Origin of the sequence: Neorhizobium sp. T7_12 (assembly GCF_002968535.1) — a bacterium.
Taxonomy (GTDB): Bacteria; Pseudomonadota; Alphaproteobacteria; order Rhizobiales; family Rhizobiaceae; genus Neorhizobium; species Neorhizobium tomejilense.
On the sequence record NZ_PVBK01000008.1, the window covers coordinates 1 to 115,088 of the forward strand.

Here is a 115,088-nt window from a genome sequence, read left to right on the forward strand (position 1 = left end):
ACACCCAGGCCATCATCGCTCTGGCCCGCCGACGCGTCACCGTCCTGTGGACGATGCTCAGAACCAGGCAAACCTTCGATCCAACTCAAAAAGCCGCTTGACTTGCGCATTACTCAGCTGCCTCCAGAAGATTGCCGTCGGCAACTTCGAGTTCGATCCGGAAGACGGCGCCGCCTTCCGGATGATCGGCAACGCTCAGGCTGCCGCCGAAATCCTTGATGATGTTGTAGGAGATCGACAGACCCAGACCCAGACCCCTGCCGACGCCCTTGGTCGTGAAGAAAGGATCGAAGATGCGTTCGTGGATGGCCGCCGCGACGCCGGGCCCGCGATCGCGCACCGACACCATGACCCTGTTGCCCGCCTGCTCGGCGGAAACCGTGATCCGCCGGTCTTCGAGGCCTTCGACGGCATCGGCGGCATTGGTGATGATATTGACCAGCACCTGTTGAAGCCGCACCGCGCCTGCCTTGACCGCGGGAATGGCGGGATCGATCTCGATGTCCAGTTCCGCATCCGCCGCCTTCAGGCGCGCCGCGACGATCTCCAGCGTGTCGCGCATCACGTCGTCGAGCGCGACGGGCCCGAGCTTCTCGTTCGGCTTGCGGGCGAAGTTGCGCAAGTGCCTGCTGATCGACGCCATGCGGTCGATCAGCGCCGAAATGCGCCGGACATTGTCCCGCGCATCGTCGGTGCGTCCGAGATCGATCAGCACGCCGGCCGTTTCCGCATAGGTCTTGGCAGCGGCGAGAGGCTGGTTGAGTTCGTGTGACAGGGCGGCCGACATCTGTCCGAGGCCTGCGAGCTTGCCCGCCTGGATGAGGTCCGCCTGGGTCTGGCGCAACCGCTGTTCGGTGAGCCGCCGCTCGGCGATCTCCTCCTCGATGCGGCTGTTGACGCGGGCGAGATCTGCGGTGCGCTCGGCGACGCGGTGCTCGAGCTCGTTGCGCGCCTCGGCCTGCAGTATCAGGCGTTCGTTGAGCCGCGCACGACGCTGAAGGACGATGGCGAGCCCGAGGCCGGCAAGGCAGAGCGTCAAAAGTGCTGCAACCGCCGCGGTCTTCGCCTGGGTATGCACCGAGCCGGTATCCATCAGCACGTTGACGGTCCAGCCCGCGTCCGGCATCGGTTGTGATACGACGAGATATTCCTTCTCGATCCCGCCGTCCCGGATGGTCATGACATCGCGCCCTGCGAAGCTGCCGCGCTCGACCGGCAATTCGCGGAGCTTGGCGTCCGCATATCGCCGCGACGCCTCGGTGCGGGCGATCCGGTCGGGCGTCAGCGGCAGGATGCTCGCATAAAGCCATTCCGGGCTGCCGGTCATGAAGATGATGCCTTCGGGATCCGACACGAAAATCCGGTCGTCACCGCCGCCCCAGGAGCCTTCGAGGCTGTCGATATCCACCTTGAAAACGATCACGCCGCGGATCGCGCCGCCGATCTCGATCGGGGAGCCGAAATAGTAGCCGCGCTTCAAGGACGTCGTGCCGAGCGCGTAGAAGCGGGACTGGCGGCCCTCCGCCGCATCCTGGAAATAGGGCCGATAGGTGAAATTCTCGCCGACAAAGCTGACCGGGCTGTCATAATTGCTGGCAGCGATGGTCTCGCCGTCCATCGTCATCACATAAATGTCGGAGGATTTCAGAAGCCCGTTGATCTCCTTGAGATAGGCGTTGGTCGTCGCCCGCAGCGTCTCGTTCTTCGGATCGAGGATCACCGCCTCGATATTCTGCTGATCGGCGATCAGAGCCGGCAGCGCCTCGTAGCGCTTCAGATGGCCATCGAGCGCCGACACCGCCAGGCGCAGCGTCGTACCCGCCTGGACCTCGGCCTCCTCGATATAGCCCCGCGCGAGGATATCGCTGCCCTTGAAGACCAGCGCAAGACCGACCGCCGCAAGCAGGGCCAAAGGCAGAAGAATACGATATCTCAACAGGCCCGGGTTCCTTCGCTCGTTTTTTCCCGCCTGAGATGACGGGAAAGCGGTATTCTAACCGCTGCACTGCTGATTTCCATAAAATCCTTCCGGCATGTGTGACCGGCATCTGGGATGATGGTCGCTGGGGTATTTGGAGGAGCCACCGGGCGTGATCGAATCGTGCAAGCATTCCTCGTGTTCTCGCAATAATTTCTACCTGACGCTTGACTTCACGACTGATCGTGCTTCGATCACAGGTGCAAACGGGGAAAGCCGCAAGGGCGGCGCAAGGGGTTTTTAATGGTCTATATACTTGCACTTTTGATCGGTATCGTCGCCGGCCTGCGCGCCATGACCGCACCTGCAGCAATTGCCTGGGCCGCCTATCTCGGCTGGCTCAATCTCTCCGGGTCGTGGCTCTCCTTCATGGGCACGATCTGGGCCGTCGGCATCTTCACCATTCTCGCGGTCGTCGAACTGGTCACGGACCAGCTCCCCTCGACGCCGAGCCGCAAGGTGCCGCAGCAGTTCGGCGCCCGCCTGATCATGGGCGCGCTCACGGGTGCCGCGATCGGCACGCCCTATGGCGGCTGGATTGTCGGTCTCGTTGCCGGCATCGTCGGCGCCGCAATCGGTACCTATGGTGGCGCCGCCGTCCGCGCCAAGCTGGCTACCAGCTTCGGCAAGGATCCGCCGGCCGCCTTCATCGAGGACGCTGTCGCGATCGTCGCGGCCTACCTCATCATCGCGTCCCTGCCTGTCGCGGCCGCGGTATGAAAACCTTCGACGCAATCATCATAGGGGCCGGCCAGGCCGGCCCCTCACTCGCAGGGCGCTTCAACGACGCCGGCAAGACGGTTGCGATCATCGAGCGCAAACATGTCGGCGGCACCTGCGTCAATACCGGCTGCAAGCCGACCAAGACGCTCGTCGCCAGCGCCTATGCCGCCCACGTCGCCCGCCGCGGCAGTGACTATGGCGTGGTCCTCGACGGCCCGGTGAAGATCGACATGCCTGCCGTCATGCGGCGTTCCCACAAGGTGACGCTCGACTCGCGCCACAGTAACGAGAACTGGCTCGAGGGCATGCCGAATTGCACTCTGATCCGCGGCCACGCCCGGTTCGAGGATAGGAACACGATCCGCGTCGGCGACGAATTTCTGACCGCGCCGCAGATCTTCCTGAATGTCGGCGGCCGTGCCGCAATCCCGGATTTCCCGGGCGTCGGCGACGTGCCCTACATGACCAACAGCGACATCGTTCTGCTCGACCGGGTGCCGAAACATCTGGTCATCGTCGGCGGCAGCTATATCGGGCTGGAATTCGCCCAGATCTACCGCCGTTTCGGAGCCGAAGTGACTGTCGTCGAAAAAGGCCCGCGTCTCGTCGGGCGCGAAGACGAGGAGATTTCACAGGCGATCCGCGAGATCCTCGAAGCCGAAGGCATCCATATCCGCACCGGCGCCGAATGCATCCGTTTCAGCAAGCACGAAGACAGCGTCGCCGTCGGCGTCGATTGCACCCAAGGCGCTCCGGAAGTGATCGGCTCCGACGTTCTGCTCGCGGTCGGCCGCCGTCCGAACACCGACGATCTCGGCCTCGACAAGGCCGGCGTCGAATTGGACGCGAAGGGTTACATCAAGGTCGGCGACGACCTCTCGACCAATGTCGAGGGCATCTGGGCGATGGGCGACTGCAACGGTAAAGGCGCCTTCACCCACACCGCCTATAACGACTTCGAGATCATCGCCGCCAACCTGTTCGACGGCGAGAGCCGCAAGGTCTCCGATCGGCTGGTCGGTTACGCGCTTTATATCGACCCGCCGCTCGGCCGCATTGGCATGACCGAGGCGGAAGCCCGCAAATCCGGCCGCAAGGTTCTGGTCGGCCGTCAGTCCATGGCAAGGGTCGGCCGCGCGGTCGAAAAGGGCGAAACGCAAGGCCTGATGAAATTCGTCGCCGATGCGGAGACGCACGAGATCCTCGGCGCCGCCATCCTCGGCACCGGCGGCGACGAATCGATCCACGGCGTGCTCGACATGATGAATGCCCGCGCCACCTACGATACGCTGCGCTGGGCAGTGCCGATCCATCCGACGGTCTCGGAATTCTGGCCGACCGTGGTGCTCGGAATGAAGCCGGCCTGAAACCCTATTTGGGACACGACTACAATTTTATCGATCGCCTGAAGCGGCCGGCAAGCATTTCCGTCTATGACCGTGAGCATCAGTGTCCCTGTTGATGATGGAAACAGATGTGCGGTTTTGCGGGCTTCGTCGGTGAGGCATTCGGCTCCGGAAATCCGGAGGCCCTGCTGTCTTCCATGGCACAGGCGATCGCCCATCGCGGGCCGGACGGCCAAGGCGTGTTCGCCTCCCCCGGCATCGGCCTCGCGCATGTCCGGCTGTCGATCGTCGGGCTTTCCGACGGCCAGCAGCCGATGACGGGTGCCGACGGCCGCTTTACCATCGTCTTCAACGGCGAGATCTTCAACTATGTCGAACTGCGCGACGAACTGAAGGCGCGCGGCATCACCTTCCGCACCGGCAGCGATACGGAAGTCCTGCTGCAGCTTTACGCGACCTATGGCGAGGCCTGCCTCTCACGCCTCAACGGCGATTATGCCTTCGCGATCTGGGATCACCGCGAGCGCCGGCTGATGCTCGCCCGCGACCGGATGGGGGTCAGGCCGCTTTTTTATACCGAGCACAAGGGCTCGCTGTATTTCGCCTCGGAGATCAAGGCGCTGCTGGAAGTGCCCGGCATCGAGGCCGAACTCGATCCCGTGGCGCTCGACCAGATTTTCACGCTCTGGACGCCGATCGCGCCGCGCACCGCCTTCAAGGGCGTTCTCGAGCTTGAACCCGGCCACCTGATGATCGCCAGAAACGGCCGAACCGAGACCCGACCCTATTGGGCGCTCGATTTTCCGGATGCGGGCGATCACACCGAAGCCTACCAGTCTGTCAGGGAAGAGGAATTGCGGGCGCTGCTGACCGATGCGACGCGGCTGCGCATGCGCGCCGACGTGCCCGTCGGCGCCTACCTCTCCGGCGGACTGGACTCCTCGCTGATCGCGGCACTCGCCGCACCGATGGCTCCGAATGGCCTCAACACCTTCTCGGTGACCTTCGATGATGCCGAACACGACGAAAGCGCCTTCCAGCGGCAGGTCGCAGAAGCGCTCGGCACCCGTCACCACGCCGTCGCCAGCGGCTCGGCCGATATCGCCGCAAGTTTCCCGGATGTGATCCGTTTCACCGAGCGGCCGGTCCTGCGCACCGCCCCCGCGCCGCTCTACCGCCTCTCGGGCCTTGTCCGCGATGCGGGCATGAAGGTGGTGCTGACCGGCGAAGGCGCCGACGAAGTATTCGCCGGCTACGACATTTTTCGCGAGGCGCGCGTGCGCCGTTTCTGTGCCCGCCAGCCGGGATCAAAAATGCGGCCGCATCTTTTCCGCAAGCTCTATCCCTACCTGCCCGGGCTGAAGCAGCAGTCGGCGGAATATCTTGCCGCTTTCTTCGGGGCCGGCAACGACCCGGCGGGTGATCCGCTATTCTCCCATCGCCCGCGCTTCCGCTCGACGGCCGCGGCCAAGATCTTCTATTCCGACGAACTTCGCGCCACGCTCCGCAGCTACGATGCGGCCGAAGAGCTTGCCTCCCGACTGCCGGCGAATTTCGGCCGCTGGCACCCGCTGCATCAGGCTCAATATCTCGAAAGCCGTTTCCTGCTACCCGGCTACATCCTGTCGAGCCAGGGCGACCGCATGGCGATGGCGCACGGCATTGAAGGCCGTTTCCCCTTCCTCGACCACAGGCTTGTGGAGTTCGCCAGCCGCCTGACGCCTGGCATGAAGCTCAAGGGCCTTGACGAGAAGCACATCCTGCGCCGTGTCGCCAGGGACCTGCTGCCGGATGTCATCAGCAAGCGTCCGAAACAGCCCTATCGCGCACCGGACAGCCGTTCCTTCACCGGCAATGACGCGGAGGCTTATGTCGGCGAGATGCTGGGCGAACAGGCAATCGCTGCCTCAGGCCTCTTCAATCCGAAAGCCGTTGCAAAACTCCATCAGAAATGCCGCCTGGCCCCGGTCTCCGGGTTCCGCGACAACGCCGCTTTCGTCGGCATATTGTCCACCCAGCTTTGGCTGAAGGGTTTTACCCGATCCGCCGCGGACGAGGCGCATCCCGTTCGCAAGGCTGCTTATTAGCTCTTGAAAATCTTCAATTAACTTAAAATTCACGTCAATTCGGCATGATCGCCAGAGTGTGTCCAATTGTAGGTTCTTTCGCTGTGGCGGAAGGGCGGAGGTAGTCCATGTACGAGCCGAAGGAGCCACATACTCGGCGGTCGGCATCGGCCCGGGCGTTGCGTCGTCGCAGCGAATACCAGAGCTCCCTCCTGGATCATCCAGTCGTTGAAGAAGAACTGGAAGAACGCCCCTCGCCGCGCAACCGGCCTCGTCCTTCTTCGGTACCTGACTATCGAACCCGTTCGGACTATCATCGTGAGCCGCCCGCCCACGAACGGGAAGATGACGACCGGATGCGATACGAGGACATTCCGTTTGAAAAACGGATCGAGGCACAGCTACACAGCCTGACCGATATCCATTTCACCGATATCATCCGGTGGCTGCGCAGGGGCTTTCTGCGGATCATCGCCGCAGCGATCCTTGGCGCCGTCCTTGCGCTGCTCTACGCCGCCATTGCCTCGCCGCGCTATACCGTCAGTACGGAGATCATCATCGATCCCTCCAACCTGAACCTCGTTTCCGACGACGTCTTCTCCGCCAACCCGCAACGGGATTCCCAGCTTCTGGAAGTCGAGAGCAAGTTACGGGTCCTGACGTCGCGCAACGTGCTGACCAAGGTCATCGACGATCTCAACCTCACCGAAGACCCGGAATTCAACCGTCCCGGACGGCTCGACGGATTGCGCCGCCTCATCTCGTCGCCGACCGCGCCCGAGAACAAGCAGTTGAGCGTCCTGCGCCAGCTCGAAAAGCAGATTGCCGCGACCCGCGACGACGGCTCGTTCGTCGTCGTCCTTTCGGTCTGGACGGGCGACGCCGATAAGTCGATCAAGCTGTCGAACGCGATCGTCTCGGCCTTCGAGGGCGAATTGTTCAAATCCTCATCGAATAGCGTCGGTCAGCTTGCGATCGGGCTCAACAGCCGGCTTGACGAACTGCGCCGCTCGGTGACTGAAGCCGAGGAGAAGGTCGAGCAGTTCAAGCGCCAGAACGACCTGCAATCGACCGCCGGCGAACTCACCAGCACCCGCATTTCCGGCGCTCTCGATACCCAGGTTCTCGACGCTCAGCAGCGGCTGATCCAGGCCGATACCCGCTACAAGCAGCTCCAGGCGGCCTATGCCGACAGGCGGGTTGCGAATTCGGCGGTGTTCGATTCTGCCAGCATGGTCACCCTGCGCGCCAGCTATAGCGCATTGCAGCAGCAGATCAGTTCGATGACGCTCGTCTACGGCAGCCGGCACCCGCGCCTCGTCGCTCTGCAGTCGGAGCTCGCTTCCGTCGATCGCGCGATCTCCGAGGAAGCCGCCCGTCTTCTCCAGTCCGCCAAGACCGATGTCGACCAGGCAAACAGCGCCCTTCAGGAACTGCGCCGCAAGTCCGACGCCTCAAGATCGACCGTGTTTACCGAAAACGATGCGCAGGTGCGCCTGCGCGAACTGGAGCGGGACGCCCGATCCAAGGCCGCCGTTTACGAAACCTATCTGTCGCGGACGCACCAGATTAGCGAGCGCCAGCAGATCGACACCAGCAATGTCCGGGTGATCTCGCCGCCGGTGCCGCCGCAGTCGAAGAGCTGGCCGCCGAGCTCGGTGCTGCTGCTGATCGGAGGGGCTTTCGCCGGCGCCATTTTCGGCGTGCTGATGGCACTCACACTCGGCTTGTTCGGCCATATGCGCGAAGCCGGCCGCGAGTTCGCCTGAAGCTTCTACTTCTTGGGAACCAGCGCCTCGTACAATTCCGGCAGCCATGACTTGCTGGTCGGGTCCCAGGGGCCGAACTCGTGGGACGCGAAATCCCAATAGGCCCAGCTCATGCCGCGTCTCTCGATCTCTTCCCGCATGATCCGCGTGTAGGTCACCCGGTCGGGATAGTAGGCGAGCGAATTGGAGCCGAATTCCCCGACGAAGATCGGCCGTTCGTTCTTTTTCCCCCATTCGACCGCCATGTCGAGCGGCGTCCTGATCTCCTCGATCTGCGCCTTCTCGCAGCAGGAAGTTCCAAGCCAGGGCCTGGATCCTTCGATCCAGCTGGCGCCCTGCATGGTGAATTTGAACGGCGCATAATTGTGTATGGTAACGATCAGGCGGCGGTCGTCTGGAGGCAGCGCCAGCTTCTCGAGCCCCCAGGCCGTGCTCCATTCCGCCGAATCGACAATCAGGAAGCGGTGAAGATTTGTCTTGCGGATCACCGCAAGCGCCTTGGCGAGCAGATCGTTCCAGACCTCCTCCGTCTTGCCGTGCGGTTCGTTGTAGATCTCGAACAGCACCTTGTCGTTGGGGAGGCTCTGGTATCGCCGCGCCAGCTGTTCCCAGATCGCCAGAAAACGCTCGCGGCTCTTCTCCACGCCGATCGCCACCTCCTCCGCCTCCAGGGGATCGCCATCCATCTCATGATAATGGTGGAAGTCGATGATGATGTTGAGGCCCCGGGACAATGCGTTGTTGACCGCAAAGTCGACCCGCTTCATGAAAGCCTCGTCGAGCTTGTAGGGGTCCGAAAGGGCCGCATGGCTGCTGAAGCGGATCGGCAGCCGGATGGTCTGGAACCCGCCTTGCCTGACGGCCTCGAACAGCTCGGTGGAAAGCCTGCCTCCCCAGGCGCCTTCGCTCGGCGCCTCCAGCGTCCCCCCGAAATTGACCCCTCGCCCCAGCGTCTTGCTCTGCTCGGCCGCAGTCAATCCGGCAATTTCAGGCGCGCGGGCTTCGGAAAACGGCTTCAGCACGAAATTCTGCGCCTGCGCACCGGCAATTCCGAGCGCCATCAGCATGAGAGATCCGGCAAGCCGACAAAATATTCCCAGCATTCGAAATCTCCACTGGCGCCTGCAAGCCTGCCAAGGATTGCAGGATGAGCGCCAAGTTCTGGTTCGATACCGTCAAGGTCAAGCAACCCACCTAAATTTATGCAGTTATGATGAATGGCCGAAATCTCGCAACGTCGCAGTCACGGGCTTCGAAGCCGGGCTTCGGCCACTCCGACGAACGTCGCAGCAATGGCCGCCGGATATGGATGCTGGCGAGATTCGGCGGTTTCTGTTACGATTCGCGCGCGAAGAGAACGCGGCGGCGGGTGGATGACGAGAGACACGGACGAAGTTGCGTCTTCTGGAAATTTCGGCGCAAGGCTGCTGTTCTGCTGTGTCGGGTGCTTCTACTGGATCACCCTGACGCCTTTCGTCGACACAAGCCTCAATCCTGCCCTGGCGAAGCCTGCTCTCTGGAGCCAGCTGCTCGCCTATATGCTGTTCCTGATCGTGGTTGTCTATGCGATGACCCCGAGGGTGCGGAGCGTCATCTTCCAGCCCCGCCTGCTGCTTGCGTTGGTATTCGGGTGGCTGTTTCTGACGGCGGCACTTTCGGTCGATCCGCTCGGTGCCGTCAGGCGCGTCCTGATTGCCCTCACCGTCTGCATCAGCGCCAGCGCATTTCTGATGCTGCCGAAGGGCGAGAGCCAGTTTGCGCGGCTTGCCGGCGGCGGTGTGATGCTGATCGTCGGTCTTTGCTATTTCGGGGTGCTGTTTCTTCCGAGGCTTGCCGTCCATCAGCTGACCGACTTTCTCGAGCCGCAACATGCGGGGCTCTGGAAGGGAATTTACGTCCAGAAGAACGAGACCGGCGTCGTCATGGCGCTCTCCTGCTTCGTCGGCATCTACCTGATGTCCGCATGGTCGCGGATCATCGGACTGCTGGTCATTGCTGCGAGCAGCCTGTTCCTGCTGAAAACCGGCGCCAAGACCTCGACCGCAATGCTGCCCGGCATCTTCATCCTCAGCATTTTCTTCGAGCGCTGGCGCTGGATCCGCGTTCCCGTCGTCTTCGGCGGGGTCGGCCTGCTCAACCTGGCGACCGTCGGCGTTTCGACGATCGCGCCGCTGAGGGAGATCGTCGCGGCAACCGGCATCGATACCACCTATACGGCACGCGCCGACATCTGGCGGCTGGCACTCGATGCTATTGCACAGAGTCCGATCACCGGTTATGGCTTCGGCTCTTTCTGGGGCGCGGAGAGCCTCGTCAACAGCGACATGCGCACCCTGAACTGGGCCGTGCGCGCGGTGGATGCCCACAATGCCTATGTCGATGCCGCGATGAACGCCGGCATACCGGGATTGATATTGATGGTGATATGGGTCTTGGCTACTCCCCTTAAAAATCTGGCGGCAATCGACGCCGCAAAGAACTTCACGCCGCTCACGAGGCTTTTCTTGAGGATCTGGCTTTTCTCGATCTTCCTCGCCTGCCTCGAAAGCGTGTTCCTTGCCCGGTCGGGGCCAATCTGGTTCACGATGATGGTTGCCATGTTCGGCCTTGGTTACCAGGCCCGCTACCGCATCATAGCCTCGAGGAAGGCCGAGCCCGCCTATGGACCAGCGTACGCCTGAAATGTCCGAGCAAGCACCGGTAAAACAGCGGCAGCGAACGTCTGCCTTCGGTATAGAGTTCTCCACCTGGGACGCCCGCAGGATCGTCGACACGATCGTTAACGAACCGGTGCCGCTCGGTGAAGGCCTGCGGCTGCTGGTGACCGCCAATCTCGATCACATCGTGCAGCTGAACAGGAACCCCGCCTTCAGGGCCGCCTATGACAAGGCCTGGCTGACCACTGTCGACGGAGCCCCTGTGCTCCTCTATGCGCGGCTGCGCGGGCTTGCCGTTCCCGGCCGCATCACCGGCGCCGACCTGTTTCCCGAGATCATCGAGCGCCTGAAGCCGGGCACCCACCGGCCCCTGCTTTTATGCTCGAGCGAAACCACGGCAGCGATTCTCGACGACAAGCTGAAGGCGCTCGGTTTTTCCGAGCACGTCATCGTCACAGCGCCCCCGGCTTTCGAGCAGAATGAGACCTTCGGACGCGAATTGGTGGCGATGCTTCGGGAAAGACGCGTCACGCATATCTTCTTCGGCATCGGCGCCCCGAAATCCGAAATCTGGATGGACAAGCACCGCGCCGACCTTCCCGATTGCTACGGCTTCGGTTTCGGCGCCGGGCTGGATTTCTATGCCGGCGTCAAATCGCGTGCTCCGGTCTTCCTGCGGAAAGCCGGGTTGGAATTCCTCTGGCGCGTCGCGACCGAGCCGCGCCGCCTGGCACGGCGATATTTCGTCACGTCCTGGGCATTCTGCTGGGCCGTCTATAAGGATCTGACGGCCGACCGACCGGGCACGGACAAGACCCGTTAGGCGACCCCGATCCGCTTCAGCGTATCGATCACCGTCTCGACCTTGATGCCGCGCCGGCGCACCTTGTCGACCACTTGCGAGAAGAAGGCCGGCGAACAGCCGATATTCGTCGGGTCCTCGCGCACGTCGTGGGTATAGAAGATCAGCCAGCCGCAACGCCGCTCGACATCGTCCAGCATCCTGTCGATCGACGCGGAATCGTTGCTGCAGTCATAGAGTTCCTGCGCCTTCAGATGGGCAAGGTCGATGAGGCCGGAATTGGTGCCGACCTTGATGCCGCGCAGGCCCGGATAGTGATGCATCAGCGCCAGCTTGGACGGGACCGAAATCATTCCGAAGGGATACGCGAAGGAAACCGGCTTTGCGGAGCCGACGATCCGGGCGATTTCCTCGTCGTTTCGCCTGATATCGGCCATGAGATCGCGACGGGGCGTTTTCTGGACATTGATATGGCCATGGGTGTGGCCGCCGATCTCGTGTCCCCGGTCCGAAAGCGTCGCGACCATCTCCTCATCGACGATCAGCTGGCCGTTTTCGACGCGCTGCATCAGGCCGCTCGCCAGATAGAACGTGCCGAGCATGCCGGCATCCTCAAGAGCGGGCGCCGCATTTTCGAAGACCGAGACAGGAAAGTCGTCGAACGTGAAAGCAACCACAGGCGCATCCAGCTTCAACAGGTGCGGTCGAAAATATACGTGCCGCCCGATCTTGCGGGATACTCCCGCCAGTATCTCGGAACCGGACATCTCCCAGAGTTTCGGCTTTTTCATCTACCCCCATCCATTGCAGTCGGATCTCCCAGAGCTTCAGAACATAATGTCAAATACTTACGGTTGTCTCAATCTCCGGCGCCGCAGAAACGGCATTTCCCGCGATCCCTGCCGCCTGAAGAAGGTGGATGAACCTTTCGGCCGATTTCTCGACGCTGAACTCCGCGGCGCGGGCCTGGAGAACTGCGCTTTCGGGCGGCTGTTCGAGTGTCATCGCCATGGCCTGCGCAAGCGCGGTCGCATCACCGACCGGCACCAGCCGTCCGAGCTTCCCGCCTTGCAGGATCTCGCGCGGACCGTAAGGCGCATCCGTCGCGACGACGGGCACGCCGCAGGCCATGGCCTCGATCAGTGCGTTCCCCAGCCCCTCATGCGAGGAGGACGATACGAAAAGCGAGGCCTGCGACACGATCGACAACGGGTCTGGATTGTGTCCCGGCAAGCTGACGTCCTGCGATAGATTTAGCGCTTCGACAAAGGCCTCCAGGTTGCCGCGTTCATCGCCTTCCCCGACGATCGTCAGCCGGGCCTCGCGCATCTGCCTGAGTTGCGCGAAGGCCTCGATCAGCGTCGCATACCCCTTTTCCGGGGAGAGCCTCCCGACCGAGACGATGTGGCCCGGTTCCGGCGCGCGGCCCAGCTGCTCGATCCGCCGCCGCATCTGCGGTGTCAGCACGGCATTGGTCCCTAGATTGGCGACTTTCGCGGCCGGCACCCCGAAACGGTCGATGAGGTCGTTTCGCGCACCGGCCGTCAACGTCAGGACGAGATCGGCGCGCGGATAGGCAAACCGGATCAGCCTGTAGGCCAGCCGGTTCTGCCAGTAGGGATCGCCGGTTCGCGCCTGCAGGGGGCTTGCCACCTCGCGCAGGACGATCGACGGCCGCGTTTCCCTCGCTAGCCCTCGCGAGGCCAGGACCACCAGGACATTCGCCGCCGCCTCGGAAGACACCAGCGCCCTCGGACGCCCCGTGACCAGCAACCTTCGCAATGCGGCGGGCGCAAAGGCGAGGCGCAGTTTGCGGCCGTTGCCGAGATCGATAACGGGCACGTCGGCGCGGATCAGGTCCCGCAACGGCCCCGAACTCTGAAGTGTAACGATTGCGCTTGGAAATCCCTGGCCCTGCAGTTCGTTTGCCAGCAGGATGGCGTCGCGTTGGGCACCGCCGCCATCGAAACCACGCACGAGAAAGCAGATTCGGGCTGCGACCGGATCAACAATCCGAGAGCTATTCATAATCATCACATGCCCTATGATTATTGCGTTTGTTCCTGCTAAGGAAGGATCTACGTCACTCCCGGCGATCGGGCCTACCCTAGAGGGTTAGCGGTTAATTCTGACCAAATGCATATTATTGGGCGACGAAATTGAGCGATAGACATGCCTCGGTGTATTTAGCCTCGCGGGCGACCTCGGCCATCATCAATCTCGTGTCGGTTTCCATCTTCACGCGCATGACCAGCGCCGAAGTGTACGGCCAGTATATTGTCGGGTTTTCGATATGCATGATGGTCTACAGCCTGGGCGTCCAGTGGATCGTATTCGCCCATTTCGGACGATACGACCCCAAGGAAGCCGATCGGCTCGCGGGGGCGCTGCTCCTGGTTTCAGGGGTAGTGATGCTGCCGGCGATCGGCTTCATATACCTGTTCTACCTGTTTGGAACATTGCATGCCGATGTTGCGGTCAGCAGCAGCCTGCTGGTGGTTTGCTTCACCTTGTATTTCGTCGCCGTCGAAATCAGCCGCGCCCACCTTCTTGTCCGGCTTGTTGCAATCGCGACCATCGCCCGCGCCGTCTTCTCGCTGCTGTTCGGTTACATCGCCGTCCTCGAATTCGACACGCCCGGCGCATTGCTGGCAGGCGTGGGGCTTGGTTATGCGCTGGGCTCCGTGCCGGTTTTCCGGCATTTCAGCCGCACCATATGGGCGTCCGGCTTCGTCTGGCCTAGGGGCAGCGACGTGCGGCGGATGTGGCGCTACGGCTGGCCGCTTGCCATTGCCTTCGGCGCCTCGGCTGCCGCCATGAACGTCGATCGGCTGCTGCTGGCCGGCCTCTACAATACCAGCACCGTCGCCCCTTACGGGACCGTACTCGACCTCATGAAGCAGACGTTCCTGGTCTTGGCCGAGGCGATCAGCGCAGGATATATTTCGAGCGCCAAGAACTTCCATACGGAGGGGAAAGGGACCGAAGCGCGGCATACTCTCAAGCGCGCCTTCATCACGCATTGCTATATCGTCATTTTTGGCACCGCGTCCTTCATCCTGCTCGGCGACGTCATCTTCGGGATCCTGCTTGCTCCGAGCTATCTGCCGGTCGTCACGCAGATCATGCCGATCCTGCTCGTCGCGAATGCCATTCTCGTCATGCGCGCCCACTATTTCGGCCAGATCATTTATTTCAGCGGGACAACAAACCTGGAACTGGTCGCGTCTGTCGCGATGCTGGCGGTCACCGGAACACTGAGCTACCTGCTGATCCCTTCATACGCGGCAATGGGCGCCGCCATCGCCTTTACGCTCGGGCAGGCGGCGGCGCTGTTGATCTGCCTGGTCTACGCGTCGGGAAACCTGCGCATGCCTCTCGACCTGCCCCGGGGGGGCCTGCTGCTGGCTCTCGGCATAGCTGTGGTCGCCGTCGGCAAAGGTGTCCAGTTCCTGACGGAAGAGCCGGCGGCAAGCGCCATCAACTTCGTGCTGATCGGCATCGCCAGCGCCTATATCGCACTGCGCTGGAACCTGTTCGATGCCCGCTCGCTGCTTCAGCGCTTTTATCCGCGGCGCGGTTAGACGCCGCTCTCGGAGTGCAGGAAATTCGTATAGCGTTCCAGCATGAGCTCCCGGCTGTGATGCTCTCGATGTAATCGCGCAAAATCGTTCCGAAGCTGCGCGTCCGGATAATTCGCAGCGAGATCTTTGACCGCATCGGCAAGGCTGGCCGCATCGCAGGGCGGATGGAACCGCGTCATGGCTGCGTTCTCATGTCCGTCGCCGATGCACAGCACCTCCCGCAGAACCGGGAGATCCGACGCGACGACCGGCAGCCCCGCCATCGAAGCCTCCACCCCGGCAAGGCCGAAAGTCTCCCAGATCGACGGAAACACATAGATATTTCCGGCCGTCAGGATGTCGCCGAGCGCATCCCGCTCGATCGAGCCGACCAGATGGACGCGCTCCGCCACACCCACAGTGCGCGCTTTGCCCTTCAGAGCCTCCCGGTTCGGGCCGTCGCCGGCGATGAGCAGATGCATGCCCGGCAGCATCCCGAGCGCCTCAACCAGGATTGCGTGATCCTTCTGATCCACCAGCCTTCCCGTCGCGACCAGCACGAAAGCATCCGGCGCAATGGAAAGGCGCTGCCGCCAGTCGACTGCTGCGCGAGCCGGCGGAATGGGATCGACACCATGCGGGATCAGAATGAACCGCCGCCGGTAGGCAGCAGGCCATTTGCCGAACGACGCGCTGGTGGAAACGGAATTTGATACGAAATGGGTGAATATCCCGGCCGATCCGAACAGCCAGTCAAGTGCCTTCCAGTGCCGGCGAATACCCTCCGGCGCTGCGGTGTGATGGGCGGCGCGCACCGGCACGCGGCCCAGAAACCCGAAAAAACCGCCGAAGACGGAGGCTGCAGCCTGGTAGGTGAAGATCGCGTCGTATTTTCCAGACAGGATGGTCCAGCCAAGGCGTGCGAGATTGCGAAGCGTGGCGACCGTTCCACGACCGGTGTCGAGAGGCAGCGTCTGTACCTCGAAACCGCGGGCGTGCAAGCCGGTCTCCACCATCTGCACAAGGGTACGCACGCCCCCCATCTTGTCATGGGTTACGATTTGGAGAATCCGCTTCCCCGAAGGAATTAGGGTATCGGCAGCTTTTGGAAAAGCTGAGCTGAATTCGTGCCTCATCCGCCGGACCCTAGGGCTGAAATCTTAAAATCTGTGCAGGGAGATCGTTCAGATTTCTCCTATCCGACTTTTCGCGGATCAAAAACTCGCCTGCGCGGTTCTACTCTTTGAGTGAAAACAAGAACCAGGAGACAGACATCATGGCCAAGGCGAGTTCGAAGCGGATGGGCGCGGGAGCGCAGGGGAAAAACAGCGGAAACGGGGCCATGACAGATGTAAACAAGGCGATCCTCCCCGAAAACAAAGTGCTGTCGAACCGGGACAAGGCACAGCATTCGAGGGAACGCGGACTGGATGGCAAAACGGTGCAGACCGAACAGTTTCACGATCACGAGGCGAACCATCTTAACGACTGAAAAATCACTTACATTCGCGACTGCTTGAGAAAGGATTTCGAGCAATCCACTGCTGCGTCCACCCCGCTTTCCTCCCTTGCAAAGTGGAAGAGAAGTAGTAGTCTTTGGCTATCGCCGGCTGATGACAAGAGCGCGCTGGCGACTGGAAGACAGGAAGCGCTTTCGCCACCATTTGGGAGGCTGAAAAGATGAATGCAGCAGTCCTGACCAACACTTTCGAACCGACGGAACTGGCATTTCTTCAACGCCTGTTCGACGAGATCTGCGCAGAGCGTGGACTTGCCGGCGGCAGCCTCGCCGCGAACAATCTCGCAGCACAGATCATCCAGCTTTATCAACAGGGCGTACGCGATCCACGAGATATGCAGATCCATCTGGATCCGGACGCACCCTTGAGAACCTGACCTCCCGCGCCAGCCGCCATCGCAGCGGCTGGCCACCCTCCTTAGCGCTCGCCACTTATCTCTTTGCCATCAGGTCACGTTCGTCACGCATCAGGAATATGCGGGTGATGGCGTCGAGATTGGCTTCCAGCCAGTTGGCCATGGCGATCTCCTCGCCAAGGATGCGTTCGAAAACCGTCTTCGCCTCCATTTCATCCAGCTCGTCGGCCGCTGCAATCAGGACCCGGTAGCTGGCGATTTCCATGTGCTCGAAGGCATAGCTTGCCATCGCTCCCTTGACGACCTCGTCACTGGTCAACATGCCGCCGACACCCTGCGCCTTGGCCGCCAGTTTCGCCGCCATGTCCTTGAGCGCCAAAGCGCTGCCGGTTGCCGAAAAATGATCGAGGAGCGTCTTCAGCGCCTGGGCGTGTTCCTCGGTCTCATGCAGGTGCTGTACGATACGGGCCTTGAGGTCGGGATAACTCTCGATTCGCCGGGATTGCGCGGTAAGCGTAGTGATCGCCTGTTCCTCCATGGCATGGGCGGCACGCAGCCACGCGAGGAAATTGTCTCGGGCATGGGTCATTCGCTTCTCCTCGCAAATTGGTCGCCCAGATCGATTGCTTTTGGGAACGTAAGGCAACCGGATTCAACCCCTGAAAGCAGGCGAAGTTCCTTTTCGCCTCGATGCCTGGAACATTGCCGCCCTTTATGAATTGTCCAGTAGTAAATTCACAAGCCATAAAGGCGAAGATCATGTCACGCGAGATGAGGGCAAATTCCATCATCGGAGGGATTACCATAGTACTCCTCCTGATGGCCGTTGGTTATTATTTCACCGGCGGGTCGGATGATACGGCGCAGGCTCCGGCACCTCCTGCGGCAACCGATAGGGCGCAGACGCCGGCGCCGGCTCCCGGGACAGACCCGACCAGAACCGGCTCCACGAACCCTTAGGGTCAATTTGCGAGGAACAATCGCCATGCCGGGCGGTTGTGAGATGAGTAACAGGGAGTTTTCCATGATACCCGATCCTCGCGAACCAAGTGAACGCCCGCCCATGCCGGCGCCCATCTGGAAGCCGGACCCACCGATCGACGAACCGGAACCGGATCGGCTGCCGGATGAGACGCCGTTGCCCAATCCCGACGAAAATCCCAATCCGCCAGTCTATATGCCGCCCGGCAATCTGGCCTCCAGTTGAAGAGGTACCGGCGCGAAAGCGCCGGTAGATCGATCATGAATATCCATGGCCATACACGTGCAGAGCACAGGCAAGCGCAGGACGAGAGGCCGCAAAAACCGATGACCGGCGGGCTGTGGAAGCTGATGGGTGCGGCAGCTCTCATCCTTCTCGGGCTCATTGTTGCAATGGAAGCCTTCAGAGACGGCAACAGCAATTTCATTGCGCCCAACCCGGCTCAGCAAACGGTTATCGAGTAACGCCCTCACCTTCCACTCCATCCGGCCACTCCATCCAGCTATGTGCGGGAATACAGCCTTGGAACAAAGGACAAAATCCGCGCGTTCATCTGCCATTCCATGATGAGGTGGCCAGGTGGATGTAGCGACGCAATCGATCCTGACGCGGGATACAGGATTCTCATTCGAACCCATCATCCGGCCCGGCCGGAACGCCTGGCGCAGAGCGAAGGCGGAAAAGCTCGCCTTCCTGATCGATGGCGACGACTATTTTCGCCGGCTGGATCAGGTCTTGAGGCTGGCGGAACGTTCGATCTTCATTATCGGCTGGGATTTCGATCCGGACATCGTCCTTCGTCCGCGCGACCCGGACGGCGAAACACTCGGTGCTCTGCTGCGCAAGATGGTCGAGGAAAAGCCCTCGCTTGAAATCCGCATCCTGGTCTGGGGCATGGGCCCTGTCTATTCCGGCAAGAGCCTCAAGATGTTCGGCAAGATGGATTGGAAAGACCATCCGCGCATCTCCCTGCATTTCGATTTCGACCATCCGCTGCGCGCCAGCCATCATCAGAAAATCGTCGCGATCGACGACCGGACCGCCTTCCTCGGCGGCATCGACCTGACCGCCCGCCGCTGGGACGACCGCAGCCATACGATCGACAACCCGCTGCGCCGGGCGCCGGACGGAACCACCTATGGCCCCGTCCACGACATACAGACGATCGTAACCGGCGATACGGCAAAGCTGATCGGCGACGTCGCACGCCGCCGCTGGAAAAAGGCGACCCGCCAGGTCCTTTCACCGCTCGATGTGCCGGGCATAAATGCCTGGCCGGCAGACCTGGAACCGGCGCTGACTGACTGCAACACCGGCCTGGCGCTCACCGAGGCCTGGAAATGGAAGGGCCATCGCGGCCACCGCGAGGCGATCCGGCTGACCCACGACGCGCTGAAGTCTGCCAGACGTCATCTCTATATCGAGACGCAGTACCTCGCCTCCTTCGGCGTGGCGCGAACTCTCGCCAGGCGGTTGAGGAAAGCCGACAGCCCGGAAATCCTCGTGATCGTCACGCGCGAATCCCATGGCTTCCTGGAAAAGCTGATGATGGGCCACAACCGCAACCGGCTGATCCGTCGCCTCAAGCGCGCAGATCGCTACGGACGCCTGCGGGTTTTCTTTGCCGCGGTTTCCGACGGCAACGGTGGCGAGCAGGAGATCATCGTTCATTCGAAACTGATCATCGTCGACGACCAGTTCGTGCGGGTCGGCTCTTCCAATCTCAACAACCGCTCCGAAGGACTAGACACCGAGGCGGACCTTGCGATCGAAACCTCGGACGCGGCCGGCAGGCAGGCGATCGCCGCGCTCCGCAACGAGCTGATCGCCGAACATCTCGACGCCCAACCAACGGAAGTTGCACGGATCGTCGCGGAAACCGGCTCCGTTCTGGCGGCTGTCGACCGGCTGAACGTCAAGCCGCGCGGCCTGCGGAGCTACGACGTCGATACGGACAAAGGCGAAACGGAATCTCTGGTCGGCACGGGGATCATCGACCCGAAACAGCCCTTCTGGCCGATTCCGGAGATCAAGGCTGGTCTCAGGCGGCTTTTCGCCCGCCTGTCACATCACCGTCTGCTCTAGGAACTTGCCGCCCCGATGACGATAATAAGCCTCGGTGACGAGAAAGGTCGGCACCCCGACCGTCAGCGGCACGAAAAAATAGAGCACGCGGAAGGCGATCAGCGCTCCAATCGACGCGGATGTCGGCAGTATCCCGATCATGGTCGCCTCCAGCACGCCGAGTCCGCCCGGCACATGGCTGAGCAGCGCGGCTATGTTGGCGGTCACATAGGCGCTGGCCACAGCCAGGTACCCGGCATCGGTAAAGCTCGCGAGAAGCTGCTGGATGGAAGCCGTGACGCAGGCGAAGTTCAGCGTGCCGATGACGATCTGGCCGAGCGCAAGCTGTATCGCCGGCGGTTCGAAACGCCAGCTGCGCACGACGAGAGGACGGCGCACGAAGGCGCAGATCAGCAGATAGGCGGCAGGGCCTGCCAGACAGAGAAGCCCGGTCGCCAGCCGTGCCGGTCGGTCGAGGCCCAGCAGGTCCGCCGCGTCGCGGGGCTGCAGCAGCAGCGCCAGCCCGGCCAACGTTCCGAGACCGAGGCCGACGGTCACTCCGCAGAACACGATGACCTTGGCGATATCCTCGCCGGTCAGACCCCAGCGCGTGTAGAACCGGTAGCGCACGGCACCGCTGCTCAGCGCGGAAAGTCCGACATTGTGACCGATCGACAGCGCCGTGAAGGACGCGAGCGAAGTCTGCCGCAAGAGAAGCGGCTTGCCCGCATACCGCACGGCAAGCGCATCGAAGCCGCCGAGGCAGAGATAGGAAAGTATGACGAAGAAAAATGCAGTCGCGAGCCGGAAAGCGGCGATCGACCGGACCGATTCCTCGATCTCGTCGACCGTGTAGCGACCGAGGCTGCGATAGACGAGGAAGGCCGCCAGGCAGATCGCGACGCCGATCAGAAACTTGAGCAGATGGCGTCTGGCAATCATGGTCCCTCTCGTAAACGGCTGTATAACAATGGGAACGAAACCGGGACCAAGGTGTTCCCAGCTCCATGACTGATCAGACATCGCCAGCCAAGGCCGGCCCCGCCCCGGCCCAGCCTTCGAAGACAAGGCATCGCCTGAAAATCCTGAGTTATAATGTGCATAGCTGCATCGGTACCGATCGCCGGCTCGACCCCGCCCGGGTAGCCGAGGTCATCGCGGCCTTGGAACCGGATATCATCGGATTGCAGGAATTGGATGTCGGCCGCAGCCGCACCGGCGGGATAGACCAGGCGCATGTGATCGCCTCTCTTCTGCAGATGGAATTCCATTTCCATGCAGCACTCAACGTTGCCGAAGAGCGTTACGGCGATGCGATCCTGACGGCCCTGCCGGCAAGAATGGTAAAGGGTGCCGGCCTGTCCTCGCATGGGGAGCAGCGCGGCGCCATCTGGGTGGAAATAGAGGTCGGCGAGCACAAGCTGCAGGTCTTCAATACCCATCTCGGCCTGCTGGGCGGCGACCGGATGCGCCAGATCGCCGAAATCCTCGGGCCGTCCTGGATGGGGGCGCCGGATTGCCGGGGCAAGCCGAAGATCCTGATCGGCGATTTCAACGCTACACCCGTGACCGCGACCTACAAGGCCGTCGCCCGCCAGATGGCGGACGTACCGCTTTTGAGCGGCAGGAGGCCCAAAGCCACTTTTCCGTCGCGTCTGCCGCTTCTGAGGATCGACCACGTGTTCGCCTCCAGCGAAATCACGCCGATCGCGACGCAGGTCGTATCGACCCCGCTTTCCCGCCGGGCCTCGGATCATCTGCCGCTTTTGGTCACTGTCGAGGTTTGATCCTCAATGGCTCAGGGTGCGGCTGAGCCGGTGAGCCTCCTTCAGAAGGCGCACCACGTCCTGGTCGGTCGTCTCCCTGAAGTCGCCGTAATGCAGGCTGACTGCTTCCAGGCGGTCCGGAGCTGAGAGGCAGACGATGTCGTCCACCTCTTCCTGCAGGGATTCCAGCAACTGACGCGGCGCGACCGGCACTGCGATCCGGATCGACGCGACACCCATGTCCTTCAGCGCATGGATGCCGGCGCGGATCGAAACGCCGTTCGCAATCCCGTCATCGACAAGAATGACGTCGCGTCCCGTGTGATCATGCTCGCTCGGCTCGTCCTCGCCGAAATACATTCGATGGCGCCGTTCGATTTCGGCGAGCTGATGCTCGCGCTCGGCCGCGAGATAACCTGGCGGCACGTGGAACCGGCGGGCGGCGTCCTCGTCGACGATCACGTGCGGCTCCCGCCCATCGACGACAGCGCCGATGCCATATTCGGGATGACCGGGCGCGCCGATCTTGCGGACAATAAGGAGATCGAGCGGCAGGCCGAGCCGCTGGGCGACTTCGAAGGCCACGGGCACGCCGCCACGCGGCAGCGCCATCAGGATCGGATCGGGCGGCAGCGTCGCCTGCATGGCCTCCGCCAATTGCCTTCCGGCATCCTCTCGATCGACAAAGGTTGGGCTTAGACCGAACATGTCATCCTCCCAGGATGGTGCGGTGACATCTGCCACCGCACTTGGTTCTTCTGCCAGCCCGACCGTAACATATCACCGGGCAGGCGTCCGACAACCGCGAGGATGGGGTTTGGGTTCCGTGCTCTCCAAAAGAGTCAGGAGCGCTTGCCCTTGTGGTGCTCGCTTTCCTGGTTGCGGCCGCGGATGATCGATGGGTCGTCATGGAGCGAAACTTCCGCGGCCCGCATGTCCAGGTTATCGCCGCGACGGAATGCCTCCTTGGCCGCTTCGCTGCGTCGCAGGTCGGGGCCGGGATCGAAATCCTTGGGCGCATTGGCGGTATTTTCCCGCTTTTCGATGACGTTGCGCTGTTGCTGGTGGGTTTTGTTGCCTTGCATGGTCTATCCTCCTTGAGAGGTCATTTGTTCGAGCGGCCGCGTTGGTTGGGATCGACGCCGCCGAAACGGGTCGTGTCGTTGCCGACATCGCCTTCCTCGGTATTGTCGCCGGCGATCTCGTCGGCGCCGGTGAAGCGGTTCAACCCTTTCGACTGGCCGATACCGGGATCCTCCTTGAGATCGGCGTCGCTGGGCTTGCGGGTCTTGAAATGTTTGGATGTGGACATGACCGTCCTCCTTGGCTCAGGGACCGCAGTCTGGCCGCGGCCTCAGTGTTTCGTGCTGGACACGAATTTGTTGAAGCGGCTGGTTTTGCCGGCTTCCGTTTCTTCCTGGAAAAGGAATACGAGCTTGTTTTCATCGAAGATCGAGAAGAAGTCGTCCCATGCGATTTCCTCCAGGGATTCTTCCGGCTTCCCGAAATCGACGCGCAGAATGCCGCCTTCCTTGGCGCCCTTCACCCGGGCCGGATGGCCGCCGCGTTCCTCGATCCATTGCCGGATTTCCTTGTGATCGGTGGTTTCTACGGCTTTGCTCATGGTGCGTTTCTCCTTTCCGTACCTGCTTGTCGAACCGGGACCGCCACCGAAGGTTCCGCGCCAAAACAAGCGAAGGGGGAACAAAACTGATGATCATGGGTTCACCGCGGGTCGGACGCATGACCTCCACGCGGCCGACATTGTCATAAGTACCCTCCCCAACTTGGCGCTTCCCCTCACCGGGAAGCGCCTTTTCGTTCACTGCGGCGGTTCAACGCAGGGCCGCGGCATCCGGGCGCGCGGCATTGATGCGCATTGATCTCTTGACGCCCCCCGCCGATTGTCATCCGATGAGATGGATGGGCTTCTGGCCCCCGCCAGAAAAAGGATGACGCCATGTTCGAGACCTTCGACGCGACGCTGCTGGCGCGCATGCAGTTCGCCTTCACGGTCTCGTTCCACATCATTTTTCCTGCGTTTTCGATCGGGCTGGCGAGTTATCTCGCCGTGCTGGAAGGTCTTTGGCTGTGGAAGAAACAGGTCGTCTATCTGGAGCTGTTCGACTTCTGGAAGACGATTTTTGCGCTCGCCTTCGGCATGGGCGTCGTCTCCGGTATCGTCATGTCCTATCAGTTCGGCACCAACTGGAGCGTGTTCTCCGATAAGGTCGGCCCGATCATCGGCCCGCTGATGGGTTACGAAGTGCTCTCGGCATTTTTCCTGGAGGCGGGCTTCCTCGGCATCATGCTGTTCGGTCGCAATCGCGTCGGCCCCGGCCTGCACTTCTTCGCGACCCTGATGGTCGCGGTCGGCACCTTGATCTCGGCGACCTGGATCCTTTCCGCCAACTCCTGGATGCAGACGCCGCAGGGTTTTGCGATGAACGACAAGGGCCAGTTCATCCCGGCCGACTGGTGGGCGGTCATCTTCAACCCGTCCTTCCCCTATCGCCTCGTCCACATGGTGCTTGCCGCCTATCTGACGACCGCCCTTGTGGTCGGCGCGGTCGGCGGCCTGCATCTTCTGCGCCGCACCGCCCCCTTGCGCGCCGGCACGATGTTCTCGATGGCGATGTGGATGCTGACGATTGTCGCCCCGATCCAGATCTTTGCCGGCGACCAGCACGGCCTCAACACGCTGGAGCACCAGCCGGTCAAGGTCATGGCGATGGAAGGCCACTACCAGAGCCATCCGGACGGCGCGCCGCTGATCCTCTTCGGCCTGCCGAACCACGCCGAACAACGGATCGACTACGCAATCGAGATCCCGAAGCTTTCGAGCCTCATCCTGAAACACAGCCTCGATGCGCCGCTCAAGGGCCTCGATACCGTACCGCGCGAATTGCAGCCGCCGGTGCCAATCGTATTCTGGTCCTTCCGCATCATGGTCGGCCTCGGGTTCGCGATGCTGGGCCTCGGCCTCTGGAGCCTGTACTGTCGATGGAGGGGCCGCCTCTACACCTCCGAATGGCTGCACAGAGCCGCGATGGTCATGGGGCCTGCCGGCTTCGTCGCCGTCCTCGCCGGCTGGGTGACGACCGAGGTCGGCCGCCAGCCCTATACCGTCTACGGCCACCTGCTGACCGCAAATTCCGTCTCGCCGATCGCGGCAGCGGCCGTGGGCTCCTCGCTGGTCGCCTTCATCATCGTCTATTTCCTCGTCTTCGGCGCCGGCACCTTCTATATCCTGCGGCTGATGTCCCGCCTGCCGCGCGATCCGAGCGGCGATCTCGGCGAAGGCCCGATCCGAACCGCCGGCATAACGCCGGCCCCGCATACCGCAACGCTCCCTGCAGGAGGCCGTCATGGTCATTGACCTTCCCTTCATCTGGGCGGCCGTCATCGCCTTTGCAGTGCTTGCCTATGTCATCCTCGACGGGTTCGACCTCGGTGTCGGCATCCTCTTCCCCCTGTTTCCGGAAAAGCGTCATCGCGACGTGATGATGAACAGCGTCGCCCCCGTCTGGGACGGCAACGAGACCTGGCTGGTCCTTGGCGGCGGCGGGCTGATGGCGGTCTTTCCGCTCGCCTATGCGACGATCCTGCCGGCACTCTACGCACCTATCATCGCCATGCTGCTCGGGCTGATCTTTCGAGGCGTCGCCTTCGAATACCGCTGGCGCACCGGTCGGGCGCAATATCTCTGGAACTGGGCCTTTGCCGGCGGCTCGTTCATGGCGGCACTGGCTCAAGGGATCGCACTCGGCGCGCTGGTACAGGGCATTCCGGTTGCAAACCGGGCCTATTCCGGCGGCTGGTGGGACTGGTTGACCCCGTTTTCAATCGCCACCGGCCTTGCAGTCGTGATTGGCTACGCACTGCTCGGCTCGACCTGGCTGGTGATGAAAACGACGGGCGATCTTCGCGACAAGGCCCGCAGCCTTTCCTATATCGCCGCCCTCGCGACGCTCGCCGCCATGGGCGTCTTCAGCCTCTGGACGCCGTTCCTCGAGCCGCTCTATCTGAACCGCTGGTTCTCCTGGCCGACCGCGATCTTCAGCGTCATCGTGCCCCTGCTGGTTCTCGGCTGTTTCTGGCTTCTGCTCACGGGCCTGAAAAACAACCGCGACAGCCGGCCGTTCCTTGCGGCGCTTGGGCTTTTCGTACTCGGTTACGCCGGCATCGGCATCAGCTTCTACCCCTATATCGTGCCGACATCCGTGACGATCTGGGATGCGGCGGCGCCCGATGAAAGCCTCGGTTTCCTGCTGGTCGGCGCGCTAATCCTGGTGCCGCTGATCCTTGCCTATACGAGCTATGCCTATTGGGTCTTCCGCGGCAAGGTCGATCCGGAAGAGGGTTATCACTGATGGCCAGCGGCGAAACCTTCAGGCGGCTCGCCTGGTTCGTCGGCCTTTGGGTGGCGGGAGTGGTAACTGTCGGCACCGTCGGCCTGATCATCAAATTCTGGCTCGGCGCCTAACGCCGGGTCAGCGCCACCACATAACGCGCCGGTTCCTTGCCTGGGTTGAAGAAGACGCAATCGGCAGGCGGGCCGAGCAGAAGGCAATCGCCTTCGGTGAGATGGTGCATCACCGGCCCTTCCTGGAAATCGAGCCGGCCCGCAAGCACCCAAATCTGCTGGTGCTGGAAGGCGAAGGCGGATGCCGGATAGGGCACGCGCACGCCTGATGGCAGCGAAACATCCAGAAGCTCCAACGGGGAATTCGCCGGAGAGACGGCGCGTCGCGTATAACCCGTCTCCGGATCGGTCCAGACCGGTTGTTCCGCCTGCAGCGCGACGCGCTCCTGCGCCCGCTCGGCAAGCGCCAGCAGAACCGAAAGCGGCAGGCCGAAAGCGCCCGAGAGCCGGCCGAGCACCGTCGCCGTCGGGCTCGCCTCGCTGCGCTCGATCTTGCTGATCATCGCCTTGGAGACGCCAGAGCGTTCGGCAAGCTCGGCGAGCGACCAGCCCCGCGCCTCCCGCTCGATCTTCAGCCGCATGGCGATCGCCTGGACCGGGTCATTTTCAGCCTGTTGCAAGCGGCTTGCCTTTCGATAATCGTCTTCTATAGTGGACGATGGCACCCTATAAGAGACAACCCTTGTCGGCAATGGGGAATTCAGAGGGAAGATCGTGACGCGCGAAATCCGTTTCAACGCCTTCGACATGAACTGCGTCGGCCATATCCAGCAGGGGCTCTGGGCACATCCGCGCGACCAGTCGCACCGCTATGCGCAGCTGCGATACTGGACGGCCTATGCGAAAAGGCTGGAGGCGGGCCTGTTCGACGGCATATTCCTCGCCGACGTTCTCGGCGTCAACGACGTCTTCGGCGGCAGCAACGCGGCAGCGCTGAGGGGTGCCGTGCAGGTGCCGGTCAACGATCCGCTGCTGCTGGTGCCGGCCATGGCCGCCGTCACCGAACATCTCTCATTTGGCGTTACCGCCAACCTGACCCATGAACCGCCTTTCGTCTTCGCCCGCCGCATGTCGACGCTCGATCACCTGACGGGCGGCCGGATCGGCTGGAACATCGTCACCGGTTACCTCGACAGCGCCGCGAAGGCGATCGGCCTTGATGGGATGGCGGCCCATGATGACCGCTACGACCTCGCCGACGAGTATATGGAGATCATGTACCGGCTCTGGGAAGGAAGCTGGGAGGATGACGCTATCGTCTTCGACCAGGCGAACCACGTCTACGCCGACCCGGCCAAGGTCCACAAGGTCCATCACCGCGGCAAGCAATACGGCATCGAGGCGATCCATCTCTGCGAACCCTCGCCGCAGCGCACGCCGGTTCTCTACCAGGCCGGGTCCTCAACCCGCGGACGCCAATTCGCCGCCACCCATGCAGAATGCGTCTTCGTCAACGGCCAGAAGATCGAAGGCGTCAAGGGCATCGTCGACGACATCAGGGCTCGCGCCGTCGAATACGGCCGCAACGCCGAGGACGTCAAAGTCTTCGTCGGCGCCACGATCGTTACCGCCCGCACCGAAAAGGAAGCGCGCGAAAAATTCGCGGACTATCGCGCCTATGCGAGTTCCGAAGGTGCTCTCGTGCATGCCGCCGGCTCACTCGGCATCGACTTTGCAAAATACGATCTCGACGAGCCGATCGAGACCGGCAAGAGTTCAGCGATCGTCTCGAACGTCGAGGCGATGACCCGCACCGCCGGGCCGCAATGGACCAAGCGCAAGCTGCTCGAACAAATGGTGCTCGGCAGCCGCCAGGCGCCGATGGTGGGTTCCGCAGAACAGATCGCCGACAACCTCGTCGCCTGGATGGATGAGGCCGGCGTCGACGGTTTCAACCTGTCGCGCACCGTCGTGCCGGAGTGTTTTGACGATATCATCGAACTGGTGATCCCGATCCTGCAGGAACGCGGCCTCTACAAGACCGGCTATCGCGAAGGCCCGTTCCGTGAAAAACTGTTCGGGACGCAGCGGCTGCCGAGCCGGCATATCGCGGCGAGGTATCGGACCTCGGGGAGAGTTTCGTGATCGGCATCCCGCTTGGGGATACCCCCTCTGCCCTGCCGGGCATCTCCCCCACAAGGGGGGAGATTGGCAGGAGGCACGCTCCCATCTCTTTCTCCAGCGACACGCGGCAGGTCGATGGGGTGAAACGCACGCTCTTCCGTTCAATCTCTTGCGACGATTGGGGCAGGAGATCGGCTCCATCCGATCTCCCTCCTTGTGGGGGAGATGCCCGGCAGGGCAGAGGGGGGTATGCGACAAATGAGACGAGCATTAAAAAGCAACCCCATCGGTCACACAGGATGAGATCATGACCACGGCAACCCTGGAAACGCCAGCCGCAGGCCGCTGGGGCATGCTGGCTTTGCTCTGCCTCGCCGTCGTACTCTCCTTTTCCTGCTGGTTTTCCGCCAACGCCATCGCGCCGGAGCTGAAACGCGTCTGGTCGCTGTCCGAAAGTGCCGCCGCCTGGCTCACAAACGGCGTGCAGATCGGCTTCGTGATCGGCGCTCTGGCCGCAAGCCTCTTCAACCTTCCGGACCTCATCCGCATGAACCGGCTGATGGCGGCCTCCGCCCTGCTTGCGGCGCTCTCCAACGCCGCCTTGGCTCTGGATCCCGGCCCGGCCGGTGCCATCCTCTGCCGCATGGTCACCGGTTTTGCGCTCGCCGGCGTCTATCCGCCGGCACTGAAACTCGTTTCCACCTGGTTCATTTCCGGACGTGGCCTCGCGCTGGCCGGCGTCATCGGCGCGATCACCGCCGGCTCGTCGCTGCCGCATCTCTTTCGCGGCATGTCGTCGGCGGTCGACTGGCACAATGTCGTCCTCTTATCGAGCGGTGCGACGCTGTTCGGTGCCTTGGTTTTCCTCGTCTTCACCCGCGAAGGCCCCTATCCGTTCGGCAAGGCTCTGTTCGATCCGCGCCAGATCGGCCGGGTGCTGAAGGACCGCAACCTGCTGCTCGTCAACGGCGGTTATCTCGGCCATATGTGGGAGCTTTATGCCATGTGGGCCTGGCTGCTCGCCTATCTGACCGCCGCCCTCGACAAGGGTGGAACCGGCATCAGCAGCGAAGCCTCGCTGCTCACCTTCATTGCGGTCGCCTCAGGCGTGTTCGGCTGTTTCGCCGGCGGCGTGCTCTCGGACCGTTTTGGCCGCACCGCCACCACCGCCGGCCTGATGATCGTCTCCGGCGCCTGTGCCCTGTCCATCGGCTTCGTCTTCGACGGGCCATTCTGGCTGCTGGCGCTGGTGGTAGTCGTTTGGGGGATTTCGATCATCGGAGATTCGGCGCAGTTCTCCGCCGCAGTAACCGAGCTTGCCGACCGCAATTACATCGGCACGGCGCTGTCGCTGCAGATGGGCATGGGTTTCGCGCTGACCATCTTCATGATCTGGCTGATGCCGCATCTAGCCGCGCTGCTCGGCGGCTGGCGCTGGACGTTCGTGCTGCTCGCGGTCGGGCCGATCTTCGGCGCCGCCTCGATGCTGGTCCTGCGCGGCCGGCCGGAGGCCGTCCGGCTGGCCGGCGGTAGGCGCTGATCAGGCGACGAGGCGACGGCCGGGCATCTCGTCCCGCTTCTGGCGGTCGCGAGCGAGCCGTTCCGCGCTGCGGGTCTTGAAGCCGCGCAGCGCCGTGACCAGCCGCTCGACCGCGTCGCGCAGGTCCGATGTCTGCTTGGACGTCTCCAGCACCATGGCCGAATTTTCCTGGGTGAGCGAATCCATCCGGCTCAGAGCCCCGTTGACCTCATGCAGGCCGATCGACTGATGCGCCGCCTCGGTGGCGATCGTCCTGACGATCGTGTTGATGTCGTCGATGCGCGTGGTGATCTGGCTGAGCGCAGCACCGGCATTGTTGACGAGATCGACACCCGCCTGCACTTGGCGGGAACTGTCGGAGATCAGGTCCTTGATCTCCTTGGCGGCATCGGCGCAGCGCTGCGCCAGCGCCCGCACTTCCTGGGCCACAACGGCAAAACCGCGGCCCGCCTCGCCGGCACGCGCCGCCTCGACACCCGCGTTGAGCGCCAGAAGATTGGTCTGGAAAGCTATCTCGTCGATAACGCCGATGATCTTTGAAATCTCGTCGGACGAGCGCTCGATCTCGCCCATGGCCGCAACGGCCTGCTTGACGACCGGTCCCGAGGCACGCGCCTCCGACAGCGCCACGTCGACTGCGCCGGCCGCCTTGCTGGCGCCTTCGGCGGTGCCGGAAACGCTGTGGGTGAGCTGGTGCAGCGTCGCGGAACTCTCCTCCAGGCCCTGGGCCTGTTCCTCCGTCCGCCGGGCAAGATCCTTCGAGGCCTGGGAGATACCGTTGGTGCTGACGAGGATTTCCTCGCCGGCATGGCGCACGGTCGCCAATGTGCCGCGCAGCCTCTCGGCACTGCCGTTGTAGCCTTCCGCCATCCTGACGAAGTTTTCAGGAAGAGCACTGGAAAGCCGGCTCTCCAGATCGCCCGCGGCAAGCCCCTTCAGTACATCGTCCAGAGCCTCGAGCGCAACTTCCTGCTCCTCATCGGCGGCGAGCTTCGCCTCCTCGGCGTGGCGGCGCTGTTCTGCCTGTATCTCCAGATAGGCGGAGATCGAATAGTCCAGGTCGAGCATCGCCGCCTTGACCAGCGTCGCAACGTCCTTGGCAAGCTTTTCGGATTTGCCGCGACCGAAACGGGAGGGCCAGTTCTCGGCCATCACCTTGTGGATGAGGCTTTCCACGACCAGCGCCTGACCGCCGATATGCCAGCGCGGGTCGAGACCGGCATGGGCTTCGGCGGCGCGAGCTGCTTCCACATAACGCTCGTCGTACTTGGCCTCGCCGACAGCGTTCCAATGGCTCATCTGGCGCTTCTTGGCGCTTTCTACGTGAGCCTGGTTGGTGAAGAACTTGGCGGTGTCGGGTGTCGACTGGATCTTCTTGTAAAGCGCGCCGAGAGCTGCCGAAAGGCCGGCATTGATGGTCGGCGCGAGACGACGAAGCGTCGAGCGTGCCTCCTGGTCCAGACCGATAAAATCCAGACGCTTTTGCAGTTCGCGTTTTTCTTCAGCCGACGACATTATGATCCCCCAATCCGCCGCGGTCACCGCCCTTTGGGAGGTGTATCTGTTCCATATTGTGAAGGTTAAGGTGTAGGATCCCTTAATGCACACCCCTCAAAACTGATAGGAAGTTACATTTTGCGATGAATTTTCGCCGCCCGAACGATGCTGATGCGGCGGAAGTTCGAGGAATTCTCTTGCGCGAATTATTCGAGCGTATAATAAGCCGTGACGCCGTGCCAAGAACGGCCTGCCCGTTCCTCAGGAGATGACCCGTGAACCGCCGCACCTACCATAGGGCAAGCGAGGCCGAGCGGCGCGAGGACCTGATTGCCGCCACGCTCGATTGCATTGCCGAGTTCGGCATCCAGGGCGCGACGGTCCGCCAGATCGCCATGCGCGCCGGCGTCACCGGCGGGCTGATCCGGCACTATTTCAGCAGCAAGGACCAGATGCTGCAGGCGGCCTACCGAAAGGTGATGGCCGGCATGACCGAGGCGGCGGTTGCTGCCGCGATCGAGGGCGAGACGGCCCGCTCGCGCCTGCGCCGCTTCATCGTCGCCAATGTGACGCCGCCGGTCACCGACCCGCGCACGCTGTCGCTCTGGGCCGCCTTCATCAGCCATATCCAGATCGACCAGAGCTTCGCCGCCATCCACCGTGAAAACTATCTCTCTTTCCTTGCGGCGCTGGAAACCTTGCTGTCCGCCTTCTTCGTCGAGGAAAAGCGAGCACTGAGCCCCGCCCAATGCCGTACCTATGCGATCGGGGTCAACGCGCTCGTCGACGGCCTCTGGCTGGAGGGAACGCTTGCGGCCGATACGTTTGCGGAACACGAACTCGCAGAAAATGCCCTGATCTCCGTGGAAGCGCTGCTGCGCCTGCAGCCCGGCGAGCTTTCGGCCGAACAACGATAAGAAAAGGAACCACCGATGCGTTATGCCTCGATCACCGACCGCCTCGCCCATCTCGGCTCCGGCCGCTGGGCACTCCACCTGACCGCCCGCCGTATGCAGGCATCGGGCGAGGACATCATCGAACTCACCATCGGCGAGCCGGACGTCAAGCCGGACAAGGCCCTGCTCGACGAGGCGGCGCGCGCCATGTATGCCGGCCGCACCCGGTATTCCAATGGCCGCGGCGAACCGCCGGTGCTGAAGGCGCTGGTGGAAAAGTATTCGAAACGCCGGCCAGGTGTCACGGAGCGCAATTTCCTCTGTTTCCCCGGCACCCAGACCGCTCTCTATGCCGTCATGACCGGTCTCGTCGAAGCCGGCGACGGCGTGCTCGTCGGCGATCCGCTCTATGCCACCTATGAAGGCGTCATCCAGTCCACCGGCGCACACATGATCCCCGTGCCGCTGCGTCCGGAAAAGAAATTCCACCTACAGGCCGAGGATCTCGAACGGGCAATCACGCCGGAGGCCCGCGTGCTCCTCCTCAACACGCCGCACAACCCGACCGGCGCGGTGCTGACCGCCGCCGAGATCGCCGCGATCGGTGAGGTCTGCCGCAAGCATGACCTCTGGATCGTTTCGGACGAGGTCTATGAGCAACTGATCTTCGAAGGCACGCCCTTCGCCTCGCCCTTCGATATTCCGGCACTGGCCGAACGTACCATCGCGGTCTCGTCGATCTCGAAATCCCACGCTGCCCCCGGCTTCCGCAGCGGCTGGGCCGCCGGCCCGGAGGAGTTCTGTGAAAGACTGCTGCCGGTGTCCGAGACCATGCTGTTCGGCGTGCAACCCTTCATCTCCGACATGACCGCCATGGCACTGTCGCAGCATTTCGACACCGCCGACGTGATGCGGGAAAATTATCGCCGCCGTGCCACGATCGTCGAGAAGGCGTTTGCCGGCAGCAATCTCGTCAAGCCGATGCCGCCGGAAGGGGGCATGTTTGTCCTGCTCGACGTGACCGCCACCGGCCTCAACGGCGAGGAATTCGCCTGGGAACTGCTGCGCGAGGAAAAAGTCGCCGTCATGCCCGGCACCTCCTTCGGAGACCAGGCTGCAGGTTTCCTGCGCATCTCGCTGACGGTCCCGGACGATGTGGTTGCAACCGCCATGGACCGTATCGCCGACCTCGCCGGCCGCATCGCATCCACTGGCCGCGACCGCGCGACAAACCCGATGGCGTGAGCGAAGTTCCCAATTGATCTCCCGGAGCAAGACGGGCTATGCTCGCTTCGGTTGATTTGAAAACTGCCCATCGGAGGAGTGCAACATGCCCCATGTTATCGTCAAAATGGTCGAGGGCCGCTCCGAAGAACAGAAGCAGGCGCTGACGGCTGAGGTGACGAAGGCGGTCATGACCGCTCTTGGCTCTGCCGAGAGTTCCGTGTCGGTCGCAATCCAGGACTTTCCGAGAGACGCCTGGACGGACAAGGTCTACGTGCCGGATATCCAGGGACAGCCGGAACTCGTTTACAAAATGCCCGGCTACGATCCCTTCAAGTAATCGGCTGATCCCGGAAAATTGGCGGTCTCCTCCGCCGGCGGCTCCCAGCCGAAGACGCTGCGGCCGCCCCATTCGTGCGAGCGGCGGAATTCGCCGGCGACGATCTCCTTGAGGTCCGGGCCTGTCACATACCGTTCCATCTGGCGGGCCTGGTCATCGAGCCGCTTCAGCGCCTGCAGCTCTTCGTCGCGGCCGAGCCGGGCCTTGCCGACGGCGGACTTCATCACCTGGATCGTCTCGTCATAGACTTTCAGCGGCACCGGAAACGGATGCCGGTCCTTGCCGCCATGGGCGAGCGAGAAACGCGCCGGATCGGAAAAACGGCAGGGCGCGCCATGCACCACCTCGGCGACCAAGGCCAAAGCCTTGACCGTCCGCGCGCCGACACCCGGCATCAGCAACAGGTTCTCGAAATCCTCCGGGCCGCGATCTGCCGCCGCCGCCAGCGTGCCATGCAGCCGCCTCATGTTGACATCCTCCTCGCGGACATCGTGATGCGCCGGCATGATCAGATGCGGCAGCATCGGCTGCGCCAGTTCCTTCGTTTTTCGGGCCGGCTCGATGGCGATCACCTCGCGGACGATCCGGTCCGGCCCGAGCGTCGCGAGCAGATCGAGCTGGCCCTTGCGGGAGGCTTCGGCGCGGTGGTCGGCGAGATTGACGATCTCGCCCTGCCCGCGGCCTTCGATCGCCGCATGCGGGGAATCGACGAAGCTCTTCAAGCCCTCCGAGATCCAGTGGTAACGCCGCGCCTGGCGCTTGTCGCCGTTCATGCCCTGCTGCACCACCACCCATTTGCCGTCGTCGGTGACGATGAAGCCATGCAGGTAAAGATCGAACCCGTCCTGCACCGCGGCGCTGTCCACCTTGGCGACCAGACGGCTGGTCGTCGCAAGGCCGCCGCCGTCGATGCCGACACGGTTGCCGACGGCGATCAATTCGTCCGGCGTCTTGCGGGAGCTCTGGCCGCGGCCGCCGCAGACATGGATGCCGAGCTCGCCGGCCATCGGCGTCAGCCCGCGCTTGAGCGCGCCGAGAACGCTGGTGGTGATGCCGGAAGAATGCCAGTCCATGCCCATGACGCAGCCGAAGGACTGAAACCAGAAGGGATGCGCCAGCCGCCGCAGAAGTTCGTCGCGGCCGTATTCGATGACGATCGCCTGGGTGATCACGGCACCGAGCTTGGTCATGCGCTCACCGAGCCACCGGGGAACCCGGCCACCGTGAAGCGGGAGATCGGCGCTGCCTGCTCTTTGAACCATGATCCGCTTATATACGGACGCTCAGGCTCACGATAGGGAAAAGTTCTGCAAACGTTCTCGCAACAGTCCGATCGTCGGCACGTCCGCATTGGCGAAGGCGAAACGCAGATAATTCTGCTGACTTTCGCCGAAATAGGCGCCGGGAATACAGATCACCCCCGCCTGCCTGGCCAGCTTTTCCGCCACTTCCGCTGAACTCCTGCCTGGGAACGGATGCCGCACGAAGGCGAAATAGGCGCCAATCGCATCCAGCTTCCAGTCGTTGACGGAGCGCATCACCGCCTTCAGCGCATCGGCACGGCGGCCGATCTCCTGGCGGTTATCCTCCCGCCAGTCGGCGAGAAGCGGCAGCGCCTTGGCGACGGCAGCCTGGGCCGCCCTCGGCGCGCAGATCTGCAGGTTGTCCATGATCTTGGCGATCTGTTCGACCGCGACCGGACCCGCGGTGATCGCCCCGAGCCGGTGGCCGGGGATGCAGAAGGATTTCGAAAAACTGTAGAGGCTGATCAGCGTATCTTCCCAGCCGTCGAGGCTGAACAGCGCGTGCGGCGCCTGGTCCGCGGCCGGCAGAAAGTCGCGATAGGTCTCGTCGAGGATCAGCCAGATGCCCTTGTTCTGGCAGAGCCTGAAGATCGCCTCGAGCAGCGACGGCGGATAGATCGCCCCGGTCGGATTGTTGGGCGAAACGAGCGCCAGCGCCCGCACCTCGCCGGTAATCGCCGCTTCGAGCCCGATAAGGTCCGGCAGGAAACCGTTCGCCGCGTCGCAGGCGACGAAAGCGGTCTTGACGCCCATCATCGCCAGCGTCGTTTGGTGGTTGAAATAGAAGGGCTCGGTCATCAGCACAGTATTGCCGGGACCGGCCACCGTCATCGCGGCGCAGACGAAAGCCTGGTTGCAGCCCGACGTGACGTGGATGTTCCTGAGCCCGATGCCTGCGCCGTAAACATCCGAGACATGCGCCGCATAGGCGGTCCGAAGCTCCGCCTCGCCCTCGATCGGCCCATAGCCGGTAAAGGCCTTTGAGGAGCCGGTCTCGCCGAGCAGCTTCAGCATGTCCGGATGGGCCGGATAACCGGGCACGGCCTGAGAGAGGTCGATCAGCGGGCCTTTGGACCCGTCATAGGCACGCCCCCAGGCGGCGACGGAGGGAACGGGCGGAGGGCTGAGCTTTTCGATAAGCGGATTGAAGGCAGGCATGATCTTCCGAGAACAGGATTTTCCGAACAGGCGATTGATTGCCTTTCTTGTTTATCAGATTATCGGGCGACGCAAGGAGAACCGGATATGGCCGACGAGATTGAGCCCGAGGATTCGAAGCTCACCATCACCAAGCGGAAATGGGCGGAACAGGGCAAGTTCCTGACAGGCCGGATCACCAGGCCGGAAACCGACCGCCTGCCGCCAGGCCAGCACCTGGTCAAGAACTGGCCGGTACTCGACCTCGGCCAGCAGCCGCAGGTCTCGACCGAGCGCTGGAAACTCGACGTGCGCGGGTTCGTCAACAACCGCAGGACCTTGGATTGGGCGGCCTTCCAGGCTTTGCCGCAGACCGAGATGCGCTCTGACATCCATTGCGTGACCACCTGGTCGCGCTACGACAACAACTGGAAAGGCGTCTCGACGCACGACTTTCTCGATCTCGTCGATCCGCAGGAGGAGGCCGTCGCCGTCATGCTGACCAGCTATGACGGCTATACCACCAACCTGCTGCTTTCGGATTTCGCCTCGCCGGACGCGATCATCGTCACCGAGTGGGAAGGCAAGCCGCTCACCGAGGAACATGGCGGGCCGGTGCGGCTGGTGGTGCCGCACCTCTATTTCTGGAAGAGCGCCAAATGGCTCAACCGCATCGAGTTCCTCGACCGGGACCAGGCCGGCTTCTGGGAGAAGAACGGCTACCATATGCGCGGCGATCCCTGGTCCGAGGAGCGTTATTCGGACGACTGAGGATCAGCCGAAATTGACGAGATTCAGTCCCGGCAGCGGGCCTCCCGGGAACTGCGCCAGCTTGGCCCCGACAGCAAGCGGCCCGAGGTCTATGCCGAAGAAGCCGAGCTTCTCCGTCAAGGCGGCGACTTCCGTCTTTGCCGCAGCATCGTCGCCCGAGTAGAACAGCACACGCTTGCCACCCTCGGAAGCAGGGTCGGCCTCAACCAACTTCGCGAATAGATGATTGAAGGCCTTCACCACCCGGGCGCCCGGCACGAGGTCGGCGACGATCTCGCTGGAAAGACGGCCGTTGAGTTCGGCCGGTTTGTAGAGCGGCGACTCGATCGGATTGTTTGCATCGATGACGATCCGGCCGTTCCAGTCAGGGAGGCCGCCAAGGGCAGCCGGCAGCTTCGTCCATGGAACCGCGATCAGCACCATGTCCGCACTTGCGGCCTCTTCGATCGTGCCGGCGGAAATCCAGGGCGACAGCTCAGCCGTCAGTGTTTCGAGCGAGGCCGGACCGCGGCTGTTGGCGATGGTGGCGCGCACGCCGTTTCTTGCAAGAGTACGGGCGAAGGCTGCGCCAATATTGCCGGCGCCGATGATACCGATGGTCATGATTGCGATACTCCAGTGGTTTCGATGACAGGAATATCGCCTCTGGATTGGCGCTTGATTAGCCAGTAATAATGCCAAGCATCTTCAAGTAACCGTTGAGAATAGACCTTCCGTGGAAAGCCTCGCCAATCTCGAATCCTTCATGCGCAGCGCAGAGCTCGGTGGCTTCTCGGCTGCAGCCAGGCGGTTGGCACTGACGCCCGCGGCCGTCAGCCGCAATGTCGCGATGCTGGAGCGGAACCTCGGCACCCGCCTCTTCCAGCGCAGCACGCGAAGGCTGACGCTGACGGAAGCGGGCGAACGTTTTCTGTCGGAGATCAGCGATCACGTCGGGGCGCTGCAGGCTGCGATCGCTGGCGCCTCGTCGGAAAGCGCAGAGCCGGCCGGCGTGCTCAAGGTCAGCATGAGCCCGCATTTCGGAACGGGCTATATCCTGCCGCTGCTGCCCGAGTTCATGGCGCGCTATCCGCTGATCCGTCCGGACTGGTCCTTCGAAAACCGGCAGGTCGATCTGATCGCCGAGGGATATGACGCAGCGATCGGCGGTGGGTTTGAGCTGACGCCCGGCGCAGTCGCCCGGGTGCTGGCGCCGGCCCATATCGTTCTGGTCGCTTCACCGGCCTACGTGAAGGACAGGCCCATACCGGCTCATCCGGCGGACCTTGCGAACCTCGACGGCATCCATATGCGTTCTTCCAATACCGGCCGTATCCGCCAATGGGTGATGCGAAATGCCAGCGGCGACGAAGTGCCGGTCGCACTGAGGGAAAAGATGGTGCTCAACGACCCGGCCGCCATTGCCCACGCAGCAAGCCTCGGCCTCGGCGTTGCGATGATCGCGATGCCGGATGCCTTGTCGTATATGGAGAGCGGCACGCTCGTCCGGCTGCTGCCCGATTGGTATGCGGATATCGGGCCGATCTCGATCTACTACGCCAGCAAGACGCTGCTGCCGGCAAAGACCCGCGTCTTTGTCGACTTCGTAGTCGAGCATCTCCGGAAAGAGCGTCTGGCCGAACGTTTTGCCGGCAGCCTCGGGGCATCGAACATGCCGAAGCGAAGATAGGCGCACCCGGCCGAAACCGGATGCGCGGGATCGATCAGATCAGCTTTTCGAGCGTGATCGGCAGGTCGCGGACGCGTTTGCCGGTCGCGTGGAAGACCGCATTCGCAATAGCCGGCGCGACGCCGACGATGCCGACTTCGCCGACGCCTTTGCCGCCCAGCGCCGAGGCGCCGTAGTCGGGAATGCCGACCGAGATTACCTCGATATGCGGCACATCCGCATTGGTCGGCACCAGATAGTCGCCCATGTTGCTGTTGACGGTGCGGCCGTTGCGCTGGTCGACGAGACCTTCTTCCAGGAGAGCCTGGCCGATGCCCATGATGATGCCGCCCCGCCACTGGCTTTCCACCAGCCGCGGATTGTAGAGCCGGCCGCAATCGAAGGCCGAGACGATGCGGGACACCCGCACCGTTCCAAAATCCTCATCCACCCGCACTTCGGCGAAATGGGCGCACCAGCTATGCATGGAATATTCGCCCATGGTCGGCCCCTGGATCTTGGCCATGCTCGTCCAGGCCTGATGTTGCTCCTGGGCGGTAGCGCCGTCCGGCAGCGTATTCCTCAGGATTTCGATCTCGTCGCGACCGAGCGCCGCCATCAGTTCCGAAAGCGTGAGCGACGGACCCTGCTCGCGGGGAACGGCAACGCGGCCGCCGCTGAAGGTCAGCGTATTGGCGCCGGTATCGCGCAGCGGCGAATTTTCGTCGTTGAGCGCCAGCCCGATCAGTTCGTCGCGGGCCGCCGTCGCCGCCTTGTGCACGGCACCGAGGATCGAGCCCGCCAGCATCGAGCCGCCGGCGATCGCCGAGCCCGGCAGCCGGGAATCGCCGAGATGAACCTCGACCTGGTCAACGGGAATGCCGAACACTTCGGCAGCCGTCTGGGCAAGGATCGTATACGTCCCCTGCCCCATGTCGATCGCACCGCTGACGACCTCGACACGGCCATTGCGCAGGATGCGGATCATCGCCTCGCTCGGCGCCTGGATGACCGGGAACGTGCCGCAGCCGATGCCCCAGCCGATCAGGGTTTTGCCGTCGCGCATGGAGCGCGGTTCATGGCTGCGTTTCGACCAGCCGAAGGCCTCGGCACCTTCGGTCAGCGCTTCGCGCAGCCTGCGGGTCGACCAGGGTTTTCCCGACTGGTAGTCGTGGTCGGCGTAGTTTTTCAGCCGAAGTTCGAGCGGGTCCATGCCGAGCTTGTAGGCGAGTTCCTCCATCGCACTTTCGATGCCGAAGGCGCTGGGGTTCTTGCCCGGTCCGCGCAACGCACCCGGTGTGACAGTGTTGACCGGCACGACCCGATGCTGCGACGAGAAATTCTCTATCCTGTAGAGGATCGGCGTTGCGGCACCGGTCTGCTCGGGCCAGTCCGCATAGGTGGAGGTCTCGCTGGCGCCGCGATGGACGATCGCCTGCAGGATGCCGTCTTCCGTCGCGCCAATCTTGATCCGCTGGCGTGTCGCGGCGCGACCGCCGTAGTTGGTGAAATTCTGTGGTCGCGTGAGCGCAAGCTTGACCGGCCGGCCGAGCTTTCTGGAAGCGAAAGCGGCCACCGCGCCGTGGGCGAGGGCCGCCCCCTTGGAGCCGAACCCGCCGCCGATGAACGGCGAGACCAGTCGGACGTTTTCGTAAGGAATGCCGAACCATTCGGAATAGCTGCGCGCCATGCCATGCGACCATTGGCTCGGCTCCCAGACCGTGATCTGGTCGCCATCCCACTTCACGGTCAGCCCATGCGGCTCCATGGCAACGTGATATTCGCGCGGCGTCGAATATTCGCCTTCGATCTGAACCGGTGCGGCCGCAAGTGCGGCCTCGGCATCGCCCCATCCGGCGGTGAGATTGTCCATCACCTTGCCTTCACCGGCAGCGGCATCGTCGAAGCTTGCGACATGCGGTGCCTTCTCATAGGTGATGCAGATCAGCCTTGCCGCCTCGACCGCCTGTTCGCGGCTTTCGGCGACGACGGCGGCGATCGACTGGCCATTGTACTGCACCTGCCGCGGCAGCGGGTAATACGGCTGGTTTTCCGGGCGATTGCCACCCCAGTCGGAGGCGACCAGGAGACCCAGGTCGTCATCCGGCGTCAGCACCATCAGCACGCCTGGGGCCGCAAGCGCCTTTTCCGCATCGACCGAAATGATGCGGCCGGCCGGGATCGTGCTCTGCACGAGAATGGCGTAGGCAAGGCCTTCGAGCGGATATTCCAGCGCATAGGTCGCGCCACCGGTGACCTTCAGATTGCCTTCGAAGCGCGTTTGACGGCCGCCGACAGTCCCGTCGGAGGCATCGCCGTGTTTGCGGGGTTCCATGATGGTCATGCGAGACCTCCAACTTTCAGGATGGCGCGGGCGACGACGCGCGGCGCAAGTTCGATCTTGTAGTGATTGGCGCCATGCGAAACGGCACCTTCCATGGCGAGACGGCTCGCCGCCTCGACGGTTTCGGGGCTGAGCACCTTGCCGACCAGCGCCTGTTCAACGTTGCGAGCCCGCCACGGCTTGGTGGCGACGCCGCCGAGAGCGACGCGGATATCGCGCACCGTCTTGCCGTCCGCTTCGAATTCCAGCCCGACTGCGGCACTCGCTGCCGCGAATTCATAGGACTGACGGTCGCGGACTTTGAGATAGGTCGAGTTCTTTGCAGCCGCCGAGGCCGGGACGGTGATCGCGGTGATCATCTCGCCGCGCTGCAACGCGGTTTCCCGCTCCGGCGTATTGCCCGGCGTCAGGAAAAAGTCGTCGACCGATACCGTCCGCCCGCCGAGTTCGACCACGGCGTCGAAGGCAACCAGTGCCACGGCCAGATCACCCGGGTAACTGGCGATGCAGGCATCGCTCGTGCCGAGGACGGCATGGTTGCGGGTCACGCCGCCGAGTGCCGAACAGCCGGAGCCGGGATTGCGCTTGTGGCAGGCCGGAAACACGTCCGGCTCGCGGAAATACGAACAGCGCGTCCGCTGCAACAGGTTGCCGCCGATCGTCGCCATGTTGCGGAGTTGGGCGGAGGCCGCCAGCGACAGCGATTCCGAAACCGCCGGGAAAGCGGCACGGATGCCTGCGTGGTCGGCAACCTCCCCCATCTTGGCAAGCGCACCGATGGTGGCGCCGCCGGCATCGACAGTAATTTCGCCGAGGCCCGAGAGGTGGGTGATATCGATGACCGTTTCCGGTTCCATCACGCCGCATTTTGCAAGATCAAGCAGCGTCGTGCCGCCGGCAAGCAGCACTGAACCAGCCTGGAGCGCCGCCTGCCGGGCTTCGTCGGCAGACGTGGCGCGGAGATAGGAAAAGTCTCTCATCACGCCATCTCCGCCGCTTCGCGAACCGCCGCGACGATGCTGTTATAGGCTCCGCACCGACAGAGATTGCCGGACATGTATTCGCGGATTTCCTCGTCGGATCCCGTATGGCCCTCGCGAATGCAGGCGACTGCCGACATGATCTGGCCCGGCGTGCAATAGCCGCATTGGAACGCGTCATGCTCCACGAAAGCCGCCTGGACGGGGTGCAGCGCGCCGTTCTCAGTGGCGATCCCCTCGATCGTGGTGACCTGCCGGCCTTCGACCTGGGCTGCGAGCGTCAGACAGGAAAGCACACGGCTGCCGTCGACATGACAGGTGCAGGCGCCGCACTGGCCCTGGTCGCAGCCCTTCTTGGTGCCGGTCAGCGCCAGATGTTCGCGCAGGGCATCGAGCAAGGTGACGCGCGGTTCGACGTCGAGGTCGTACCGCCTCCCGTTGATATCGAGCGAAAGATGGATGGTTCGTGTCATGGATCAAGCTCCTGCCATTGTCACGATAATGAGAACTTTAAAGCCCGGGGCGGACTGGCCAACTGGCTGTGATGCCCTAGATGATGTTCGGCGAGACAAGCACCGGCACATTTCGGCATGACATCCGTCCCCCTCTGGACTAAGAAGTGGAAGGCACTCCAAATAACCGGAGGCGCCTCCGTTTAAACTAGTGGCTTACGGATTTTCGTCAAGCCCCCATTTGCCTGGAGCAGTATTTTGGCCTCGGCCGAGCCGAAGACGACATCGCCCGCACAAACCAGGCTTCGCGCCGATGCCCGCCGCAACCGCGAAAAGCTGGTCGAGGTGGCGGCCGCAGCCTTTGCGGAAAAGGGCGTCGAGACTTCGCTCGAAGATATAGCACGGCAGGCCGGCGTCGGCATCGGTACGCTTTACCGCCATTTCCCAAGCCGTGAGCATCTCGTCGAGGTGGTCTATCGCCGCGAGCTCGAAGGCCTGGCGAGCGCCGCCACCGAGCTTGCCCGGCTCCATTCGCCGGACATGGCGCTCGAGGAATGGATGCGGCGCTTCGTCGGTTATATCGCCACCAAGCGCGGTATGGCCAACAGCCTGCGTATCCTCATGACCTCCAACTCCTCCCTTTTTTCCGAAGGCTCCGGCCTCATCCGCGGCGCGCTGGAAAGTCTTTTGAAGACTGCAGGCGACGGAGGATATATCCGCCGCGACATCGAAACGACCGATCTCCTGCACGCGCTGTCGAGCATCTATTCCATGCCGGAATCGCCCGAATGGCGCGAGCGGTCGCATCGCCTGATCGGCCTGCTGATGGACGGCCTGCGAACCCGCAGATAACGCCTCGTATCCGGCCCGTATCGACCGGCCGGATAGGCTAGATTTCGCATCCCGCTTGAACGGAAAATCAAGCAATCCCAGATTGACAGGTAACCTGTTACTCAGAAGATCCGGTTTCAATATTATTGTTATAAAATAAACGGATAGCCTGGACGAAATTTCGAATTTTTCGCTCCGAAAATCGTCAAAAGACGTTGCACATTATCAAAATTCAATCTGTCGTTAAAGAGTTTGACCCTAAGCTCCCGGCTATCGCGCGACCGCCATCAGGTGTAGCGCAAGAGCTGGTATGAGACCGGTTCTTTTCCCACACCGCCAGATATCAGATCTGCGCGTGAAAACGCGTTGCCTCTTTCGAGGCTTCACCAATCCGGAGCCGAACCTCATGTCCCGTCTCTCCATTCGCAGTTCGCTTATCGCCGTCTTCGGCGCGATTGCGGCGCTCGTCGCCGTTCTCGCCTGGGCGGCCATTTCCTCGCTCTCCAATGTCGCTGGAAATCTCACCACGATTTCGCAAAACTCGATGCCGAGCGTCCAGGCCTCGAAGAATATAGAGACGGCCATCCTCGGAATGACGGTCGCCTATATGGGCCATCTGACGACGACGTCGGACTTCGGCATGGAGACTGCGGAAAAACTGATTGCCCAGCAGTCCGATGCGCTCAAGGCTGCTCTCCAGACCTACAGGCCGCTGATCTCCAGCGACCAGGAAAAGCAGATCATCGAGCAGATCCAGACCGGCATCGACAAATACGTCCTCAGCGGGCAGAAAATGCTGGATTTCTCCCGCAAGGCCTCCGACGCTCGCGCCCGCGTCGAGATGGAAAAGATGCGGATCACCATCCAGCCGGTCATGGAAGCCGTGACCAAGCTGGTCAAGTCGAACACGGACGAGGCGGCCCTCGAAACCGCCAAGGCGGAGACGACCTATTCCACCGCGCTCACCACGATGGAAATCATCCTCGGCGTCGTCTTCCTGCTGATCGTCGGTGCTGCCGTCTACGTGCTGTCCGGCATTGCCCGACCCATCCAACGCATCACCGCCTCGATGAGCGGCCTTGCCGCAGGCGACACAGCTACCGAGATCCCCTTTGCAGGACGCAAGGACGAAATCGGGGCGATGGCCGGTGCCGTGGAAGTCTTCCGTCAGGCCGCGATCTCCAACAGACAGCTTCAGGAACAGGCCGAAGAAGCCCGCGCCCAAGCCGAAGCCGACCGTATCCGCGTGCAGGAAGAGGCCGAAGCCTCCGCTCAGGCCCGCCTCCAGCAAGCGACTTCCGGCCTCGCCGCCGGCCTGCGCCGCCTTGCTTCCGGCGATCTCGCTTTCCAGCTCAACGAACCCTTCGCTCCGGATTTTGAAGCTCTGCGCGAAGACCTGAACTCCGCCGTGTCCGGCCTCGGTGCGGCACTCTCGGAAGTCGCCGGCTCGGCCCATTCGATCGACAGCGGTTCGCGTGAAGTCAGCCAGAGCGCCGACGACCTTTCCAAGCGGACCGAACAGCAGGCAGCCTCGCTTGAAGAGACCGCCGCAGCCCTCGACGAAATCACCGCCAACGTCTCGAATTCTTCCAAGCGTGCGGACGAGGCAAAGACGATCGCCCTCCAGGCAAATTCCAGCGCCGCCCAGTCGGGTGCCGTGGTTGCCAACGCCGTCGACGCGATGCAGCGCATCGAGCAGTCTTCCAGCCAAATCTCCAACATCATCGGCGTCATTGATGAGATCGCCTTCCAGACCAACCTGCTGGCGCTGAATGCCGGCGTCGAAGCGGCCCGCGCCGGTGAAGCCGGCAAGGGTTTTGCGGTCGTCGCACAGGAAGTCCGCGAACTCGCCCAGCGTTCGGCGAATGCGGCCAAGGAGATCAAGGATCTCATCCGCAAGTCGGGTGCCGAGGTCCAGAACGGCGTGAAGCTTGTCCGCGAAACCGGCGATGCGCTGAAGACGATCGAAAGCCACGTCGTCACCATCAACGAGCATATCAATGCAATCGCTACAGCAGCCCGCGAACAGTCGCTCGGCCTTGCCGAAGTCAATACCGCCGTCAACCAGATGGACCAGGTGACCCAGCAAAACGCCGCGATGGTCGAGGAAACCAACGCCGCCGGCGCCAATCTCGCATCGGAAAGCACGAAGCTGCGTGATCTCCTCACCCGCTTCAAGCTCTCCGAAGGCGGCCAGCGTTCCGGAATACAGCAGCGGCCGACCTACGGCTCCGGCCCGGCCCCGGCAAGCCGCAACGCCGTCCCGCAGGAATCGCCGGCCCGTCGCCTTGCGCAGCGCGTCAGCAAGTCCTTCGGCGGTGCCTCGGCTGCTGCAACGGCGGAATCGCAGTGGACCGAATTCTGATCCGCCCGCGATCCTAACTCTCTAACTGTCGCTCTTCGACGGCCCGGCCTCTGCCATCTGGCGCAGAAGCCGGGCCGTCTCGTCATTGGCGGGAAAGAAGGATTCGACCGCCAGCTCCGACAGCGTCACATCCACCGGAGTTCCGAAGACCGTCGTCGTCGAGATGAAGGACAAAAGCCCCGCCTCCGTCCGCAATTCCATCGGCACGGCGATGCCCGCATAATCATGCTTTGGCGCGGACTTCGAAGCCCCTTCCGGCATCGGGTAACCCGAGAGCTCTTCCAGCAGTTTCTGAAGAACACGGTCGCCCGTCGCCGCGATCTGCTGATGCAGCCGTTCGAGCAGGTGATTGCGCCATTCGACAAGATTGGCGATGTGAGGCGCAAGGCCCTGCGGATGCAGGCTGAGCCGCAGCACGTTCACCGGCCCCTCGATCAGCGACCGGTCCGCGACATCCGCAAGCAGCGGCGCCACCGCGGCATTGGCGGCCACCAGGGTCCAGTGCCGGTCGACCGCGAGTGCAGGGAAGGGCTCGTGGCCCTTCAGCACCATATCGATCGCCCGCCGCGCCGGCTGGAGTGCCGGATCGTCGAGTTTGCGCTCGGCAAACACCGGCGCGAAACCGGCGGCGAGCAGCATCGGATTGCGTTCGCGAAGCGGCACCTCGAGCCGCTCCGCGAGATGCAGCAGCATGTCCCGGCTCGGGACCGCCCGCCCGCTTTCGATGAAGCTCAGATGACGCTGCGAGATATCGGCCTCAAGCGCCAGGTCTAGCTGGCTCATGCGCCGGCGGCGGCGCCATTCGCGCAGGAAATCACCGAGGGGACGGGCGGGTGCGAGGGTCGTCATGCGGCGGCCGGGACCTGGTCGAGGAAACCGCAGACCGACTTCAACCGGCCGTTTTCCAGCACGGCGAAATCCGTGCCCTTGATCAGCGCCTCGCCATCCACTGGGCCGAGCTCCCAGGAAAAGCGCAGATTGTCGTCATAACCGTCGGCCGCGCCGATCAGCGTGAAGCGGAAACCCGGAAACCGCGCCTGGACGCCTTCGACCAGGCGATCGACGCCCTCATGGCCCTCGCCGCGCATCAGCGGATCGACATAAAGCCCGTCTTCAGCCCAGGTTTCGGCGATCATCGCCTTTCGGCGAACGGCATCCGTTTCGTTCCAGATGGCGAGATAACGTTCGGCATTGGTGTTCGCATCGGTCATGTCTTTTCTCCTTGAGATCGCCCTGCTCGTTGCAGGCAGGGCGAACATGCCGGAGCGGCTGCATCGTCTCAATTACGCGGCAGGTAATAACTATCGCGCCGAAAGCGCAAGCCGCGCGCCGAGCACCACGAAGGCGCCGGCGAAGATACGGCGCATCCAGGCAAGGATATTCGGCCGCGAGATCACGTGGCTGCGCACCGAGGCGGCAAACAGCCCGTAGAGAACGAAGACGCCGAAGGTCATCAGCATGAAGACGAGGCTGAGCTCGGTCATGCGCAGAACGGGCGCCATCTCATCCTGGCGGACGAACTGCGGCAGGAAAGCGAAGAAGAAGATCGACAGTTTCGGGTTGAGCAGATTGGCAAGGATAGCCGAGACGATGACTTGGCCAACGGATTTCGGCGTCTTGTCCGCCTCCACCGTCAGCGCCCCCTTTTCCTTCAGAACCTGCCAGGCCATGAACAGCAGATAGGCGACGCCGAGATATTTGATGATCTCGAAGGCCAAGGTGCTGGCATGCAGCAGCGCGGCAAGGCCCGACACCGCCGCGATCATGTGCGGCAGGATGCCGAGCGTGCAGCCGAGCGCGGCAACGAGACTTGCTCGCGCGCCTCGCGACAGGCCGGCGGCGAGCGTGATCAGCACGCCGGTACCAGGCGAGGCGACGACGATGAAGGAGGTAATCAGGAATTCCGGGCTCATGGGGCGATCCTCTCAAGATGTTTTCCCACAGCTATCGGAGAGAGCCGCATCGATCTTGAACGAAATTGCAGGCGGACGATTGCCTGGATGCGGCGGCGAACCTATCGTCGCGCCATCTGATTGCGGACCCGACCTCATGACCTCCTCTCCCGACGACATCGGCTACGACGTGCCGGCCGCCATCGGCGATAATATCGCCGACATCCAGACGCCGGCGCTGATCATCGATCTCGATGTCTTCGAGCGGAATGTCGCGCGGATGAGGGATCACGCCGGGGCGATGGGCGTGCGGCTTCGCCCGCATGCCAAGACCCACAAGTCCGCGGATGTCGCGCTCTACCAGATCGAGAACGGCGGCGCAGTCGGCATCTGCTGCCAGAAAGTATCCGAAGCGGAAGCGCTGGTGCGCGGCGGCGTCACCGACGTGCTCGTCGCCAACGAGGTGGCCGATCCGAAAAAGATCGACCGGCTGGCGCGGCTCGCAAGGAGCGCCCATGTCTCCGTCTGCGTCGATGACCCGGCCGTCGTCGCAACGCTCTCGGATGCAGCCACCCGGCATGGCGTGACGCTCGACGTGCTTGTGGAAATCGATTGCGGAGCCCGCCGCTGCGGCGTACTACCCGGCGCACCGGCCGTCGGACTGGCGAAAGCCGTTGCAGCAGCGCCGAACCTCACCTTCGCCGGCATCCAGGCCTATCACGGCAGCGCCCAGCATATCTACGATCCGGTCGACCGCCGCGCCGCGATCGACAAGGCGATCGGCATGGCGCAGGAAACGGCCGAGCTGCTGCGCGACGCGGGGCTGGATCCGGAAATCATTACCGGCGCGGGCACCGGCACACACAATCTCGAAGGCGCCTCCGGCGTCTACAACGAGATCCAGCCCGGCTCCTACATCTTCATGGATGCGGATTACGCCCGTGTCCGCTCGACCGAAGGCAACGGCACGGTCGGCGGTTTCGAACATGCGCTGTTGGTGCTGACCTCGATCATGAGCAAGCCTGCCTCCGGCCGCGCCATCTGCGACGCGGGCCTCAAGGCGCACGCGATCGACAGCGGCCTGCCGACGGTGTTCGAACGCCCCGATCTCAAGTTCGTCAGCGCCTCGGACGAGCACGGCAAGATCGAGGACCCGCAGGATACGCTGAAGCTCAACGAGCGACTGCGCCTCGTGCCCGGCCATTGCGACCCGACCTGCAATCTCTACGACTGGTATGTCTGCGTCCGGAATGGTCGCGTCGAGGCGCTCTGGCCTGTCACCGCCCGAGGCAAGCTCTATTAGAAACGGTGGATGCGCAGGCCCAGCACCTTTTCCGAGATGACCACCACCGCCATCGTCAGCACGATCGAGCAGGTCGAGACGGCCGCCGCTTCCGGCGTGAAATTGGTGCGCAGGTAGTCGAACAGCTGGATCGGCAGCGTCGACATGCCCACACCCTTCAGCATGAAGGAGATGGTGAAGACGTCGAACGAGATGATGAAGGCGAACAGGCAGCCGCCGATGACGCCCGGCTTGATCAGCGGCAGCATGATCCGCCGAAAGCGGGTGAACCGCCCTGCCCCGAGGCTCTGCGCCGCAAGGCTCCAGGCCGGATCATAGCTTTCCATCGAGGCCGACACGTTGATGAACACGAAGGGCAGCGTGATCAGCACATGCCCGACGATCATGCCGACCAGGTTCTGCGTGCCGAGGCCGGCCGAATAGACGAAGAACAGCAGCGAGATCGCCGTCAGCACTTCCGGCAGCAAGAGCGGCGCCAGCATGGCGACCCGCACCGTCTCCTTGAGCTTGCCGGCATGGGTCACATAGAACATCGCCGCCATCGTGCCGATGATCCCGGAGATCACCGTGGTCAGCGCCGCGATCCACAGCGAGGTGCGGATCGCCCGCATGAACACCTCGTTGTTGAAGAAGACGAGATACCAGCGGAAGGAAAGCCCCTGCGGCGGGAAGGTAAGGAAGGCCCCGGCATTGAAGGAAGCGATTACCACGACCGCGATCGGCGCCAGCAGGAAAGCGTAGATGAGCAGGCAATAGACGGTGAAGAACGGTTTCGACATGTCTCTATGCCTTCCATTTCATGACGGTCAGCCGCCCGAAGATGACGACGAAGATCGCACCGGTGACCGACAACATCAGCGCCAGCGCCGAACCGAACGGCCACTGGAACGTATCGATCAGCGCATCCACCACCGTCACCGCCATGGTTTTTACGCGCAAGCCGCCGATCAGCGATGGGGTGACATAGGCGCTGAGCGACAGGACGAAGACAAGGATGCAGCCGGCCTGGATACCCGGCAGCGACAGCGGCAGGGTGACGCGCCGGAAGGAGGTGACCTTCGACGCGCCCAGCGACCGGGCCGCCGCTTCGAGCGACGGATCGATGCCCTGGATGGCGCTCATGATCGGCAGGATCATGAAAGGAAGGAAGACATGCACCAGCGCAATGATGATGCCGAGCGCGTTGTACATCAGCGGCAGCGGCCCATCGATCAGCCCCCAGCCGGTCAGGGTGCGGTTGATGATGCCGTTATTGCCGAGCAGGATCGTCCAGCCGTAGCTGCGGATGACGATGCCGACGAGCAGAGGCGAGAGCACCAGCGCATAACCCAGCGCGCGGAAGGTCGAGGCCCCGCGCGCCAGCTGCCAGGCGACGGGATAACCGAGAACCAGGCAGATGAAGGTCGTCAGGAAGCCGATCCACAGCGTGTTGATCACCTGTTGGACATAGAAGAAGTCCGAGAAAAACTTGCCGTAATTGCCAAGCGTGAAGCCCGGCCCATAGGGCGTGCCCTGCCCCGGCATACGGAAGCTCATGACGACGATATTGAGATAGGGCAGCACGAGGAACACGCCGAGCAGGATCGCGGCAGGCGCGATAAGCAGCAGCGGTCCGAACCTTTTTCTGGACGGGACAATCATGCCACGGTCCCTAGCGGCCAGAAGCGATCGGACGGCGCATGCACCAGCACCTGGTCGCCATCGGCAAACCGCGTGCGTGGAAACGTCTGCACGTTGACGACGGCGCCGGTCGCCAGCTCCAGCCGGTAATCGACGAGACTGCCGGAATAATAGCTCGACAGGACCTTGGCCGGCGCCCCTGTGGAGCCTGAGTTGATCGGCAGCAGCTCGACCGCTTCCGGGCGCAGAGCCAGCATCAGCTCGGCACCATCGGCGAAGTCCCCGCTGACCGGCACATCGCCGAAGGCCGTCGAAACGACGCGGTTGCCGACCTTGCCGCGGATGATGTTCACCTGTCCGACGAACTCGGCGACTTCCAGATTGGCAGGCCGCTCGTAGATATCCGATGGCGTGCCGATCTGGGCGATACGGCCGCCGAACATTACCACCACCCGGTCGGACATGGTCATCGCCTCGGCCTGGTCGTGGGTGACGTAGACCGTGGTAATGCCGACACGACGCTGCAGGTCGCGGATGAAGACACGCATCTCCTCACGCAGCTTGGCGTCGAGATTGGCGAGCGGTTCGTCGAGCAGCAGGATCTTTGGCTCGATGACCAAAGCGCGGGCAAGCGCCACGCGCTGCTGCTGGCCACCCGAAAGCTGGCGCGGATAACGCTCCGAATAACCGGCGAGTTGCACCATATCCAGCACCTTGGCGATGCGGGTGCGGATCTCGTCCTTTGGAAGCTTCCGCATCTCGAGCCCGAAGGCGAGGTTCTTTTCGACCGTCATATGCGGAAAGAGCGCATAGTTCTGGAAGACCATGCCGATATCGCGCTTTTCGACCGGCACATGCACCACGTCCCGGCCGTCGAAGCGGATCGCCCCTGCGGTCGCGTCCTCGAAACCGGCGATCATCTTCAGCGTCGTCGTCTTGCCGCAACCGGACGGCCCGAGCAGCGAGATGAACTCGCCCTCGGCGATCCGTATCGAAATGCTGTTGACCGCAGGACCCTGCCCGTAGTCCTTGGTCAGCTTTTCGATGCTAACCTCTGTCATGAAATTTCACTTTCTAATTGAAGAACCTGACCCGAAAAAAGCCGATCATGGCCTGCTTTCGAAGACAGACCATGATCGCAGCGGGGAAATCACTTGATCGTCTTCGCCCAGCGTTCGGCGAGCTCGCCCTGCTTTTCGTTGACGAAGTTCCAGTCCCAGGTGAGGATCTTGTCCATGTCGGCGCCGGAAACCGGCACGTCGACCTTGAGCTCGGCCGGCACGACCACCTTGGAATTGGTCGGCGAGATGAAGAACTCCTTCATCATCATCCCCTGCACTTCCGGCGACAGCAGGAAGTTGGCGTACTGGTAGGCCAGTTCCTTTTCCGGCGCGTTGGCGAGGATGTTGATGGTCTGGTCGAACATGAACATCCCTTCCTCCGGGATGATACAGTCGACCGGCAGGCCCTGGCGGCGCAGGCGAGCGATTTCGCCGAAGTCGAAGGGTGCGACGACAATTTCACCGGAGGCGAGGCCCGTCGACATGTTGAAGTCCACCTGGATCACCGAGCCGAGCTTCTGGAGTGCCGCGAAACCGGCATCGACGTCATACTGGTCCTTGCCGAAGATCTTCGAAAACAGCAGCAACTCCATCTTGCCGGCGCTGTTGGCGAAGTTGTAGAGGCCGATCTTGCCCTTGAATTCCGGGTTGTTCCAGAGATCCTTCCAGGACTTCGGCTTGGTCTTCACCAGGTCCGTGCGGTAGCCGATGCCGATCGGCGAAACGGCGCCGATCGCGCCCCAGCCGTCTGTCTTCTTGGCGAGCGGATAAAGATCGTTGTAGTTCGAGAGTTTGGTGAGATCGAGCTTTTCGAAAAAACCCTCCTTGCGCAGGCCGGAGGCGAAAACCTCGTTGGTCATCACCATCGAATAGGGAGGTTTGGCGGCGCCCGCCGCACGCAGGTTGGCGCCCCAGACGCGGCCGTTGCCAACGTCGAGCGTCACCGCGGCGCCGGTCTGCTTGGTGAAGGCGGGACCGACGGTCGAACGCCAGTATTGCTCCCACACCCCGCCGAGCGTCGGCACGACCAGCGCCTTCCCTTGAGCCCGCGCCGGAAGGCCGAAAAGGCCGGCCGCGGCGAGTGCACCCATTCCGGCAAGCGTTTGCCGCTTTGTGAAATCCATCATGTTCAGTTCCCCTTGTTGCGGTCTTTCGAGACCTTGCTGTGCCGGCGGTTCTCCGCTTCTGCGCACGAATGTGGTCGGTGATCAGCCTTTCGAAAAAGCCTGCTTCGTCTTCAGGTCGATATAGTCGCCATAGGTGATCGGCTCATATTTGGCACCGCCCTTTACGAACGGGGCCAGGCATTCGATCACCGTATCCTTCGACGGATTGAGGAAGAACGGGATCGATTGACGACGGGCAGTACCCTTGAAACCGGTCGGTGGATTGGCGACGCGGTGCGGTGTCGAGACCCATTCGTCATTCGTCCAGCGCATGAAGGCATCGGCGATGTTGATCACATAGGCGCCCTCGATCGACGGCGCGTCCAGCCAGTCGCCGTTGCGGTTGCGCACCTGAAGTCCGCCGGCCGAAGCCTCCGAGCGCAGGATCGTCATGAAGCCGTAGTCGGTATGCACGCCGGCACGCATCTGGCCCGGCAGCGGCGATTCTTCCTGCTCCGGATAGTTGATGACGCGCAGCGCCGAGAGATGGTTTTCGAAGGAGGGCTCGAAATAGTCCTGGTCGAGCCCGATCGCCTGGCAGAAGATGCGACGCATGTGCTTGGCGAGCGTCTCCATCTCCTTGAAATAATCGCGGAACGCCTGTTCCAGGCCATCCGGCCTGTCCGGCCAGGTGTCGCCGGGAAGGTTCTCGCCAAAATTCAGGCTTTCCTTGTAGTCCCCAGGTGTCTTGATGCCGAGTGTGGCGGCCAGCGCCTCCTCGGCGATCGGCGAAAACGCGACACCACCCATAACGCCGGCACCGCGGCCTCGCGTTTTCTTCCAGTCCTGCGGGTAATCGAAGAAGGCGCGGGCGAGATTGTAGAGCCTCGACGTCACTTCAGGCGAAACACCGTGGCCGGTCACGAGGAAGAAACCGGTGTCGCGGCAGGCGGTTTCGATCGTCTTCACGACGGCGGCAGCGCCTGCCTCGTTGCGGATGAAGGGGCCAACGTCGACCACTGGAATGCCGGAAACGGCATCATTGGATGACGCAGGATTGGCGCTCGTTAAGGACATGCCTACCTCCAATTCACATCTGACAAACAGATGTTGACAAAAACATCTGTTGTTGTCCATATCAAAATGAACGAAGTTGCAATGCGGTTCTCGACCCAAGGACGATCGACGAAACATGGATGACCTTGCGCCACAGGAAGCGGCCGTCCTGGCAATCATCAAGGACAACCCGTTCGCGGGCCAGCAGGAGATCGCCACCATGCTCGGGCTGGCGCGCTCGACGGTCGCCGCCCATATCGTGCAGCTGATGCAGAAGGGCTACATCCTCGGCCGCGGTTACGTTATGCCGGCCGAAACCCGCGCCGTCTGCATCGGCGGCGCGGTGCTCGACCGCAAATATCGCGCCAAGCAGGAGTTCGTCTTCGAGACTTCAAACCCGGTCGACGGCGTGCGCAGCCTCGGTGGCGTTGCCCGCAATGTGGCGGAAAACCTCGCCCTTCTCGGCACCACGACCAGTTTCGTGTCGATCGTCGGCGACGACGAAGGCGGACGGGCCGTCGTCAAGCACATGCGCGACCGCGGCATCGATGTCAGCCAGATCATCACCACGACCGAGCGCCCGACGGCGGAATATGCCGCCATCCTCGACACCAAGGGCGACCTCGTGCTCGGCATTGCGGACATGAGCATTTTCGACCTGCTGCTGCCGAGCCATATCGAGCGCATCTGGCCGCATCTCGCCGCCGCAAGCTGGGTGTTTTCCGACTGCAACCTGCCGGCTGAGACGCTTTCGGCTCTGATCGCCAAACGTCAGGGCGCCCGTTTCCGGCTGGCGATCGACGCGGTCTCGACACCCAAGGCAGCCCGCCTGCCGAAAGATCTCACCGGCGTCGATCTGCTGTTCATGAACATCGATGAGGCGAACGCGATCCTCGGACGCAACGCGCACGAGACGATCGACGACGCCAAGGAGGCGGCGCTTGCCCTGCAGGCTGCAGGCGCGCGCGAGGCGGTCGTCACCATGGGTCCGCGCGGCATTGCGGTTGCCGGCACCGAGGGCGCCCGCACCTTCCCGGCAGTCCATGCCCGGCCCGTCGATATCACTGGCGCAGGTGATGCGATGATCGCGGGCACGCTGCACCGGATCCTGCACGGCGAGGACACCTATAATGCGGCCCGCACCGGCGCGTTGCTCGGCACGCTGACCACCGAAAGCACCGCAAGCGTCCATACGGACCTGTCCGAACGCTTCCTGGAAGCCAATATGCACCGATTGGCCGGCTGACCCATCGGCTGGTCGAAAACGATTTAAGGAATACCGAAATGGCCCTCATCAAACCGAAGCTGAGCCGCGAAGTGGCCGAAACGATCGCAGCCGGCGGCCCGGTCGTGGCGCTGGAATCGACGATCATTACCCATGGCATGCCCTACCCCGCCAATCTCGAAACCGCACTCGGCGTCGAGGCCGTAATCCGCGAGAACGGCGCGATCCCGGCGACCATCGCCGTCGTCAACGGCGAGCTGCGCGTCGGCCTCGAACACAGCGAACTGGAAGAACTGGCCCAGGCCAAGGGCGTCGTGAAGGCATCCGGCCGCGACCTCGCAGTCGCCATGGTCCGCGGCCAGTCGGCCGGCACTACCGTTTCAGCCACCATGCTGATGGCCGATCTTGCCGGCATCGAGATTTTCGCGACCGGCGGCGTCGGCGGCGTGCATCGCGGCGCCGAGCAGACGTTCGACATTTCCGCCGACCTGACCGAACTCGGCCGCACCAGGACCGCCGTCGTCTGCGCCGGCGTTAAATCGATCCTCGATATCGCCAAGACGCTGGAATATCTCGAAACCCAGCGCGTTCCGGTCATTGCTTACGGCACCGACGATTTCCCGGCCTTCTTCACCCGCAAGAGCGGTTTCAAGGCCGACCACCGGCTCGATACGGCCGAAGAGATCGCCAAGGCCATGTATCTGCACCACCAGCTCGGCACCGGCACCGGTCTCTTGATAGCCAATCCGATCCCGGAAGCGGCAGCCCTGACGCCGGAATTCATCGACGGAACGATCTCGGACGCCGTGCGCGAGGCGGAAGAGCGCGGCATCGGCCGCAAGGAACTGACGCCTTTCCTGCTCGCCCGCATCAACGAGCTTTCCAAGGGCGAGAGCCTCAAGGCCAATATCGAGCTGGTGAAGAACAACGCGCGTCTCGCCGCGAAGATGACCGTCGCCTACGCGGCGCTGAAGAAGGTCGGCAAATAGTTCAAGAACAAGGGGAACTGCCCATGAACCCGCAAATGAACAGCTACGAGACGATCCTTTACGAGAAGGATTTGACCGACAAGTTCGCGACGATCACCATCAATCGCCCCGACAAGATGAACGCGATGAACAAGACGGTGATCCGCGAGATCGACGCGGCGGTTGCCGCAGCCGTCGCCGATCCGGACATCAACGCGCTCGTCATCACCGGCACCGGTCGCGCCTTCTCTTCCGGCTACGACCTCCAGGGCGGCGATTTCGATGTCGACATCGATTTCTGGCGCGAGGATATGTCGGAAAATGCCGAGGCACTGCTCAACATCTGGCGCGCCCCGATCCCCGTCATCGCCTCGGTCAACGGTTACGCGCTTGCCGGCGCACTTGAGCTGATGATGTGCTGCGATCTGGCGATCGCCGCCGACAACGCCAAGTTCGGCGAACCGGAAGTCCGCCACAATTCCGGCCCGCCGGCGCTGATGATGCCCTGGCTGCTTGCCACCCGCGACGTGCGCTGGCTGATGTTCACCGGAGACATGGTGGATGCCCAGGAGGCGCTGCGGATGCACCTGATCAACAAGGTGGTGCCGGCCGACCAGCTCAAGGAAAAGACCGAGAACCTCGCCCGCAAGCTGGCCCGCATGCCGGTGCCGGCGCTGAGATATACCAAGGCTTCGATCAACAACCAGCAGATGGTTGCCGGCCTGATGCCGTCGTTCCAGTACAATATCGAAGCGATTGCCGCCCTCCACGTCACCCGGCAAGGCCGCGAGTGGATGGCAAACCTCGCAAAAATGTCGCTGAAGGAATATCTCGCCTTCCGTGACGATCCCTTCAAGGGCCTCGACTGAGGTTTTGGCCATGGCGGCCAATACCGCGGAAGCGATGCGAGCCCTGATGGCACCGCGCTCCGTCGCGGTCGTCGGCGCCACCGAGCGCGCCGACGCCTCCTCCAGCTATGTGATGAAGAACCTGATGCGCTTCGGCTATCAGGGACAGATCATTCCGGTGCATCCGAGGCGCGGGACAATCTTCGGGCTTCCCGCCTCGCCCTCCCTCTCCGCACTGACCAATGCACCCGATGTGGCCGTGATCGGCATCGCCGCCGACAAGGTGATCGTGGCCCTCGAAGAGGCCGGCAGCACCGGCGTTAAGGCGGCGGTCGTGCTGGCCTCCGGTTTCGCGGAACTTGACGAGGCCGGTCGTGAACGCCAGCAGCAATTGGTCGAGATCGCCGAGCGTTACGGCATGGCGATCTGCGGCCCGAACTGCCTCGGCCTCTTCAATCTGAGCTTCGGTGCCGCACTCTATTCCTCCAGCCTCTCGACCAATCTCGAAAAGGGCCGTTTCGCGATCCTTTCTCACTCCGGCGCCAGTGCCATTGCGCTCGGCAATACGGGAAGATTCGGGCTGAGCCACATCGTCTCCTCCGGCAACAGCGCCGCGACCGATATTCCCGACTATCTCGAATTCCTCGCGGCGGATGACCAGACCAGCGCCGTCGGTATCGTCCTCGAGACCATCCGCGAGCCCGAAAAACTGGCGGCAGCGATGGAGAAGATGCACGCAGCCAACAAGCCGGTGATCGCCCTTCGCGCCGGCCGCTCCGAACGCGGAGCCCAGGCGACCGCCGCCCATACCGGTTCGCTCGCCGGCAGCAACGACGCCTACCGCGCCTTCTTCCGCCGGACCGGCATCATCGAAGTGCCTGATATGGACGGTTTCATGGAAACGGCGACGCTCTGCCTGGACCTGAAGGACCGCCCCGCCAAGCCCGGCGTCGCCATCGTCGGCGTCTCCGGCGGCGGCGTGGCCCATGTTTCCGATGTCGCCGATGAGGTCGGCCTTTCGTTGCCTGACCTCCAGCCCAAAACGGTCGAACACGTAAAGGCGCTGCTGCCGCCCTTTGCCACACCCCAGAACCCGCTCGACACGACCGGCGTCGTCTTCGCGGACGGCAAGATCTACCGCGATGTTTTGCACGCGCTCGCCGACGACGCCTCGATCGGCCTGATCGTTGCGACCCAGGACGCACCCGTAGGCTTGGACGATTTCTGTGCTTCAGAATATCTCGGCATCGCCCAGGCAGTTTCCGACCATGCCGAGACGGGCAAGGTGCCGGTCATATTCATGAGCAACCTCTCCTCCGGCCATCACCCGGATGTCGAGGCCAAGCTTTCGAATGTGCCGGTGCTGCGCGGTACCAAAAGCGCGCTGACAGCCGTCCGCAGCCTGATCACTCAAAGCCGCCTCGTCTCCTGGCCCGGCAAGGTAACGGCGACAAAGAAATACCTCCCCGCCGGAGCTTTGACCGAGCGCGAGGCCAAGCAACTGCTCGCCGCCGAAGGACTGCCGGTCCCCAGGGAACAACTCGTCAGCAGCGCGGACGCCGCTACCGAAGCAGCCAGACAACTCGGCTTCCCGGTGGTCATGAAGATCGAGTCGCCGGATATTCTGCACAAGACGGAAGCGGGCGGCGTGAAACTCGGCATCGCTTCGGAAACGGAAGCCCGCGCCGCCTTCGACGCCATCATGGCGGGCGCCCGTGCCTACGCCCCGAATGCGGATCTGCGCGGCGTTTCGGTGCAGGAAATGGTGACGGGCGGTGTCGAGGCACTGGTCGGCCTCGTGCGCCACGAACCCTTCGGTTTCGGCCTCGTCGTCGGCATCGGCGGGGTGCTGGTGGAATTGGTGAAGGATAGCGCCTTCGACCTCCTGCCGATCGACCTTGCCCGCGCCGACGTTATGATCGGCGAGACGAAACTGGCATCGCTGCTGGAAGGTTATCGCGGCGGGCAGAAGGCGGATCGCAGGGCACTCGCCGAGTTGCTGGTCAGGCTCTCCGAGTTCGCCGCGCAATACGGCGACGATATCGAGGCGGTCGATCTCAATCCGGTAGCGGTATTACCCGAAGGCAAAGGCGTGCGCATCCTCGACGCGCTGATCATCCCGCGGAAGCGCGACTGATCAGACCAGCCGCAGCTTCGGTGGAGCGGCATTCTCCGCGCGTCCGAACCATGACAGCCGCTCGGTCAGCAGCGCATAAAAACCGTCGGCATCGACATCGCGCATGAACATCGCGTTCTTCGGCCGGCCGGAAACGCCCCACCAGTCGGCGACCGTCATGCCTTTGGTCAGCTCGGACTCCGTCTCGATCTCCACGTTGCAGAGCCGGCCCGAATAAAGCTCCGGCTTTACGAGGTAGGCGATCACGTTCGGATCGTGCAGCGGTCCGCCGTCGCTGCCGTATTTCGCCACGTCGAAGCGCTCGAAATAGTCGAGCCAGCCGACCACGGCGTCGGAAAGCGGCGTGCCGATTGCCTGGATGGCGGCAACGCGAGCGCGGGTTGTCAGCGTCTGGTGGGTGACGTCGAGCGGCATCATCACGATCGGCACGCCCGAACCGAACACGACGGCCGCGGCCTGCGGATCGACATAGATGTTGAATTCCGCCGCCGGCGTGATGTTGCCGCCTTCGAACAGCCCACCGCCCATCAGCACGATCTGTTTGATACGGGCGGCGATTTCGGGCGCCCGGGTCAAAGCCTTGCCGAGATTGGTGAGCGGTCCGAGCGTGCAGACGGTGACGGTACCGGCCGGTTCGCTTGCGAGCGTCTCGACGATGAAATCGACACCCTGCTGTTCCTGAAGCGGCATTGTCGGTTCAGGAAGATCGGCGCCGTCGAGACCCGTCGCACCGTGGACATGTTCGGCGGTGACGAGCGGCCCGGTCATCGGCTGGCTGCAGCCGGCGAATACCTTGATGTCCGAACGGCCAGCGAGTTCGCAGATCTTGCGGATGTTCTTCGTCGTCAGCGACAGCGGCACGTTGCCTGCGGCCGCGACGATCCCCAGCACTTCGATTTCCGGGCTGGCGAGCGCCAGCAGGATGGCCAGCGCGTCGTCCTGGCCGGGGTCGGTATCGATGATGATCTTCTCTGCCATGCGGGTCACTCTCGGATACGGGAACGGTTACGCGACATGGGTGAGCGGCTCCCTCGCCCGCCATTTCGCAAGGAGATCGGTTTTACGCTTTTCGAAACGTTCGACGGATGCAAGCTTCACATGGCCAAAGCCGCGAACCATGTCCGGCAGACCGGCAAGCTCGACAGCAAGCGCATGATTGCCGGCATCGAGCCCGGCCGAAAGCTCGCTCACCAGAGCAAAATAGTCTGCGATCAGCTGCCGTTCCATCCGCCGCTCGGCCGTGCGGCCGAACGGATCGAAGGCCGTGCCGCGCAGGAACTTCAGTTTTTCCAGAGCACCGAAGGCGGGGCGGATCCAGGCGCCAAAGGCGATCTTGGCGGGATGGCCGGTCCGCTGATCGATCCTGGCGATCATCGGCGGCGCAAGATGATGCCTGATCTTGAAATCGCCTTCAAACTGCTCCGCAAGCTTCTTCTCAAAGCGTCTATCGCGATGCAGGCGGGCGACCTCGTATTCGTCCTTGTAAGCCATCAGTTTGAAAGCGTTTTTCGCCACCGCCTCGGCAAAACCGGTCACGCCGCGCAGCTGCGCCTCGGCTGATTTCACGACATCCACGAGAGCGGCATAACGCGCCGCATAGGCCGCATTCTGGTAGTCCGTGAGGAAGGCGGTGCGACGCGCGACGATTTCTTCCAGCGTCTCGATCCTCGGCTCCGACTTGGTGAGGCCCGCCGCACGCGCGACGGCCTCCACATCCACCGCCGCCCGACGCCCCCAACCGAAGGCGGCGCGGTTCATGGCGATGCCGGTGCCGTTGAGCTCGATCGCCTTGTCGACGGCCGCGAGGCTGATCGGCACCAGCCCGCGCTGCCAGGCATGGCCAAGCAGGAACATGTTCGCAGCAATCGCGTCACCCAGCAGCGCGGTTGCCATGTCGGTCGCGGCAACCGTCTCGACAGCTTCATCTCCAGCGGCACGGCGCAACGATTTCAGCGTCGCCTCCTGCCGGAAATCGATCGTCGTGTCCTTCACGAAGGACGCGGTCGGCGCGAAATGGTCGTCGATGACAGCGCGCGTCTTGTTCTTCGCAAACGAGGCAAGCGAATTCTTCTGGGCGGCAACGACGATATCGAAGCCGAGCACGAGGTCGCTTTCGCCGGGGCCGACCCGCACGGCGTTGATCTGCGCCGGATCTTTCGCAAGCCGTATATGCGAAACGACGGAGCCATTCTTCTGCGCGAGCCCGGTCTGGTCGAGGGTCACCAAGGCCAGCCCATCGAGAAGCGCTGCTTGAGCCAGAATGGCGCTGACCGTGATGACGCCGGTGCCGCCGATGCCGGCGAGCAGCATGCTGTAGGGCGTCTCGAAAGTCGCGATGAACGCGGGCAGCGGCAGGTCGTCGGTCTTCACCGATCTCGACTTCGCCGCCGGCTTGCGGATGCTGCCGCCTTCGACGGTGACGAAGCTCGGACAGAAGCCCTTGATGCAGGAAAGATCCGTATTGCAGCTCGACTGGTTGATGCGGCGCTTGCGGCCGAATTCGGTTTCCTGCGGCTCGATCGAGATGCAGTTGGAGACGGCGGAACAGTCGCCGCAGCCTTCGCAGACCAGTTCGTTGATGAAGGCGCGTTTGTCCGAAACCGGATAGGCGCCGCGCTTGCGCCGGCGGCGCTTTTCGGCGGCGCAGACCTGGTCGTAGACAAGCACCGTCACGCCGGGGATGTCGCGCAGCTCCCGCTGCACCGCATCGAGTTCGTCGCGGTGATGGATGGAAACCTCGCGCGGCAGATTGCCCTGCCAGACCTCCGGCCGCTCGGCGACCACCACGACGCGTGCCGCACCTTCGGCCAGCATCTGCCCGACAATGCCCGGAACGGTAACGTCGCCGTCATGCTTCTGGCCGCCGGTCATGGCGACGGCGTCATTATAGAGGATCTTGTAGGTGGCGTTGACTCGTGCCGCGATCCCGGCGCGGATGGCGAGCAGGCCGGAATGGAAATAGGTGCCGTCGCCCATGTTGACGAAGATGTGCTTCTCGTCGGTGAAGGGCGACAGGCCGATCCACGAACCGCCCTCGCCACCCATCTGGGTAAAGGTCGAAGTATTTCGGTCCTCGTTACCGATGATCATCATATGACAGCCGATACCGGTCGAAGCGCGGCTTCCCTCCGGCAGTCGGGTCGAGACGCTGTGCGGACAGCCGGAGCAAAAATAGGCCTCGCGCTTGAGCGCGGTCGCCTCGACGCCCATGGCGATCGACATTTCCTCTATGAACCGCGCCTTGGCCTGCAGCGCCTCATCGAAATTGCCGAGCCGGGAAAGGATGGCTTTCGCTACCGACAGCGTGCCGATCTCGCCGATCGCCTGCAGCAGCGCCGCGCCGTTCTCGCCGGCCTTGCCGAAAACCCGCGGGCGCCGTTCCGTGGGAAGATTGAAGAGCTGTGTCTTGATCTGGTCTTCGAGGATCGAGCGTTTTTCCTCGACCACGAGCAGTTCGTCGACGCGGGAAGCGAACTCCGCGATCCCCTGCGGCTCCAGCGGCCAGACCAAACCGACCTTGTAGAGCGCGATGCCAAGTTCCGCCGCGCGCGTCTCGTCGATGCCGAGCAGCGCCAGAGCGCCCAGAAGATCGAGCCAGGATTTGCCAGTCGAGACGATGCCGAGCCGGGCGCGGCCGGTACTTCCCCAAACAGCGCGGTCCAGCCTGTTGGCGCGGGCAAAGGCCTGCACGGCGAGCATCTTGCGCTCTAGCCGCAGCTCCATCGCATGCGGCCCGTCCGGCCAGCGCAGCGACAGGCCGTCCGGCGCGAAGACGTCGTTGGGAATGATGATCTGAGGTTTGTCGGGATCGAGATCGACCGTCGCCGAACATTCAACAATCTCGGTCTGGCATTTGAAGCCCACCCACGCGCCGGAATAGCGGCTCATCGCAATGCCGAACAGGCCGTATTCGATATATTCGCCGACGCCGGCCGGCGACAGCAGCGGCACCATTGCCGAAATCAGGTTGTGCTCGCTCTGATGCGGCAGGGTGGAGGAAACCGCGCCGTGGTCGTCGCCGACCAGCAGCAGTACCCCGCCGTTCGGGTTGGTGCCGATCGCGTTGGCGTGGCGGATCACATCCATGCTGCGGTCGACGCCCGGCCCCTTGCCGTACCACATGCCGAACACGCCGTCGTAACGCGAGCCCTGGAACATGCCGGTCTGCTGGGTGCCCCAGACGGCAGTCGCCGCCATGTCCTCGTTGAGGCCCGGATGAAATTTCACATGCGCGGCATCGAGAAACTTTTTCGCGCGCGCCATCTCACGGTCGAAACCGGCGAGCGGCGAGCCCCGATAGCCGGACACGTAACCGGCCGTATTCAGGCCTCGCGCCAGGTCTCGCTGGCGCTGGATTATCGGCAGGCGCACCAATGCCTGCGTGCCCGACACCAGGATGCGGCCTTTTTCCAGCGTGTAGCGGTCGTCGAGGCTGACCTTGCTGTTCGAGAGGCTCGTATCCGGTGCGGTATGGATCGACATCTACGCGCGCTCCGCCTGCAGCACCGCAACCGGCGGTTCGAAGACCCGGCCACGATTGAGAATATAGTTCGGATCGAATGCCATTTTCAGCCGGCGCATGGTGGCGATCTCGGCCTCGCTGCGGGCATATTTCAGGTATTTCACCTTGTCGGTGCCGATGCCGTGTTCGGCGGAAACGCCGCCACCGACCGCTTCGATGCCGGAAAATATCGCTTCGGCGACCTTTTCCTCATGATGGCTGAACATGCAGTAATGCAGGTTGCCGTCACCCAGGTGGCCGAAGATATAGGTCCGCGCCTCCGGATCGATCTCGTCGACGGCGAGCGCTGCCCTGTCGAGGAATTCCTGCATGCGGGAAAGCGGCACGGAAATATCGAAGCCGATCGTCACCCCATTGCCGAACAGGTAGTCGTTGATGCCGTCGCGAATGCCCCACAGCCCGTTGAACTCGCGCAATGAGTTGGAGAGCACCACGTCCGTGGCCAGCCCATCCTCCAGCGCGGCGGCAAGCGCCGCCTCGAAGCGCTCGTTGTCCTGATCCGGCGCCTGGCCCTGGATCTCGACCATCGCATACATGCCGGCCCCTTTTTCGACGGGCGGGCGGATCCCCATATGGTCGACCGTGCCTTCGTAGACATTCGGAAAGATTGCCTCGAAGGCGGAGATGAGGCCGGAGAGTTCCACCCGCAGCCGCGCCAGCAGATCCTGGGCCGCCTTCAGCGACGGCAGGGCGATGAAGGTGTTGCGCTCGACCTGCGGTTTCGGATGCAGTTTCAGGCAGGCGCGTGTGACGACCCCGATCGTGCCTTCGGTGCCGATGAACAGCGGATTGAGGTCGTAGCCGGAATTGTCCTTCGGCAGGCCCTTCAGCGAGGAGAGGACCGTGCCGTCCGGCAACACCGCTTCCAGCCCTATGACCTGCGCCCGGTACATGCCGTAACGCAGAACCCGGATGCCGCCGGCATTGGTGCCGATATTGCCGCCGACCGTGGCGGTACCGCGCGCCCCGATATCGACGCCGAAGAACAGGCCCGCGTCGCTCGCCGCCTGCTGGACGACCTGCAGCGGTGTGCCCGCCTTGACGATCATCGTCTGTCCCGCGACGTCGATCGACTCGATGCCGTTCATCCGTTCGAGCGAGATGGAAACTTCGCCCTCGACAGGCCGGGAAGAACCGGAAAGCCCGGTGCGGCCGCCCTGCACGACGATCGGCTGGCGAAGTTCATTGGCGGCGGAAAGAATGGCGGAAACGTCTTCGGTATTGCGCGGACGCAGGACGGCGGCAGGTCGGCTGCCTCGGGCGGTCGCATCCGCAGCATAGCCATCCGAAACCGCATCGCCAGTGAGGATCGCAGCGGCATCCAGCCTGTTTTGGAGACTGGCAACAAGACGGTTCACGCGGTCAGAGGACAAAGCCCGCCTCCCCCGCAAAACCTGCGTCACAGCCCTGCGCTCCGGCTCGGCCGAATGCGATTGCGCCCATTCTCTCGTTCCCCTTATTTCTTGGGGGCGAGGTTATTCCCATTCCCCTATTTGTCAAACCTATATTTAAAAAGCAGTAGCCTTTTTGCCCCTCCCGTGGCATCACTATGGCAGGAACCATGGGAAGGGTGACATGATCCTCAAATACGACGAGGTCGTCCGCACGGGCATCGCGAGACAGGTATCGGACAATATCCGTTCCGCGATCATGGACGGCCGGCTGAAGATCGACGAACGCCTGCCGACCGAGGAAGAACTTGCCCGAAGCTTCGGCATTTCCCGCCCGACGGTGCGCGAGGCCCTGAAGCGCCTCGCCGCCCAGAACCTCATCCATTCCAAACGCGGACCGACCGGCGGCAATTTCGTCAAGCGGCCGGATCCGGAAGGTCTTTCCAAGGCAATCACCGGCGCCGCCACCCTGCTGGTCGGCATCGGTGCCTTCGACATCGAAGAGATCATCACCGCCAGGCTGGAAACGGAAGCCGTCTGCTGCCGGCTGGCCGCCGCAAATCGCAGCGAAACCGACCTCGCTGCGATGGAAGCGGAAATCGCGGTGCAGCTCGACGAGGCTGTTAGCGACGAAGATTTCTGCGCTTCGGACGTGCGTTTTCACAGGGCGCTGGTGGAATCGACCGGTAACGGCCCGCTGAAACTGATGATGTACACCGTCATCGAGGCCTTCATTCCGATCACCAACATGATCGTCTTCCGGGTTCGCGAACGGCGCCACGTCGCCTCGCTGCATCAGGAAATCGTCGATGCGGTGCGCAGCCGCGAGGATGCCAAGGCAGCAGATGCGCTGGCCCGGCTGCTCGCCTATGTGCGCGAAAGTTATTCCGCCGTGCTCGACGCGCGCGCCAGGCGCGATGCCGCCGCACAGGCCTCCGCTTAAAAACCAACATCGCCACGATATCGGGAGAGAGACATGACCGAGACCTTCACCGCCATGGTGATCGACGCCGTCGACGGCAAGCCGAAAGGCGCCTTCAGGGAGATCTCGATCGCCGATCTTCCCGACAATGACGTGCTGGTCGAGATCGCCTATTCGACGCTGAACTACAAGGATGGCTTGGCGATCACTGGCAAGGGCCGCATCGCCAGGCGGATGCCGATGATCGGCGGCATCGACCTCTCCGGCACCGTCATCGAATCCCGTTCGCCGGAATGGAAGGCCGGCGACAAGGTCGTGCTCAACGGCTGGGGCCTTTCCGAAACCGAATGGGGCGCCTTCGGCCGCTACCAGCGCGTCAAGCCGGAATGGCTGATCCGCCTGCCCGATGCGTTTTCGATGGAACAGGCGATGGCAATCGGTACTGCGGGTTATACCGCAGCACTCTGCGTCGATGCGCTGGAGAAATGGGGTTCGATCAAGCCCGGTGAAGGCGAAGTGCTGGTCACCGGTGCAGCCGGCGGCGTCGGCTCGGTCGCCATCGCGCTGCTGGCAGCCCGCGGCTACAACGTCACCGCCTCAACCGGTCGTCAGGAAACGCACGACTACCTCGCCTCGCTCGGCGCCACCGATTTCATCGACCGCGCCGTGCTTGCCGAAAAAGGCGGCCCGCTGCAAAAGGAACGCTGGACGGGCGGCGTCGATAGCGTCGGCTCGACGACGCTCGTCAACGCGCTTTCCCAGACGATGCGCGGCTGTGCCATCGCCGCCTGCGGCCTTGCCGGCGGGGCCGACCTTCCGGGCACCGTGCTGCCGCATATCCTGCGCGCCGTGACGCTGATCGGCGTCGACAGCGTCATCGCCACCCGCGAACAGCGGCTGTCGGCATGGGCGCGGCTCGCCCGCGATCTCGATCCGGCCAAGCTTTCGGAAATCACCACGACGGAACCGATGTCCAACCTGCCGCAACTCGCCGAGGATATTATTGCGGGGAAAATCCGCGGGCGCGTGGTGATCGATGTGACGAAGTAGAAAAAGGCATACCGGAGGCGGCTTTCCATTCGCGGGCCAGAGGCGATAGAGATATCTCCGGCAGAAAATTGCATGGCGTGGGAGAGTGGTTTTGAGCAGTGATCACGAGGTCTTCACCGGTCGCCGGGAAGACATAAGACTTGTTACCGGCCAGGGCGCATATACCGCAGACAAGGTGCTGGATAACCAGCTTTACGCCGCATTCCTGAGAGCCGACCAGCCGCATGCGCGCATCGTTTCGATCGATGTCGAGGCGGCGCTTGATGCACCGGGCGTCCATATCGTGCTGACCGGCAGGGATGCGCTCGAAGCGAACCTGATCGCCCCCGGCCCGCTGGTTTCTTTCCCCGGCGTTGATGGCATGAAGATCAAGGCACCACACCGCTATGCTCTGTCGACCGACCGCGTCCGTTTCGTGGGCGAACCGGTTGCCATGGTCGTGGCCGACAGCGCCGAGGCGGCGGCCGATGCGGTCGAGCTGATCGCGGTCGACTACGAGGACCTGCCGGCGATCATCGACCCGGAGACCGCGCTGGAAGACGGCGCGCCGCAGCTTTTCGACGAGGTGCCGGGCAACCTGGTTTTCCTGCACAGTTTCGGCGACAGGGCGACGGCCGATGAAGCCTTCGCCAAGGCCGCGCATATCTCGACGCTGACGGTCGAGTCGCAGCGCGTCGCCGCCAACCCGCTCGAACTTAAATCCTTCATGGCGGCATACGACGCCGGGACGGAGGTCTTCGACGTCTATTCCGCCAGCCAGGGCACAGGCCTTGCCGATGGCCTTGCCCGTTTCACCGGCCATCCGCCGGAAAAGGTGCGGCATCACATGGGCGATGTCGGCGGCAGCTTCGGCATCCGTGGCGCGGCCTATCCGGAATATGCGGCGATCATGCTCGCAGCCAGGAAACTCTGTCGGCCGGTGCGCTGGACGGCCAGCCGCACCGAAAGCTTCCTCGCCGATTATCACGGCCGCGCTGTCAGGTTCACCGGCGAGCTTGCTCTCAGCGAAACCGGCGACTTCCTCGCCATTCGGATGAATATCGTTTGCGATCTCGGCGCTTATCATTCGCCGCCCGGCGCGCTGATCAATGTGCTCAACCCGATGCTGACGGGCACCGGCTGTTACCGCATCCCAGCGGTATTCGGCCTCAACCGCCTCGCCTTCACCAATACCTCGCCGATCGCCGCCTATCGCGGCGCGGGCCGTCCGGACATCAATTATTTCGTCGAGCGGCTGGTGGAGCAGGCCGCAACCGATCTCGGCATGGACCGGATTGAAATCCGCCGGAAGAACCTGATCCCAGACGACGCCTATCCCTACACGACACCGACCACGGTCTACGACAGCGGCGGCTATGTCGCGATGCTGGAAGAGGCGGTATCGATCTCCGATTGGAGAGGTTTCGAAGCCCGCCGGAAAGCCTCCGAGGAACGCGGCCATCTGCGCGGCATCGGCATGGGCGTCTTCGTCGAGCCGTCCGGCGGCGGCCATATGCCGGAAGAAACCGAGATCCGCTTCGAGGCGGACGGCACGCTGACGCTCTACACACTGTCCGGATCCGCCGGCCAGGGCCACGAGACGGTGCTGCCGCGGCTGGTTGCAAAGGAACTCGGCATCGACGAGAACCTGATCAACCTGCGCGCCAACAGCGTTCATGCGCCTCACAGGCTCAAGGGTGCCGGCACCATGGGATCGCGGACCATGGCCTCGCACGGCGCCTCCCTCACGATCACCTCCCGCGAGGTGGTCAAGAAGGGCCTGAAGCTCGCCGCCGAGGCGCTGGAAGCCTCGGAAACCGACATCGAGTTCGATGACGGCCACTACAAGGTGGCCGGCACCAACATGTCGGTCTCGCTTCTGGAACTGGCCGCCCGCAACGCCACGCCGGATGGCAACGCGCTGGATACGCTCGCCTCGATCCAGCCGGAGCGAAATTTCCCCGGCGGCGTGCATGTGGCCGAAGTGGAGATCGACCCGAATACTGGCGAGACCAGGGTCACCTCCTACATCGGCGTCGACGATGCCGGGCACGTCATCAATCACACGCTTCTCGAAGGCCAGATGCATGGCGGTCTTGCCCAGGGCGCGGGCCAGGTCTTCGGCGAGCAGATCGTTTATGATCGCGATAGCGGCCAGATGCTGACTGCCAGCTTCATGGATTATTTCATGCCGCGGGCCGACTTCATGCCGACGCCGCGTTTCTTCGACCTGCCGACCCCCTCGCCCACCAATGTGCTCGGCGTCAAGGGCGGCGGTGAGGCCGGCACGACCGGGGCGCTGCCGACGCTGATGAACGCCGTCCTGGATGCGCTTCGCTCGGCCGGCGTCGAGGATTTCGATATGCCCGCGACACCTTACAGGGTTTGGGACGCCCTGAAGGCGGCCAGGGAGAGCGCTCGATAGGACCTCATCCATCCCCTTCGGTGGATTGCCTGAACGCATTGCGGGACGCTAGAAGTTCATTTCGACAAGATGAAATACAAGGCGTCGACGCAATGACACTGGACGACATCACCAACACCGTCATCAACCGGGCGAGCGACAGGCGACGTTTCATCGTTGCGGTCGCTGGCCCGCCGGGCGGCGGAAAATCCACGCTCGCCGACGCCCTGCACGAAGCCCTCCTGGCGAGAGGGGAAACCGCCGAAATCCTGCCGATGGACGGCTTCCACCTCGACAATGGCCTCCTCGAAGCCCGCGGCCTGTTGCCCCGCAAGGGCGCGCCGCAGACTTTCGACGTGCGCGGTTTTGCCGACATCCTCGAAGCGGTGCGGCAGGGGGGCGAGGAAGTGCTGGTACCGGTCTTCGATCGATCGCGCGAGATCGCCATCGCCTCGGCCCGCCCCATCTCCCCCGACACCCATATCGTTCTGGCGGAAGGCAACTACCTGCTGATCGACGAAGCGCCCTGGTCGCGGCTCGCCGACATGTTCGACTTCACGATCTTCGTCGGCCCTTCGGAAGAGGTGCTGCGCGAGCGGCTCAAGGCGCGCTGGGTGCATTACGGGCTCGACGAGGCGCAGATCGCGTGGAAACTCGACGGCAACGACCTGCCGAACGGCCGCTACATCCTCACCCACTCGCGGCCGGCCGACATCAGGCTCGAAAGCTTCTGAGGCCTGTTGCGGCAATGCCGGACTAGAGGGCCACGCCTGTTTCGCGGTCGAACACATGTACCTGTTCGGCCGGGATATTGGCTTCGAACCGTGCGCCGTAGCGGGCCGGGTATTCGCCGTCGACGATCGCGACCACCGGGTGGCCGGCGAGATCGAAGACGATGTGGGTCTGCGCGCCGGTCGGCTCGACCAGCAGTGTCTGGCCGGCAAGCGCCGTCCCGCCCGCACCAGGGCTGAGGTGTTCCGGACGCAGGCCCACCTTGATCGCCTGACCGCGCGTCACCTTGCGCTCCGGCGCGATGCGGATCGAGGTACCGTCGCCGAGACGCGCGGCAGCCTCGCCGCCATCGCCATCCACGGTGCCGTCGAGAAGGTTCATCGCCGGCGAACCGATGAAGGCGGCGACGAAGAGGTTGGCCGGCTTGCGATAAAGCTCCATCGGCGTGCCCTCCTGCTCCACCCTGCCCTGGTTGAGCACAACGATCCGGTCGGCGAGCGTCATCGCTTCGATCTGGTCGTGGGTGACGTAGATCGAAGTAGTCCCGACCTTCTGATGCAATTGCTTGATCTCCGAGCGCATCTGCACGCGGAGTTTCGCGTCGAGGTTTGAAAGCGGTTCGTCGAACAGGAAGACGGCCGGGTTGCGGACGATCGCTCGGCCCATGGCGACGCGCTGGCGCTGGCCGCCGGAAAGCTGCGCCGGCTTGCGGTCGAGAAGCGGCATCAGGTCGAGCATGCGGGCCGCCTCGGCGACGCGTTCGGCAATCACCGGCTTCGGGGTTCCGGAAAGGCGCAGGTTGAAGCCCATGTTCTCGGCGACCGTCATGTGCGGATAAAGCGCATAGGACTGGAACACCATGGCGATGTTGCGCTCGCGCGGCGTAAGCTCGTTGACGACAGCGTTGTCGATGATGACCTCGCCGGCGGTGATTTCCTCAAGCCCGGCAATCATCCGCAGCAGCGTCGATTTTCCGCAGCCGGACGGACCAACCAGCGCGACGAACTCGCCGTCTTCGATCGCCAGCGACACGCCGTGGATGACCGAGAGCGCCCCATAGGCCTTGCGGACTTGTCTGAGTTCGACGGATGCCATGCGAATTACTCCGGGTCGGGGCTCAGGACTTCACCGCACCGGCGGTCAGACCGGCGATGATGTGCTTCTGGGCCAGGAAGAAGGCGATGATGGTTGGCAGGATGGTGAGTGTGATGAAGGCCAGCACCAGCTGCCATTCGGTGCTGAATTCGCCCCGATAGATCATGATGCCGAGCGGCCAGGGATAACGGCTCTCGGAATTCAGCATGATCAGCGGCACGATGTAACTGTTCCAGCTGCCGACGAAGGAGATGATGCCGACGGTGGCGATGATCGGCCGCGATAGCGGCAGCGTGATGTGCCAGAAGAAGCGCATGTAGCCGCAGCCATCCACGAAGGCCGCGTCGAAGAGCTCGGACGGCAAATTGCGGAAGTAGTTGCGGAACAGCATGATGCTCATACCCATGCCGAACGCCACCTGCGGCAGCACCACGCCCCAGTATGTATCGATGAGCCCCAGATCACGGATGCGGATGTAGAGCGGCAGGATGGCCGTCGCTGCCGGGAACATCAGCCCGATCAGGAAATAGTTGACCAGGTAATCGGCGCCGAAGAAGCGGATATGCGCGAAGCAGAAGGCGGCCATGGCGCCGAAGGTCAACGTCAGGAACACCGTCAGCAGGGCGATGATCAGCGAATTGCTCATCTGCAGCCAGTAGCGCTTGCTGACGATGATATCCGTGTAGTTCGACCACTGCCATTCCGTCGGCAGGCCGAAGGGGTTGCCGCGCAGTTCGCCAAGGGTCTTGAAGCCGCCGAGCGCTGTGCTGATGAGCGGGACCACCACGATTGCCGCCACGATGATCAGCGACACGTACATATAGACCTGCGTGCCGGCGCGGATCCGCTGGCCGGACGTCGGCGCGCTGGCGGCATCGATGGGCTGTGCTGTCGAAATATCAGTCATTGCGCATGAACACCCGCTTGTAGCTGAAGGCGAGCGTCACGCAGATCACGAACAGCACCACGCCGACGGCGCTGCCGAACCCGACCTGCATGCGGGTCACCCCGAAATTGTACAGGAACGTCACCATCGTCTGCGTCGAGTTCGACGGCCCCCCGCCGGTGAGCGGCATGATCATGTCGAAAAGCTGCAGCGAGCCCACGACCGCAAAGAAGACGGAAAGACGCACGGTGGAACCGAGCAGCGGCAACGTCACAAGCCGGAATTTTTGGAAACCGGTCGCACCGTCGATGTCAGCCGCTTCCAGCACGCTCTTGTCGATCGCCTGCAGGCCGGCGATGAAGAGCATCATGTGAAAGCCGAAATACTTCCAGACCACGACGCCCAATATCGCGTAGATCGCCAGGTCCCGATCGGCCAGCCAGAACGGCGGCTCGACGCCGAGCATCTGCGAGATACCGGCAACGAGACCGAAATCCCCATCGTAGACGAAACGCCAGATCATGCCGGCCGCGACATCCGCGAGCACGTAGGGCAGGAAGAAGATCAGCCGGAAGAACAGCGCGCCCTTGATCCGGCTGGAGATCATCGTCGCCAGCCAGAGCGCCAGCGGAACCTGCACGCAAAGCGAGGCAAGCACGATCAGACCGTTGTTGATCAATGCCTGGGTGAAGGCGCTGTTGCGGAAAATGAGCTGGTAGTTGCGCCAGCCGACCCATTGCGTCGGACTGCCATAGCCGTTCCAGTTGTAGAAGGAATACCAGGCGGCCTCGCCCATGGGCAGAATGACCAGCACCGTGAACAGAAGAAGCGCCGGCGGCAGGAACAGGATCAGTACCGGCCACTTGCTGTTGGCAAGGGACCGCTTGCGGCGCCGCGATACCGCAAGTGTATTCCCGGACGGGACGGCATTGGCAGACATCAGCATATCGCTCATCGATTTTCGAGCCTTTCAGGCTGCGAGACGCCGTCAGGCGAGGACGGGAACCGGCGCTCCCAGGGTTGCTGGAACCTTAGGGGAGCGGGAGCGCCGGCGCTGCGCTTACTTTCGCTCGAGGGAATAGGCGTCCTCGATTTGCTGCGCCGCGGCAGCCGGTTTCATGCTGCCGGAGACCACTTCTACGCTGATGTCGTTGACGATCGCACCGACATTGGGACCGAGGTCCTGGTCGAGGAAGTTCTGGTGCCAGGTTTCCTTGGCAAGAGCTTCGGCAACTTCCTTCAGCAGTGGCTTGGAGATCGCTTCGCTCGCACCCTTGGCGACGGGCATGATCTGCGTATCCCTGGCGAGAAGCTTCTGCACGTCGGCGCTTGCCATGTAGCGGAGGAATTCCTCGGTTTCAGGCGGCGCGTTCTTGGTGACCGCCCATCCGTTGAGACCGCCGAAACTGTCGGTGGTCACACCGGCCCCTCCGCTGACGACGGGGAACGGGAAGCGGCCGATATTGTCGTCGGCAAGGCCTTTGCGGCTGGTCGAATTCGACGCCTGGGTCGAGGGTGTATTCTCGAAACTCAGGATGATCGCAGCACGGCCATCGCCGAACGTGGCAAGCGCATCGTTCCAGGTCGCACCCAGATAGCCATTCTGGAACGGCTCAAGCTTACCGAGCTCGGCCAGGCGCTCGCCGGCCTTGACGAAAGGCTTGCCGGCAAAGCCGTCGTTCTTGCCGGCCTTGGCATCGGCAAAGCCCTTTTGCCCCGCCTCGCGCATCGAAAGATAGCTCCAGTAGAAATGCAGGGGCCACTTGTCCCGCCCGCCGCCGGCAATCGGCGTGACGCCGGCCTGCTTCAGCGTTTTGACGGCACCGAGGAAATCATCCCAAGTCGCGATCTTCGAGGCATCGACCCCCGCCTTCTTGAACATTTCCTTGTTGTAATAAAAGGAAACGAGGCCGGTCCTGACGGCCGACGCCCAGACCTTGCCGTCGAAGGTTAGGCCGTCGACGGCAGAGGCGTTGATCGACTTGCGCCATTCCCCTCCGTTCGCGTCGATCGCAGCATTGATCGGCCGCAACGTGCCGGTCTCGGACTGCGCCTTGAGGACGCCGCCGCCCCAGGTATAAAAGATGCTTGGCGCGTCTTTCGATTGCAGAAGCGTCGGCAGCTTAGCCTTGAAGGCCTGGTTTTCCAGAAATTGCATCTCGACCTTGACGCCCGGGCGCTTGGCCTCGAAATCCCTGGCGATCTGGTTCCAGACCGCGACGTTCCCCGGCACCTGCTCGACATGCATCCAGCGAATAACGCTGTCCGCTGCAGCAGCGCCGGCCGTGAACATGCCACCCGCGAGGGCAACAGCGGTCGCTGAAATCAAACGCATCCTGTAGTATCTATTGGACATTGAAGGCGCTCCTCCCAAAGCTTTATTCCTGTATCCGAATTAAATAATCGGCAAGGCCAACGCATCTGTCAATAGCCCTGTGCGACATTGCCTGATTTTGGCAAAATTTGCGGCATTTGCTGCTTTTATCTATTGCATGCCGCATAAATTCAGATCTAGAACAAACCGAATTTAATTTGCACCTCGTATTAAATAGCGGTTTGGTGCAGAAGCCGACGAGTGCGCACAAGAGATGAAAACCGCCGATCCAGAACTCATGCGTGCGATGAATCGTCTCAGCGTGCTGGACACGATCCGGCGGCGCGGCCCTATCTCCCGCGTGGAGATTTCCGAGCGCACCGAGCTCTCGACGACCACCGTTTCGGCCATCACCGGTTCGCTGCTCGACGACGGGCTGATCCTGACCCGCCATGAGGGCGATATCCGCAACGAAGCGGTGCGCGGCCGGCCGCGCGTCATGCTCGAGGTCAATCCGGATGCCGCCCGCGTCGTCGGCGCCAAGATCGCTGCAAGCCGCATGGTCTTCGTCGTCACCAATTTCCGCGGCGACGTGCTCTCCCAGCTCACCCTGCCGATCCGGATCGATCGCCAGCCGATCGCGGTGATCGCCGATCTCGTCGAGGATGGCGTGCGCCGCTGCGTCGTCGATGCCGGCCTGTCGCTGGAGGATGTCGACAGCGTCTGCCTCGGGCTTCCAGGCGTTATCGAACACCGCACCGGACACGTCCGCTCGAGCCCGATCTTTCGCGAGATCAACATCGATTTTGCGGCCGAAATGTCCACGCGCCTGTCGACGCCGACCATCGTCGAGAGTGACGCCCATGCCATCACGCTCGGTCATCACTGGTTCGGAAAAGCCCGCGATCTGGAGGATATGGTCCTGATCTCGCTCGAACAGACGCTCGGCCTTGGCGTGCTGCACGGGAACCGGCTTTTCCGCGGTGCCGGCGGCCTTAGCCACAACCTCGGAGATCTCGTGCTCGGCATGGGACCCCAGGGCATCGTACGGCTTTCGAGCCTGGCGGGCGAGAGCGCTATCCTCGGCGAACAGCAGACGGACGGGCGTTTTGCCGAAGCGGTGCGGCTCGGCCGTGGCATGACCCATGTCCAGGCGCTCATCCAGGCCGACGACGACCGGCTGATCGGCGCGGCCGTTCGCGCCGGCGAGGCTGTCGGGCTGACGATCGCCAACATCGTCACGCTTTTCGCGCCGCCGCGCGTCATCCTCGTCGGCTCGTCGCTGGCGCTCGGCGAACCGTTCCTGAACAGCCTGCGCGATGCCTATGCGCTCGCCATTCCGCCGTCTCTGAAGGGTGTCAGCGAGCTCGTCTTCGACGATTCGACGGATGATTTCTGGGCGCAGGGAGCGGCGGCCGTCGCACTTTACGAACTTTATGAATCGCCCTGGAGCACCACCGGGCCGGCGCTCTGACGCGCCAAACATCAGCATTCATCGGGAGGAAACAATGGATAAAGTCGGTATCGGCATCATCGGATGCGGCAATATTTCGGGCGCCTATCTGAAGGCGATGACATCCGCTTTTCCGATCCTCGATATCCGCGGGCTGGGCGATCTCAACCGCGATCTGGCCGAGGCGAAGGCTTCCGAATTCAATCTCCAGGCCCGTACCGTCGATGAGCTGCTCGCCGATCCGAAGATCGAGATCATCGTCAACCTGACGATCCCCAAGGCGCATGTCACTGTTGCCCTGCAGGCGCTCGATGCGGGCAAGCACACCTATTCGGAAAAACCTCTCGGGATTAATTTCGCGGAAGGGAAAAAATTGGCGGAGGCCGCAAAGGCCAAGGGCCTGCGCATCGGCGCTGCCCCCGACACCTTCCTCGGCGGCGGCCACCAGACCGCCCGCGAACTGATCGACCAGGGCGTCATCGGAATTCCGGTCGGCGGCACCGCCACCTTCATGTGCCCCGGCCACGAGCGCTGGCACCCGAACCCCGCCTTCTATTACGAGGTCGGCGGCGGACCGATGCTCGACATGGGTCCCTATTACATCACCGATCTCGTCAACCTGCTCGGCCCGGTGTCGCAGGTGGCGGGCTTTGCGATCACCCCCCGCAAGGAGCGCATCATCACCAGCGAGCCGCGCAACGGCGAGCGCATTCCGGTGCACGTTCCGACCCATGTGGCCGGTGTCATGGCCTTTGCCAACGGCGCGGTCGTGCAGATCGGCATGAGCTTCGACGTCGCCGGCCACAAGCATGTGCCGCTCGAAGTCTACGGCACCGAGGGCACTCTGATCGTGCCGGACCCGAACCGTTTCGAGGGACCTGTCGGTTATCTGAAGAAGGGCGGCCAGTTCGAGGACCAGCCCACCACCCTGCCCTATGCCGACGGCAACTACCGCTCGATCGGCATCGCGGACCTGGCCCATGCGATCCGTTCCAACCGCCCGCACCGGGCGAACGGCGATCTGGCGCTGCATGTGCTGGAGGTCATGGAAGCCTTTCACACGGCTTCCGCCGAAGGGCGCACGATCAAGATCACCACGGCGACGGAGCGGCCCGCTCCGCTGTCGGAATCGCTTGTTGACGGCCAGCTGGCGAAATAATTCTGGAGGAAGACTAAAATGCGTGAAGCACTCATCGTATGGGGCGGCTGGAGCGGCCACGAACCGCAGGAATGCGCCGAGATCATCAAGGACATGCTGGAGGAAGACGGTTTCAAGGTCTATCTCGAGCATTCGACCGAGGCTTTCGCCGACCCTTCGATCCATGATCTGAGCCTCATCGTGCCGATCATGACCATGTCGAAAATCGAGAAGGAAGAGGTGAAGAACCTCGCGGCAGCCGTTCAGAGCGGTGTTGGCATTGCCGGTTATCATGGCGGTGCGGGCGATGCATTCCGCGAGTCGGTCGACTACCAGTTCATCATCGGCGGCCAGTGGGTCGCCCATCCCGGCAATATCATCGACTACACGGTGAATATCACGAGGCCGGACGACCCGCTGATGGAGGGGATCACCGATTTCCCCTACACGTCCGAGCAATATTACATGCACGTCGACCCCTCGAACGAGGTTCTGGCGACGACGACGTTTACCGGCGACCACGCCTACTGGATCGACGGCGTCGTGATGCCGGTGGTCTGGAAGCGGAAATACGGAGAGGGCCGCGTCTTCTATTCCTCCCTCGGCCACCAAGCCAAGGAGTTCGACGTGCCGCAGATGAAGACGATCTTCCGCCGCGGTGCGAATTGGGCGGCACGGTGAGATTGGACTGAGACGGCGCCTCCTTCAATCTCCCCCCTTGAGGGGGAGATGTCCGGCAGGGCAGAGGGGGGTGCTGCGGCATACTCTTCGCCAGTTGAGTTCGCGGCGCCACCCCCCTCTGTCACCTCTGGTGACATCTCCCCCACAAGGGGGGAGATTGGGAGTGCGTCGCACCCTCACATATCCCTCAACGCCGCAAACATCTCCGCAAACGCCGCATCCGTCCGATAAAACACCGGCGGACAACAGATCGGCGACGCAACCGTCACCTCTTCCCCACCTGTATATTCGACCCCGCTCCACACATGCACCCAGTCCGCCCCACCAGGCAGATAGACGCTGCGCACCTCCTGCGCCGCATGCCAGACCGGCGCCACCAGCAATTCCGGGCCGTAAAGATAGGCATCCTGAATGGCATAGGTCTTCGGGTCATGCTCGTGATGCAGGAAGAGCGGCCGCTGCACCGGCAAGCCACGGGCGGCGGCTTCGCTGGAGAGAGTCTTCAGGTACGGCGCCAGATGCACGTAGATCCGCGTCATCCGGGCGAAATGCTCCAGTACCTCGGGGTCCTGGTCGATCTGGATATTGTCGCGCGGACGGTTGCCCTCGTGGCTGCGCATGACCGGCGTGAAGGCCGCCATCTCGGCCCAGCGCATCAGCAACTCCGGCGTGCGGACATTGCCGAACAGGCTGGTATACCCGCCGATATCGGAATGGTGATAGGCATTCCCGAGCAGGCCTGACGAGAGGGCCGCGCACATCACGGTGACGAGCCCGTCATGGCGCGAGAAATCCACCGACTGGTCGCCGCCCCACAGCAGCGGGCAATGTTTCTGCACGCCGGTAAAGCCGGCCCGCATGAAGAACAGCGCCTCGCCCGTCTTGCCGCGGCTGGCAATCGCCTTGGCGTTGACTTCGGCCCAGAGGGTGGGCCAGGCATTGTGCATCAGCTTGGCATCGATGCCGTTCGCAAGCTCCACATCGATCGGCAGGTATTCGCCGAAATCGGCCATCCAGCCGGTCAGCCCGAAATCGAGCATACGGCGGCCGATGACCTCCTCGGCGAACCAATCGGCCGCTTGCCGGTTGGTGAAATCGACGACACCGCAATCGAACTCGCCGAAATCGACGATCGCCGTGCGGCCGAGCGGGTCCTTGGCGAAATAACCGGCCGCTTCCGCTTCGGGGAAAAGCGAGCCATCGACACAGAGATAGGGATTGATGTAACCGAGGAAGCGGATGCCCTCCTCGTTCAGCTCGGCGATACGCTGGCGCAGGTCCGGATAACGGTCGTCATTCGCCTGCCAATCCCAGAACAGCCGCGATCCAAACGAGGTCTGGCGGAGCCCGACCCAGTCCTCGCACCAGAGGCCCGAAACCTGCACCCCGGCATTGCGCATCTTTTCCAGCCGCTCGAAGGAATTGACGCCGTCCTTGAGGCCGATGATCGCGCCCTTGTAGACCCAGTCCGGCAGTTCCGGCTGCCGCCCGAACCGCAGCGACAGCGCCTCGACCAGCTCGACAAAACTCGGTGCGGCAAACAGCTCGATCCGCTCGGGCACTGCCCAGGCCTCGATCTCGTGAAAGGTCTTGCGGCGGAAATCGAAGACGGAATAGGCGGTCGTCTCCACATGCAGGGCATAACGCGCCGAGGAAATGTAGGTCGGCTGCGGGTAGTTTGTGTTGTAGTAGTCGCCGCCCGCCTTGTCCTTCAGGTCGGACTTGAAAGTGATCTCGCTCGTCTTGTCGCGGCCGACGCCGGGCTCCGAGGTCCAGAGCGGAAAGCGGCGTCCGCGCATGTCGAAATAGGACATCTGCTCGCCGCCGCCCCAGACATGCTCGTCATTGTCCGCATGGATGCGGATCCAGAAGCGGTTGATCGTCTCGTCCAATGAGCGGAAATGCACGGCGGTTTCCGAGACCGTCAGCTCCAGCCGCGGCGCCCGGCCCTCCGCCTCTGACAGGCTGACCACATTGCCGGCGACCTCCGCATGGCGTAGCGCGCTGCGCTCGACGATGTAATCCTCGACCTCGAAATTGCCGCGGTACATGTCCATCCGCTCCTGCCCCTGGCCGACGAATATGCAGGGCGAGGCAGCGCTGTGCCGCAGGATGTTGCGGCCGTTCAGCGAAATGAAAAAACCGTCTTGTGTCGTCTCGAATTTCATCTTGTCGGTACTCGATTGTTTCTACCGCAGCCGCGATACGTATCGCGCCACGGAATGGTCGAACCATGTGCGGGAAACCTCGGCCAGGGCGCCGTCCTGCGCCTGGCTCATGCGCAGCACATGGGGGATCGGCGCACCCGGCTTCTGGCCGAATGCCGGCGGTGCCCAGTCGGGCACGGTGTCGAGGTCGATCTTGTCTTCAGCCCGGACGATCCAGAGACCCAGCCGCGTGCGGTAGTAGAGATAAAGCGATTCCGACAGGTCTTCCGGCGTGATCGCCGCCACATAGGAGCCGTCGAGCCAGATCTCCTCGATCGCCGCGACTTTGCCCGACAGCCGACGGATGCGGCGGATGCGATGCCCTTCCGGCGAAAAGCCGAACTTCGGCAGGCCCTTGGGTTTGTCGAGCCGCATCACGTCGAGCAATTCCGCGGTCGGCAGACCGCCGCCCTGGATCAGTTCCAGCCGGAACATCGCATAGACGCTCTTCGGATCGCTGATCGCCCGGACATAGTTGCCGGATCCCTGCACCCGCTCCAACAGCCCGCGGTTCTGCAGTTCCGCCAGTGCCTTGCGCAGCGTGCCGACGGCAATGCCGAGCTGCACCGCCATGTCGCGCTCCGGCGCCAGCTTCTCGCCGTCGACCAGACGGCCGGCCGCGATGTCGCGAACCAGCAGTTCGGCGATTTGCAGATAGATCGGCAGGCTGCCGGGATAAGTGTCCATAAGCCGTTTCCCCCTCCCCAGGGAATGACCCACTCAAATTGATACACTATTGATTTACACGAACGCGGATGATATTCAAGTCCCAGGAGTCGAGGAGAATTTTGATGACCGTCGTGCCCATAACATCACCGGATCTCGATGCCGCCGAGGTATCCTGGTTCGCCGCCCTGTGCTCGGACGACTACGCCTATCTCGGCGTCCCCGACGATGGGCTGAAATCGAGCTGGGAACATTGCTCCGACATCGTCAGGCGCGCCGAGACGCTCGGCTTCCGCAACATCCTCTGCCCCTCGTCCTATCAGGTCGGCCAGGACACGCTGAGCTTCGCCGCAGCGGCCTCGCAAATCACCGACAGGATCAATCTGCTGGCCGCGATCCGCTGCGGCGAGATGCAGCCGATCATGCTCGCGCGCACCGTCGCCACGCTCGACCACATGCTGAAGGGCCGGCTGACGCTCAACGTCATTAGCTCCGATTTCCCCGGCGAAGTCGCCGACAGCGCCTTCCGTTATCGCCGCAGCCACGAGGTCGTGCAGATCCTCCGCCAGGCCTGGACCCGCGACACGATCGACCACGAGGGCGAGGTCTACAATTTCAAGGGCGTCACCACCGACCCGGCACGGCCTTACCAGCAGAACGGCGGCCCGCTTCTCTATTTCGGCGGTTATTCGCCGGATGCGCTGGAGCTCTGCGGCGCCCAATGCGACGTCTACCTGATGTGGCCGGAAACCAGGGACCAGCTCGCCGAACGCATGAAGGCGGCCCATGCCCGCGCCGCCGCCCATGGCCGGACGCTCGATTACGGCCTGCGTGTCCACATGATCGTCCGCGACACAGAGAAAGAGGCCCGCGAATATGCGGAGCATCTGGTCTCGAAACTGGACGACGAATATGGCCGGCTGATCCGCAGCCGTGCCCATGACAGCACCTCGCTCGGTGTCTCGCACCAGGCGAAGGCCCGCGAACTCGCCGACAAGTTCGGCTATGTCGAACCTCACCTCTGGACCGGCATCGGTCGTGCCCGCTCCGGCTGCGGCGCGGCACTTGTCGGCTCCGCCGACCAGGTGCTTTCGGAAATCGAGGCCTACAAGAAGATGGGCATCCGGGCTTTCATCTTTTCGGGTTACCCGCATCTCGACGAAGCGGAACATTTCGGCCAGAAGGTGCTGCCCGAGCTCAAGACCTGTTCGCTGCCGCATGCCTATGGTCGCGTGCCGGCCGAGACACCCGCAACGCCGCTCGGCAACGGGAGACGACCCTGATGGCCCCTCATCACCTGGATCGCATTCAACTTTCGCCCGATCTCCAGCTCAGCCGCCTCGTTTATGGCATGTGGCGGATCGGCGACGATGCCGATACCTCGCCGAAACATGTGCAGGCGAAGATCGAAGCCTGCCTGGCGCAGGGCATCACCACCATGGACCAGGCCGACATCTATGGCGGCTATACGGCGGAAGCGATTTTCGGAGGGGCGTTGAAGGCCTCGCCTTCGCTGCGCGACAAAATCGAGATCGTCACCAAATGCGGCATCGTCGCGCCGGCCGGCCGCCATTCCGCTGTCCGCGGCAAGCACTACGATACCAGTGCTGCCCATATCACCGCGTCGGTCGAGGCCTCGCTGCGCGACATGGCGACGGACCATATCGATTTGCTGCTGATCCACCGGCCCGATCCGTTGATGGATCCGGACGAGACGGGGCCGGCGCTCGATGCGCTGGTTGTATCCGGCAAGGTGCGCGCCGTCGGCGTTTCCAATTTCCGGCCCTGGGATTTCTCGCTGCTGCAATCCTCCATGGAAGCCGAACTCGTCACCAACCAGATCGAGATCAGCCTCGTCGCGGCCAACGCCTTCACCAATGGCGACCTTGCCTATCTGCAGGAACGCGGTATCGCGCCGATGGCCTGGTCGCCGCTCGGCGGCGGATCGCTGTTCAACAACCAGGGCCTGATGTCGGTGCTGGAGCGGATCGGCGCGGAACAGGGCGTCGATGCGACGGCCGTCGCTATCGCCTGGTTGCTGGCCCATCCCGCCAACATCCTGCCGGTTCTCGGCACCAACAATATCGCCCGTATCGCCACGAGCGCGGACGCCGCGAAGGTGACGATCGATCGCCAGACCTGGTTCGAACTCTACACAGCCGCAATCGGAAAGCAGGTGCCATGATGATCACTGCCGACACCGCAAGCATAACCAGCGAACAGATTTTCGTTCCGGATGCATCGACCGCGCGGCATTATCGCAATGCGCTAGGGGCGTTCACGACCGGTGTGACTGTGGTGACGGCAACAACCCCGGATGGCCCGATCGGGATGACGGTCAACAGCTTCACCTCGGTGTCGCTCGATCCGCCGCTGGTCCTCTGGTCGCCGGCCAAGAGCTCGTCACGCCATGCCGCCTTCACGGCGGCAGGCCACTTCGCCATCCATGTGCTGAGCGCCGACCAGGACCTGTTGAGCGCCCGCTTCACGCGCGGCGGTCTCGGGTTCGAGGAGCTTTTCTGGAACCAGAACCACGAAGGCGTGCCGGTCATACCCGGCACGCTGGCTCGCTTCGAATGCGAACTTTCCTCGATGCACGATGCCGGCGATCATACCCTGATCCTCGGCCGCGTGCTGCGCGCAGCCCACCGCGAAGGCGATCCGCTGTGTTTCTCGCGCGGCACTTTCGGCCGTTTCGCGAGCACCACCAGCCAGTAAAGACTAAAATCCGGCACGGGAAATATTGACCCGCAGGCGCGGTTGGGCCAAGTCAGTTTTGCGACAAACCAGCCAGGACCGACAGGGCAATCCATGACAATCATCAGACCGGAGATCAGCGCCCGCGCCGCGGCAGCGCCCCGCAGCGGCATTGGCGAAATCGTCACCTATGCCCGAGGCCGCGAAAACCTGATGCCGCTCTGGATCGGCGAAGGCGATCTGCCGACACCCGATTTCATCACCCGCGCCGCCAGCGAAGCCCTGCTCGCCGGCGAGACCTTCTACACCTGGACGCAGGGCATTCCGGCGCTCCGTGAAGCGATCGTCCGTTATTACCAGCGGCACTACGGGCGGGACCTGTCGGTCGATAACATCTATGTCACCGGCTCAGGCATGCAGTCGATCGTGCTCGCCATCCAGACCGTCGCCTCCGCCGGTGACGAGATCGTCTATCTCTCTCCCGCCTGGCCGAATGTCGTCAACGCCATCGGCGTTTCGGAAGCCAAGCCGGTTACCGTCGAACTCGGCTTTACCGACGGTCGCTGGACGCTCGATATCGACCGGCTGAAGGCAGCGATAACCCCGAAGACCAGCGCCCTCTTCATCAACTCGCCCTCCAACCCGACCGGCTGGACCGCGACCCATGACGACCTCAAGGCCGTCCTCGAACTCGCCCGCAAGCACGGCCTGTGGATCGTCGCAGACGAGATCTACGGCCTCTACTATTTCGAAGGCGGCCGCGCGCCGTCTTTCATGGACGTCATGGAGCCGGAAGACCGGATCATCTTCGCCAATTCCTTCTCGAAGAACTGGTGCATGACCGGCTGGCGCGTCGGCTGGATGGTCGCACCGGCGGAAATCGGCCAGACGCTGACCAACCTCATCCAGTATTCGACCTCGGGCGTCGCCCAGTTCATGCAGAAGGGCGCGATTGCCGCCCTCGAACAGGGCGACGACTTCGTCCGCACCAATATCGAACGGGCGCGAAAATCCCGCGACATCCTCTGCGACGCGCTGATTGCCACCAACCGTGTGGAAACGCTGAAGCCGGCCGGCGCACTCTATGCCTTCCTAAAGATCGACGGCGTCACCGACAGCCGCGAGGAAGCCTTCAGGATCGTCGACAAGACCGGCGTCGGATTGGCGCCGGGAACCGCCTTCGGTCCAGGCGGACAAGGCTTCATGCGCGCCTGTTTCCTGCGCGACCCGCTGCAGGTCGAGGATGCCGCGAGCCGGCTCAGCGACTATATCCGCAGCCGCTGATCCACGTTGCAAGCCCGACCAGGCCAGCTCGCATGAACTGGCCTTCGGCCACACACGATCCCCCCGCGCAGTTACCTGCCGTGGCTCTGTCAAAGATCGGAGAGCCCACACGAATGCGGAACCTCGATTGATTTTTTAATGGTGGCTCCGCATTCGCGTGGCCTTCGGCGTCTTGTCGAGGCTTCCGGCCTCTACAGGTGATCATCTCGCCTCGCTGCGTGGCTGTGTTCACGGTTTCCTTTCGGGAAACCTTGCCACTTGCACGGCTCAACCGAACCGGACATGGCTGTCCGGGGGAGGCTTGATAGGAATGGTCGTCTTCCAACTAGCACTCCATGGCTTTCACCTCTTCCACCATTCCCGCACGTTACGGTTCCGATGAAAGCGCCGGCCCCCGCCTGCCCGCGAACGTCTCGCGAAACACTCCGGCGACGGAAGCGGGGGGATTGTAGGCACGGGTTTCGGGGACGGGGAAATCACAGCGGGATTTTTTTCGGGCGTGCCGTGTGATGCCCGCCCGATCCCTCGCCCGTATGCAATCCGGAAATCCCGTTTCAGTCCGCAAACCCATCCGGCGCGACTGCCGCCGGACGTCCGCCCGCAATGATCTCGCGTTTGCCGACATGGTTGGCGGGGCCTACCAGGCCTTCCTGCTCCATACGCTCCACCAAAGAGGCGGCGCGGTTGTAACCGACCGAGAGGCGGCGCTGGATATAGGAGGTCGAGCACTTGCGGTCCTTCATGACCACTTTGACGGCCTTGTCGTAAAGTTCGTCGCTGTCGTCTCCGCCCATCGCGCTCTTGTCGAACACGGCTTCCTGGCTCGATACGTCCTCGTCTTCCTCGTCGTCTTCATCCTCGGTGACCGTGCCGAGATAATCCGGCCGGCCTTGCGTCTTCAGGTGGCGGACCACCAGTTCGACTTCGGCGTCCGAAACAAACGGGCCGTGGACGCGGGAAATCCGCCCGCCGCCGGCCATATGCAGCATGTCGCCCTGGCCGAGCAGGTGCTCTGCACCCTGTTCGCCGAGAATGGTGCGGCTGTCGATCTTCGATGTCACTTGGAAGGAGATGCGGGTCGGAAAATTCGCCTTGATCGTGCCGGTGATGACGTCGACGGACGGGCGCTGGGTCGCCATGATCACATGGATGCCGGCGGCGCGCGCCATCTGCGCCAGGCGCTGCACGGCGCCTTCGATATCCTTGCCGGCGACCATCATCAGGTCGGCCATTTCGTCGATGATGACGACGATATAAGGCATCGGCGAGAGATCCATCTCCTGCTCTTCGTAGAGGATTTCGCCCGTCTGCCGGTCGAAGCCCGCCTGGACGCTGACGGTGATGACCTCGCCCTTTTCGCGGGCACCCGCGGCGCGCTGATTGTAGCCGTCGATATTGCGCACGCCGAGGCGCGACATCTTCTTGTAGCGATCCTCCATCTCGCGGACCGCCCATTTCAGCGCCAGGACGGCCTTCTTGGGATCGGTCACGACCGGCGTCAGCAGGTGCGGAATGCCGTCATAGACGGAAAGCTCCAGCATCTTCGGATCGATCATGATCAGCCGGCATTCCTCCGGCCGCAGCCGGTAGAGAAGCGACAGGATCATCGTGTTGATAGCGACCGACTTGCCCGAACCGGTCGTGCCGGCGACGAGCAGATGCGGCATCTTGGCGAGCTCGGCGATAACCGGTTCGCCGCCGATCGTCTTGCCGAGGCAAAGCGCCAGCCGGTGCTTGGTCTCCCAATAGTCCTCGCACTCGATCAGTTCGCGGAAATACACCGTCTCGCGCGTCGCGTTCGGCAGTTCGATGCCGATGACGTTGCGGCCGGGCACCACGGCAACGCGGGCCGACAGAGCCGACATCGACCGGGCGATATCGTCCGCAAGGCCGATGACCCGCGAGGATTTGACGCCCGGCGCCGGCTCGAATTCATAAAGCGTCACGACCGGGCCCGGCCGCACATCGATGATCTCGCCGCGGATGCCGAAATCCTCGAGAATGCTCTCGAGCAGGCCGGCGCTCTGCTGCAGGGCATCCGGCTGCATCGCCTGGCCACGCTCGCCCTGCGGCTCCTGGAGCAGCGAGATCGGCGGAAATTCGTATTCCGCCTCTGCCGGCCGGACGGTTCGCGGACGAAGTATTTCGGGTTGAGCGACGATCGGGGCGGCCGTGACCGGGGCGGGTGCGGGGGCCGTCACCGGCGCCTGTGCGATAGGGGCCGGCGCCGGTTCGATGATCGGTGCCCTGGCCTTCACCACACGCTGCGGAGCGGCCCGGACAGGTGCAACGGGCTCCGGCGCCTTCACCGGCTCCGGCCTCGGAGACGGCGCAACGACAACGGTTCTGGCCGCGCTCCTGCGCGGGACTTCACGATAAAGCGCCGTCACCGGTTCGCCCGGCTGCACCACGGCAGCCGCGATTGGCGGTTCGGCGGGCTGAACGCCGGTTTCCACAACGACCGGACCCTCCAGTTCGAAGGGCATGGCGTCCCAGAAGGCGAAATCGGAGATCGCGATATCCTGGCGCGGCACCGCGATTGGCGCTGCCTCCTCAAGCCGCTCGGGCTGTGCGACGGCAGGCGCTTCCGGCACATGGTAACGCATCGTCGCCGCGAGCTGCTGCAGGCCCGCGATCTGTTCGATCGGGGCGGGGAGCGCCTCGCCGGCGACCTGCGAATCATCCGCGGCCGGGGTCAGGAACGCTTCGGACGGGATGATTTCGATCTGCTCGGCAACCGGCGCCTCGCCCTGCTCCGCAGGAGCCTGCCCGGAATTCGCCTTGCGGGCCAGAGCGCTTTCGGGCGTGCGGGTGAACCGCACGTTCGGGGCCAGCCGGAACGCTGCCTGCCATGGCGCCTGCTCGATCGCCGACTGGTTGAGATCAGCCAGATTCTGGCGGCGAAGACCCGGCTGCGCCGGGTCGACAGCGTCGTCTTCGGCGTTGGAAAGGTCAGAACTCTGAGGATGATTATTGCGTGAGAACTGCATGACAACCAGACGAGATACGGGAAGGGCACATTCTCATAGGAAGTAGAAAATAAAGGTTAACTGGTCCTTTCCAAGCGGCGAATGATGTCATGAAATCGGTCGGAGTGCCGGTTGCCCTTGCCAAGATTGTTGCACTGCGTCATCACTATAAGAATGCCGGCACCCGATCTCACCATTCTGGTCATCGATGAAAATGCCATCCGCGCTTCCATCATCGAGGAAGGGCTGCGGGAGGCTGGGCATAGCAAAGTCACCGTCATCCACGAGGTTCAGGGCGTCGCGCGCATCATCGAAACGTTGAAGCCGGACGTTATCGTCATCGATATCGAGAACCCCAACCGCGACATGATGGAGCATCTGTTCCAACTGACCCGCACCGTCAGCCGGCCGATCGCCATGTTCGTCGACCGTTCCGATACGGCCCTGATCGAAGCGGCAATGGATGCGGGCGTCTCTGCCTATGTGGTCGACGGGCTGAAGAAGGAGCGTGTCAAGGCGATCCTCGACATGGCGGTCAGCCGCTTCAACGCCTTCAGCCGGCTTCAGCGGGAGCTCGCCGAGGCAAAATCGGCGCTCGAGGAGCGCAAGGTGATCGAGCGGGCCAAGGGCATTCTGATGAAGATGCGCGGCCTGTCGGAAGAAGACGCGTTTGCGCTGCTGCGCCAGACAGCGATGAACGAAAAGAAGAAGATGTCGGACATCGCGCAAAGCGTGGTCACGGCAGCGGGCCTGTTGATGTGATGGTTCCGAGCACCGAAATGTCCGGGAGAAAGCCGGAGTGAACATGATGATGAATACCGACCGATCCGGAAGCAACCTCTCCGCGCCCACCCGTTCGAACGGCGAGGGGCCGAAGGTCCTGCGCGCCGGATTCATCCCGCTGGTCGACGCTTCCGTGCTGATCGCTGCCGCCGAATTCGGCTTTGCCGCAAAGGAGGGGCTGACCCTCGATCTGGTCAAGGACGTGTCCTGGGCCAATGTCCGCGACCGCCTCGCCTTCCGCCAGTTTGACATCGCCCACATGCTGTCGCCGATGCCGGTCGCCTCCATGCTGGGGCTCGGCTCCAACCCCTCGCCCACCATCACGCCGTTTTCGCTCGGACGCGGCGGCAATGCGATCACGCTTTCGACGCGGCTTTTCGAGCGCATGCGCGAGGTCGGCGGGATATCGGAAACAGCAGGCGCCCTGGAGAACGCAAAGGCGCTCGCCAGCGTGCTCGAAGCGATGAGGGAACGCGGCGAAGCACTGCCGATGTTCGGCGTGACCTATCCCTTCTCCTCCCATAATTACGAATTCCGCTACTGGCTTGCCGCCGGCGGAATAGACCCGGACAGGGATGTGAAACTCGTCGTCGTGCCCCCGCCGATGACCTCCGATGCACTGGCAGCCGGCGCCATCGACGGCTTCTGTGTCGGCGCGCCGTGGAACATGATCGCATCCGAACGCGGGGTCGGCCGGATTGTCGCCGCCAAGCAGGATATCTGGCCCTCGGCACCGGAAAAAGTGATCGCCATGCGGCCAGAATGGGCCGAAAGCCATCCCGAAACCGTCTCCCGTCTCATCGTCGCGCTCGATGCCGCGGCCCGCTGGTGCGACAGGGCCGAAAACCATGATACGCTCGCCGAAGTGCTTGCGGCCCCCCGTTTCATCGCCGCGCCGGTCGATATCATCCGCCACGTGCTCTCGGGTGCGTTCAACCTGGATGCCAAGGGCAACCGCCGCGTCATCACCGACTATTTCACCTTCCACCGCGGATTTGCCAACTATCCGCGGCCGAGCCATGCACTGTGGCTCTACAGCCAGATGATCCGCTGGGGTCAGATCGAATTCAGCGAACAAGGCCTACGGGCAGCGGCGGCTGCCTATCGCCCCGATCTCTACCGGACAGCCCTTGGCATCGGCCCGACTGAACCGGACGTCGGCATCGAAGGAGACCGAAGCGGTGACCGCTTCATGGACGGCCATGTGTTCGACCCCTCGAACATGATGGATTACGTCCGAGATTTCGCCGTCCGAAGCTCTCTCCCTGCCCATCCGGACCGTCAGGACGTCTGAAATTCCGGCAAGCGCTGCACAGCATTTGGCGCCCTCAGTTTGGCAATCGCACAAAAATATTGCAGCGCGATAAGCTGCCGACAATTTAAGCCAAAACTTTCACAACCAAAATTTTGTTGTTTTTCAGCGACCTAGCAAGGCGCTCGAAAACTGGCACGGCCTTTGCTTATTAGAAATTGCTCCGGTCAATGGCGACTGGAGCAGTTAGGCGCGTGATAAGCGCTTTCAAAGACATCGACGTCGCAAGGTTTTTGCTGCCCGGAACTCCTCCCAGTTCCCAGGCGCGATCTCCAAGCGGCGTTTTTTTGTGCCTAATTCCTAAGAACCAGCAGAGGGAACCTGCGCATGACCAAGATTTTGATGAGCGGCATCACCCGTCGCAGCCTGATCAAGACGACAGCTACCGCCGCCCTCATCGGCGCCGTCAAGACCGCATTCCCGTCCGGCGCCTTCGCAGCCGGGGCCGGCCCGGAGGTGAAGGGCATCAAGCTCGGCTACATCGCGCTCACCGACGCCGCCCCGCTGGTCATCGCCAAGGAGAAGGGTTTCTTCGACAAGCACGGCCTTCCCGAAGTCGATGTCGCCAAGCAGGCGTCCTGGGGTGCGACCCGCGACAACCTCGTTCTCGGCGGCGCCGCGAACGGCATCGACGGCGCCCATATCCTCTCGCCGCTCCCCTACCTGATGCACACCGGCAAGGTGACCCAGAACAACAAGCCAGTGCCGATGGCGATCCTCGCCCGCCTCAACCTCGATAGTCAGGGCATTTCGGTCGCCAAGGAATATGCCGAGACCGGCGTGCAGCTCGATGCCTCCAAGCTGAAGGCGGCGTTTGAGAAGAAGAAGGCCGAAGGCAAGGAAATCAAGGCCGCCATGACCTTCCCGGGCGGCACGCACGACCTCTGGATCCGCTACTGGCTGGCCGCCGGCGGTATCGACCCCAACAAGGACGTCTCGACCATCGTCGTGCCGCCGCCGCAGATGGTGGCGAACATGAAGGTCGGCAACATGGACGTCTTCTGTGTCGGCGAACCCTGGAACGAGCAGCTCGTCAACCAGGGCATCGGCTTCACGGCGGCCACCACCGGCGAACTCTGGAAGGGCCATCCCGAAAAGGCGCTCGGCGTGCGCGCCGACTGGATCGAGAAGAACCCGAACGCCGCCAAGGCCCTGCTGATGGCTGTCATGGAAGCCCAGCAATGGTGCGAAAGCATGGACAACAAGGCGGAGATGGCCGAAATCCTCGGGCGCCGTCAGTGGTTCAACGTGCCGCCGAAGGACGTCCTCGGTCGCCTGAAGGGCGACATCAACTACGGCAACGGCCGTGTCGCCAATGGCACCGACCTTTACATGAAGTTCTGGAAGGACGGCGCGTCCTACCCGTTCAAGAGCCACGACAGCTGGTTCATGGCCGAGAACATCCGCTGGGGTAACCTTCCCGCCAACACCGACATCAAGGCGCTGGTCAACCAGGTGAACCGCGAGGACATCTGGCGCGCCGCCGCCAAGGATCTCGGGGTCGCGGCAGCCGACATCCCGGCCTCTTCTTCGCGCGGCAAGGAGACCTTCTTCGACGGCAAGGTCTTCGATCCGGAAAACCCCTCGGCCTATCTCGACAGCCTTTCGATCAAGGCGGCGTCCTGATTTCCCCAACTCCGGCGCGTGGACGCACGCGCCGGCCTTTTCCCTTTCTAAGGAGCGCGCAGATGTCCGCCCTGGCAAAAAAAGAAAATGTTTCCGCAGTCGCTACCGCAAAGCCGGCAGCAAATATCGTCCCCTTTTCCGGCAAGCCCGTATCGAGGATCGATTTCAGGCAGATCGGCATGACGACGCTGCGCAACGTCGTGCCGCCGGTTATCGTGCTGGCGCTGATCCTGCTCGTCTGGCAGGTCCTCTGTTCGGCGCCGAATGCCTCGCTCCCCTCGCCGCACGTGGTCTGGACGGAAGCCTATGACCTGATCGCCTATCCGTTCTTCGTCTACGGCTCGCAGGATATCGGGCTCGGCTGGCGGGTACTGGTCTCGCTGCAGCGCGTCGCCTACGGGTTTGGCCTCGCCGCCGTGACCGGCGTCATCGTCGGTGCGATCATCGGACAATCGATCTGGGCGATGCGTGGTCTCGACCCGATCTTCCAGGTGCTGCGCACCGTGCCGCCGCTCGCCTGGCTGCCGCTGTCGCTCGCAGCCTTCCAGGATTCGAGCCCGTCTGCGATCTTCGTGATCTTCATCACATCGATCTGGCCTGTGATCATCAACACCGCCGTCGGGGTGCGCAACATCCCGCAGGACTACCGCAACGTCGCGCAGGTGCTGCGGCTGAACCAGATCGAATTCTTCTTCAAGATCATGCTGCCGTCGGCCGCCCCCTACATCTTCACGGGCCTCAGGATCGGCGTCGGTCTCTCCTGGCTGGCGATCGTCGCCGCCGAAATGCTGACCGGCGGCGTCGGTATCGGCTTCTTCATCTGGGATGCGTGGAACTCGTCGCGTCTGCCCGACATCATCGTCGCGCTCGCTTATATCGGCATTGTCGGCTTCGCCCTCGACAAGCTGGTTTCCGCGCTCGGCAAGATCATCACCCGCGGCGCTTCGGCAAACTGAGGAGCGGACCATGAACGCCTACCTGAAGCTCGATCATATCGACAAACATTTCGACCGCGGCGGCAATCGCGCCGAGGTTCTGAAGGACATCAACCTGACGATCTCCAAGGGGGAGTTCGTCTCGATCATCGGCCATTCCGGCTGCGGCAAGTCCACGCTGCTCAACCTCATTGCCGGGCTGACGCCCGTCTCGGCGGGCGCTGTGCTGCTCGAAAACCGCGAGGTCAACGCACCGGGTCCGGAACGCGCCGTCGTTTTCCAGAACCATTCGCTGCTGCCCTGGCTGACGGTCTACGAAAACGTCAATCTCGCCGTCTCAAAAGTCTTCGGCCGCACCAAGACCAAGGCGCAGCGGCATGACTGGGTCATGGAGAACCTGGACCTCGTGCAGATGGCTCACGCCAAGGACAAGCGCCCGGCGGAAATATCCGGCGGCATGAAGCAGCGCGTCGGCATTGCCCGGGCGCTGTCCATGGAACCGAAGATCCTGCTGCTCGACGAGCCCTTCGGCGCCCTCGACGCCCTGACGCGCGCCCATCTGCAGGACGCGGTCATGGAGATCCACAGCCGTCTCGGCAACACCATGGTGATGATCACCCACGATGTCGATGAAGCCGTACTGCTTTCCCACCGCATCGTGATGATGACGAACGGCCCCGCCGCCCATATCGGCGAAGTGCTCGACGTGCCGATCGCACGCCCGCGCAACCGCATCGAGCTGGCTTCCGACCGCACGTATCTCAAGTGCCGCGAGGCAGTCCTGAAATTCCTCTACGAACGCCACCGCTTCGTCGAAGCCGCGGAGTAAGAACAATGACAGAAAAACTCATCATCATCGGCAATGGCATGGCGCCGGGGCGCATGCTGGAGCATCTCTTCGAACAGGCGCCCGGCCGCTACGAAGTCACGATCTTCAACGCCGAACCGCGCGTCAACTACGACCGCATCATGCTCTCCCCGGTGCTTTCCGGCGAAAAGAGCTTCGAGCAGATCGTCATCCATGGCGACGGCTGGTACATCGACCACGGCATCACGCTCTACAAGGGCCACAAGATCGTCGCGATCGACCGGGCGGCGAAGACCGTTACCTCCGATCACGGCGTCACCGAAAGCTACGACAAGCTGGTGATCGCCACCGGCTCGGTGCCGTTCATCATCCCCGTACCGGGCAAGGACCTGCCGGGCGTCATCACCTATCGCGACCTCGACGACGTCCAGGCCATGCTTCTCGCCGCCCAGTCGCGCGAAAAGGCGATCGTCATCGGCGGCGGCCTGCTCGGTCTCGAAGCAGCCGCCGGCCTCGCCCAGCGTGGGATGGACGTGACCGTGCTGCACGTGATGCCGACGCTGATGGAGCGCCAGCTCGATCCGGCCGCCGGTTACCTGCTGCAGAAGGCCGTCGAAGAACGCGGCATCAAGGTGATCTGCAAGGCCAATACCAAACAGATCATCGGCAATGGCAAGGTCGAGGGTGTAGAACTCGACAACGGCACGATCATTCCGGCGACGCTGGTGGTCATGGCCGTCGGCATCCGCCCGAGCGCCGGCCTCGCCAAGGAAGCAGGCCTCGCGGTCAATCGCGGCATCGTCGTCGATGCGGGAATGCAGACGTCTGACGGCGACATCTATTCCATCGGCGAATGCGCCGAAGTGGGCGGCATGGTCTACGGCCTCGTCGCACCGCTTTACGAGATGGCCCGCATTGCGGCGTCACATCTGGCAGGCGACACAAAGCCGGCCTTCGTGCATTCCGACACGCCGACAAAGCTTAAGGTCACCGGCATCGACCTCTATTCGCTCGGCGACTTCGCCGATGGCGACGACCGCCAGGAAATCGTGCTGCGCGATGCCACCGCCGGCATCTATAAGCGCCTCGTTCTGAAGGACAACCGCATCATCGGCACGGTCCTTTACGGCGAGACCTCCGATGGCGCCTGGTTCAACGACCTGAAGAAGAAGGCGACCGATATCTCGGAGATGCGCGACACGCTGATCTTCGGCCAGGCCTACCAGGGAGGGTCCCCGCTGGACCCTATGGCGGCCGTTGCAGCCTTGCCGGATGATGCGGAAATCTGCGGCTGCAACGGCGTCTGCAAGGGCAAGATCACCTCGACGATCACCGCCAAGGGCCTGACATCGCTCGACGACGTGCGTGCCCACACAAAGGCTTCCGCCTCCTGCGGCACCTGCACCGGCCTTGTCGAACAGCTGATGGCAATCACGCTTGGCGATGCCTACAATCCGAAGGCAGTGCAGCCGATGTGCACCTGCACCGAACTCGGCCATGACGACGTCCGCCGCCTGATCAAGGCAAAGGGCCTGAAGACCATCCCTGCGGTCATGCAGGAACTGGAATGGAAGACCTCCTGCGGCTGCGCCAAATGCCGCCCGGCGCTCAACTACTACCTCGTCTGCGACTGGCCGGATGAATATGCCGACGACTACCAGTCGCGCTACATCAACGAACGCGTCCATGCCAACATCCAGAAGGACGGCACCTATTCCGTCGTGCCGCGGATGTGGGGCGGCGTCACCAATTCGCAGGAATTGAGGGCGATCGCCGACGTCGTCGACAAGTTCGAAATCCCGATGGTGAAGGTCACCGGCGGCCAGCGCATCGACCTTCTCGGCATCGAGAAGGAAGACCTGCCCGCCGTCTGGGCCGATCTCGGCAAGGCCGGCTTCGTCTCCGGCCAGGCCTATGCCAAGGGCCTGCGCACGGTAAAAACCTGCGTCGGCTCCGATTGGTGCCGCTTCGGCACGCAGGATTCGACCGGCCTCGGCATCCGCATCGAGAAATTCATGTGGGGCTCCTGGACACCGGCCAAGCTGAAGCTGGCCGTCTCGGGGTGTCCGCGCAACTGTGCTGAAGCGACCTGCAAGGACATCGGCGTCATCTGCGTGGACTCGGGCTTCGAGATCCATTTCGCCGGCGCCGCGGGCCTCGACATCAAGGGCACCGAAGTGCTCGGACTGGTGAAGACCGAGGACGAGGCGCTCGAATACATCGTCGCACTGACGCAGATGTACCGCGAACAGGGTCGCTACTTGGAGCGCATCTACAAGTGGGCGAAGCGCATCGGCCTCGACGAGATCCGCCGGCAGATCATGACCGATACGGAGAAGCGCGAGGCCTACTACGAGCGTTTCGTCTTCTCCCAGAAGTTCGCCCAGGTCGACCCGTGGTCGGAGCGTGTCTCCGGCAAGGACAAACACGAGTTCCGGCCGATGGCGACGGTCGGCTACCCGCATGCAGCCGAGTGAGGAGATGAGCATGAACTGGATCGCGATCGGCAAGCTGACCGACATTCCGCTCCGTGGCGCGCGCTGCGTGAAGACGCCCCAAGGCAAGATCGGCGTGTTCCGCACCGCCGAAAACCAGGTCTTCGCCATCGAAGATCATTGCCCTCACAAGGGTGGACCGCTCAGCCAGGGCATCGTGCACGGCACCTCGGTGACGTGTCCGCTGCACAACTGGGTGATTTCGCTCGAAACCGGCAAGGCGCTCGGCGCCGACGAAGGCTCGGTCCGGACCATCCGGCTCGAACTGCGCGGCGAAGACATCTTCATGGCACTCGAAGAACAGTTGGCCGCAGCCGAATAATCGGCGCGGCCCTTACCGACGATCTACTCTAGGGAGACAAGAAAAAATGTCCTATGTGCATCCCACTGAATTCGTGACGAAGATGATCGATGCCGGCGAGGCAAAGGTCTTGATGTCCACGCGCGACACCCTGATCCGGGCTTTCATGGCGGGCGCCATTCTTGCGCTTTCCGCCGCCTTCGCCGTCACCATCACGGTGCAGACCGGCAACGCTCTCGCCGGTGGCATCCTCTTTCCGGTCGGCTTCTGCCTTCTCTACCTCATGGGCTTCGATCTCCTGACGGGCGTCTTCACGCTTACACCGCTCGCCCTGATCGACAAGCGGCCGGGTGTGACCGCCGGCGGCGTGATGCGCAACTGGACGCTCGTCTTCGTCGGCAATTTCGCCGGCGCCTTCCTTGTTGCGGTGATGATGGCGATCATCTTCACCTTCGGCTTCAGCGAGGCACCAAACGAAGTCGGCCAGAGGATCGGTCATATTGGCGAAGGCCGCACCCTCGGTTATGCGGCGCACGGCGCGGCAGGCATGCTGACGCTCTTCGTCCGCGGCGTTCTCTGCAACTGGATGGTTTCGACCGGCGTCGTCGCCGCGATGATGTCGACCTCCGTGTCCGGCAAGGTCATCGGCATGTGGATGCCGATCATGCTGTTCTTCTACATGGGCTTCGAACATTCCATCGTGAACATGTTCCTGTTCCCTTCCGGCCTGCTGCTGGGCGGCAAGTTCTCGATCATGGATTACCTGATCTGGAACGAAATCCCGACCGTCATCGGCAATCTTGTCGGCGGCCTCACCTTCGTCGGCCTCACCCTCTATTCGACCCATGGCCGCAAGAAGAGCAAACAGAGCGTCCCGGCCAGCCATATCGGCAATCCAGCCGGCGTTCCGGCGGAGTGAACCGATGGGGGCGGGTCTTCTGGAAACGGAAATGCAGGCGGGTGGAAACACCACCAGGACGACCTGCCCCTATTGCGGCGTCGGCTGCGGCGTCATCGCCACAGTGGCGGACTCCGGCGCCGTAACGGTCAAAGGCGATCCCGAGCATCCGGCCAATTTCGGCCGGCTCTGTTCCAAGGGATCGGCACTGGCAGAAACCGTGGATCTCGACGGCCGGGTACTCGTCCCCGAGATCCTCGGCCGGCAGACGGACTGGAACGAGGCGCTCGATCTCGTCGCCGAAGAATTCTCGAAAACCATCGCCGAACACGGACCGGATTCCGTTGCCTTCTACGTTTCCGGCCAGTTGCTGACCGAAGACTACTACGTCGCCAACAAGCTGATGAAGGGCTTTATCGGCTCGGCAAATATCGATACCAATTCCAGGCTTTGCATGTCTTCGTCCGTCGCCGGCCACCGCCGCGCTTTCGGATCCGATACCGTTCCCGGCACCTACGAAGATATCGAACTCGCCGATCTGGTCATCCTCACCGGCTCCAACCTCGCTTGGTGTCACCCGGTGATCTATCAGCGGCTCGCTGCAGCCAAGACCGCGCGGCCGGGCATGAAGATCGTCGTCATCGATCCGCGCCGGACGATGACCTGCGATATCGCCGACCTGCATCTGGGCATCCGGCCGGATGGCGACGTGGCGCTGTTCATGGGCCTGCTCGCCCACCTCGCGCAAAGCCCGGCAATCGACCAGAACTATATCGCCGCACATACGCAAGGGTTCGGCGAAGCCTTTGCCGCCGCTTCCGCGCTTTCCTTTATCGAACTGATGGAGCGGACGGGCCTGCCGGCGATGCAGCTTCGCGAGTTCTTTCACCTGTTCGAGACGACGGAAAAGGTCGTCACCTGCTACAGCCAGGGCGTCAACCAATCGGCGTCGGGTACGGACAAGGTCAACGCGATCATCAACTGCCATCTGGCGACCGGCCGCATCGGCCGGCCGGGCACCGGTCCCTTTTCGCTGACCGGCCAGCCGAATGCCATGGGTGGCCGCGAAGTCGGCGGTCTCGCCAACATGCTCGCCGCCCATATGGCGATCGAAAGCGCGGACGATCGCGACCGCGTGCAGCGTTTCTGGGCGTCGCCGCGGATCGCCGAAAAGCCGGGCCTGAAGGCCGTGGACATGTTCCGCGCCGTCGCCGACGGACGGATCAAGGCACTGTGGATCATGGCCACCAATCCGGTCGTTTCGATGCCGGATGCCGATGCGGTCGAGGCTGCCATCAAAGCCTGTCCTTTCGTGGTGGTCTCCGACATTCTTCGGGACACCGATACGGCCCGCCACGCGCATGTCCTGCTGCCCTCTGTCGGCTGGGGTGAGAAGGACGGCACCGTCACCAATTCGGAACGCCGCATCTCCCGCCAGCGCTGGTTTCTGTCCGCACCCGGTGAAGCCAAGGCCGATTGGTGGCAGATGGCGGAGGTCGGCCGGCGCATGGATTTTGACGGCTTCGATTATCGATCTGCGGCTGAGATCTTCGCCGAACATGCCGCACTTTCGGCCTTCGAGAATGAGGGCTGCCGGGATTTCGATATCGGAGCGTGTGTCGAAATCGGCAAAGAGGGATACGATGCACTCGCGCCCTTTCAGTGGCCTGCTCCGCTGGCCCTCGGGGGTAGCGACAAGCGCTTCTTTGCCGATGGCGGCTTCTACCACCCCGATCGCAAGGCGCGTTTCATCGCCGTCCAGGCACCGGCCACCGACCGCACCAATGAACAATATCCGCTTACATTGAACACCGGCCGCATCCGCGACCATTGGCACACGATGACGCGAACGGCGAAAAGTGCGCGGCTTTCCGGCCATATCGCCGAGCCCTTTGCGGAACTCCATCCGCGCGATGCGATGGAACTCGGCATTCGCGGCGCCGGCCTGGTTGAACTCGAAAGCCCGCACGGCAAGGCAATCGTCCGGGCGCTGGTCACCGAACGCCAGGCCCGTGGAAACGTCTTCGTGCCGATGCACTGGAACGACCAGTTCGCCGCAAAGGCGCGCATCGATACGCTGGTCGCACCCGTCACAGACCCGTTTTCAGGTCAACCGGCCTCGAAGAACATAGCGATCGCCGCCAGACCGTTCGCCGCTTGCTTCTATGGCTTTGCCGTTTCCGCCTTAAAGCCTTTGAACCCACAGGCGGACTACTGGGCGCTCGCAAAGGCCGACGGCGGCTGGCGGATCGAGCTCGCGTTCGCGGACCCGGTCGAGGACTGGGTGGCGTGGTGCCGGGGAGCATTCGGCATTCCGGCCGAGATCGAGCCGCTCGGTTATGCCGACCATCAATCCGGCGATCTGCGCCTCGCCTTTTTCGACGGCGGAAAGCTGCTCGCAGCTCTTTTCCTGGCGAACGAGCCGGTCGCCGTCGCGCGCAACTGGGCAATCGGCCAACTTGCCGCCGAACATACCGACCTGCGCAAGCGCTTTGCGATCGTTGCCGGACGGCCCGGAGCCGACCAGCCGGATCCCGGCGCCACCGTCTGCTCCTGCTTTTCGGTCGGCGTCAACCGGATCATCGGCGCGGTCCGGACCGGCTGCCACAGCGTCGAGGCCGTCGGAAAAGCAACCAATGCCGGCACCAATTGCGGCTCCTGCCGCGCTGAAATCAGGGGGATCATCGATGGATGTCTTGCAGCAGCTGCGGAATGAAGCATCTCCTGATCGCGGCGCCCGCATGGCGCCGCTTGCGAAGCTCCCGGTCTTCTGGGCGCTCGAAGGCAGGCCGGTCATCGTTGCCGGCGGGTCGGATGCGGCCGCCTGGAAAGCCGAGCTGCTTGCCGCCTGCGGCGCCGATGTGCATGTCTATGCGGAGACGCTTTCCGAGACATTCGAAAAGCTGATCGAACGCGGGGCGGAACATCCTCAGGGTCGCTTTATTCATCATCCGAAGGTGTGGGATGCTTCGATTTTCGAGGCCGCAGCGATCGCGATTGCGGATTGCGACGACGAGGACGAGGCTCAGGCGTTTTTCGACGCTGCCCGCGCGGCCGGCGTGCCGGTCAATGTCATCGACAAACCCTCCTTCTGCCAGTTCCAGTTCGGTTCGATCGTCAACCGCTCGCCGGTCGTGGTGTCCATTTCAACCGATGGCGCGGCGCCGATCCTGGCGCAGGCGATCCGCCGTCGTATCGAAACCCTGCTGCCGGCCTCGTTGAAAACTTGGGCGGAACTCGCCCAGTCGCTCAGGGAAAAGATCAACGACCGCCTGGCGCCCGGCCCGCAGCGAAGAGCCTTCTGGGAACGTTTCGTGGACCGCGCTTTCGGCAGCGAACCGGGCTCGGGCAGCGAAGCCGCAATCCTCGCCGATGCCGGCCGCGTCGCATCCTCGGCCCAGAAGGGCCGTGTCACCCTTGTCGGCGCGGGCCCCGGCGATGCCGAACTTCTGACGCTGAAGGCGGTGCGTGCCCTGCAGGCGGCCGACGTCATCCTGTTCGACGATCTCGTCTCCGACGAGGTGCTGGAACTCGCGCGCCGCGAGGCGAAACGGATGCTGGTGGGAAAACGCGGTGGCCGGGTAAGCTGCCGCCAGGAAGACATCAACGACATGTTGGTGAAGTTCGCCAAGGCGGGCAAGCGCGTCGTCCGCCTGAAATCCGGTGATCCGATGGTCTTTGGCCGTGCCGGCGAAGAGATCGCCTGCTTGGAGCGAGAAGGCATCCCCGTCGACGTCGTGCCGGGCATCACTTCGGCGAGCGCCATGGCCTCGCGGCTCGGCGTGTCGCTGACCCATCGCGACCATGCGCAGGGCGTTCGTTTCGTCACCGGCCATTCGCGAAAAGGCGTGCTGCCGGACAATCTGGACTGGAAAAGCCTCGCCGACCCGCGAACCACGACCATCTATTACATGGCGGGACGCACGGCGGGCGAGATCGTGAGCAAGCTGACGGACGCCGGCATGACGCACGACATGCCGGTCGTGATCGTCAGCGCCGTGACCCGGCCGAACGAGCGGCGCTGGGCCGGGCGACTGAGCGACATGGCTGCGGCCATGGCAGAAATCGGTATCGATGAACCCGTGCTGATCGGCGTCGGCCACGTATTTCGCAAGGTCGATTTCGCCGACTGCACGCAGTGGAACGACCAGGCCGCGGCAAGCGCCTGACGAAAAAGGGGCGGTGTAAAAAACCGCCCCTTTAATCACAGGTCAGCTGGATCACAGGTCAGCGTGGCGCCGAGGCCGAACCTTCCTTGTAATATGAGACGTAGCTGCTGTGCAGCCGCTCCGGCGAGCCCGGATCGGCATAGCGGTGCAACTCCGACATCTCCGTCTTGTTGAGGATCACGCCCACCGTTTTCGAGGCGATCTGCGGTTCGGACCGGATGATGGACTGCACCGCCTTCGCAGGGGTGACACCCCATTCGGTGACGAAGACGAAACCGTCGACATAGGGCTCGAAGGCCTTTGCATCGATCACCGGCAGGAGCGGCGCCAGATCGACGACGATGACGTCGAACGTATCCTTGATGCTTTCGAGGAAATGGCTCATGCCGGAAGAAGCGAGAAGTTCGCTCGTATGGGCGAGCTGCTTGCTGCGCGTCGTCATCGGCAGGATCGTCAGGCGCGACCGGCGGTCGACACGTGCCGCATTGGTCCATGGCGTCTGCTGGAGCACCACTTCGACCAGTCCGACTTCCGGCTCCGAGGCCAGCATGCGGCTGAGACCCGGATTGCGCAGGTCGGCGTCGATCACCAGGGTGCGAACGCCCGTCGAGGCAATCAGCCCGGCGAAATTGGCGGCGACCATGGATTTCCCTTCGCCCGGCAGGCAGGAGACCACGCCGATCACCCGGCACTTCCGCTCCTGCAGCATGATATCGCAAGCGAGCTTGGCATTGCGCAGCGTCTCGGCGAACTGAGACCGCGGCGCCTCGACCGCGACCCGCATCAAGCGACGGAACGAGATCGGGTTGCCGGGAGGTGCTCCCGCTGCTTCGGCGTCGGTCGGCGCCGGCGGCGGTGTTTCCTCCGCACTGGCGCCGCTCACTTTCGGCAGGTAGCCGAGGAAGCGAAGGCCCAGTTTCTCCTGCACGTCGTCGCCGGTCCGGAAGAACCGCTCGCGGAATTCCAGGAGCGTTGCCGCGGCTCCGCCGATCAGCAGCCCGAGCACGATGGAGAGCGCCATGGTCAGCGTCTTGCGCGGGCTGGACGGGGCCGTCGGCAGACCGGCATCGGAGATCACGCGCGCCTTGGCGATCGGGAAGGATTGCCGCTGCGTCGCTTCTTCGAAGCGTCCGAGATAGGATTCATAGAGCGTCTTCAGCGCCGCCGCCCTCTGCTCCAGTTCACGGAGCTGGACCATCGAGACATTCGCTTCCGAATTGCGGCCCGCGACCCGGTCGATACTCTCACGCAGCGATTTTTCGCGCGAACTCGCCACTTCGAATACGTTGCGGAAGCTGCCGGTCAATTGCTGCAGCTCGCGGTAAATCTGCTGCGCGAGTTCGCTCTTTTCCGTCTTGAGCGCGACCGCCTGCGGATGGTTGGCGCCGAACTGCTGGATGATGCCCTGCTCGCGGTCGGAAATGTTGATGTAACGCTTGCGGAGGTCCTGAATGACCGTGTTGTCGGTATCGCGAGCCGAAATGACGGCATTCTGAACGGCCGCGTCGGGCCCCTTGTCGATGATCGCCTGATATTGATTATAGCGCGCCGAAGCGGTTGCCGCATCGGCCTGCGCCACGATCAACTGGCTGTTGAGATCCGAAAGCTGCTGTGTCGACAGGAGTTCGCCGCGCGGCGAAACCAGACCGTGCTGGGTCTTGAATTGCTCGACGGCAAGCGAGGCCTGCTGCGAACGGCTGTTGAGATCGTTCAGGCGCTCCTGCAGCCAGAGCGAAGCCCGCTCCGTTGCATCGAAATTGGCATTGAGCTGTTCGGTGAGGTAGGACTCCGCGTAGGTCCGCGTGATCATTGCGGCAAGCTGCGGATCCGGCGAACGAACGGACAGCGCGATCACCGAGCTGCGGCCGACACGTTCCACGGTCAGCGATTGCTGCAGGACGGCCGCCGCCTTTTCGCGCCGGCCCATCCGGATATCTTCCTCGGAAGCCGGCGGACTGCCGGGGGTCAGAAGCGCGACGACGCTGCGGATGGCGCCCTTGGCAAGATCGACCGGCGATTGCGGCGGATTGACCACCGTCTCGTTCTGATCGAGCTTGGCCTTGTCTACCACCCTCACCGCCAATGCCTTGGATTTGAGGATCTCGACTGCGCTCGACATGCGGTTGTCGATCTGTTGGGCCGTCTGGCTGTCCTGCGGGTCGTCAGCATAACGGGAAAGGTTCTCGTCGATGAGGATCTGCGTCAGGGCGGTGTAGATCGGCTGCGCCATCACCAGGTAGAGCCCGGCAAGGGCAACGGTGGCGATGAGGCAGACGACGACGATCCCCGAACGACGGATCGCAGCCGCCCAGAGCTTATCGAGATCGATGAACGTATCGTTATCCCGCGTTTCGCTCGGGAATATCGTTCTCGGTCGGAAGTTTACCTGATCCATAGGGCCCGCTTTCTGGAGCTTTGGGGGACGGATGGCGGATTGCCGCCATCCGTCTCGTATGATTTGAATGCGCGTCAGGCGGCTTTGACCCGCGTTTCGTGCGACATCATCAGTTCCTTGATGGAGGCGTAAATCTCGGCCCCCATATCCTGGCGAAGCATGGCGAAGGCGACATTCGCCTCGATAAAGCCGCGCTTGCTGCCGCAGTCGAATGTGCGTCCCTGATAGGGATGCGCATGGAACGGCTGCACCTGCGCAAGCTTGTGCATGCTGTCCGTCAGCTGAATTTCGTTGCCGGCGCCACGTTCCTGCCGGGCAAGCAATTCGAAGATTTCCGGCTGCAGGATATAACGCCCATTCAGGTAATAATTGGACGGTGCTTCGGCAGGCTTTGGTTTTTCGACCATCTCCGTCACCTCGAAACCATGCGATACGCTGTGGCCGACACCCACGATACCATAGCTCGACGTCTCTTCCGGTGCGCATTCCTCGACCGCAAAGACATTGCCGCCGACTTCTTCATAGAGATCCATCAACCCGGCCATGCAGCCCTGCGGACCGTAGGAAACCATGTCGGGCAGAAGCAGCGCGAAAGGTTCGTTGCCGACCAGTTCGCGGGCGCACCAGACCGCATGGCCAAGCCCGAGCGGCACCTGCTGGCGCGTATAGCTGACGGTGCCGGCGACCGGCAGCATCTTTTCGAGCTGGGTAACCTGGACCGTCTTGCCCGCACGGGTCAGCGTCGCGACGAGTTCCGGCGCGCTGTCGAAATAGTCTTCGATCGCGGTTTTGTTGCGGCTGGTCACGAAAATGATGTGCTCGATTCCCGCCTGCATGGCTTCGTCGACCGCATATTGCACGACGGGCCGATCGACGATCGTCAACATTTCCTTCGGCATGGCCTTGGTGGCCGGCAGGAACCGAGTGCCGTTGCCTGCGACGGGTATCACCGCCTTTCGAACTGGTCTTTTCATGTCCATTCCTTCGTCCTTTCTGAGGGCGCCCCCGCCCTATTGATCGGATTTTCAGTTGACGTCGGCCGTTTCACCAGCCGACGCATGCGAACGGCAATCGGCATGCGCAGAAGTCGGAGCGCACGTGGGTTTTCGATTGCCGTTTTCAGGAAGCCGCCGACGGAACCCTTCTTGATTTCGTCGACGAGCGTGAGAAATGAACCCGCTTCGAGGATGCTGCGGGTGCGCCTGCGCTGGGCAGCCGAGGCCTCCGCATCCAGCTTGTAGCGGGCGAGAAAAGCGCGATCGGAGGCCAGCATCGCATCCAGGTGGCTTTGCTCCAGGACGCGCGAGATCGAGTCCTGGCGCAGGTGGTAGACATATCCGATCTCCGGCGCGATCGCGCATCGCGCACCGCTCGCCAGGGCAGAAGCAAGCAGCAGGTAGTCCTCGCCGATCCGCAGCGCCTCGTCGAAACGCAGCCCGTGCTCGACGAGAAATGCGCGTTCGAAGATCGGTTTCATGTAGCCGAAGTTGAAGGTCGACTGGAAAATCACGTTTGAGCCGATGAAATCGGCAAGCGTCAGCATCGACCGCTGCCTCAGTTCCTCCTTGGAGAACATCGCATGGGGCTCGCCATGGTCAAACGGGATGACGTCGAGATTGTCGACGACGATCTGCGCCTTCGCATCCTCTGCCCGCTCCAGCATAGTCAAAAGCCTGACGGGATAGACCGTGTCGTCGGAATCGAGAATGGCGACCCAACGGCCCTTGGCCGCCGCGAGTCCGGCGTTTCGAGCCGCAGCCGGCCCGCCGTTCACCGCCTGGGCGATCAGCCTGACCCGCTGATCGGAATAACCTTCCGCGATTGCCCGCGTCCCGTCCGTCGAGCAATCGTCGACGACGATCACTTCGATCGTCACGCCGATCTGGGCGAGCGCACTGTCGATCGCGCGCGCAAGCGTCTCCTCGGCATTGTAAGCCGCAATCACAAAGCTCACGTCGGGCTGGAAATCCGGGGCCTGCGTATCCTGCATCGTCATGTGGCTTCGGCGGCTCCGTATTGGCGGATCTCGCGGATGCCGAGCGTGCCCGTGACCGCGCCGGCATGGAGTGCCGCACGAAGAGCGTAACGAGTACGGGTGACCGGCGAGGCAATGGTTGCCGCCGTCACCGCCAGGCAATAACCGAGTTTCAGCGCAGCAAGCGCGGTCTGCTTGATCCGGCCAGGGCCGGAGTTCTTTGTCGCAAGGATGCGCCCATGCGTCTGCCCGGAACGGAACCTGCGCTTGGCGAGCCAGGAGAAGCTGGCCCGCTTTTCGGGAACCAGTTCCTCGACCACCGCATCCGGCGCAAACGCGATCCGGCCGCCGGCATCGGTCAGTGCGGTGAAGAAATGCGTATCCTCGCCGCCGCTCTGGCCGAGCGAGAGTGCAAACCTGCGGCCCGCGACGACCGGCGAGCGCATATGAAGCAGAACATTCGAAGTATAACCGGTCCTGATCTGTCCATCGACCCAGACCGGCATCGTCGAATGGAAGTCGCCCTTGCGCATCCAGTCGGCGCTTTGCGTTCCGTAGACAGCCCGGACCGGCCCAAGAACGGCGTCCGCACCCGTGCTCCTCGCCATCGCCATCAGTCCGGCCAGCCATTCCGGCTCCGCCGTCTCGTCGTCGTCGATAAAGGCAAGGTAGTCCGCATCGCTTTCGGCGAGGCAGGCATTGCGGGCGATCGAGATATTCGACTTCGGGCAATGCACATAGCGGATCGGGAACGGCGAACGCTCCCGCAAACCATCCACCAGCCCGCTTGCGCTCGGGCCCGCATCGTTATCGGCAACGATCAGGCGCAATTCCGCGCCCGCCGGGACGGCAATCCCGAAGAGCGAGATCAGCGTTTCGGCGAGTTCGGGACGTCGGTAGGTGCAGATACCGATATCGATACGGAACGGCCTTTCCTCTGCCGCCATCAAGCGATCCTCCGTGGGCGGATGCCGATCAGTTCCAGCCAGAAGCCGGCCGACCAGGCGAAATGCATGATCATCGCGGAGAGCGAGGCGAGCGGCCCGTAAGGGTTCTTCTGCCCGACGGCGAGCCAGAAGCCGTAGCCGATGCAGGCCGCGGCCCAGATGACCACCGGCACGGCCGCCCACCAATAGAGAAGCGCAAGCACCGCGCCGAGGACGACCGGCGCGACTGCCAGCGGGATGGCCTGACGGAGCTTCGGAATAGAACGATGCTTGACGAGGTTCTTCGCCCGGCCCCGGCCGTAGGCCAGATATTGCCGGAACAGCGCCGAGGCGGTCGAGCGCGGATAATAGGTCATGTAGGTCTTGCCGGTCATCCAGATCCGGAAAGCGTTTGCGCGCAGCCGGAAGTCCAGTTCGGCATCCTCATTGTGGCTAAAACTCTCGTCATAGCCGCCGACGGCCCGGAACGCCGAAATCCGCATCAGCGCGTGGTGGCCATGATCGACCCATTCGCCGCCGCCGCCGGCGCGATGTTTCGAACCGCCGTTTCCGAGCTTGGAATTCTGCGCCACCGCGGTCGCCTTCTGGAAAGTCCCGAAACCGATCGTCTCCATGCCGACCACGACAGAATCGGCATCCATCTCGACTGCCTCCTGCAACAGCGTCCGGCAATAATCCTCCGGATAATCCCCATGCGCATCGATGCGAATGAGAAAATCGCGGTCCTCACCGAAACGGTCGACGGCGAGATTGATGGCAGCGCTCTGGATGCGCTTGCGGTTGCCGATCAGCACCAGGTCGCGGATTTCCGGGATAAGTCCCTGGACGATGTCCGTCGTGCCGTCTTGGCTGCCGCCGTCGGCGACGACGATCAGCATGTCCATGTCGCCGCGCTGGCCATTCAGCTTGTGCAACAGCGGCGCGATCGTCGCCGCTTCGTTGAGGCACGGGATCACCAGAAGCGTCCGGATCTCGGACATCTGGGCATTGGAGTGAGAACGCAAAACCATACTCCACCTCACGATTGCTGGGTTGAAACAGCCGGCATTTCGGCCGGCGACGGGACGTTGGGATGTAGGGCGGCGAGCCGCGAAACAAGAGCGCGACATTCCGCCGGTCCGGTCACCCACTGGCAGCGCTCGACGGCCGCAAGCCGGGAAAAGAGGTCGACGTAGCGCGCTTCCGTCATCTCGTTGAACAGCGCTTCGAGGGTCTCAGCCGTCACCTGATTGCGCACCAGGCCGATGCCCCGCTTGCCGATGAAGCGGCCGGTCTCGGTGCCTGCAAGCGCGATCGGAACCGCGCCGTACAACCCGCCTTCATAGAGCCGGTTCGGCAGCAGCCAGCTGGAGTTCAGCCCTTCCTCGAAGAAATCGATCGCCCAGGTGAACTGTACATCGCCGTAGATCGCAGAAAGGTCCTCGGGATTGCGGTAGGCGCCGTGGAACTCGACATGCGGGGCGGCGGCAACCTTCGCATCAAAATCGTCGAACTCGCTGTAAGCCGGGCGGCCGCGCAACACGATCTCGACCTTCCCGTCCATGCGGGCCGCGAAATCGATCAGCATATCGAGCGACTTGCGGCAGCGGATCGCCCCGAACCAGCCGATCCGCCAAGGCTTGCCCGGCTCCGGTGGACGGGGGTGGAGCGGCCCGGAAACCGGTTCCGGCTCGAGGGCAAGCACCTTGTTTTCCAGAAGCAGAACCGGCAGGTCGAGGCCGGAACGCGGCTTGAAGAAATTTTCCACGAAAGCCGGGGAGCTGGTGATCAGCAGGCTGGCGCGGCGGCCGAAAAACAGCTGCGCCTGGCGCATCAGACGGCCCTTCATTCCTTCGTCGAGAAGCAGGCGGTGAATATCGAGGCATTCGTAGACGACAGGAACCCGGCGGCTGAACATGGAGGCAGCACGTCCGGCAAGCGCCAGCGTCTCCAGATTGCGGGCGATGATGACGTCGGGCACGGCGATATCAGCCAGCGTGCGCTTCAGCCTCATGCGAGCGGCAAGAACCGCTCCGATGCGCTGCGCAAAACGCCCGTCCGCCGTCTGCCCGAGTGAAACGGTCGCCACATCCCGCTCGTCGGCAAGCACGTTCGAGCTGCGCTCGAAGCCCGCGACGGTAACGGTCGCACCGCCGGCCTTCAAGGTCAGCACGCGCCGCCGGATGGCCGCGTCGGCCATGTCATGCGCGAGATAGAGAACGTTCAAAGTCAAATCGTCCAACTCCATTGTCGAACCGCCAAGGCGGCTCAGCCGAGCGTGCAGAGCACGGATTCAGGAAAGCGGCATTTCTCGCCGATCGCGGTAAAGGAGATCCGATCGACGGTCATCGAGGTCGGCTGAGTGTAGGAGAATGCGCCCATCCACTGTTTGAGCGTGTCGGTTCCCCAGAGGCTGACAAAGATCTTCTGGGGGTTTTGCGGGATCTTCGTCTTGTCCGTTACTTCGTGAACGAGCTTGCCGTTCACGAAGTAACGGAGGCGGTTCTCCTCCCAGATAAAGGCATAGTCGTTGAAACCCTGGTCCGCACCGCCGGCGACCGGCACGAGCTTCTCGTTGTTGCCCTTGGCGGAAACATACTGATTGAGCTGGACCTGGCCGGTATTCTTGCCGAGCACCTCGAAATCGATCTCGTCATGCGGCTTCTTGTCGGTCGGGCCGATATAGGTGAAGAATGCCGAGTTGAGCCCTGAGCCCGTCGCGGATTTCATGCGCACCTCATAGGTGCCATAGCCGAAGCGCGCCTTGGTCTGGATCTCGCCGCAGGCGAAGTCGCGGTCGCCGGTCTTGTCTCCGGTGAAGCCGAGCTGCAGGGCGCCGCCTTCGACCTTCACCTGCTTCTTCGACCAGGTGCAGTTCTGGTGCTTGCCGTTGTTCCAGCCGTCCGAGACGTACCAGACGGAACGATCGAGGCTGTCGAAGTTCTCCACGAAGGACTGACCCGCAGCGCCCTGTTGGGCGTATGCTGCGGGGGAGAGAAGTCCAGACACCGCGGCAGCGATGATAACCTGGCAGGTTAGTTGAATCTGTCTGGCCTTGGCCGTCATGTTTCACCTATGCTGTTGCGTCATTACGGGTTCGCCGGGATGGTTGGCCCCGGCGGGTGAATGGGATCCGGCGGCGGCCGAAAGCTTGGCCTTGCGGCCGCGGCTGCCCGTCAACACCTCATACAGGCCGCGCATTCTGCGCGAGACGAGACGGTTGCTGACAAAAAGAATGAGGAAGCTTCCGACGGCAGCGGCCGCGTAGAAGACGGGATAAAGGGCATCGCCTGCCACCCGGTTCCACACCATCCACATCAGGACGAGGAGCGGGTAATGGGCGCAGAACATCCAGAAGCTCAGGCTTCCGGTGGCCGCAAGCCGTTGGCCGGCCCAGGAACGGATGACGATCGCCGACATCAGCCAGAATCCGCCGGCGCCGACAATCGAAAGCGCACTGCGCGCCATGTCGAGAGGCCAGGGGAAATCCGGGCCGGTCCAGTAGAGGCCGATGGACAGCAGCACAGCGGCGGCGAGCATTGCTGCCGTACCCAACCCCGCATACCGGTCCGCAACCTTGAGATCCACCCGGTGGAGCGCCAGGAAGATGCCGAGGGTGAAGCTGAACAGGATCGACTTCTTCAGGACGATGCCGAGCATCAATGCGGGAGTGATCGCCAGCAGGAACAGCACGCCAAGCGTCGCTGCCGGAAAACGCCGCACCGACATGGCAAGGATCGGCGACAGGATGATGCACACGATCAGGTCGCGCAGAAAGTAGAGAGGAACATTGATCGGCAGCCCTTCCGTGGCCAATGCGTTGCTCAGGAATTCCCGCGTCGAGAGGTTCCAGAGATCAGGGAAATACCCAACACCGATGTCCATGGGCTGGACGACGAGAACGGCCCCAAGCAGACCAAGGTTCCACAATAGGAAAGGCACCAGAACAGTCCTCGCCTTGGAGCGAAGCGTCTTGGCATAGTCGAACGTCTCCCAGCCACGCTGGAACAGCAGGTAGCCGGAAATCGCGCTGAGGCACGGCACGCCGATACGGAACAGGCTATCCCCGAGGAAAACCCTGAGCCAATCGAACAAACCATTCAGCCCCAGGAAGGGGCTGGTCCCGGGATCGTGCGGCACATGGACGAAGAGTATGCCGGAGATCAGCAGGATACGCATCAGATTGATACGGGAGGATATGTTTGGATCGACAGTCAAACGAGTCACCCTTTTTGGGCAGTGCCTCCCGTCACCACCGTTTCAATCAGAGCAGACTTGAGCCCGCAGTCACGCAAAAAGGATCGGGCCGAGTTTGGCGCAAAATGTGGCGGCGCAGCAAAAAAGCAACCTGCGCGGATATACTGAGGCTCGAAGAGGCTCCCGTCCCGGCGTCCGATACGGCTTCGGGGGCTTATGATTTTCAAGGGTTCAAGGCCTACTTCGGGGCTTGGAATGCTGCACCGCAACAGCACAAAAAAATCTTTTTGCAATAGGCCGAAACGGCTAGCACTTTCGTATCCATGTACCTCCTCGCCCTGAAACGGGCGCGGAATGTGGCGTAATCTGGGCAAATCTGGGACACAATCGGGCAAAGCCGACCCCGGCTGCGCCACCGGGATCCGCGGCGGCGGACGACGTCCTGAATTTTCTGCAAAACCAGGCCCGCAGTCATCAAAGGGCGCCAATTGATGGGGTCTCCCCCAGCTGCACCGCCGCTTGCCGCCTCCAGATAAGGCTTCGTTAACTGCGCTGCGAGGATGCGCAGGACGACCGGCAGATCATCGCCGAAAACAGCACCGGGTGGTGCCTCGGGGGACCGATCCGAGATCTTCTAAGGCCCGCGGTCTTGCCAGATTGGAGCCCGTGACAAATTTCAGCCCGAATGTAACGGTCTTAGATAGCGCGCTCGGCCGAGGCCAGTGTGATCGTCTTGGCGGGAGCCATAGGGTCAAATCCTGTTACGGGAGGTCATTCGATACGGCAGCGCACTGCCGTCAACCCGGAGCCCGACAAACGTCAGAGGCTTGTAATTCTTTGAAAAGGCAGGGGCAAAAACATGGCGACGTTCACGGTTGTTATCCCATTTTTCCAAAAGGAAGCCGGCATTCTCCGCCGCGCACTGAAATCGATTTTCGATCAGAGCTATCAGGACTTCGATATCGTCATTGTCGACGACGAGTCGCCCCTTTCCGCAGATATGGAGCTTCAAGGCATTGAAGATGCTTGGAGATCCCGCATCCGCGTAATCCGCCAGCAGAACGGCGGGCCGGGTGCGGCACGCAATACCGGTCTCGATAACATACCCGCTGCCACCCGTTACGCGGCGCTTCTCGATTCGGACGACGTCTGGCTGCCGGATCATCTGAAGAATGCCTTTGAGAGCATGACCCGCTTCGATGCGGAGTGCTACTGGGCCTCGATGCAGGCGAGCGACGAATTCTACTACCACTTCGGCATGGCCGAACTCGAACAGACGGAAGGCGGTACGCGGCTTTCTGAAAGCCCGCTCCTGATCGAAATGCCGGATCTCGCGAGCGTCATGCTGAAGAACTGGAGCTTCCTGCATCTCTCCTGCATGGTCATCGCCCGGCCGGTCTTCGAGACGGTCCGTTTCGAACCCTCGCTGCGGCTGGCGGCCGAAGACGTGCTGTTCTTCGTCGACTGCATCCTGAAATCGAAGCGAACCCTGCTCTGCGACGAAGAGGGTGCGGTCCGTGGCATGGGTCTCAACATCTTCCACAGCATCGACAATCGCTCGCCGCAGTTCCTGCGACAGCAGTTCAATACCTGGGTGGCCCTCGATACGCTGGAGGAGCGCTTCCGCTCCCGCCCGAGCGACGTTGCCTCGATCGCATCCTACAAGAACACGGCCCGGCGGCAGGCCCTCTGGAGCCAAGCCGGGCGGGTGAAACGCCGCCAGGCGCCGGACCTCGGCCTGCTCGCCCGCTGGGTGATGCGTGATCCCGCGCTGATCCGGGCAGCATTCGAACTCGGGGCCGGGAAGCTCGGCCGCAACGCACGCTAAATGCCTGTGTTTCCTTTTAATTTCATTATCCCACGGAGGCCCGCATGAAAGCGTACTACTGGGAATCGCATCACGGCAATTTCGGCGACGACCTCAATCTCTGGCTCTGGGATGCGCTGCTTCCCGGTTTTCGGGACGTTCACCCCGAGGTCCTGCTGGTCGGCGTCGGCACTGTCCTCAATCCGGTCCTGCTGCCTGCAGGCCAGAAGAAGCTGGTCATCGGCAGCGGCTACGGTTATGGCACGCCGCCTGATGTCGCCGACGCGGCGGAATGGGACGTGCGGGCGGTCCGCGGCCCGATGACGGCCGCCAAGCTCGGCATTTCGCCCGACAAGGCGATCACCGACCCGGCGGCGATGATCGCCGAGATGCCGGAATTCCAGAATCTGCCGAAAATCCACAAGAAGACCTTCATTCCCCATTGGGAATCGGCGGAATTCGGCATGTGGAACGCCGTCTGCGAGCCCGTCGGCCTCACCTATCTCGATCCGCGCGGCGAGGCCAAATCGGTCATCCGCCACATCGCCCAGTCGGAGCTGATCATCGCCGAATCCATGCACGGCGCGATCCTGGCCGATGCCTTCCGGGTGCCGTGGGTGGCCGTCAGCAGCTCCCGTTCCATCAACAATTTCAAGTGGAACGACTGGGCCGCATCGGTGGGGACGGTTTACGAACCTCGCTACGTGCCGGTCTCCACCCGCGCAGAAGCGGTGGCCAAGCGCTCGCGCTTCTGGGGCTTCAGCTTCGAAGGTCAGCGACCCGCACATGAGGCGGCGCCGGAGCCGCACAGCGGCGAGGTCATTACCCGGACGCCCTCGCGGACCGGCCTTCGCGGCATGGCGAAGCAGTTGCTTGCCGCTCCGTCGGTGCTGGCGCTCTGGCAGGCAAGCCGCGCGGAACCGCGGCTCAGCCCCGTCGAGGTTCTGGACGAGCGCAAGGAGAGGTTCCGGACGATGCTGGAAGGGATACGCCGCGATTATTTCTGAACGGCGGGTATGCCAGGCAGAAGATAGCGCATGCCGGCCGGCTGTGCCTGCGGCTTGGACGACCTGGCGCGCAGGAGATCAAGCTTGTCGAGGAAGATGCCTTTCGCGACCGCCGGCAGGACCTGCGGGCGGGAGAGCAGGTGCCGGATGGCCGCGCCGTTCCCCGCCTGCGACTTGATGTCGAGGAAAGCACGCAGCTCGTAGCGGTCGCGCGTATGGTCGCGATGCCGGACGATCACTGCCCTCTCCTCTTCGCCAAGCGCCGGATCTGCAAGGAGCGCGTCGTCCGCCTGGTAGAATTTGCGCAGGTCGTCGGTGTGATGCCGGCTGCTCAGCGAATCCTGGCGCACGATGGCGCCGTAGCCGCAATGCTCTATCACCTTGTAGCGCGCGCCCTTGGCGAGCGCCCGGGCATAGAAGTCGTAGTCCTCGCCGAAACGCATGTTCTCGTCGTAGCGGAGACCGTGGGCATCGAGGAAAGCCCGGCTCATCACCGGCTTCAGGAACCCGGTCTCGCCGCGTTTGACACCGCGCTTGGAGATGTTTCCTTCCACGAATTCGACGAGCGACATGGTCCGCGCCCGGGTCTCGAACCGTTCCGGACGGACGGGGCCGCTCGGTTCGTAGATGAAGGCGATATTGTCGGCGATGAGGTCCCAGCCCTCCTCTTCCAGCATCGGCGCGAACCGGCCGGGGAAAAAGAAGTCGTCGGCATCGAGGATACCGATCAGCGGCGCGCTCGATATGGCAATCGCATGATTGCGGGCGGCAGAGGGGCCGCGATTCTTTTCGAACGAAACAACGGTCAACCGCCCGGACTTGTCGTCGGCCTTGCGCGCGACATCGGCGGTGCCGTCGGTCGAGCCGTCATCGACCACCACCACCTCGCTGACACGAGCCTCGTTCAAGGCGGATTGGATTGCTATTCCAATCGTTTCCGCGGCATTCTTGACCGCGATGATGACGCAGATCGTCTGAGAAGCGTTTTCCGCCATAGCCCACTCCATGTTGCATCGCAACGCAACTATGGGCCCAGGAAAATGGCCCTCGTGTGAAACTGGCAGAAAAAAACGCGATTTCGTTCAGGTATCGCCGGCCGGGAGGTGCGGAGCGGGATCGGCACGCAGCCCGTCACGCCGGTTGCCGTCCTTTGAACTCTTGGCCGCCGCAGCGGCGTCCGAAGTTACGCCTGCATCCCGCAACTGCTTTTCACGGCGGACCAGATAGAGGATGGCGACGAAATATCCCGCCTGGATCAGGACGGCACAGATCAGGGTCTGTATAAATGCCGTATAGAGCGACCCGGTGATAAAGTACGCAACCACCGCGAACACGAGCAGAGTCCCTGTCATGCTGATAAAGACGCGCGGCGCGTACATGATCCTTCCTCCCGAACATAAATGTTCCGCTCTAGGCTTTTCAGGCTCCTCTCCCGATAAAACAACCATATGAGTCTGGCGGAGAGGATTCAAGTTTTCCGATCCCGATAGTGCCAGCTATTGGTGAAACTTTCGTAAGGTCCTTGAGGTTCCCGATAAATACTGCAGGCAATGGATCGATCTTTATCTCAGTACCACAAGCTTTCAGGCCTCGGTTTTGCCACATTTTTGCCGGGATTCGACCGGGTTGGAACGAAATCCGCGGCCAGTTCTCTCAACTCCCGTCAAACCCGATCAACTTTTGTTACAAAGCTCACCCGAACCCGCCAACCATTGTTGCGTTGCAGCATTGTATTGCGACGCAACAGGAGTGGGCCTTTGGTCCCAGACGGAAGCTACTTTGGTCCCCATCGCCAAGAAGCTGCGCGTTTTATGACTAGACGACCGACAGGAGAGAACGCGGGGATAAGTTTGGCCTAAGCTGCTAATATTGGCTACATGGCCAATTTTACACGCCTTCTACAGTATTGACTGTACTTTTGGCGTATATCTCCCAAGTTGTTCCCGCCCAATCGCGGGTTGGGGATCGCCCCCCACCCCCTGCCCGAGGCGGTTGACGGAAAAGTTTGATCTTCATCAAATTGCGAACACAGACTTATTATCACATTAACGCTCAATGACGCGCCGTAATGGCACCGACTATCGCAAAACCTAAGTGGAGTTCACTCTATGAAGTCAGCGACACGTTCGGCAGGTTCGCCGTTCTCAACGTCAGACCAAGCCCGCATGACTCTCCCAACCGGGGGCTTGGCAAAACGAAGTTTCGATATCACCGCCGCCGCCCTAGCCCTCATCCTGTTCAGTCCCATCTTCCTGATGATCGCGGCGTTGGTGAAGTTTACCGACCATGGCCCTATTCTTTATGGCCATCCTCGGATCGGTCATAACGGCCGCATCTTCAAATGCCTCAAGTTCCGCACGATGGCCGTAAATGGCGACGAAGTCCTGCGAAACCACCTGAAAGCCAACCCGCAAGCCGCGGAGGAATGGCGAGCGACG

At 62.7% G+C, this 115,088-nt stretch carries 100 protein-coding genes (1 of these 100 running past the window's edge); 53 read left to right on the forward strand and 47 right to left on the reverse strand.

The window, feature by feature from the left end; genetic code table 11:
* Positions 1–109 precede the first annotated feature (109 nt).
* The gene (locus tag C5J26_RS18105) at positions 110–1,936 is read right to left on the reverse strand and encodes a sensor histidine kinase (protein WP_105403020.1); all 1,827 of its coding nucleotides are present in this window, start codon (positions 1,934–1,936) and stop codon (positions 110–112) included.
* Positions 1,937–2,221: 285 nt separating this feature from the next.
* Here C5J26_RS18105 and C5J26_RS18110 point away from each other — a divergent pair, with 285 nt between their 5' ends.
* The 4 genes from C5J26_RS18110 (at position 2,222) to C5J26_RS18125 (ending at position 7,882) form a co-directional block, all read left to right on the forward strand.
* Entirely contained in the window at positions 2,222–2,698 is a 477-nt protein-coding gene (locus C5J26_RS18110) for a DUF4126 family protein (RefSeq protein ID WP_105403021.1), read from the forward strand.
* A complete protein-coding gene (locus tag C5J26_RS18115) occupies positions 2,695–4,068 on the forward strand; it encodes an FAD-containing oxidoreductase (protein ID WP_105403022.1) in 1,374 nt (457 codons plus the stop codon). Before C5J26_RS18110 ends, C5J26_RS18115 begins: the two co-directional genes overlap by 4 nt.
* Positions 4,069–4,175: 107 nt before the next feature.
* Positions 4,176–6,134, forward strand: coding sequence for an asparagine synthase (glutamine-hydrolyzing) (gene asnB, locus C5J26_RS18120; RefSeq protein ID WP_105403023.1), 1,959 nt, complete (start codon positions 4,176–4,178; stop codon positions 6,132–6,134).
* A gap of 107 nt (positions 6,135–6,241) precedes the next feature.
* Positions 6,242–7,882 (forward strand): GumC family protein, encoded by a 1,641-nt coding sequence (locus tag C5J26_RS18125; protein WP_245441195.1) that lies wholly within the window; start codon positions 6,242–6,244, stop codon positions 7,880–7,882.
* A gap of 5 nt (positions 7,883–7,887) precedes the next feature.
* Here the strand turns inward: C5J26_RS18125 and C5J26_RS18130 are convergent, their stop codons facing one another.
* Positions 7,888–8,985, reverse strand: coding sequence for a glycoside hydrolase family 5 protein (locus C5J26_RS18130; protein WP_105403025.1), 1,098 nt, complete (start codon positions 8,983–8,985; stop codon positions 7,888–7,890).
* A gap of 270 nt (positions 8,986–9,255) precedes the next feature.
* Between C5J26_RS18130 and C5J26_RS18135 the strand changes: the two genes are divergently transcribed.
* Together C5J26_RS18135 and C5J26_RS18140 are read left to right on the forward strand one after the other, a co-directional pair.
* Positions 9,256–10,563: an O-antigen ligase gene (locus tag C5J26_RS18135; RefSeq protein WP_172745901.1), complete on the forward strand. Its 1,308-nt coding sequence runs from the start codon at positions 9,256–9,258 to the stop codon at positions 10,561–10,563.
* Positions 10,544–11,362, forward strand: a complete 819-nt coding sequence (locus C5J26_RS18140) for a WecB/TagA/CpsF family glycosyltransferase (protein ID WP_105403027.1) — start codon at positions 10,544–10,546, stop codon at positions 11,360–11,362. Before C5J26_RS18135 ends, C5J26_RS18140 begins: the two co-directional genes overlap by 20 nt.
* On the opposite strand, the gene C5J26_RS18145 is transcribed toward C5J26_RS18140, so the two are convergent.
* The gene (locus C5J26_RS18145; RefSeq protein WP_105403028.1) at positions 11,359–12,132 is read right to left on the reverse strand and encodes a polysaccharide deacetylase family protein; all 774 of its coding nucleotides are present in this window, start codon (positions 12,130–12,132) and stop codon (positions 11,359–11,361) included. The genes C5J26_RS18140 and C5J26_RS18145 overlap by 4 nt on opposite strands.
* Positions 12,133–12,181: 49 nt before the next feature.
* A complete protein-coding gene (locus C5J26_RS18150) occupies positions 12,182–13,375 on the reverse strand; it encodes a glycosyltransferase (protein ID WP_105403029.1) in 1,194 nt (397 codons plus the stop codon).
* Positions 13,376–13,500: 125 nt separating this feature from the next.
* On the opposite strand from C5J26_RS18150, the gene C5J26_RS18155 reads away from it, so the two are divergent.
* A complete protein-coding gene (locus tag C5J26_RS18155) occupies positions 13,501–14,925 on the forward strand; it encodes a lipopolysaccharide biosynthesis protein (protein WP_172745903.1) in 1,425 nt (474 codons plus the stop codon).
* Here C5J26_RS18155 and C5J26_RS18160 read toward each other — a convergent pair.
* Entirely contained in the window at positions 14,922–15,938 is a 1,017-nt protein-coding gene (locus C5J26_RS18160; protein ID WP_172745905.1) for a glycosyltransferase family 4 protein, read from the reverse strand. The two genes, C5J26_RS18155 and C5J26_RS18160, sit on opposite strands and share 4 nt — an antisense overlap.
* A 242-nt stretch (positions 15,939–16,180) precedes the next feature.
* Here C5J26_RS18160 and C5J26_RS18165 point away from each other — a divergent pair, with 242 nt between their 5' ends.
* Complete coding sequence (locus C5J26_RS18165) at positions 16,181–16,396, forward strand: hypothetical protein (RefSeq protein ID WP_105403032.1); 216 nt, start codon at positions 16,181–16,183, stop codon at positions 16,394–16,396.
* A gap of 188 nt (positions 16,397–16,584) precedes the next feature.
* Positions 16,585–16,800 (forward strand): hypothetical protein, encoded by a 216-nt coding sequence (locus C5J26_RS18170; RefSeq protein ID WP_046628810.1) that lies wholly within the window; start codon positions 16,585–16,587, stop codon positions 16,798–16,800.
* Positions 16,801–16,855: 55 nt separating this feature from the next.
* On the opposite strand, the gene C5J26_RS18175 is transcribed toward C5J26_RS18170, so the two are convergent.
* A complete protein-coding gene (locus C5J26_RS18175; protein ID WP_105403033.1) occupies positions 16,856–17,368 on the reverse strand; it encodes a ferritin-like domain-containing protein in 513 nt (170 codons plus the stop codon).
* Positions 17,369–17,803: 435 nt separating this feature from the next.
* Here C5J26_RS18175 and C5J26_RS18180 point away from each other — a divergent pair, with 435 nt between their 5' ends.
* From C5J26_RS18180 to C5J26_RS18190, 3 genes are all read left to right on the forward strand, one after another.
* The gene (locus C5J26_RS18180) at positions 17,804–17,986 is read left to right on the forward strand and encodes a hypothetical protein (protein WP_046608292.1); all 183 of its coding nucleotides are present in this window, start codon (positions 17,804–17,806) and stop codon (positions 17,984–17,986) included.
* Positions 17,987–18,021: 35 nt separating this feature from the next.
* Positions 18,022–18,225, forward strand: coding sequence for a hypothetical protein (locus tag C5J26_RS18185; protein ID WP_105403034.1), 204 nt, complete (start codon positions 18,022–18,024; stop codon positions 18,223–18,225).
* 115 nt (positions 18,226–18,340) lie between these two features.
* Positions 18,341–19,846 carry a phospholipase D-like domain-containing protein gene (locus tag C5J26_RS18190; protein ID WP_105403035.1) on the forward strand — a complete coding sequence of 502 codons (1,506 nt, stop codon included), beginning with the start codon at positions 18,341–18,343 and terminating at the stop codon, positions 19,844–19,846.
* Here the strand turns inward: C5J26_RS18190 and C5J26_RS18195 are convergent.
* Positions 19,826–20,767 (reverse strand): lysylphosphatidylglycerol synthase domain-containing protein, encoded by a 942-nt coding sequence (locus C5J26_RS18195; protein ID WP_105403036.1) that lies wholly within the window; start codon positions 20,765–20,767, stop codon positions 19,826–19,828. The two genes, C5J26_RS18190 and C5J26_RS18195, sit on opposite strands and share 21 nt — an antisense overlap.
* A 65-nt stretch (positions 20,768–20,832) precedes the next feature.
* On the opposite strand from C5J26_RS18195, the gene C5J26_RS18200 reads away from it, so the two are divergent.
* The gene (locus C5J26_RS18200) at positions 20,833–21,612 is read left to right on the forward strand and encodes an endonuclease/exonuclease/phosphatase family protein (RefSeq protein ID WP_105403037.1); all 780 of its coding nucleotides are present in this window, start codon (positions 20,833–20,835) and stop codon (positions 21,610–21,612) included.
* 3 nt (positions 21,613–21,615) lie between these two features.
* Here the strand turns inward: C5J26_RS18200 and C5J26_RS18205 are convergent, their stop codons facing one another.
* From C5J26_RS18205 to C5J26_RS18220, 4 genes are all read right to left on the reverse strand, one after another.
* Entirely contained in the window at positions 21,616–22,299 is a 684-nt protein-coding gene (locus C5J26_RS18205; protein ID WP_105403038.1) for a phosphoribosyltransferase, read from the reverse strand.
* A gap of 134 nt (positions 22,300–22,433) precedes the next feature.
* A complete protein-coding gene (locus C5J26_RS18210) occupies positions 22,434–22,676 on the reverse strand; it encodes a hypothetical protein (protein ID WP_105403039.1) in 243 nt (80 codons plus the stop codon).
* Between the two features lie 20 nt (positions 22,677–22,696).
* A complete protein-coding gene (locus C5J26_RS18215; RefSeq protein ID WP_105403040.1) occupies positions 22,697–22,903 on the reverse strand; it encodes a hypothetical protein in 207 nt (68 codons plus the stop codon).
* Between the two features lie 42 nt (positions 22,904–22,945).
* On the reverse strand, positions 22,946–23,215 hold the full coding sequence (locus tag C5J26_RS18220; RefSeq protein ID WP_105403041.1) for a hypothetical protein: 270 nt from the start codon (positions 23,213–23,215) through the stop codon (positions 22,946–22,948).
* A gap of 336 nt (positions 23,216–23,551) precedes the next feature.
* Here C5J26_RS18220 and C5J26_RS18225 point away from each other — a divergent pair, with 336 nt between their 5' ends.
* Together C5J26_RS18225 and cydB are read left to right on the forward strand one after the other, a co-directional pair.
* On the forward strand, positions 23,552–24,970 hold the full coding sequence (locus C5J26_RS18225; protein WP_105403042.1) for a cytochrome ubiquinol oxidase subunit I: 1,419 nt from the start codon (positions 23,552–23,554) through the stop codon (positions 24,968–24,970).
* Entirely contained in the window at positions 24,960–25,964 is a 1,005-nt protein-coding gene (gene cydB, locus C5J26_RS18230) for a cytochrome d ubiquinol oxidase subunit II (RefSeq protein WP_105403043.1), read from the forward strand. The genes C5J26_RS18225 and cydB overlap by 11 nt, the downstream gene beginning before the upstream one ends.
* Positions 25,965–26,073: 109 nt before the next feature.
* Here the strand turns inward: cydB and C5J26_RS18235 are convergent, their stop codons facing one another.
* On the reverse strand, positions 26,074–26,637 hold the full coding sequence (locus tag C5J26_RS18235) for a helix-turn-helix domain-containing protein (protein ID WP_371681930.1): 564 nt from the start codon (positions 26,635–26,637) through the stop codon (positions 26,074–26,076).
* Between the two features lie 94 nt (positions 26,638–26,731).
* Here C5J26_RS18235 and C5J26_RS18240 point away from each other — a divergent pair, with 94 nt between their 5' ends.
* Together C5J26_RS18240 and C5J26_RS18250 are read left to right on the forward strand one after the other, a co-directional pair.
* On the forward strand, positions 26,732–28,102 hold the full coding sequence (locus C5J26_RS18240) for an LLM class flavin-dependent oxidoreductase (protein WP_105403044.1): 1,371 nt from the start codon (positions 26,732–26,734) through the stop codon (positions 28,100–28,102).
* Between the two features lie 286 nt (positions 28,103–28,388).
* Positions 28,389–29,621, forward strand: coding sequence for a nitrate/nitrite transporter (locus C5J26_RS18250; RefSeq protein ID WP_105403045.1), 1,233 nt, complete (start codon positions 28,389–28,391; stop codon positions 29,619–29,621).
* On the opposite strand, the gene C5J26_RS18255 is transcribed toward C5J26_RS18250, so the two are convergent.
* Positions 29,622–31,136, reverse strand: a complete 1,515-nt coding sequence (locus C5J26_RS18255) for a globin-coupled sensor protein (protein ID WP_105403046.1) — start codon at positions 31,134–31,136, stop codon at positions 29,622–29,624.
* A 257-nt stretch (positions 31,137–31,393) separates the two neighbouring features.
* Here C5J26_RS18255 and C5J26_RS18260 point away from each other — a divergent pair, with 257 nt between their 5' ends.
* The 3 genes from C5J26_RS18260 to C5J26_RS18270 all read left to right on the forward strand — a co-directional run bounded on the left by C5J26_RS18260 (position 31,394) and on the right by C5J26_RS18270 (position 33,578).
* Positions 31,394–32,035, forward strand: coding sequence for a TetR family transcriptional regulator C-terminal domain-containing protein (locus C5J26_RS18260; RefSeq protein ID WP_105403047.1), 642 nt, complete (start codon positions 31,394–31,396; stop codon positions 32,033–32,035).
* A 15-nt stretch (positions 32,036–32,050) separates the two neighbouring features.
* Positions 32,051–33,259 carry a pyridoxal phosphate-dependent aminotransferase gene (locus tag C5J26_RS18265; RefSeq protein ID WP_105403048.1) on the forward strand — a complete coding sequence of 403 codons (1,209 nt, stop codon included), beginning with the start codon at positions 32,051–32,053 and terminating at the stop codon, positions 33,257–33,259.
* Between the two features lie 85 nt (positions 33,260–33,344).
* The gene (locus C5J26_RS18270) at positions 33,345–33,578 is read left to right on the forward strand and encodes a tautomerase family protein (protein WP_105403049.1); all 234 of its coding nucleotides are present in this window, start codon (positions 33,345–33,347) and stop codon (positions 33,576–33,578) included.
* Here C5J26_RS18270 and C5J26_RS18275 read toward each other — a convergent pair.
* Together C5J26_RS18275 and C5J26_RS18280 are read right to left on the reverse strand one after the other, a co-directional pair.
* Positions 33,560–34,840 carry a DUF763 domain-containing protein gene (locus tag C5J26_RS18275; protein ID WP_105403050.1) on the reverse strand — a complete coding sequence of 427 codons (1,281 nt, stop codon included), beginning with the start codon at positions 34,838–34,840 and terminating at the stop codon, positions 33,560–33,562. The two genes, C5J26_RS18270 and C5J26_RS18275, sit on opposite strands and share 19 nt — an antisense overlap.
* Positions 34,841–34,867: 27 nt before the next feature.
* Complete coding sequence (locus C5J26_RS18280) at positions 34,868–36,040, reverse strand: aminotransferase (protein WP_105403051.1); 1,173 nt, start codon at positions 36,038–36,040, stop codon at positions 34,868–34,870.
* An 87-nt stretch (positions 36,041–36,127) separates the two neighbouring features.
* Here C5J26_RS18280 and C5J26_RS18285 point away from each other — a divergent pair, with 87 nt between their 5' ends.
* Positions 36,128–36,790: a sulfite oxidase-like oxidoreductase gene (locus C5J26_RS18285; RefSeq protein WP_105403052.1), complete on the forward strand. Its 663-nt coding sequence runs from the start codon at positions 36,128–36,130 to the stop codon at positions 36,788–36,790.
* 3 nt (positions 36,791–36,793) lie between these two features.
* Here the strand turns inward: C5J26_RS18285 and C5J26_RS18290 are convergent, their stop codons facing one another.
* Positions 36,794–37,402, reverse strand: coding sequence for an NADPH-dependent F420 reductase (locus tag C5J26_RS18290; protein WP_256386084.1), 609 nt, complete (start codon positions 37,400–37,402; stop codon positions 36,794–36,796).
* Between the two features lie 103 nt (positions 37,403–37,505).
* Here C5J26_RS18290 and C5J26_RS18295 point away from each other — a divergent pair, with 103 nt between their 5' ends.
* Entirely contained in the window at positions 37,506–38,459 is a 954-nt protein-coding gene (locus C5J26_RS18295; RefSeq protein WP_105403054.1) for a LysR family transcriptional regulator, read from the forward strand.
* A gap of 34 nt (positions 38,460–38,493) precedes the next feature.
* Here the strand turns inward: C5J26_RS18295 and C5J26_RS18300 are convergent, their stop codons facing one another.
* The 3 genes from C5J26_RS18300 to C5J26_RS18310 are packed head-to-tail and all read right to left on the reverse strand — an operon-like array spanning position 38,494 to position 42,235.
* On the reverse strand, positions 38,494–40,782 hold the full coding sequence (locus C5J26_RS18300; RefSeq protein WP_105403055.1) for a xanthine dehydrogenase family protein molybdopterin-binding subunit: 2,289 nt from the start codon (positions 40,780–40,782) through the stop codon (positions 38,494–38,496).
* Positions 40,779–41,762 (reverse strand): xanthine dehydrogenase family protein subunit M, encoded by a 984-nt coding sequence (locus tag C5J26_RS18305; RefSeq protein ID WP_105403056.1) that lies wholly within the window; start codon positions 41,760–41,762, stop codon positions 40,779–40,781. Before C5J26_RS18305 ends, C5J26_RS18300 begins: the two co-directional genes overlap by 4 nt.
* Positions 41,762–42,235 (reverse strand): (2Fe-2S)-binding protein, encoded by a 474-nt coding sequence (locus C5J26_RS18310; protein ID WP_105403057.1) that lies wholly within the window; start codon positions 42,233–42,235, stop codon positions 41,762–41,764. Before C5J26_RS18310 ends, C5J26_RS18305 begins: the two co-directional genes overlap by 1 nt.
* Before the next feature lie 237 nt (positions 42,236–42,472).
* On the opposite strand from C5J26_RS18310, the gene C5J26_RS18315 reads away from it, so the two are divergent.
* Both C5J26_RS18315 and C5J26_RS18320 read left to right on the forward strand, forming a co-directional pair.
* The gene (locus tag C5J26_RS18315; protein ID WP_046666423.1) at positions 42,473–43,066 is read left to right on the forward strand and encodes a TetR/AcrR family transcriptional regulator; all 594 of its coding nucleotides are present in this window, start codon (positions 42,473–42,475) and stop codon (positions 43,064–43,066) included.
* Between the two features lie 385 nt (positions 43,067–43,451).
* Entirely contained in the window at positions 43,452–45,410 is a 1,959-nt protein-coding gene (locus C5J26_RS18320; RefSeq protein ID WP_105403177.1) for a methyl-accepting chemotaxis protein, read from the forward strand.
* Between the two features lie 21 nt (positions 45,411–45,431).
* Here the strand turns inward: C5J26_RS18320 and C5J26_RS18325 are convergent, their stop codons facing one another.
* The 3 genes from C5J26_RS18325 to C5J26_RS18335 form a co-directional block, all read right to left on the reverse strand.
* Positions 45,432–46,259, reverse strand: coding sequence for a helix-turn-helix domain-containing protein (locus C5J26_RS18325; RefSeq protein WP_105403058.1), 828 nt, complete (start codon positions 46,257–46,259; stop codon positions 45,432–45,434).
* Positions 46,256–46,621 carry a nuclear transport factor 2 family protein gene (locus C5J26_RS18330; RefSeq protein WP_105403059.1) on the reverse strand — a complete coding sequence of 122 codons (366 nt, stop codon included), beginning with the start codon at positions 46,619–46,621 and terminating at the stop codon, positions 46,256–46,258. Before C5J26_RS18330 ends, C5J26_RS18325 begins: the two co-directional genes overlap by 4 nt.
* A 90-nt stretch (positions 46,622–46,711) precedes the next feature.
* Positions 46,712–47,323, reverse strand: a complete 612-nt coding sequence (locus C5J26_RS18335) for a LysE family translocator (protein ID WP_105403060.1) — start codon at positions 47,321–47,323, stop codon at positions 46,712–46,714.
* 136 nt (positions 47,324–47,459) lie between these two features.
* Between C5J26_RS18335 and C5J26_RS18340 the strand changes: the two genes are divergently transcribed.
* Positions 47,460–48,605, forward strand: coding sequence for a DSD1 family PLP-dependent enzyme (locus C5J26_RS18340; protein WP_105403061.1), 1,146 nt, complete (start codon positions 47,460–47,462; stop codon positions 48,603–48,605).
* Here the strand turns inward: C5J26_RS18340 and C5J26_RS18345 are convergent.
* From C5J26_RS18345 to C5J26_RS18365, 5 genes are all read right to left on the reverse strand, one after another.
* A complete protein-coding gene (locus C5J26_RS18345; RefSeq protein WP_105403062.1) occupies positions 48,602–49,384 on the reverse strand; it encodes an ABC transporter permease in 783 nt (260 codons plus the stop codon). The two genes, C5J26_RS18340 and C5J26_RS18345, sit on opposite strands and share 4 nt — an antisense overlap.
* A 4-nt stretch (positions 49,385–49,388) precedes the next feature.
* Positions 49,389–50,246, reverse strand: coding sequence for an ABC transporter permease (locus C5J26_RS18350; protein ID WP_105403063.1), 858 nt, complete (start codon positions 50,244–50,246; stop codon positions 49,389–49,391).
* Entirely contained in the window at positions 50,243–51,286 is a 1,044-nt protein-coding gene (locus C5J26_RS18355) for an ABC transporter ATP-binding protein (protein WP_105403064.1), read from the reverse strand. The genes C5J26_RS18350 and C5J26_RS18355 overlap by 4 nt, the downstream gene beginning before the upstream one ends.
* Positions 51,287–51,375: 89 nt before the next feature.
* Positions 51,376–52,413: an ABC transporter substrate-binding protein gene (locus C5J26_RS18360; protein ID WP_105403065.1), complete on the reverse strand. Its 1,038-nt coding sequence runs from the start codon at positions 52,411–52,413 to the stop codon at positions 51,376–51,378.
* A gap of 81 nt (positions 52,414–52,494) precedes the next feature.
* Entirely contained in the window at positions 52,495–53,469 is a 975-nt protein-coding gene (locus C5J26_RS18365) for an isopenicillin N synthase family oxygenase (protein ID WP_105403066.1), read from the reverse strand.
* A gap of 115 nt (positions 53,470–53,584) precedes the next feature.
* Between C5J26_RS18365 and C5J26_RS18370 the strand changes: the two genes are divergently transcribed.
* From C5J26_RS18370 to C5J26_RS18385, 4 genes are read left to right on the forward strand one after another with little or no spacing between them, the layout of a single operon-like run.
* A complete protein-coding gene (locus C5J26_RS18370; protein WP_105403067.1) occupies positions 53,585–54,694 on the forward strand; it encodes a carbohydrate kinase in 1,110 nt (369 codons plus the stop codon).
* Between the two features lie 38 nt (positions 54,695–54,732).
* Positions 54,733–55,662: a pseudouridine-5'-phosphate glycosidase gene (locus tag C5J26_RS18375; RefSeq protein WP_105403068.1), complete on the forward strand. Its 930-nt coding sequence runs from the start codon at positions 54,733–54,735 to the stop codon at positions 55,660–55,662.
* 23 nt (positions 55,663–55,685) lie between these two features.
* Positions 55,686–56,510, forward strand: a complete 825-nt coding sequence (locus C5J26_RS18380) for an enoyl-CoA hydratase/isomerase family protein (protein ID WP_105403069.1) — start codon at positions 55,686–55,688, stop codon at positions 56,508–56,510.
* Between the two features lie 10 nt (positions 56,511–56,520).
* Positions 56,521–58,626, forward strand: a complete 2,106-nt coding sequence (locus tag C5J26_RS18385; RefSeq protein ID WP_105403070.1) for an acetate--CoA ligase family protein — start codon at positions 56,521–56,523, stop codon at positions 58,624–58,626.
* Here the strand turns inward: C5J26_RS18385 and C5J26_RS18390 are convergent, their stop codons facing one another.
* Genes C5J26_RS18390 through C5J26_RS18400 form a run of 3 tightly spaced genes read right to left on the reverse strand, consistent with a single transcriptional unit; the run spans position 58,627 to position 64,521 of the window.
* Positions 58,627–59,604 carry a nucleoside hydrolase gene (locus C5J26_RS18390; RefSeq protein ID WP_105403071.1) on the reverse strand — a complete coding sequence of 326 codons (978 nt, stop codon included), beginning with the start codon at positions 59,602–59,604 and terminating at the stop codon, positions 58,627–58,629.
* A 27-nt stretch (positions 59,605–59,631) separates the two neighbouring features.
* Positions 59,632–63,108: an indolepyruvate ferredoxin oxidoreductase family protein gene (locus C5J26_RS18395; RefSeq protein WP_105403072.1), complete on the reverse strand. Its 3,477-nt coding sequence runs from the start codon at positions 63,106–63,108 to the stop codon at positions 59,632–59,634.
* Positions 63,109–64,521 carry an FAD-binding oxidoreductase gene (locus C5J26_RS18400; protein ID WP_105403073.1) on the reverse strand — a complete coding sequence of 471 codons (1,413 nt, stop codon included), beginning with the start codon at positions 64,519–64,521 and terminating at the stop codon, positions 63,109–63,111. It lies immediately after the preceding gene.
* Positions 64,522–64,723: 202 nt separating this feature from the next.
* Here C5J26_RS18400 and C5J26_RS18405 point away from each other — a divergent pair, with 202 nt between their 5' ends.
* The 4 genes from C5J26_RS18405 (at position 64,724) to C5J26_RS18420 (ending at position 69,628) form a co-directional block, all read left to right on the forward strand.
* A complete protein-coding gene (locus tag C5J26_RS18405; RefSeq protein WP_105403074.1) occupies positions 64,724–65,482 on the forward strand; it encodes a FadR/GntR family transcriptional regulator in 759 nt (252 codons plus the stop codon).
* Between the two features lie 33 nt (positions 65,483–65,515).
* Complete coding sequence (locus C5J26_RS18410) at positions 65,516–66,511, forward strand: MDR family oxidoreductase (protein ID WP_105403075.1); 996 nt, start codon at positions 65,516–65,518, stop codon at positions 66,509–66,511.
* A gap of 91 nt (positions 66,512–66,602) precedes the next feature.
* On the forward strand, positions 66,603–68,915 hold the full coding sequence (locus tag C5J26_RS18415; RefSeq protein WP_172745907.1) for a xanthine dehydrogenase family protein molybdopterin-binding subunit: 2,313 nt from the start codon (positions 66,603–66,605) through the stop codon (positions 68,913–68,915).
* Between the two features lie 92 nt (positions 68,916–69,007).
* On the forward strand, positions 69,008–69,628 hold the full coding sequence (locus tag C5J26_RS18420) for a nucleoside triphosphate hydrolase (RefSeq protein ID WP_105403077.1): 621 nt from the start codon (positions 69,008–69,010) through the stop codon (positions 69,626–69,628).
* A gap of 22 nt (positions 69,629–69,650) precedes the next feature.
* Here the strand turns inward: C5J26_RS18420 and C5J26_RS18425 are convergent, their stop codons facing one another.
* The 4 genes from C5J26_RS18425 to C5J26_RS18440 all read right to left on the reverse strand — a co-directional run bounded on the left by C5J26_RS18425 (position 69,651) and on the right by C5J26_RS18440 (position 73,942).
* On the reverse strand, positions 69,651–70,721 hold the full coding sequence (locus tag C5J26_RS18425; RefSeq protein WP_105403078.1) for an ABC transporter ATP-binding protein: 1,071 nt from the start codon (positions 70,719–70,721) through the stop codon (positions 69,651–69,653).
* A 22-nt stretch (positions 70,722–70,743) separates the two neighbouring features.
* Positions 70,744–71,628, reverse strand: a complete 885-nt coding sequence (locus C5J26_RS18430) for a carbohydrate ABC transporter permease (protein ID WP_172724039.1) — start codon at positions 71,626–71,628, stop codon at positions 70,744–70,746.
* The gene (locus C5J26_RS18435; RefSeq protein WP_172724052.1) at positions 71,621–72,547 is read right to left on the reverse strand and encodes a carbohydrate ABC transporter permease; all 927 of its coding nucleotides are present in this window, start codon (positions 72,545–72,547) and stop codon (positions 71,621–71,623) included. The genes C5J26_RS18430 and C5J26_RS18435 overlap by 8 nt, the downstream gene beginning before the upstream one ends.
* A gap of 120 nt (positions 72,548–72,667) precedes the next feature.
* On the reverse strand, positions 72,668–73,942 hold the full coding sequence (locus C5J26_RS18440; RefSeq protein ID WP_245437370.1) for an ABC transporter substrate-binding protein: 1,275 nt from the start codon (positions 73,940–73,942) through the stop codon (positions 72,668–72,670).
* Between the two features lie 253 nt (positions 73,943–74,195).
* On the opposite strand from C5J26_RS18440, the gene C5J26_RS18445 reads away from it, so the two are divergent.
* Genes C5J26_RS18445 through C5J26_RS18455 form a run of 3 tightly spaced genes read left to right on the forward strand, consistent with a single transcriptional unit; the run spans position 74,196 to position 77,193 of the window.
* The gene (locus C5J26_RS18445) at positions 74,196–75,395 is read left to right on the forward strand and encodes an ROK family transcriptional regulator (protein WP_105403080.1); all 1,200 of its coding nucleotides are present in this window, start codon (positions 74,196–74,198) and stop codon (positions 75,393–75,395) included.
* A 34-nt stretch (positions 75,396–75,429) separates the two neighbouring features.
* A complete protein-coding gene (locus tag C5J26_RS18450; protein ID WP_105403081.1) occupies positions 75,430–76,533 on the forward strand; it encodes a Gfo/Idh/MocA family protein in 1,104 nt (367 codons plus the stop codon).
* A gap of 18 nt (positions 76,534–76,551) precedes the next feature.
* Positions 76,552–77,193: a ThuA domain-containing protein gene (locus tag C5J26_RS18455; RefSeq protein WP_037077850.1), complete on the forward strand. Its 642-nt coding sequence runs from the start codon at positions 76,552–76,554 to the stop codon at positions 77,191–77,193.
* A 176-nt stretch (positions 77,194–77,369) separates the two neighbouring features.
* On the opposite strand, the gene C5J26_RS18460 is transcribed toward C5J26_RS18455, so the two are convergent.
* Complete coding sequence (locus C5J26_RS18460; RefSeq protein ID WP_105403082.1) at positions 77,370–79,361, reverse strand: alpha-glucosidase; 1,992 nt, start codon at positions 79,359–79,361, stop codon at positions 77,370–77,372.
* A gap of 21 nt (positions 79,362–79,382) precedes the next feature.
* Entirely contained in the window at positions 79,383–80,087 is a 705-nt protein-coding gene (locus tag C5J26_RS18465; protein WP_105403083.1) for a GntR family transcriptional regulator, read from the reverse strand.
* Positions 80,088–80,191: 104 nt separating this feature from the next.
* Here C5J26_RS18465 and C5J26_RS18470 point away from each other — a divergent pair, with 104 nt between their 5' ends.
* The 4 genes from C5J26_RS18470 (at position 80,192) to C5J26_RS18485 (ending at position 84,047) form a co-directional block, all read left to right on the forward strand.
* Complete coding sequence (locus C5J26_RS18470; RefSeq protein WP_105403084.1) at positions 80,192–81,349, forward strand: LLM class flavin-dependent oxidoreductase; 1,158 nt, start codon at positions 80,192–80,194, stop codon at positions 81,347–81,349.
* Positions 81,350–81,363: 14 nt separating this feature from the next.
* Positions 81,364–82,251, forward strand: coding sequence for an aldo/keto reductase family oxidoreductase (locus C5J26_RS18475; RefSeq protein WP_105403179.1), 888 nt, complete (start codon positions 81,364–81,366; stop codon positions 82,249–82,251).
* Complete coding sequence (locus C5J26_RS18480) at positions 82,251–82,784, forward strand: flavin reductase family protein (protein ID WP_371681931.1); 534 nt, start codon at positions 82,251–82,253, stop codon at positions 82,782–82,784. The genes C5J26_RS18475 and C5J26_RS18480 overlap by 1 nt, the downstream gene beginning before the upstream one ends.
* 93 nt (positions 82,785–82,877) lie before the next feature.
* Positions 82,878–84,047: a pyridoxal phosphate-dependent aminotransferase gene (locus tag C5J26_RS18485; RefSeq protein ID WP_105403086.1), complete on the forward strand. Its 1,170-nt coding sequence runs from the start codon at positions 82,878–82,880 to the stop codon at positions 84,045–84,047.
* Positions 84,048–84,601: 554 nt separating this feature from the next.
* Here the strand turns inward: C5J26_RS18485 and C5J26_RS18490 are convergent.
* Positions 84,602–87,037: a DNA translocase FtsK gene (locus C5J26_RS18490; protein WP_105403087.1), complete on the reverse strand. Its 2,436-nt coding sequence runs from the start codon at positions 87,035–87,037 to the stop codon at positions 84,602–84,604.
* Between the two features lie 153 nt (positions 87,038–87,190).
* On the opposite strand from C5J26_RS18490, the gene C5J26_RS18495 reads away from it, so the two are divergent.
* From C5J26_RS18495 to cysG, 10 genes are all read left to right on the forward strand, one after another.
* Positions 87,191–87,778, forward strand: coding sequence for an ANTAR domain-containing response regulator (locus C5J26_RS18495; protein ID WP_038590280.1), 588 nt, complete (start codon positions 87,191–87,193; stop codon positions 87,776–87,778).
* Positions 87,779–87,815: 37 nt separating this feature from the next.
* Complete coding sequence (locus tag C5J26_RS18500) at positions 87,816–89,093, forward strand: CmpA/NrtA family ABC transporter substrate-binding protein (RefSeq protein WP_206051200.1); 1,278 nt, start codon at positions 87,816–87,818, stop codon at positions 89,091–89,093.
* Between the two features lie 345 nt (positions 89,094–89,438).
* A complete protein-coding gene (locus tag C5J26_RS18505) occupies positions 89,439–90,737 on the forward strand; it encodes a CmpA/NrtA family ABC transporter substrate-binding protein (RefSeq protein ID WP_105403088.1) in 1,299 nt (432 codons plus the stop codon).
* Positions 90,738–90,799: 62 nt separating this feature from the next.
* The gene (gene ntrB, locus C5J26_RS18510) at positions 90,800–91,693 is read left to right on the forward strand and encodes a nitrate ABC transporter permease (RefSeq protein ID WP_105403089.1); all 894 of its coding nucleotides are present in this window, start codon (positions 90,800–90,802) and stop codon (positions 91,691–91,693) included.
* A gap of 10 nt (positions 91,694–91,703) precedes the next feature.
* The gene (locus C5J26_RS18515) at positions 91,704–92,501 is read left to right on the forward strand and encodes an ABC transporter ATP-binding protein (protein WP_105403090.1); all 798 of its coding nucleotides are present in this window, start codon (positions 91,704–91,706) and stop codon (positions 92,499–92,501) included.
* Positions 92,502–92,506: 5 nt separating this feature from the next.
* Positions 92,507–94,957, forward strand: coding sequence for a nitrite reductase large subunit NirB (gene nirB / locus C5J26_RS18520; protein ID WP_046634188.1), 2,451 nt, complete (start codon positions 92,507–92,509; stop codon positions 94,955–94,957).
* A 4-nt stretch (positions 94,958–94,961) separates the two neighbouring features.
* Entirely contained in the window at positions 94,962–95,297 is a 336-nt protein-coding gene (gene nirD, locus C5J26_RS18525) for a nitrite reductase small subunit NirD (RefSeq protein ID WP_105403091.1), read from the forward strand.
* A gap of 46 nt (positions 95,298–95,343) precedes the next feature.
* A complete protein-coding gene (locus tag C5J26_RS18530) occupies positions 95,344–96,195 on the forward strand; it encodes a formate/nitrite transporter family protein (RefSeq protein ID WP_105403092.1) in 852 nt (283 codons plus the stop codon).
* Between the two features lie 31 nt (positions 96,196–96,226).
* A complete protein-coding gene (locus C5J26_RS18535) occupies positions 96,227–98,890 on the forward strand; it encodes a nitrate reductase (protein ID WP_105403181.1) in 2,664 nt (887 codons plus the stop codon).
* On the forward strand, positions 98,862–100,343 hold the full coding sequence (gene cysG / locus C5J26_RS18540) for a siroheme synthase CysG (protein WP_105403093.1): 1,482 nt from the start codon (positions 98,862–98,864) through the stop codon (positions 100,341–100,343). The genes C5J26_RS18535 and cysG overlap by 29 nt, the downstream gene beginning before the upstream one ends.
* A gap of 58 nt (positions 100,344–100,401) precedes the next feature.
* On the opposite strand, the gene C5J26_RS18545 is transcribed toward cysG, so the two are convergent.
* The 8 genes from C5J26_RS18545 to C5J26_RS18575 all read right to left on the reverse strand — a co-directional run bounded on the left by C5J26_RS18545 (position 100,402) and on the right by C5J26_RS18575 (position 109,857).
* A complete protein-coding gene (locus C5J26_RS18545; RefSeq protein WP_105403094.1) occupies positions 100,402–102,738 on the reverse strand; it encodes a polysaccharide biosynthesis tyrosine autokinase in 2,337 nt (778 codons plus the stop codon).
* A 74-nt stretch (positions 102,739–102,812) separates the two neighbouring features.
* Positions 102,813–103,718, reverse strand: coding sequence for a UTP--glucose-1-phosphate uridylyltransferase (locus tag C5J26_RS18550; protein WP_105403095.1), 906 nt, complete (start codon positions 103,716–103,718; stop codon positions 102,813–102,815).
* Entirely contained in the window at positions 103,709–104,734 is a 1,026-nt protein-coding gene (locus C5J26_RS18555; RefSeq protein WP_105403096.1) for a glycosyltransferase family 2 protein, read from the reverse strand. Before C5J26_RS18555 ends, C5J26_RS18550 begins: the two co-directional genes overlap by 10 nt.
* Positions 104,731–105,660, reverse strand: coding sequence for a glycosyltransferase family 2 protein (locus C5J26_RS18560; protein WP_105403097.1), 930 nt, complete (start codon positions 105,658–105,660; stop codon positions 104,731–104,733). The genes C5J26_RS18555 and C5J26_RS18560 overlap by 4 nt, the downstream gene beginning before the upstream one ends.
* The gene (locus C5J26_RS32775) at positions 105,660–106,640 is read right to left on the reverse strand and encodes a glycosyltransferase family 2 protein (RefSeq protein WP_245441206.1); all 981 of its coding nucleotides are present in this window, start codon (positions 106,638–106,640) and stop codon (positions 105,660–105,662) included. The genes C5J26_RS18560 and C5J26_RS32775 overlap by 1 nt, the downstream gene beginning before the upstream one ends.
* A 38-nt stretch (positions 106,641–106,678) precedes the next feature.
* Positions 106,679–107,839 carry a glycosyltransferase gene (locus C5J26_RS32780; RefSeq protein ID WP_245441207.1) on the reverse strand — a complete coding sequence of 387 codons (1,161 nt, stop codon included), beginning with the start codon at positions 107,837–107,839 and terminating at the stop codon, positions 106,679–106,681.
* A gap of 68 nt (positions 107,840–107,907) precedes the next feature.
* Positions 107,908–108,705 carry a glycoside hydrolase family 16 protein gene (locus tag C5J26_RS18570; protein ID WP_105403098.1) on the reverse strand — a complete coding sequence of 266 codons (798 nt, stop codon included), beginning with the start codon at positions 108,703–108,705 and terminating at the stop codon, positions 107,908–107,910.
* A gap of 3 nt (positions 108,706–108,708) precedes the next feature.
* Positions 108,709–109,857: an acyltransferase gene (locus C5J26_RS18575; RefSeq protein ID WP_172745912.1), complete on the reverse strand. Its 1,149-nt coding sequence runs from the start codon at positions 109,855–109,857 to the stop codon at positions 108,709–108,711.
* A gap of 838 nt (positions 109,858–110,695) precedes the next feature.
* On the opposite strand from C5J26_RS18575, the gene C5J26_RS18580 reads away from it, so the two are divergent.
* Both C5J26_RS18580 and C5J26_RS18585 read left to right on the forward strand, forming a co-directional pair.
* A complete protein-coding gene (locus C5J26_RS18580; RefSeq protein ID WP_105403099.1) occupies positions 110,696–111,664 on the forward strand; it encodes a glycosyltransferase family 2 protein in 969 nt (322 codons plus the stop codon).
* Positions 111,665–111,708: 44 nt separating this feature from the next.
* Positions 111,709–112,650, forward strand: a complete 942-nt coding sequence (locus C5J26_RS18585; RefSeq protein WP_105403100.1) for a polysaccharide pyruvyl transferase family protein — start codon at positions 111,709–111,711, stop codon at positions 112,648–112,650.
* Here the strand turns inward: C5J26_RS18585 and C5J26_RS18590 are convergent.
* On the reverse strand, positions 112,641–113,645 hold the full coding sequence (locus C5J26_RS18590; RefSeq protein WP_105403101.1) for a glycosyltransferase family 2 protein: 1,005 nt from the start codon (positions 113,643–113,645) through the stop codon (positions 112,641–112,643). The two genes, C5J26_RS18585 and C5J26_RS18590, sit on opposite strands and share 10 nt — an antisense overlap.
* An 87-nt stretch (positions 113,646–113,732) precedes the next feature.
* The gene (locus tag C5J26_RS33595) at positions 113,733–114,029 is read right to left on the reverse strand and encodes an exopolysaccharide production repressor protein (RefSeq protein WP_105403102.1); all 297 of its coding nucleotides are present in this window, start codon (positions 114,027–114,029) and stop codon (positions 113,733–113,735) included.
* A gap of 729 nt (positions 114,030–114,758) precedes the next feature.
* On the opposite strand from C5J26_RS33595, the gene C5J26_RS18600 reads away from it, so the two are divergent.
* Positions 114,759–115,088, forward strand: the 5' end (the start) of a protein-coding gene (locus C5J26_RS18600) for a sugar transferase (RefSeq protein WP_046634162.1). 351 nt of this gene lie beyond the right edge of the window; 330 of the gene's 681 nt are visible here — the first part of the coding sequence; its start codon is at positions 114,759–114,761; the stop codon falls past the right edge of the window.

Excerpts from the sequence above, each read along its gene's own strand:
- C5J26_RS18545 (WP_105403094.1), bottom strand. The coding sequence starts at position 102,738 with ATGGATCAGGTAAACTTCCGACCGAGAACGATATTCCCGAGCGAAACG.
- C5J26_RS18340 (WP_105403061.1), top strand. The coding sequence starts at position 47,460 with ATGACCTCCTCTCCCGACGACATCGGCTACGACGTGCCGGCCGCCATC.
- C5J26_RS18210 (WP_105403039.1), bottom strand. The coding sequence starts at position 22,676 with ATGCAAGGCAACAAAACCCACCAGCAACAGCGCAACGTCATCGAAAAG.
- C5J26_RS18425 (WP_105403078.1), bottom strand. The coding sequence starts at position 70,721 with ATGGCATCCGTCGAACTCAGACAAGTCCGCAAGGCCTATGGGGCGCTC.
- C5J26_RS18180 (WP_046608292.1), top strand. The coding sequence starts at position 17,804 with ATGATACCCGATCCTCGCGAACCAAGTGAACGCCCGCCCATGCCGGCG.
- C5J26_RS18350 (WP_105403063.1), bottom strand. The coding sequence starts at position 50,246 with ATGATTGTCCCGTCCAGAAAAAGGTTCGGACCGCTGCTGCTTATCGCG.
- C5J26_RS18390 (WP_105403071.1), bottom strand. The coding sequence starts at position 59,604 with ATGGCAGAGAAGATCATCATCGATACCGACCCCGGCCAGGACGACGCG.
- C5J26_RS18465 (WP_105403083.1), bottom strand. The coding sequence starts at position 80,087 with ATGGACACTTATCCCGGCAGCCTGCCGATCTATCTGCAAATCGCCGAA.
- nirD (WP_105403091.1), top strand. The coding sequence starts at position 94,962 with ATGAGCATGAACTGGATCGCGATCGGCAAGCTGACCGACATTCCGCTC.
- C5J26_RS18125 (WP_245441195.1), top strand. The coding sequence starts at position 6,242 with ATGTACGAGCCGAAGGAGCCACATACTCGGCGGTCGGCATCGGCCCGG.
- C5J26_RS18330 (WP_105403059.1), bottom strand. The coding sequence starts at position 46,621 with ATGACCGATGCGAACACCAATGCCGAACGTTATCTCGCCATCTGGAAC.
- C5J26_RS18590 (WP_105403101.1), bottom strand. The coding sequence starts at position 113,645 with ATGGCGGAAAACGCTTCTCAGACGATCTGCGTCATCATCGCGGTCAAG.
- C5J26_RS18530 (WP_105403092.1), top strand. The coding sequence starts at position 95,344 with ATGTCCTATGTGCATCCCACTGAATTCGTGACGAAGATGATCGATGCC.
- C5J26_RS18220 (WP_105403041.1), bottom strand. The coding sequence starts at position 23,215 with ATGAGCAAAGCCGTAGAAACCACCGATCACAAGGAAATCCGGCAATGG.
- C5J26_RS32780 (WP_245441207.1), bottom strand. The coding sequence starts at position 107,839 with ATGGCCGACGCGGCCATCCGGCGGCGCGTGCTGACCTTGAAGGCCGGC.
- cydB (WP_105403043.1), top strand. The coding sequence starts at position 24,960 with ATGGTCATTGACCTTCCCTTCATCTGGGCGGCCGTCATCGCCTTTGCA.
- C5J26_RS18320 (WP_105403177.1), top strand. The coding sequence starts at position 43,452 with ATGTCCCGTCTCTCCATTCGCAGTTCGCTTATCGCCGTCTTCGGCGCG.
- C5J26_RS18200 (WP_105403037.1), top strand. The coding sequence starts at position 20,833 with ATGACTGATCAGACATCGCCAGCCAAGGCCGGCCCCGCCCCGGCCCAG.
- C5J26_RS18355 (WP_105403064.1), bottom strand. The coding sequence starts at position 51,286 with ATGACAGAGGTTAGCATCGAAAAGCTGACCAAGGACTACGGGCAGGGT.
- C5J26_RS18445 (WP_105403080.1), top strand. The coding sequence starts at position 74,196 with ATGAAAACCGCCGATCCAGAACTCATGCGTGCGATGAATCGTCTCAGC.
- C5J26_RS18570 (WP_105403098.1), bottom strand. The coding sequence starts at position 108,705 with ATGACGGCCAAGGCCAGACAGATTCAACTAACCTGCCAGGTTATCATC.
- C5J26_RS18535 (WP_105403181.1), top strand. The coding sequence starts at position 96,227 with ATGCAGGCGGGTGGAAACACCACCAGGACGACCTGCCCCTATTGCGGC.
- asnB (WP_105403023.1), top strand. The coding sequence starts at position 4,176 with ATGTGCGGTTTTGCGGGCTTCGTCGGTGAGGCATTCGGCTCCGGAAAT.
- C5J26_RS18265 (WP_105403048.1), top strand. The coding sequence starts at position 32,051 with ATGCGTTATGCCTCGATCACCGACCGCCTCGCCCATCTCGGCTCCGGC.
- C5J26_RS18410 (WP_105403075.1), top strand. The coding sequence starts at position 65,516 with ATGACCGAGACCTTCACCGCCATGGTGATCGACGCCGTCGACGGCAAG.
- C5J26_RS18580 (WP_105403099.1), top strand. The coding sequence starts at position 110,696 with ATGGCGACGTTCACGGTTGTTATCCCATTTTTCCAAAAGGAAGCCGGC.
- C5J26_RS18285 (WP_105403052.1), top strand. The coding sequence starts at position 36,128 with ATGGCCGACGAGATTGAGCCCGAGGATTCGAAGCTCACCATCACCAAG.
- C5J26_RS18205 (WP_105403038.1), bottom strand. The coding sequence starts at position 22,299 with ATGTTCGGTCTAAGCCCAACCTTTGTCGATCGAGAGGATGCCGGAAGG.
- C5J26_RS18560 (WP_105403097.1), bottom strand. The coding sequence starts at position 105,660 with ATGGCGGCAGAGGAAAGGCCGTTCCGTATCGATATCGGTATCTGCACC.
- nirB (WP_046634188.1), top strand. The coding sequence starts at position 92,507 with ATGACAGAAAAACTCATCATCATCGGCAATGGCATGGCGCCGGGGCGC.
- C5J26_RS18450 (WP_105403081.1), top strand. The coding sequence starts at position 75,430 with ATGGATAAAGTCGGTATCGGCATCATCGGATGCGGCAATATTTCGGGC.
- C5J26_RS18395 (WP_105403072.1), bottom strand. The coding sequence starts at position 63,108 with ATGTCGATCCATACCGCACCGGATACGAGCCTCTCGAACAGCAAGGTC.
- C5J26_RS18325 (WP_105403058.1), bottom strand. The coding sequence starts at position 46,259 with ATGACGACCCTCGCACCCGCCCGTCCCCTCGGTGATTTCCTGCGCGAA.
- C5J26_RS18455 (WP_037077850.1), top strand. The coding sequence starts at position 76,552 with ATGCGTGAAGCACTCATCGTATGGGGCGGCTGGAGCGGCCACGAACCG.
- C5J26_RS18300 (WP_105403055.1), bottom strand. The coding sequence starts at position 40,782 with ATGACCATCATGGAACCCCGCAAACACGGCGATGCCTCCGACGGGACT.
- C5J26_RS18280 (WP_105403051.1), bottom strand. The coding sequence starts at position 36,040 with ATGCCTGCCTTCAATCCGCTTATCGAAAAGCTCAGCCCTCCGCCCGTT.
- C5J26_RS18150 (WP_105403029.1), bottom strand. The coding sequence starts at position 13,375 with ATGATTATGAATAGCTCTCGGATTGTTGATCCGGTCGCAGCCCGAATC.
- C5J26_RS18305 (WP_105403056.1), bottom strand. The coding sequence starts at position 41,762 with ATGAGAGACTTTTCCTATCTCCGCGCCACGTCTGCCGACGAAGCCCGG.
- C5J26_RS18430 (WP_172724039.1), bottom strand. The coding sequence starts at position 71,628 with ATGACTGATATTTCGACAGCACAGCCCATCGATGCCGCCAGCGCGCCG.
- C5J26_RS18405 (WP_105403074.1), top strand. The coding sequence starts at position 64,724 with ATGATCCTCAAATACGACGAGGTCGTCCGCACGGGCATCGCGAGACAG.
- C5J26_RS18550 (WP_105403095.1), bottom strand. The coding sequence starts at position 103,718 with ATGGACATGAAAAGACCAGTTCGAAAGGCGGTGATACCCGTCGCAGGC.
- C5J26_RS18185 (WP_105403034.1), top strand. The coding sequence starts at position 18,022 with ATGAATATCCATGGCCATACACGTGCAGAGCACAGGCAAGCGCAGGAC.
- ntrB (WP_105403089.1), top strand. The coding sequence starts at position 90,800 with ATGTCCGCCCTGGCAAAAAAAGAAAATGTTTCCGCAGTCGCTACCGCA.
- C5J26_RS18175 (WP_105403033.1), bottom strand. The coding sequence starts at position 17,368 with ATGACCCATGCCCGAGACAATTTCCTCGCGTGGCTGCGTGCCGCCCAT.
- C5J26_RS32775 (WP_245441206.1), bottom strand. The coding sequence starts at position 106,640 with ATGTCCGAGATCCGGACGCTTCTGGTGATCCCGTGCCTCAACGAAGCG.
- C5J26_RS18385 (WP_105403070.1), top strand. The coding sequence starts at position 56,521 with ATGGCGGCCAATACCGCGGAAGCGATGCGAGCCCTGATGGCACCGCGC.
- C5J26_RS18110 (WP_105403021.1), top strand. The coding sequence starts at position 2,222 with ATGGTCTATATACTTGCACTTTTGATCGGTATCGTCGCCGGCCTGCGC.
- C5J26_RS18130 (WP_105403025.1), bottom strand. The coding sequence starts at position 8,985 with ATGCTGGGAATATTTTGTCGGCTTGCCGGATCTCTCATGCTGATGGCG.
- cysG (WP_105403093.1), top strand. The coding sequence starts at position 98,862 with ATGGATGTCTTGCAGCAGCTGCGGAATGAAGCATCTCCTGATCGCGGC.
- C5J26_RS18170 (WP_046628810.1), top strand. The coding sequence starts at position 16,585 with ATGAATGCAGCAGTCCTGACCAACACTTTCGAACCGACGGAACTGGCA.
- C5J26_RS18490 (WP_105403087.1), bottom strand. The coding sequence starts at position 87,037 with ATGCAGTTCTCACGCAATAATCATCCTCAGAGTTCTGACCTTTCCAAC.
- C5J26_RS18115 (WP_105403022.1), top strand. The coding sequence starts at position 2,695 with ATGAAAACCTTCGACGCAATCATCATAGGGGCCGGCCAGGCCGGCCCC.
- C5J26_RS18195 (WP_105403036.1), bottom strand. The coding sequence starts at position 20,767 with ATGATTGCCAGACGCCATCTGCTCAAGTTTCTGATCGGCGTCGCGATC.
- C5J26_RS18250 (WP_105403045.1), top strand. The coding sequence starts at position 28,389 with ATGACCACGGCAACCCTGGAAACGCCAGCCGCAGGCCGCTGGGGCATG.
- C5J26_RS18380 (WP_105403069.1), top strand. The coding sequence starts at position 55,686 with ATGAACCCGCAAATGAACAGCTACGAGACGATCCTTTACGAGAAGGAT.
- C5J26_RS18215 (WP_105403040.1), bottom strand. The coding sequence starts at position 22,903 with ATGTCCACATCCAAACATTTCAAGACCCGCAAGCCCAGCGACGCCGAT.
- C5J26_RS18135 (WP_172745901.1), top strand. The coding sequence starts at position 9,256 with ATGACGAGAGACACGGACGAAGTTGCGTCTTCTGGAAATTTCGGCGCA.
- C5J26_RS18335 (WP_105403060.1), bottom strand. The coding sequence starts at position 47,323 with ATGAGCCCGGAATTCCTGATTACCTCCTTCATCGTCGTCGCCTCGCCT.
- C5J26_RS18270 (WP_105403049.1), top strand. The coding sequence starts at position 33,345 with ATGCCCCATGTTATCGTCAAAATGGTCGAGGGCCGCTCCGAAGAACAG.
- C5J26_RS18435 (WP_172724052.1), bottom strand. The coding sequence starts at position 72,547 with ATGTCTGCCAATGCCGTCCCGTCCGGGAATACACTTGCGGTATCGCGG.
- C5J26_RS18165 (WP_105403032.1), top strand. The coding sequence starts at position 16,181 with ATGGCCAAGGCGAGTTCGAAGCGGATGGGCGCGGGAGCGCAGGGGAAA.
- C5J26_RS18225 (WP_105403042.1), top strand. The coding sequence starts at position 23,552 with ATGTTCGAGACCTTCGACGCGACGCTGCTGGCGCGCATGCAGTTCGCC.
- C5J26_RS18255 (WP_105403046.1), bottom strand. The coding sequence starts at position 31,136 with ATGTCGTCGGCTGAAGAAAAACGCGAACTGCAAAAGCGTCTGGATTTT.
- C5J26_RS18460 (WP_105403082.1), bottom strand. The coding sequence starts at position 79,361 with ATGAAATTCGAGACGACACAAGACGGTTTTTTCATTTCGCTGAACGGC.
- C5J26_RS18345 (WP_105403062.1), bottom strand. The coding sequence starts at position 49,384 with ATGTCGAAACCGTTCTTCACCGTCTATTGCCTGCTCATCTACGCTTTC.
- C5J26_RS18145 (WP_105403028.1), bottom strand. The coding sequence starts at position 12,132 with ATGAAAAAGCCGAAACTCTGGGAGATGTCCGGTTCCGAGATACTGGCG.
- C5J26_RS33595 (WP_105403102.1), bottom strand. The coding sequence starts at position 114,029 with ATGTACGCGCCGCGCGTCTTTATCAGCATGACAGGGACTCTGCTCGTG.
- C5J26_RS18505 (WP_105403088.1), top strand. The coding sequence starts at position 89,439 with ATGACCAAGATTTTGATGAGCGGCATCACCCGTCGCAGCCTGATCAAG.
- C5J26_RS18515 (WP_105403090.1), top strand. The coding sequence starts at position 91,704 with ATGAACGCCTACCTGAAGCTCGATCATATCGACAAACATTTCGACCGC.
- C5J26_RS18585 (WP_105403100.1), top strand. The coding sequence starts at position 111,709 with ATGAAAGCGTACTACTGGGAATCGCATCACGGCAATTTCGGCGACGAC.
- C5J26_RS18480 (WP_371681931.1), top strand. The coding sequence starts at position 82,251 with ATGATCACTGCCGACACCGCAAGCATAACCAGCGAACAGATTTTCGTT.
- C5J26_RS18375 (WP_105403068.1), top strand. The coding sequence starts at position 54,733 with ATGGCCCTCATCAAACCGAAGCTGAGCCGCGAAGTGGCCGAAACGATC.
- C5J26_RS18420 (WP_105403077.1), top strand. The coding sequence starts at position 69,008 with ATGACACTGGACGACATCACCAACACCGTCATCAACCGGGCGAGCGAC.
- C5J26_RS18495 (WP_038590280.1), top strand. The coding sequence starts at position 87,191 with ATGCCGGCACCCGATCTCACCATTCTGGTCATCGATGAAAATGCCATC.
- C5J26_RS18360 (WP_105403065.1), bottom strand. The coding sequence starts at position 52,413 with ATGATGGATTTCACAAAGCGGCAAACGCTTGCCGGAATGGGTGCACTC.
- C5J26_RS18555 (WP_105403096.1), bottom strand. The coding sequence starts at position 104,734 with ATGACGATGCAGGATACGCAGGCCCCGGATTTCCAGCCCGACGTGAGC.
- C5J26_RS18370 (WP_105403067.1), top strand. The coding sequence starts at position 53,585 with ATGGATGACCTTGCGCCACAGGAAGCGGCCGTCCTGGCAATCATCAAG.
- C5J26_RS18365 (WP_105403066.1), bottom strand. The coding sequence starts at position 53,469 with ATGTCCTTAACGAGCGCCAATCCTGCGTCATCCAATGATGCCGTTTCC.
- C5J26_RS18440 (WP_245437370.1), bottom strand. The coding sequence starts at position 73,942 with ATGCGTTTGATTTCAGCGACCGCTGTTGCCCTCGCGGGTGGCATGTTC.
- C5J26_RS18470 (WP_105403084.1), top strand. The coding sequence starts at position 80,192 with ATGACCGTCGTGCCCATAACATCACCGGATCTCGATGCCGCCGAGGTA.
- C5J26_RS18485 (WP_105403086.1), top strand. The coding sequence starts at position 82,878 with ATGACAATCATCAGACCGGAGATCAGCGCCCGCGCCGCGGCAGCGCCC.
- C5J26_RS18140 (WP_105403027.1), top strand. The coding sequence starts at position 10,544 with ATGGACCAGCGTACGCCTGAAATGTCCGAGCAAGCACCGGTAAAACAG.
- C5J26_RS18275 (WP_105403050.1), bottom strand. The coding sequence starts at position 34,840 with ATGGTTCAAAGAGCAGGCAGCGCCGATCTCCCGCTTCACGGTGGCCGG.
- C5J26_RS18310 (WP_105403057.1), bottom strand. The coding sequence starts at position 42,235 with ATGACACGAACCATCCATCTTTCGCTCGATATCAACGGGAGGCGGTAC.